Source organism: Winogradskyella luteola (assembly GCF_019203985.1).
Lineage (GTDB): Bacteria > Bacteroidota > Bacteroidia > Flavobacteriales > Flavobacteriaceae > Winogradskyella > Winogradskyella luteola.
In genome coordinates this window covers 57,672-173,014 of the sequence record NZ_JAGSPD010000009.1, presented here as the reverse complement: position 1 = coordinate 173,014, position 115,343 = coordinate 57,672, and the positions used below count along the sequence as shown (strand labels likewise).

The 115,343-nt window shown below is 34.5% G+C and carries 112 protein-coding genes and 1 tRNA gene (2 of these 113 cut by a window edge); 60 read left to right on the top strand and 53 right to left on the bottom strand.

Going from position 1 to position 115,343, the window contains the following annotated elements:
* The 5 genes from KCG49_RS12145 to KCG49_RS12125 all read right to left on the bottom strand — a co-directional run.
* On the bottom strand, positions 1-673 hold the 5' portion of the coding sequence (locus KCG49_RS12145) for an ABC transporter permease (RefSeq protein WP_218546837.1). 1,730 nt of this gene lie to the left of the window's left edge; only the first 673 of its 2,403 coding nucleotides appear in the window; the start codon lies at positions 671-673; its stop codon lies off the left edge, out of view.
* A 38-nt stretch (positions 674-711) separates the two neighbouring features.
* Positions 712-3,138 (bottom strand): ABC transporter permease, encoded by a 2,427-nt coding sequence (locus tag KCG49_RS12140; RefSeq protein WP_218546836.1) that lies wholly within the window; start codon positions 3,136-3,138, stop codon positions 712-714.
* Positions 3,139-3,162: 24 nt separating this feature from the next.
* Positions 3,163-5,562, bottom strand: a complete 2,400-nt coding sequence (locus KCG49_RS12135; RefSeq protein WP_218546835.1) for an ABC transporter permease — start codon at positions 5,560-5,562, stop codon at positions 3,163-3,165.
* 265 nt (positions 5,563-5,827) lie between these two features.
* Positions 5,828-6,505, bottom strand: a complete 678-nt coding sequence (locus KCG49_RS12130) for an ABC transporter ATP-binding protein (RefSeq protein WP_218546834.1) — start codon at positions 6,503-6,505, stop codon at positions 5,828-5,830.
* A 98-nt stretch (positions 6,506-6,603) separates the two neighbouring features.
* Positions 6,604-7,854, bottom strand: a complete 1,251-nt coding sequence (locus KCG49_RS12125) for an efflux RND transporter periplasmic adaptor subunit (protein WP_218546833.1) — start codon at positions 7,852-7,854, stop codon at positions 6,604-6,606.
* A 192-nt stretch (positions 7,855-8,046) separates the two neighbouring features.
* Here KCG49_RS12125 and KCG49_RS12120 point away from each other — a divergent pair, with 192 nt between their 5' ends.
* On the top strand, positions 8,047-9,399 hold the full coding sequence (locus tag KCG49_RS12120; protein ID WP_218546832.1) for a sigma-54-dependent transcriptional regulator: 1,353 nt from the start codon (positions 8,047-8,049) through the stop codon (positions 9,397-9,399).
* Positions 9,389-10,732, top strand: a complete 1,344-nt coding sequence (locus KCG49_RS12115; RefSeq protein WP_218546831.1) for a sensor histidine kinase — start codon at positions 9,389-9,391, stop codon at positions 10,730-10,732. The genes KCG49_RS12120 and KCG49_RS12115 overlap by 11 nt, the downstream gene beginning before the upstream one ends.
* Here the strand turns inward: KCG49_RS12115 and KCG49_RS12110 are convergent, their stop codons facing one another.
* On the bottom strand, positions 10,733-11,734 hold the full coding sequence (locus tag KCG49_RS12110; protein ID WP_218546829.1) for a hypothetical protein: 1,002 nt from the start codon (positions 11,732-11,734) through the stop codon (positions 10,733-10,735). It lies immediately after the preceding gene.
* Positions 11,735-11,823: 89 nt separating this feature from the next.
* Between KCG49_RS12110 and KCG49_RS12105 the strand changes: the two genes are divergently transcribed.
* Positions 11,824-12,552 carry a nitroreductase family protein gene (locus KCG49_RS12105; RefSeq protein WP_218546828.1) on the top strand — a complete coding sequence of 243 codons (729 nt, stop codon included), beginning with the start codon at positions 11,824-11,826 and terminating at the stop codon, positions 12,550-12,552.
* On the opposite strand, the gene KCG49_RS12100 is transcribed toward KCG49_RS12105, so the two are convergent.
* The 5 genes from KCG49_RS12100 to KCG49_RS12080 all read right to left on the bottom strand — a co-directional run bounded on the left by KCG49_RS12100 (position 12,549) and on the right by KCG49_RS12080 (position 17,122).
* Positions 12,549-14,945 carry a protein-disulfide reductase DsbD family protein gene (locus KCG49_RS12100; RefSeq protein WP_256259985.1) on the bottom strand — a complete coding sequence of 799 codons (2,397 nt, stop codon included), beginning with the start codon at positions 14,943-14,945 and terminating at the stop codon, positions 12,549-12,551. The two genes, KCG49_RS12105 and KCG49_RS12100, sit on opposite strands and share 4 nt — an antisense overlap.
* Before the next feature lie 143 nt (positions 14,946-15,088).
* Positions 15,089-15,499, bottom strand: a complete 411-nt coding sequence (locus tag KCG49_RS12095) for a rhodanese-like domain-containing protein (protein ID WP_218546827.1) — start codon at positions 15,497-15,499, stop codon at positions 15,089-15,091.
* 19 nt (positions 15,500-15,518) lie between these two features.
* Entirely contained in the window at positions 15,519-15,830 is a 312-nt protein-coding gene (locus tag KCG49_RS12090; protein ID WP_218546826.1) for a rhodanese-like domain-containing protein, read from the bottom strand.
* A 137-nt stretch (positions 15,831-15,967) separates the two neighbouring features.
* Complete coding sequence (locus KCG49_RS12085; protein WP_218546825.1) at positions 15,968-16,579, bottom strand: thioredoxin family protein; 612 nt, start codon at positions 16,577-16,579, stop codon at positions 15,968-15,970.
* Between the two features lie 63 nt (positions 16,580-16,642).
* Positions 16,643-17,122 (bottom strand): TlpA family protein disulfide reductase, encoded by a 480-nt coding sequence (locus KCG49_RS12080; protein WP_218546824.1) that lies wholly within the window; start codon positions 17,120-17,122, stop codon positions 16,643-16,645.
* Positions 17,123-17,422: 300 nt separating this feature from the next.
* Between KCG49_RS12080 and KCG49_RS12075 the strand changes: the two genes are divergently transcribed.
* From KCG49_RS12075 to KCG49_RS12015, 13 genes are all read left to right on the top strand, one after another.
* Positions 17,423-18,823: an anthranilate synthase component I family protein gene (locus KCG49_RS12075; protein WP_218546823.1), complete on the top strand. Its 1,401-nt coding sequence runs from the start codon at positions 17,423-17,425 to the stop codon at positions 18,821-18,823.
* An 82-nt stretch (positions 18,824-18,905) separates the two neighbouring features.
* Positions 18,906-19,472, top strand: a complete 567-nt coding sequence (locus KCG49_RS12070) for an anthranilate synthase component II (RefSeq protein ID WP_218546821.1) — start codon at positions 18,906-18,908, stop codon at positions 19,470-19,472.
* A 114-nt stretch (positions 19,473-19,586) separates the two neighbouring features.
* Positions 19,587-20,582: an anthranilate phosphoribosyltransferase gene (gene trpD, locus KCG49_RS12065; protein ID WP_218546819.1), complete on the top strand. Its 996-nt coding sequence runs from the start codon at positions 19,587-19,589 to the stop codon at positions 20,580-20,582.
* An 80-nt stretch (positions 20,583-20,662) separates the two neighbouring features.
* Positions 20,663-21,448, top strand: coding sequence for an indole-3-glycerol phosphate synthase TrpC (trpC, locus tag KCG49_RS12060; protein ID WP_218546817.1), 786 nt, complete (start codon positions 20,663-20,665; stop codon positions 21,446-21,448).
* Complete coding sequence (locus KCG49_RS12055; RefSeq protein WP_218546815.1) at positions 21,445-22,053, top strand: phosphoribosylanthranilate isomerase; 609 nt, start codon at positions 21,445-21,447, stop codon at positions 22,051-22,053. The genes trpC and KCG49_RS12055 overlap by 4 nt, the downstream gene beginning before the upstream one ends.
* Positions 22,050-22,625 (top strand): hypothetical protein, encoded by a 576-nt coding sequence (locus KCG49_RS12050; protein ID WP_218546813.1) that lies wholly within the window; start codon positions 22,050-22,052, stop codon positions 22,623-22,625. The genes KCG49_RS12055 and KCG49_RS12050 overlap by 4 nt, the downstream gene beginning before the upstream one ends.
* Entirely contained in the window at positions 22,622-23,809 is a 1,188-nt protein-coding gene (gene trpB / locus KCG49_RS12045) for a tryptophan synthase subunit beta (RefSeq protein WP_218546812.1), read from the top strand. The genes KCG49_RS12050 and trpB overlap by 4 nt, the downstream gene beginning before the upstream one ends.
* Positions 23,810-23,844: 35 nt before the next feature.
* On the top strand, positions 23,845-24,126 hold the full coding sequence (locus KCG49_RS12040) for a GIY-YIG nuclease family protein (RefSeq protein WP_218546810.1): 282 nt from the start codon (positions 23,845-23,847) through the stop codon (positions 24,124-24,126).
* Positions 24,127-24,161: 35 nt separating this feature from the next.
* A complete protein-coding gene (gene trpA, locus KCG49_RS12035) occupies positions 24,162-24,929 on the top strand; it encodes a tryptophan synthase subunit alpha (protein WP_218546809.1) in 768 nt (255 codons plus the stop codon).
* A gap of 59 nt (positions 24,930-24,988) precedes the next feature.
* Positions 24,989-26,005 carry a T9SS type A sorting domain-containing protein gene (locus KCG49_RS12030; protein ID WP_218546808.1) on the top strand — a complete coding sequence of 339 codons (1,017 nt, stop codon included), beginning with the start codon at positions 24,989-24,991 and terminating at the stop codon, positions 26,003-26,005.
* A gap of 65 nt (positions 26,006-26,070) precedes the next feature.
* On the top strand, positions 26,071-26,523 hold the full coding sequence (locus tag KCG49_RS12025) for a tRNA (cytidine(34)-2'-O)-methyltransferase (RefSeq protein ID WP_218546807.1): 453 nt from the start codon (positions 26,071-26,073) through the stop codon (positions 26,521-26,523).
* Positions 26,524-26,608: 85 nt separating this feature from the next.
* The gene (locus tag KCG49_RS12020; RefSeq protein WP_218546806.1) at positions 26,609-27,028 is read left to right on the top strand and encodes an EF-hand domain-containing protein; all 420 of its coding nucleotides are present in this window, start codon (positions 26,609-26,611) and stop codon (positions 27,026-27,028) included.
* Positions 27,029-27,133: 105 nt separating this feature from the next.
* Positions 27,134-28,024: a YitT family protein gene (locus KCG49_RS12015; RefSeq protein WP_218546804.1), complete on the top strand. Its 891-nt coding sequence runs from the start codon at positions 27,134-27,136 to the stop codon at positions 28,022-28,024.
* Here KCG49_RS12015 and KCG49_RS12010 read toward each other — a convergent pair.
* The 3 genes from KCG49_RS12010 to KCG49_RS12000 all read right to left on the bottom strand — a co-directional run bounded on the left by KCG49_RS12010 (position 28,021) and on the right by KCG49_RS12000 (position 29,921).
* Entirely contained in the window at positions 28,021-28,245 is a 225-nt protein-coding gene (locus KCG49_RS12010; RefSeq protein WP_218546859.1) for a VF530 family protein, read from the bottom strand. The two genes, KCG49_RS12015 and KCG49_RS12010, sit on opposite strands and share 4 nt — an antisense overlap.
* Before the next feature lie 120 nt (positions 28,246-28,365).
* Positions 28,366-28,578 (bottom strand): DUF6500 family protein, encoded by a 213-nt coding sequence (locus tag KCG49_RS12005; protein WP_218546803.1) that lies wholly within the window; start codon positions 28,576-28,578, stop codon positions 28,366-28,368.
* 38 nt (positions 28,579-28,616) lie between these two features.
* Positions 28,617-29,921 carry a DEAD/DEAH box helicase gene (locus tag KCG49_RS12000; protein WP_218546802.1) on the bottom strand — a complete coding sequence of 435 codons (1,305 nt, stop codon included), beginning with the start codon at positions 29,919-29,921 and terminating at the stop codon, positions 28,617-28,619.
* Positions 29,922-30,289: 368 nt separating this feature from the next.
* Here KCG49_RS12000 and KCG49_RS11995 point away from each other — a divergent pair, with 368 nt between their 5' ends.
* From KCG49_RS11995 to KCG49_RS11980, 4 genes are all read left to right on the top strand, one after another.
* Positions 30,290-31,213, top strand: a complete 924-nt coding sequence (locus KCG49_RS11995) for a helix-turn-helix domain-containing protein (protein ID WP_218546801.1) — start codon at positions 30,290-30,292, stop codon at positions 31,211-31,213.
* A gap of 89 nt (positions 31,214-31,302) precedes the next feature.
* Positions 31,303-32,058 (top strand): SDR family oxidoreductase, encoded by a 756-nt coding sequence (locus KCG49_RS11990; protein WP_218546800.1) that lies wholly within the window; start codon positions 31,303-31,305, stop codon positions 32,056-32,058.
* Between the two features lie 79 nt (positions 32,059-32,137).
* Entirely contained in the window at positions 32,138-32,464 is a 327-nt protein-coding gene (locus tag KCG49_RS11985) for a hypothetical protein (RefSeq protein WP_256259983.1), read from the top strand.
* Between the two features lie 75 nt (positions 32,465-32,539).
* Positions 32,540-32,962 carry a hypothetical protein gene (locus tag KCG49_RS11980; protein WP_218546798.1) on the top strand — a complete coding sequence of 141 codons (423 nt, stop codon included), beginning with the start codon at positions 32,540-32,542 and terminating at the stop codon, positions 32,960-32,962.
* Here the strand turns inward: KCG49_RS11980 and KCG49_RS11975 are convergent.
* The 4 genes from KCG49_RS11975 to KCG49_RS11960 all read right to left on the bottom strand — a co-directional run bounded on the left by KCG49_RS11975 (position 32,959) and on the right by KCG49_RS11960 (position 36,376).
* Complete coding sequence (locus KCG49_RS11975; RefSeq protein WP_218546797.1) at positions 32,959-33,660, bottom strand: uracil-DNA glycosylase family protein; 702 nt, start codon at positions 33,658-33,660, stop codon at positions 32,959-32,961. The two genes, KCG49_RS11980 and KCG49_RS11975, sit on opposite strands and share 4 nt — an antisense overlap.
* Positions 33,661-33,846: 186 nt before the next feature.
* On the bottom strand, positions 33,847-34,605 hold the full coding sequence (gene yaaA, locus KCG49_RS11970; protein WP_218546794.1) for a peroxide stress protein YaaA: 759 nt from the start codon (positions 34,603-34,605) through the stop codon (positions 33,847-33,849).
* A gap of 180 nt (positions 34,606-34,785) precedes the next feature.
* Positions 34,786-35,820: an RluA family pseudouridine synthase gene (locus KCG49_RS11965; RefSeq protein ID WP_218546793.1), complete on the bottom strand. Its 1,035-nt coding sequence runs from the start codon at positions 35,818-35,820 to the stop codon at positions 34,786-34,788.
* A gap of 4 nt (positions 35,821-35,824) precedes the next feature.
* Positions 35,825-36,376 (bottom strand): PASTA domain-containing protein, encoded by a 552-nt coding sequence (locus KCG49_RS11960; RefSeq protein WP_218546791.1) that lies wholly within the window; start codon positions 36,374-36,376, stop codon positions 35,825-35,827.
* 196 nt (positions 36,377-36,572) lie between these two features.
* Here KCG49_RS11960 and KCG49_RS11955 point away from each other — a divergent pair, with 196 nt between their 5' ends.
* Positions 36,573-37,550, top strand: coding sequence for a D-alanine--D-alanine ligase (locus tag KCG49_RS11955; RefSeq protein WP_218546789.1), 978 nt, complete (start codon positions 36,573-36,575; stop codon positions 37,548-37,550).
* A 126-nt stretch (positions 37,551-37,676) separates the two neighbouring features.
* The gene (gene coaD / locus KCG49_RS11950) at positions 37,677-38,138 is read left to right on the top strand and encodes a pantetheine-phosphate adenylyltransferase (protein ID WP_218546787.1); all 462 of its coding nucleotides are present in this window, start codon (positions 37,677-37,679) and stop codon (positions 38,136-38,138) included.
* Here the strand turns inward: coaD and KCG49_RS11945 are convergent.
* The 7 genes from KCG49_RS11945 to alaS form a co-directional block, all read right to left on the bottom strand.
* Complete coding sequence (locus tag KCG49_RS11945) at positions 38,131-38,775, bottom strand: response regulator transcription factor (RefSeq protein ID WP_218546786.1); 645 nt, start codon at positions 38,773-38,775, stop codon at positions 38,131-38,133. The genes coaD and KCG49_RS11945 overlap by 8 nt on opposite strands.
* Before the next feature lie 268 nt (positions 38,776-39,043).
* Positions 39,044-40,912, bottom strand: coding sequence for an ATP-binding protein (locus tag KCG49_RS11940; protein ID WP_218546785.1), 1,869 nt, complete (start codon positions 40,910-40,912; stop codon positions 39,044-39,046).
* A 248-nt stretch (positions 40,913-41,160) separates the two neighbouring features.
* Positions 41,161-42,237 carry a hypothetical protein gene (locus KCG49_RS11935; protein WP_218546784.1) on the bottom strand — a complete coding sequence of 359 codons (1,077 nt, stop codon included), beginning with the start codon at positions 42,235-42,237 and terminating at the stop codon, positions 41,161-41,163.
* An 11-nt stretch (positions 42,238-42,248) separates the two neighbouring features.
* Positions 42,249-42,785 carry a DUF6252 domain-containing protein gene (locus tag KCG49_RS11930; protein WP_218546783.1) on the bottom strand — a complete coding sequence of 179 codons (537 nt, stop codon included), beginning with the start codon at positions 42,783-42,785 and terminating at the stop codon, positions 42,249-42,251.
* Positions 42,786-42,927: 142 nt separating this feature from the next.
* The gene (locus KCG49_RS11925) at positions 42,928-43,638 is read right to left on the bottom strand and encodes a DUF6498-containing protein (protein ID WP_218546782.1); all 711 of its coding nucleotides are present in this window, start codon (positions 43,636-43,638) and stop codon (positions 42,928-42,930) included.
* A 55-nt stretch (positions 43,639-43,693) separates the two neighbouring features.
* Entirely contained in the window at positions 43,694-44,644 is a 951-nt protein-coding gene (locus KCG49_RS11920) for a GSCFA domain-containing protein (protein ID WP_218546781.1), read from the bottom strand.
* 40 nt (positions 44,645-44,684) lie between these two features.
* Positions 44,685-47,303, bottom strand: a complete 2,619-nt coding sequence (gene alaS, locus KCG49_RS11915) for an alanine--tRNA ligase (RefSeq protein WP_218546780.1) — start codon at positions 47,301-47,303, stop codon at positions 44,685-44,687.
* A gap of 129 nt (positions 47,304-47,432) precedes the next feature.
* On the opposite strand from alaS, the gene KCG49_RS11910 reads away from it, so the two are divergent.
* The 7 genes from KCG49_RS11910 to KCG49_RS11880 all read left to right on the top strand — a co-directional run bounded on the left by KCG49_RS11910 (position 47,433) and on the right by KCG49_RS11880 (position 51,936).
* Positions 47,433-48,404: a M23 family metallopeptidase gene (locus tag KCG49_RS11910; RefSeq protein WP_218546779.1), complete on the top strand. Its 972-nt coding sequence runs from the start codon at positions 47,433-47,435 to the stop codon at positions 48,402-48,404.
* Position 48,405: 1 nt separating this feature from the next.
* A complete protein-coding gene (locus KCG49_RS11905) occupies positions 48,406-48,735 on the top strand; it encodes a MerR family transcriptional regulator (protein ID WP_218546778.1) in 330 nt (109 codons plus the stop codon).
* A 12-nt stretch (positions 48,736-48,747) separates the two neighbouring features.
* The gene (locus tag KCG49_RS11900) at positions 48,748-49,341 is read left to right on the top strand and encodes a LemA family protein (protein ID WP_218546776.1); all 594 of its coding nucleotides are present in this window, start codon (positions 48,748-48,750) and stop codon (positions 49,339-49,341) included.
* Positions 49,342-49,352: 11 nt separating this feature from the next.
* Positions 49,353-49,790, top strand: a complete 438-nt coding sequence (locus KCG49_RS11895) for a TPM domain-containing protein (protein WP_218546775.1) — start codon at positions 49,353-49,355, stop codon at positions 49,788-49,790.
* Positions 49,790-50,620, top strand: a complete 831-nt coding sequence (locus tag KCG49_RS11890) for a TPM domain-containing protein (protein ID WP_218546773.1) — start codon at positions 49,790-49,792, stop codon at positions 50,618-50,620. The genes KCG49_RS11895 and KCG49_RS11890 overlap by 1 nt, the downstream gene beginning before the upstream one ends.
* A 77-nt stretch (positions 50,621-50,697) precedes the next feature.
* Positions 50,698-51,198, top strand: a complete 501-nt coding sequence (locus tag KCG49_RS11885; protein WP_218546771.1) for a TPM domain-containing protein — start codon at positions 50,698-50,700, stop codon at positions 51,196-51,198.
* A gap of 105 nt (positions 51,199-51,303) precedes the next feature.
* The gene (locus KCG49_RS11880; protein ID WP_218546769.1) at positions 51,304-51,936 is read left to right on the top strand and encodes a hypothetical protein; all 633 of its coding nucleotides are present in this window, start codon (positions 51,304-51,306) and stop codon (positions 51,934-51,936) included.
* Between the two features lie 60 nt (positions 51,937-51,996).
* On the opposite strand, the gene KCG49_RS11875 is transcribed toward KCG49_RS11880, so the two are convergent.
* The 3 genes from KCG49_RS11875 to KCG49_RS11865 form a co-directional block, all read right to left on the bottom strand.
* Positions 51,997-54,435: a T9SS type B sorting domain-containing protein gene (locus KCG49_RS11875; RefSeq protein ID WP_218546767.1), complete on the bottom strand. Its 2,439-nt coding sequence runs from the start codon at positions 54,433-54,435 to the stop codon at positions 51,997-51,999.
* A 16-nt stretch (positions 54,436-54,451) separates the two neighbouring features.
* Positions 54,452-55,756: a ribosome biogenesis GTPase Der gene (gene der / locus KCG49_RS11870; RefSeq protein WP_218546765.1), complete on the bottom strand. Its 1,305-nt coding sequence runs from the start codon at positions 55,754-55,756 to the stop codon at positions 54,452-54,454.
* Between the two features lie 66 nt (positions 55,757-55,822).
* Positions 55,823-57,421, bottom strand: coding sequence for a fibrinogen-like YCDxxxxGGGW domain-containing protein (locus tag KCG49_RS11865; protein ID WP_218546763.1), 1,599 nt, complete (start codon positions 57,419-57,421; stop codon positions 55,823-55,825).
* A 194-nt stretch (positions 57,422-57,615) separates the two neighbouring features.
* Between KCG49_RS11865 and KCG49_RS11860 the strand changes: the two genes are divergently transcribed.
* A complete protein-coding gene (locus KCG49_RS11860; protein WP_218546761.1) occupies positions 57,616-58,137 on the top strand; it encodes a GTP-binding protein in 522 nt (173 codons plus the stop codon).
* Here the strand turns inward: KCG49_RS11860 and era are convergent, their stop codons facing one another.
* Positions 58,138-59,019: a GTPase Era gene (gene era, locus KCG49_RS11855; RefSeq protein WP_218546759.1), complete on the bottom strand. Its 882-nt coding sequence runs from the start codon at positions 59,017-59,019 to the stop codon at positions 58,138-58,140.
* Positions 59,020-59,105: 86 nt separating this feature from the next.
* Here era and KCG49_RS11850 point away from each other — a divergent pair, with 86 nt between their 5' ends.
* The 7 genes from KCG49_RS11850 (at position 59,106) to KCG49_RS11820 (ending at position 67,691) form a co-directional block, all read left to right on the top strand.
* Positions 59,106-59,864 carry a hypothetical protein gene (locus KCG49_RS11850; protein ID WP_218546757.1) on the top strand — a complete coding sequence of 253 codons (759 nt, stop codon included), beginning with the start codon at positions 59,106-59,108 and terminating at the stop codon, positions 59,862-59,864.
* 34 nt (positions 59,865-59,898) lie between these two features.
* Positions 59,899-61,515: a hypothetical protein gene (locus KCG49_RS11845; RefSeq protein WP_218546756.1), complete on the top strand. Its 1,617-nt coding sequence runs from the start codon at positions 59,899-59,901 to the stop codon at positions 61,513-61,515.
* 11 nt (positions 61,516-61,526) lie between these two features.
* Positions 61,527-62,144 (top strand): hypothetical protein, encoded by a 618-nt coding sequence (locus KCG49_RS11840; protein WP_218546755.1) that lies wholly within the window; start codon positions 61,527-61,529, stop codon positions 62,142-62,144.
* 521 nt (positions 62,145-62,665) lie between these two features.
* Entirely contained in the window at positions 62,666-62,917 is a 252-nt protein-coding gene (locus KCG49_RS11835; protein ID WP_218546754.1) for a hypothetical protein, read from the top strand.
* Between the two features lie 134 nt (positions 62,918-63,051).
* Positions 63,052-63,627 carry an RNA polymerase sigma factor gene (locus KCG49_RS11830; protein WP_218546753.1) on the top strand — a complete coding sequence of 192 codons (576 nt, stop codon included), beginning with the start codon at positions 63,052-63,054 and terminating at the stop codon, positions 63,625-63,627.
* Between the two features lie 9 nt (positions 63,628-63,636).
* On the top strand, positions 63,637-64,371 hold the full coding sequence (locus KCG49_RS11825) for a tetratricopeptide repeat protein (protein WP_218546752.1): 735 nt from the start codon (positions 63,637-63,639) through the stop codon (positions 64,369-64,371).
* Between the two features lie 17 nt (positions 64,372-64,388).
* The gene (locus tag KCG49_RS11820; protein WP_218546750.1) at positions 64,389-67,691 is read left to right on the top strand and encodes a CHAT domain-containing protein; all 3,303 of its coding nucleotides are present in this window, start codon (positions 64,389-64,391) and stop codon (positions 67,689-67,691) included.
* Here the strand turns inward: KCG49_RS11820 and KCG49_RS11815 are convergent.
* Positions 67,620-68,075, bottom strand: coding sequence for an RNA methyltransferase (locus KCG49_RS11815; RefSeq protein WP_218546748.1), 456 nt, complete (start codon positions 68,073-68,075; stop codon positions 67,620-67,622). The genes KCG49_RS11820 and KCG49_RS11815 overlap by 72 nt on opposite strands.
* A gap of 103 nt (positions 68,076-68,178) precedes the next feature.
* Here KCG49_RS11815 and KCG49_RS11810 point away from each other — a divergent pair, with 103 nt between their 5' ends.
* Positions 68,179-68,709: a hypothetical protein gene (locus KCG49_RS11810; RefSeq protein ID WP_218546746.1), complete on the top strand. Its 531-nt coding sequence runs from the start codon at positions 68,179-68,181 to the stop codon at positions 68,707-68,709.
* 335 nt (positions 68,710-69,044) lie between these two features.
* Here the strand turns inward: KCG49_RS11810 and KCG49_RS11805 are convergent, their stop codons facing one another.
* Both KCG49_RS11805 and KCG49_RS11800 read right to left on the bottom strand, forming a co-directional pair.
* Positions 69,045-69,671, bottom strand: coding sequence for a LuxR C-terminal-related transcriptional regulator (locus KCG49_RS11805; protein ID WP_256259981.1), 627 nt, complete (start codon positions 69,669-69,671; stop codon positions 69,045-69,047).
* 119 nt (positions 69,672-69,790) lie between these two features.
* Positions 69,791-72,775: a ligand-binding sensor domain-containing protein gene (locus tag KCG49_RS11800; protein ID WP_369680363.1), complete on the bottom strand. Its 2,985-nt coding sequence runs from the start codon at positions 72,773-72,775 to the stop codon at positions 69,791-69,793.
* Positions 72,776-72,964: 189 nt separating this feature from the next.
* On the opposite strand from KCG49_RS11800, the gene KCG49_RS11795 reads away from it, so the two are divergent.
* From KCG49_RS11795 to KCG49_RS11770, 6 genes are all read left to right on the top strand, one after another.
* On the top strand, positions 72,965-73,777 hold the full coding sequence (locus KCG49_RS11795) for an alpha/beta hydrolase (protein WP_218546742.1): 813 nt from the start codon (positions 72,965-72,967) through the stop codon (positions 73,775-73,777).
* Positions 73,774-74,643 (top strand): SDR family oxidoreductase, encoded by an 870-nt coding sequence (locus KCG49_RS11790; RefSeq protein ID WP_218546740.1) that lies wholly within the window; start codon positions 73,774-73,776, stop codon positions 74,641-74,643. The genes KCG49_RS11795 and KCG49_RS11790 overlap by 4 nt, the downstream gene beginning before the upstream one ends.
* Before the next feature lie 50 nt (positions 74,644-74,693).
* Positions 74,694-75,224 carry a RidA family protein gene (locus tag KCG49_RS11785; RefSeq protein WP_218546738.1) on the top strand — a complete coding sequence of 177 codons (531 nt, stop codon included), beginning with the start codon at positions 74,694-74,696 and terminating at the stop codon, positions 75,222-75,224.
* A gap of 13 nt (positions 75,225-75,237) precedes the next feature.
* Positions 75,238-76,242 carry an NADPH-dependent aldehyde reductase Ahr gene (gene ahr / locus KCG49_RS11780; RefSeq protein WP_218546736.1) on the top strand — a complete coding sequence of 335 codons (1,005 nt, stop codon included), beginning with the start codon at positions 75,238-75,240 and terminating at the stop codon, positions 76,240-76,242.
* A gap of 20 nt (positions 76,243-76,262) precedes the next feature.
* Positions 76,263-77,129 (top strand): ester cyclase, encoded by an 867-nt coding sequence (locus tag KCG49_RS11775; protein WP_218546735.1) that lies wholly within the window; start codon positions 76,263-76,265, stop codon positions 77,127-77,129.
* Between the two features lie 120 nt (positions 77,130-77,249).
* Positions 77,250-77,744: a DUF6090 family protein gene (locus KCG49_RS11770; RefSeq protein ID WP_256259988.1), complete on the top strand. Its 495-nt coding sequence runs from the start codon at positions 77,250-77,252 to the stop codon at positions 77,742-77,744.
* A gap of 327 nt (positions 77,745-78,071) precedes the next feature.
* Here KCG49_RS11770 and KCG49_RS11765 read toward each other — a convergent pair.
* From KCG49_RS11765 to KCG49_RS11750, 4 genes are all read right to left on the bottom strand, one after another.
* Positions 78,072-78,144: transfer RNA gene (locus KCG49_RS11765), tRNA-Met, on the bottom strand.
* Positions 78,145-78,317: 173 nt separating this feature from the next.
* Complete coding sequence (locus KCG49_RS11760) at positions 78,318-79,163, bottom strand: leucine-rich repeat domain-containing protein (protein WP_256259978.1); 846 nt, start codon at positions 79,161-79,163, stop codon at positions 78,318-78,320.
* Positions 79,164-79,292: 129 nt separating this feature from the next.
* The gene (locus KCG49_RS11755; RefSeq protein ID WP_218546732.1) at positions 79,293-79,475 is read right to left on the bottom strand and encodes a CPXCG motif-containing cysteine-rich protein; all 183 of its coding nucleotides are present in this window, start codon (positions 79,473-79,475) and stop codon (positions 79,293-79,295) included.
* Complete coding sequence (locus KCG49_RS11750) at positions 79,475-81,385, bottom strand: ABC-F family ATP-binding cassette domain-containing protein (RefSeq protein ID WP_218546731.1); 1,911 nt, start codon at positions 81,383-81,385, stop codon at positions 79,475-79,477. Before KCG49_RS11750 ends, KCG49_RS11755 begins: the two co-directional genes overlap by 1 nt.
* A gap of 109 nt (positions 81,386-81,494) precedes the next feature.
* On the opposite strand from KCG49_RS11750, the gene KCG49_RS11745 reads away from it, so the two are divergent.
* Positions 81,495-81,878, top strand: coding sequence for a DUF983 domain-containing protein (locus tag KCG49_RS11745; protein WP_218546730.1), 384 nt, complete (start codon positions 81,495-81,497; stop codon positions 81,876-81,878).
* 41 nt (positions 81,879-81,919) lie between these two features.
* Here the strand turns inward: KCG49_RS11745 and KCG49_RS11740 are convergent, their stop codons facing one another.
* From KCG49_RS11740 to KCG49_RS11700, 9 genes are all read right to left on the bottom strand, one after another.
* Positions 81,920-82,966, bottom strand: a complete 1,047-nt coding sequence (locus KCG49_RS11740) for an NAD(P)/FAD-dependent oxidoreductase (RefSeq protein ID WP_218546729.1) — start codon at positions 82,964-82,966, stop codon at positions 81,920-81,922.
* 145 nt (positions 82,967-83,111) lie between these two features.
* Positions 83,112-84,020 carry a type IX secretion system ring subunit PorN/GldN gene (gene porN, locus KCG49_RS11735; RefSeq protein WP_218546728.1) on the bottom strand — a complete coding sequence of 303 codons (909 nt, stop codon included), beginning with the start codon at positions 84,018-84,020 and terminating at the stop codon, positions 83,112-83,114.
* A 59-nt stretch (positions 84,021-84,079) separates the two neighbouring features.
* Complete coding sequence (gene porM / locus KCG49_RS11730) at positions 84,080-85,657, bottom strand: type IX secretion system motor protein PorM/GldM (RefSeq protein ID WP_218546727.1); 1,578 nt, start codon at positions 85,655-85,657, stop codon at positions 84,080-84,082.
* Positions 85,658-85,710: 53 nt separating this feature from the next.
* A complete protein-coding gene (porL, locus tag KCG49_RS11725) occupies positions 85,711-86,346 on the bottom strand; it encodes a type IX secretion system motor protein PorL/GldL (protein WP_218546726.1) in 636 nt (211 codons plus the stop codon).
* 83 nt (positions 86,347-86,429) lie between these two features.
* Entirely contained in the window at positions 86,430-87,776 is a 1,347-nt protein-coding gene (porK, locus tag KCG49_RS11720) for a T9SS ring complex lipoprotein PorK/GldK (protein WP_501037674.1), read from the bottom strand.
* A gap of 165 nt (positions 87,777-87,941) precedes the next feature.
* Entirely contained in the window at positions 87,942-89,108 is a 1,167-nt protein-coding gene (locus KCG49_RS11715) for a formimidoylglutamase (RefSeq protein WP_218546724.1), read from the bottom strand.
* Positions 89,109-89,114: 6 nt separating this feature from the next.
* Positions 89,115-91,610 (bottom strand): type I DNA topoisomerase, encoded by a 2,496-nt coding sequence (topA, locus tag KCG49_RS11710; RefSeq protein WP_218546722.1) that lies wholly within the window; start codon positions 91,608-91,610, stop codon positions 89,115-89,117.
* A 159-nt stretch (positions 91,611-91,769) separates the two neighbouring features.
* Positions 91,770-92,207, bottom strand: coding sequence for a hypothetical protein (locus KCG49_RS11705; RefSeq protein WP_218546721.1), 438 nt, complete (start codon positions 92,205-92,207; stop codon positions 91,770-91,772).
* 44 nt (positions 92,208-92,251) lie between these two features.
* Positions 92,252-93,040 (bottom strand): hypothetical protein, encoded by a 789-nt coding sequence (locus tag KCG49_RS11700; RefSeq protein WP_218546720.1) that lies wholly within the window; start codon positions 93,038-93,040, stop codon positions 92,252-92,254.
* Between the two features lie 170 nt (positions 93,041-93,210).
* Here KCG49_RS11700 and miaB point away from each other — a divergent pair, with 170 nt between their 5' ends.
* From miaB to groL, 9 genes are all read left to right on the top strand, one after another.
* Entirely contained in the window at positions 93,211-94,656 is a 1,446-nt protein-coding gene (gene miaB, locus KCG49_RS11695) for a tRNA (N6-isopentenyl adenosine(37)-C2)-methylthiotransferase MiaB (RefSeq protein ID WP_218546718.1), read from the top strand.
* A 10-nt stretch (positions 94,657-94,666) separates the two neighbouring features.
* On the top strand, positions 94,667-96,118 hold the full coding sequence (locus tag KCG49_RS11690; RefSeq protein WP_218546716.1) for a hypothetical protein: 1,452 nt from the start codon (positions 94,667-94,669) through the stop codon (positions 96,116-96,118).
* A 9-nt stretch (positions 96,119-96,127) separates the two neighbouring features.
* Positions 96,128-97,396, top strand: a complete 1,269-nt coding sequence (locus KCG49_RS11685) for a sigma-54 interaction domain-containing protein (RefSeq protein WP_218546715.1) — start codon at positions 96,128-96,130, stop codon at positions 97,394-97,396.
* 96 nt (positions 97,397-97,492) lie between these two features.
* Positions 97,493-97,690 (top strand): hypothetical protein, encoded by a 198-nt coding sequence (locus tag KCG49_RS11680; protein WP_218546714.1) that lies wholly within the window; start codon positions 97,493-97,495, stop codon positions 97,688-97,690.
* Positions 97,691-98,194 (top strand): LptE family protein, encoded by a 504-nt coding sequence (locus KCG49_RS11675; RefSeq protein ID WP_218546713.1) that lies wholly within the window; start codon positions 97,691-97,693, stop codon positions 98,192-98,194.
* Positions 98,195-98,197: 3 nt separating this feature from the next.
* A complete protein-coding gene (locus KCG49_RS11670; protein WP_218546712.1) occupies positions 98,198-99,118 on the top strand; it encodes a DUF8458 domain-containing protein in 921 nt (306 codons plus the stop codon).
* A gap of 1 nt (position 99,119) precedes the next feature.
* A complete protein-coding gene (gene secG / locus KCG49_RS11665; protein WP_218546710.1) occupies positions 99,120-99,470 on the top strand; it encodes a preprotein translocase subunit SecG in 351 nt (116 codons plus the stop codon).
* Between the two features lie 228 nt (positions 99,471-99,698).
* Positions 99,699-99,974: a co-chaperone GroES gene (locus KCG49_RS11660; protein ID WP_218546708.1), complete on the top strand. Its 276-nt coding sequence runs from the start codon at positions 99,699-99,701 to the stop codon at positions 99,972-99,974.
* Positions 99,975-100,118: 144 nt separating this feature from the next.
* Positions 100,119-101,750 carry a chaperonin GroEL gene (gene groL / locus KCG49_RS11655; protein WP_218546707.1) on the top strand — a complete coding sequence of 544 codons (1,632 nt, stop codon included), beginning with the start codon at positions 100,119-100,121 and terminating at the stop codon, positions 101,748-101,750.
* Positions 101,751-101,851: 101 nt separating this feature from the next.
* Here groL and KCG49_RS11650 read toward each other — a convergent pair whose 3' ends face one another.
* The 6 genes from KCG49_RS11650 to gyrB form a co-directional block, all read right to left on the bottom strand.
* Positions 101,852-102,229, bottom strand: a complete 378-nt coding sequence (locus tag KCG49_RS11650; protein WP_218546705.1) for a heavy-metal-associated domain-containing protein — start codon at positions 102,227-102,229, stop codon at positions 101,852-101,854.
* Positions 102,230-102,310: 81 nt separating this feature from the next.
* Complete coding sequence (locus KCG49_RS11645) at positions 102,311-104,569, bottom strand: TonB-dependent receptor (protein WP_218546704.1); 2,259 nt, start codon at positions 104,567-104,569, stop codon at positions 102,311-102,313.
* A 70-nt stretch (positions 104,570-104,639) separates the two neighbouring features.
* Complete coding sequence (locus KCG49_RS11640; protein WP_369680362.1) at positions 104,640-105,053, bottom strand: HYC_CC_PP family protein; 414 nt, start codon at positions 105,051-105,053, stop codon at positions 104,640-104,642.
* A gap of 49 nt (positions 105,054-105,102) precedes the next feature.
* The gene (locus tag KCG49_RS11635) at positions 105,103-105,531 is read right to left on the bottom strand and encodes an exosortase F system-associated membrane protein (RefSeq protein ID WP_218546702.1); all 429 of its coding nucleotides are present in this window, start codon (positions 105,529-105,531) and stop codon (positions 105,103-105,105) included.
* Positions 105,524-106,075 (bottom strand): exosortase family protein XrtF, encoded by a 552-nt coding sequence (gene xrtF / locus KCG49_RS11630; protein WP_218546855.1) that lies wholly within the window; start codon positions 106,073-106,075, stop codon positions 105,524-105,526. The genes KCG49_RS11635 and xrtF overlap by 8 nt, the downstream gene beginning before the upstream one ends.
* 95 nt (positions 106,076-106,170) lie before the next feature.
* Entirely contained in the window at positions 106,171-108,120 is a 1,950-nt protein-coding gene (gyrB, locus tag KCG49_RS11625) for a DNA topoisomerase (ATP-hydrolyzing) subunit B (protein WP_218546701.1), read from the bottom strand.
* Positions 108,121-108,675: 555 nt separating this feature from the next.
* Here gyrB and msrA point away from each other — a divergent pair.
* Complete coding sequence (msrA, locus tag KCG49_RS11620; protein WP_218546699.1) at positions 108,676-109,338, top strand: peptide-methionine (S)-S-oxide reductase MsrA; 663 nt, start codon at positions 108,676-108,678, stop codon at positions 109,336-109,338.
* A gap of 38 nt (positions 109,339-109,376) precedes the next feature.
* Here the strand turns inward: msrA and KCG49_RS11615 are convergent, their stop codons facing one another.
* The gene (locus KCG49_RS11615) at positions 109,377-110,177 is read right to left on the bottom strand and encodes a class I SAM-dependent methyltransferase (protein WP_218546698.1); all 801 of its coding nucleotides are present in this window, start codon (positions 110,175-110,177) and stop codon (positions 109,377-109,379) included.
* Between the two features lie 41 nt (positions 110,178-110,218).
* On the opposite strand from KCG49_RS11615, the gene KCG49_RS11610 reads away from it, so the two are divergent.
* Positions 110,219-110,899, top strand: a complete 681-nt coding sequence (locus KCG49_RS11610) for a hypothetical protein (protein ID WP_218546697.1) — start codon at positions 110,219-110,221, stop codon at positions 110,897-110,899.
* 228 nt (positions 110,900-111,127) lie between these two features.
* Here KCG49_RS11610 and KCG49_RS11605 read toward each other — a convergent pair whose 3' ends face one another.
* On the bottom strand, positions 111,128-111,547 hold the full coding sequence (locus KCG49_RS11605; RefSeq protein ID WP_218546696.1) for a (4Fe-4S)-binding protein: 420 nt from the start codon (positions 111,545-111,547) through the stop codon (positions 111,128-111,130).
* Between the two features lie 142 nt (positions 111,548-111,689).
* Here KCG49_RS11605 and kynU point away from each other — a divergent pair, with 142 nt between their 5' ends.
* The 4 genes from kynU to KCG49_RS11585 form a co-directional block, all read left to right on the top strand.
* A complete protein-coding gene (gene kynU / locus KCG49_RS11600) occupies positions 111,690-112,958 on the top strand; it encodes a kynureninase (RefSeq protein ID WP_218546695.1) in 1,269 nt (422 codons plus the stop codon).
* A 69-nt stretch (positions 112,959-113,027) separates the two neighbouring features.
* Positions 113,028-114,449 (top strand): FAD-dependent oxidoreductase, encoded by a 1,422-nt coding sequence (locus tag KCG49_RS11595; protein ID WP_218546694.1) that lies wholly within the window; start codon positions 113,028-113,030, stop codon positions 114,447-114,449.
* Positions 114,450-114,453: 4 nt separating this feature from the next.
* Positions 114,454-114,909 carry a RidA family protein gene (locus KCG49_RS11590; protein ID WP_218546693.1) on the top strand — a complete coding sequence of 152 codons (456 nt, stop codon included), beginning with the start codon at positions 114,454-114,456 and terminating at the stop codon, positions 114,907-114,909.
* A 2-nt stretch (positions 114,910-114,911) separates the two neighbouring features.
* Positions 114,912-115,343 carry the 5' portion of a hypothetical protein gene (locus KCG49_RS11585; protein WP_218546692.1) on the top strand. 198 nt of this gene lie beyond the right edge of the window, so only the first 432 of its 630 coding nucleotides appear in the window; it begins with the start codon at positions 114,912-114,914; its stop codon lies beyond the right edge, outside the window.

Below are 115,343 nucleotides of genomic sequence, written 5' to 3'. Positions count from 1 at the left end.
CTACAGATTTTTTTAGCAAAAAATACGTAATCCAATTGGCTGACCACCATTGCTCTCGCTTAACATTATTGTTTAAGTTGAGGAATTGTGTTACGAAATCAAACTTTATCTGTGAGTTTTTTGGAGTGTCCTTACAGACACCAGACACCACAAAGTCTTCGTCAAAAGCATGTATGATTTTACCAATGGGATTATCTGTTCCGAAATACTTTTTTGCCATCGATTCTGTAAGCACAATTTTATTAGAGGCATCTAGCACACTAGAAGCATCACCTTGTAGCAGATTGAATGAAAACATTTTGAAAAACGAAGGATCCGCAAACAGAATTCTATCTTCAGCAAAAACCTTGTCTCCATTCTTAACAGTACCAGAACTTATGTAGGTTCTCACATAATCATCAATTCCTGGAATTTTCCTTGTTAATTCTGGTCCGACCTTAGTACCTGTAACTGCCGCAGTGTTTACCTCACCAGATAGTTTATATTCCATAGTTGCCCTAACAATTCTATCTGAATTTTTATGAAACGAATCGTAAGTCAGCTCGCTTGAAATGTATAAAGAAATAAGTACACATGCTGATAAACCAATGGATAAGCCAAAAATATTAATACCTGTATAAAGCTTATTCTTTTTTAAGCTTCTCAATGCTATTTTGAAATAATTCTTAATCATTGCTATGTGGTTTCTTTGATTATTTTTCGATTGATGTTCTATTCAGTCCTTAAACTATGTATTGGGTTTGATCTTGCAATTTTTAAGGTTTTAACACCAATTGAAAAAAGCACTAGAGAGAATACAATAAGAATAGGAAGCGTAAACAACCAGATATGTAAATCGATTTTATAGGCAAAATTTTCTAACCAATTTTGAACCAATAAATACGTTATGGGCACACTTATAATTACAGAAATCATTACAGTTTTAATAAAGTCTTTTGAAAGTAGTATTAAGATAGCTGTACTGCTGGCACCAACCACCTTTCTAACCCCAATCTCTTTTCGCCTTTTAGCAACTGAAAAGGAAGCGAGCCCAAGTAGCCCCAAACATGCAATTAGTATAGAAAATACGGTGAGAATCATAAATACATTTTTAAAACGATCTTCTGCTTTAAACTGTTTATCATATTCTTGATCCATAAAAAAGTAAGAGAATGCCGCACCAGGATAAACACTATTAAACTTTTCCTTAACCTCAGCCAGATTATCACTTGGCAAACCACCCGTAAACTGTACCGTGGCCAAACTTCTAAATGTATTACTGTAAATATGAATCATTGGCAATAAAGGCTGTTTTGGTGACTGCTGATGGTAGCTTTTAACCACACCTTTTATTAGCCATTCGCCTCCCCAAAATGCTATTTTTTTACCTATAGCGTTTTTAGGTTCAATTATGTTCCATCGTTTTAGGGCTTCCTCGTTGACAATGACTTGCCGTTTATCTGCTGTTGATGCTTCATCAAAATTGGTACCCGCCAACATTTCTATCCCTAGCAAAGATGTGTAATCGTTATCTATAAATGTGAGATAGAAATTATGGTATTTATCTGGTGTAGTACCCGTAATTCTTATATCCGCTGTAGTAGATAGGACACTCGTAGACTGCCCGGGTACAGAATGTGATAACGATACTGCTTTTACATTAGAGCTTGCCAATAAACTCTGCTTAAAAGCCGAATAATTCTTGGTTGCATTTTTTATCGGTGCTTCTATTACAATATTTTGATCTACGTTAACACCTCTATCCAAATTGCGTAAAAAGTCGATTTGCTCATTTACGGTAAAAGTCTGAATGAGTAAAATAATTGTTATGGCAAACTGAAAAACAACCAGTCCTTTGCGTAAAAGTACACCTTTCAAAGAATGTGAATAATCACCCTTTAAAATAGATGATGGCCTAAATGAAGACAGAACAAAGGCTGGATATAATCCAGAAAGCAAACCTCCGATAACCACAAAGACAATTAAAGGTAACCAAAAAGACAAATTACCAATAAATGTAAAGCTTTCAGGTAATCCAGATATATTTATAAATTCTGATTTTACAAGTAAAATAATAAATACAGTGAGTATGGCTGCCAAAACGTTCATAATCAAAGACTCTACTAAAAACTGAATTCTTAATTGTACTTTAGTTGATCCCAGTACTTTTTTAACACCAACTTCTTTTGCCCTGTCTAGAGCTTGTGATGTCGTAAGGTTAACATAATTAACGAAAGCACTTAATATAATCAGTACAACAACTGCTAAAAGAAAAAATACTGAATCTGCATCTCCATTAGTCTCAGGCTCAAAGGTTTTCTTAGAATATAGGTGAACATCAGTAATTTTTTGTCCAATAACCTCTTCACTCTTTATCTTTTTTTCATCAATTATTCGTTTGTTAAAATCCTTTAAAGCTGAGGTGAAACTGTTGAAGTTTGCACCTTCCTCCAAGAGCACATACATATAAGTATTATTGTTTTCCCAATTATCTTTTATTTCACCATGACGCTGTAACATTGCAGGATCTGAAAGCATGGTAGGATAAGAAATTAGCATATCGAATTTAAGGTGCGTATTCAGTGGACTATCATGGGTTACACCAACAATATTGTAGAGGATATATCCTCCACCTCCTGGTGACTTTAAAACTTCTCCAACAACATCTGTACGATTAAAATATTTTAACGCTACCGACTCGGTGATTACCGCTTCATTTGGTTTCTTAAAGAGATCTTTTTCACTACCATAAATCAACTTATAATTAAACATCTTAAAGAAATCAGCATCTACAGCATAGAGATTCTCCATCAGAAATTGTCGATTTTCAACTTGTATGGGCGTACTAGGCTCACCAATAGAATATACGCGTGCAAAAGTTTCAACATCTGGCACTTCATCTGTTATACGAGGACCAACTGCAGGATACACCTCACAATCTTGGGTTGTCACCGTATTTCCTGTTAGATAATTTAAAGTAAGCCTAACCACTCTATCTGCATTTGGATGTGTACTCTCATAACCTTTTTCAAATTTTGTGTACTGCAGAATAAGTAATGTGATCGCAAAACCTGTAGCCAAGCCTATAAGATTAATCAAAGTGAGTCCTTTGTTTCTGATAAGATTTCTTAATGCAATTTTGAAATAATTTTTAATCATGGTTACCTAGTTTTGATTGATACGTTATTCTGTGCGCAAAGACTTCACAGGGTTTGCAGTTGCTGCCCTTATCGCTTGAAAACTCACTGTAATTAGGGTTATTATTAGCGCACCTATACAAGCAATGGCAAAGACATCCCAACCTACAGAAGTTCGGTAAGGGAATTTTTGCAACCATCCGCTCATAACATAATATGCAATTGGTGAAGCAATAACCAAAGCCAACACAACTAGAGTGATAAAGTCTTTTGAAAGCAATATCCAAAGTTGACTAATGGATGCACCCAAAACTTTTCTAACCCCTATTTCTTTGGTGCGTTGCTCAGCCACAAAAGATGCTAATCCAAAAAGTCCGAGACAACTAATAAAAATTGCCAATGCAGTAAACACTCTTGCTAAACTGGCGACACGTTCTTCTGAACGGAATTTTTGGCCATATTCTTCATCTACAAATTGATAGTCAAAAGGAATATTGGGAAAATTGGTCTTAAATGTATTTTCAATCAACTCTAAATTTTTGCTTACACTATTATTAGGGTTTAGCCTTAGGTTGTAATAAGATATATTACCATAGCTCTCAAAGACATACATAGCTTGTTTAACTGGTGTATATGGTGATTGCACAATCATATCATCTACAACTCCAATAATTTTTAAGGGGATCATATCTGAGTCTGGATTTTCAGCACTGATATATTTTCCAACAGGATCTTGAATTTGCATGTATTTTACAGCCGTTTTATTGAGTATAACAGCGTTGGAATCTGTTGCAAATTTGCGCGAAAACCCTCGACCTTTAATAAGTTTGAGCCCTAAAGTTTCCACAAAATCATAATGTACGGTTGTATGCGCAAAATTTTCTTGGAAGCCCTCTGGCTTACCTTCCCATGTATAACCGCCACGATTAGACCAAACACTGGTAGTGGGGCTACTTGTGGTAGTCATGTATGTTGCACCACCCGAAGCTATAAATTGCTCTCTCATCAAATCTTGTTTCCCTGTAAATTCCGAGCTCATTACAGGAATTTGTACCAAACCTTCCTTATCATAACCTGCAGGTCGATCTTTACTATGCTGTATTTGGTTCATCACGACCAAAGTTGCAATAATCAGGGCCACAGAAATCGTGAACTGTGTCACTACCAAAATCTTCCTTGGCAAAGCCGAATAACGACCAGCCCTAAATGTTCCTTTTAATACAGAAACTGGGTTGAATGATGATAAATATAAAGCCGGATAACTCCCAGCCAAGACCGCTGTTATAAAAATAAAGACTATGGCTAGTATCCAAAACAACCCACTGGCCCATGGAAATTCTATAGTCTTACTTGCTAAGTTATTAAAACCATTTAGTGATAATATAACTATACCAACAGCAAATGCAAATGCTAGGCAAACAATAAGAAATGACTCCGTTAAAAATTGAAATATCAGCTGACCGCGCTGTGAGCCAATGGATTTACGAATACCAACTTCAGTAGCTCGCTTTTCGGAACGTGCAGTGCTTAAATTAATAAAATTGATACATGCCAATAGTAGAATAAATGTTCCAATTATTCCAAACAGCCATACATTTTCAATACGTCCGCCAGTTTGCACACCATTTTCCCAGTCTCCTCTCAAATACCAATCTTTCATTGGAAATAAGAAAATCTCGGGATTAAACTCAGCCTCTTCTGGTGCGTTTCTTTTCTTAATATCAAGAATTTTAGAGGAAACTGTCTCCATAGTGGTATTATCTTTTATCTGGGCAAACATTTGAAACGAATTGTTTCCCCAACTATCTTTAGAATTCTTAACCCACTCTTGAGTTGCCACATAAAATTTCCATGGCATTAAATATTTTAAACCATTAAACGAGTTATTCTCTGGCAAATCCTCATATACAGCAGTAACCTTAACCGTATGTTCGTTATTGATTTTCACCATTTTACCAAGAGCATTCTCAGAACCAAATAAGGTTGTCGCAATCTCTTTAGATAGCATAATAACATTAGAATGCTCTAAGCTGTTTTTATCGCCTTCAAGAACATTAATCTCCAACATATCCACAGCTCCCTCTTGCATAAAATTACCAGTTACATTAATGTTTTTATCCCCATAACCAATATATCTCGAATAGTTCCAAGAAGACATTATTATATGCTCAAAATTATCTGCAAATTCCTCACGCATTGCAAACTCCAAAGGTCTTGGAATCGCAGGCCCTGTACCGATAACATTGTTTGAAGACTCGTGCTGAAACATCTGGGCAATAGTGTCTTTTTCCTTAAAGTAGCTGTCATAGTTTAGCTCGTCATAAATCCAAAGACCTATTAAAATAGTCGCCGCCATACCGATAGCCAAGCCTGCTATATTGATAAATGAATATATCTTATTCTTAAGAAGGTTACGAAACGCTATTTTGAAATAATTTTTAAGCATGATTCTCTTTATTTTTGATTGACGGTTTTTGATTTTGGCTTCACACTTCAGCACAAAGGTTGATTAGCGATTGACTGGTTGTTGTACTGAAGTGCTTGGGCCACGGTCTGATTGTTTACTAACCATCCGTTTTTTGATTGATTTACTTGGCATTGATATATCGGTAGTTTGATTGCTGTACTGAAATATTCTTTGCCTAACTGATTGTTAACTGTTCGTTTTTTGATTGATAATGATTAAACCTTAAGCTCATAAAAGCAATTTATTACGCTAATATGTTTTCAGTCACTTTTTGTCCATCAAGCATTCTAATAATACGATGGCTGTACTTTGCATCGTGCTCACTGTGTGTTACCATAATTATTGTAGTGCCAGCTTCATTGAGGTCAATAAGCAAATCCATTACTTCATTACCGTTAGTACTATCTAAATTACCCGTAGGTTCATCTGCCAAGATTAACTTTGGGTTATTAACCACGGCTCTAGCCACAGCAACACGTTGCTGCTGGCCACCTGAAAGTTGCTGTGGAAAGTGATTTCTGCGATGCATTATTTGCATTTTTTCCAAAACTGCCTCAACTTTCTTTTTACGTTCTGCTGGTTTTACACCTGTATAGATCAAAGGCAATTCCACATTTTCAAAGACAGTAAGCTCATCGATAAGGTTAAAACTCTGAAACACAAAACCAATGTTGTGCTTGCGTAACTCTGATCGTTTGCGTTCGTTGTAACCAGATACTTCTTCGCCATTAAACTTGAAGCTTCCGCCATCTGGGTCATCTAAAAGTCCTAAAATATTGAGCAAAGTAGATTTTCCGCAACCAGAAGGCCCCATTATGGCAACAAACTCTCCTTCTTTAACACCGAAAGATAATTTGTTAAGTGCGATAGTCTGAACCTCTTCAGTTCTGTAAAACTTCTCTAAATCCGTAATCTGTATCATTGTATTATTTATTTGCTTTATGCTATTGGCTTTCGGCTTTTAGCTTTGATTATTATTTTATTTATTGCTTTTTAAACTTATACTCTTCAAACCCATACTTATTTAAGCACTAGCTCTTCAACATCGCCAAAAGAATCATAGCTCGATGTCACCACCTTATCTCCTGGATTTAAACCTTCGAGAACTTCGTAATATTCCGTGTTTTGGCTACCCAATCTTACATCAACTTTATAAGCTGTATTGCCATCCTCGCTAACCTTAAACATCCAATTTCCACCCGTTTTTTGAAAGAATCCTCCTTTGGCCACTAACAATGCTTCTTTTTCGGCACTAAGTGCTACGCGTATTTGAAGGTTTTGTCCTCTTCTTATACCTTTTGGTGTTTCACCTTCAAACTTCATATCTACTTGAAAACGACCGTTAGTTACTTGCGTAAACACTTTCTTAATAATCAATGTGTAGGTTTTGTTATTGAGCTTAAAGGTGCCTGTTTGCCCATTGTAAATTCTAGATATATAATGTTCGTCAATATCTACCCTAACTTTATAACCACTGGTTACATCTACCTGCCCCAGACGTGTCCCTTTAGTGATCGACTGACCTATCTCAGCATCTAAAGAGGTTAACTGACCATCTATTGGTGCACGCACCACTAAATCACCCACTTTTTTACGCATCAGTTCTAAGGCACTTTGTGTTCTGGCATAAGAATCCCTTGCTTGATTGATTTCGAGTTTTGAAGATATGGAGTCTTCCGACAGTACCTGTTCAGCGAGTTTCATACGCTCTTTTTGATAATCGAAATTATTTTTAGACGACTCAAAATCTTGTCTACCGATTGCTCCTTTATCGTACAAACGCTTGTTAAGATTGAAGACACGCTTAGCTTCTATTAAACTGTTCTCAACATCCGTGAACTGATTCTGTCTGTTGATGGTATTTTGTCGAGCAGCATTTTGTGAAATCTGCATTTGGGTCAATAAGTTATATACCGACGTTTCTTGATTTACCAAACTCAATTCCAAATCGGTATTTGACAGACGTAAAATAGGTTCTCCTTTCTTCATCATGGCACCATCTTCAACAAACTTTTCTTCAACACGTCCACCTTCTAAAGCATCCAAATAAATTGTTGTTATTGGCAATACAATACCATTTACAGGAATATTTTCTTGGAATATATCTCTACTCACTGTATGGATGGAAATACGTTCTTTTTGCACATTTAATTTAGAACCCCCTGAAGTTTGAACAGCGACATAAACTATCAACACGATAATTCCTAAAACACCGGCTATAAGCCCTATTTTTTTATTTGAAAATTTCTTCTTTTGAATTGGTACGTCCATTTTTATTTTTTTACGACACTAAATATATAGTGAAGATGATGCCAAAAAAATAAATAAATGATAATCAGACGTTTACATTTTTAACCGAAAATAAAAGTGTCCGATTATGATACACTTTATGTTCGAAAATGCACACTCTTAAAAGCAAAATTTTATTTTTTTAAGCAATGTATATATTGTAATATTGTATTAATGGTTTTAAAGAATGCTAGCATATTAGTTGTCGATGACGATGCAGACGTACTCACCGCATTACGCTTACTCCTCAAACCACTTGTTAAAGAAGTTTTCACCGAAAAAAATCCAAACCAGATCATTTCTCTCATTGAGCGTACTCATTTTGATATTATTATTTTGGATATGAATTTTAGTGGGTTGGTCAATACGGGCAATGAAGGTATTTTTTGGTTAAATAGAATTCAGAAACAAAAGCCTGAAACTTCTGTAATACTTATGACTGCTTATGCCGACATTGACTTGGCCATAAGAGGTCTAAAGGAAGGAGCTTCAGATTTTTTAATGAAGCCCTGGAAAAACGAAAAAATAATTGAAACCATAACTACTATTCTCAGTAAAAAAACGGCTACGTCTCTCCAAAAAGATGGGTTCAATACGAGTAACACGGAAATTATTGGTGATAGCGAAGTTATGAATGACGTTTTCGTGAAATTAGAAAAAGTAGCACCTACAGACGCCAATGTTCTAATTCTTGGTGAAAATGGTACAGGTAAAGATTTAATTGCCCGGGCACTTCACGACAATTCTAATAGAAAAAACAAACCTTTTATAAAAGTTGATGTAGGCGCCTTAACATCTTCACTTTTTGAAAGTGAATTATTTGGCTACAAAAAAGGGGCTTTTACCGATGCTAGAGAAGATAGGAAGGGGCGTTTTGAAGCTGCAAATGGTGGTACTTTGTTTTTGGATGAAATAGGAAACATCACTTTAGGCCAACAAGTAAGATTATTAACCGTATTACAAAATAGACAGGTAACCCCTTTAGGTTCAAACGAATCCATACCAGTAGACATTAGATTAATCTGTGCAACCAACGAAGATCCAAAAGTTTTAGCAAATGAAAAACGGTTTAGAAAAGACTTAATCTATAGAATCAATACTGTGGATATAACCGTTCCGCCATTAAGAGAACGAGGTACCGATATTACCGAGCTGTCTCATCACTTTGCATCTCTTTATGCTGAAAAGTATAATAAAAATGGGTTTTCTTTTGATCCTGGATTTATTTCAAAACTAAAAAAACACGACTTTCCCGGCAATGTAAGGGAACTTCAGTATGTACTAGAACGTGCCGTTATTATGACAGATGGCGATGTTCTAAAACCCGAAGATTTAGTCTTTTCTTCTATTGAACGCTCAACTACCACCAAAAGCTTCGAAACTACAAGTTTAAATCTAGACGATATTGAAAAAAATGCCATTCTCACAGTATTGGAAAAACATAAAGGCAACGTCTCAAAATCTGCTAAAGAATTAGGTATCACAAGAGCTGCGCTTTATAGACGATTAGACAAATATGAACTATAAAGGCTACATTCTTAGATTATTTTTTAGAATTATATTCCTAGTAGGTCTTATTATAGGTTGTACTTATTTTATATACAAAGATCGTAATACTTACGCTGTAATAATTGGTTTGGGAATCTTATACGTACTGATTAACACTTATAGTTTTGTAAAACGTCGATTCGTTGCCATGGATGATTTTTTTGAAGCCGTAAAATATCGTGATTTTTCGAGATGGTTTCCTGAAGATCGAGGCCCTAAAGACATTCGGTTTTTATATACTGGTTTTAACGAAATCAACAGAACAATAAAAGAAATCAACTCCCAAAACCAGGCACAATATGTCTATCTTCAAAAAATTCTGGAAATGGTTGATATTGGTATTATTGCCTATAACCTTGAGACCGGTGATGTTTTATGGACCAATGATTCATTTGGAGATATATTGGATATGCCTTCGTTTAAGAACATTAGATTTGTTGAAAGCAGAAAACCAGAATTATTCAATACCATTTTTGAAACCTACCACAGAGAACCAAATTCTATTTCAATAGCATTACAGAATGAGAGCATAAAAATCTTAATTTCCGATACAGTCTTTCAAGTTGATGATGATGCTTTTAAGCTAATTGTTATTCAGGATATAGATAATACGCTCAATAAAAATGAATCAGAATCCTGGAAAAAATTATTGAGCGTAATGACTCATGAAATTATGAATTCCATCACACCTATATCTTCATTGGCAGATACACTTCAATCAAATTTACAGTTAGCCATTGAGCAACCCCAAAAAAACATCTTAGAATTAGATGACATAAACTCTGGCATAAAGACCATTAAGAACCGAAGTGAAGGATTATTGCAATTTGCCAAAACTTATCGAAGCTTAAGCAAGGTAACAAAATTAAACCTACAGCGCGTTAAAGTTGCAGAGCTATTTAGCAATATAAGGTTGTTAATGGAGCCATCTATAAAAGCTAAAAATATAGATATAGAATTTAAAATTTCTGGAGCAAAATTAGAGTTGGATATAGACACGCATCTTATAGAACAAGTCTTAATTAACCTTTTGCTCAATGCGGTTGATGCCTGTAAACACAAGGAAGATGCTAAAATAAAAGTACTGGCATCCCAAAATCGAAACAGAGATACTATCATTAAAGTCTACGATAACGGTTCTGGTATTCCACAAAATATTCTTGAGAATATTTTTGTACCATTCTTTACCAGCAAAACTACGGGCAGTGGTATTGGATTAAGTCTTTGCAAACAAATAATGCTGCTTCACAAAGGACGTATTATTGTAAAAAGTATTGAAGGTGAAGGCTCCGTATTTAGCCTAGTGTTTTAATTAAGATTTATTCATTTTCGGTAGTCGTTTTAAACTGGCACTAACGATTTCTTTTATAGTCACAACATTTAAAGGAAACTCCAGTATTACATGCAGTAAGCTGAGAAAAAATAGAACTGTCAATCCTGTGATGTAATCGTATAAATAAATACCTACCGACCCTAACCATATCACAATAATATACTTTGCCCGTTTATTGCTTAAACTCGATTTCCAACCTATAATTGAAGTTTTAGAAAACCAATTGAGATAATGATAAGTGTAGGCAAAGGCTATAAAGATCTGAATTTTAAGGACTACAGGTGACATCAAGTTAATAGTATCTCTATTTATATCCGTAAAAAAATCTGCAACAATGGTATTTATGGATAAAAACCCGCTTCTTAAAAATGTTTGCTGAACAAATTCTGAAATCTCATAGGATTTCGGCACTATATCTATAAAAAACAAGACTATCGGAGCCATGATTAATAACACGATACTTGTAATACCAGCTTTGGTATAGCACTTTAACTGACCGTAAATCATAAAAAGCAATGTGAAAATATAAACATGAATCAGCGTGGGTAAAAAAATACCCAATACCATAATAATCTTAGGTAATAGCAATAAGCATATAACCGATAGCAAAATGCTGACTATAAATGCTAAAATCAATTGTTTGGATTTTGAAAACAGAATCAAGCTTAAGGAAAATAAAAAACCTATAGTAATGATGATATGCTTTTGAGAGCTTATAAAATTGAAAAAATCATTATCAATATATTTAAGCAATGGGTATACAGCAATAACAGAAGCCAAAACGATAAATATCTTGTAAATTTTGGTTTTGGCCTTTATGAAATACTTTTTATCATCAAGCCAATTGATTTCCGTCAGATAATGTAGCGGCCCAAGAAAAGCATAGGAAAAAAGAAATAACTCAAAAGGTAGGTGTATTGCAGCTACAAAGGATATAATTAGCAACCCAATATTAATATAGTCAATAGTTTCACTCTTCATAATGAGGTTTCAAGATAAGCTTTCTATTAAAATTGAATTAAATATATTTAATTCATTTATCTTGTAGATTGAATATTCAATTACCAAGAATGGAAAAAACAGTTTCAGAAGCTATAGCATATCGAAGATCGACACGCATTTACAAAAATGAGCCAATTGACACTGCAAAAGTAAAAGAATGTCTAATTAATGCTTCATTGGCACCGACAAGCAGTAATCTTCAACTTTGGGAATTTTACCATGTTACAAACAAGGACAAATTAGAGCGATTAGCTAAAGCTTGTCTTGATCAAAATGCTGCTAAAACAGCTCAGCAACTCGTAGTTGTTGTTACAAGAAAAGATTTATGGCGCAAACGTGCGAAAGCAAACATTGAATTTTTGAATAGCGTATACAATAGAGAGGGATTAAGCGAACGTGATTTAAAACGAAAGAAAATGGCAACTGATTATTATAAAAAATTAATTCCTACAATTTATATTGACTTTTTTGGGATTCTCGGCTATATTAAATTTTTTATATTTCAAATTGTTGGACTGTTCAAACCAATTTATAGACAGGCACGCCTAAGTGATATGCGTATTGTGGCGCACAAAAGTGCTGGGTTAGCCGCTCAAAATTTTATGACCAGTATGGCCGCTATTGGCTACGATACGTGCCCTATGGAAGGAAGCGACACCTTAAGAGTAAAGCAAATTTTAAAACTTCCGAGAGGTGCCGAAATCAATATGGTTATAGGTTGCGGTATAAGAGACGATAAAGGGATCTATGGTCCACGTTTTCGGATTCCTTTTAAAGAGGTATATTTTGAGGTTTAGTTATTTTTAAAATTACTTATCCCTTTTTTAAGCCAATTGTTATATTCATCGACATCTGGTGTGTAGCCAACAGGATCAATTAAATTTTCTTCGTTATGCCCCATAAGAACATAATAAGGTTGCGTATTTGTTTTATACCTAATCGTCTGCATTTCACTCCATTTCTGACCCACATTTCTAAGTTTTTTACCAGGTCTTAATTTAGAATCTGGTGCTTCACCTTCAGGAAATTCTATTTGTTCGTCTACATAGAGAGATATTAATACTACATCATTCTTAAGCTTGGACAACACTTCTGGTTTTACCCAAACATTCTGTTCCATTTTACGGCAATTAACGCAAGCCCAACCTGTAAAATCTATCATTACTGGCTTGCCCACTTCTTTTGCGTAGGCTAGCCCTTTATCGTAATCATTAAAAGCTAAAATATCATGTGGAGCTAATAAATGTGCTCCTTCTGGTAAATCTGCATGATTATTAGCACCGCCGCCTTTAGAGTTTCCGACACCATAAGGGGATTCGCTGTAATCTAATGGTGGTGGAAATGCACTGATTAAATTCAGTGGTGCACCCCAAAGCCCTGGAATCATGTATATAGTAAAAGACAGCGTCAATAAACCTAAAAGTAATCTTCCGACTGAAATATGTTTCAACGGAGAATCATGTGGTAACTGAATTTTGCCAAGAAGATATAAAGACAATGCTCCGAAAATGGCTATCCAAATGGCTAAAAATACTTCGCGCTCTAACCAATGTAATTGTAAAACCAAATCGGCTTGAGATAAAAATTTAAAAGCAAGGGCCAGTTCTAAAAAACCCAAAACAACTTTTACAGTATTTAACCATCCCCCAGATTTTGGTAATGTGTTTAACCATCCTGGAAAAGCTGCAAATAGTGCAAATGGTAATGCTATTGCTGTAGAAAAACCTAACATACCAATTACCGGAGCGATTCCTCCTTTAGACGCTGCCTCAACGAGTATTGTCCCTACTATTGGACCAGTACATGAAAACGATACAATAGCTAGTGCTAATGCCATAAAGAATATACCTATTAAACCTCCTCTATCCGCTTGGCGATCAGCTTTATTTGCCCATGAATTTGGTAATACGATTTCAAAAGCACCAAGAAATGAAATAGCAAAAACAACCAATAACAAAAAGAAAATTAGATTAAACCATACGTTGGTTGCCAAAGCATTTAATGCATCTGCACCAAATATTGCTGTTATAATTGTCCCTAACAAAACATAGATTACTATAATTGATAATCCATAAATAATGGCATTTCTAATTCCTTTCGCCTTAGATTGACTTTGTTTTATGAAGAAGCTTACTGTCATAGGTATCATGGGAAACACACATGGAGTCAGTAATGCTACAAAACCTGAAAGAAAAGCAATAAGAAAAATTGACCATAAACCTCTTTGACTTTTTTCTTCGCTAGATTCAATATCATTGCCTGATACAGCTTTAGTTAAATCGAAATTTAGATCGATAAAACTTGGTGACAAGCATTTTCTATCATCACAGGCCATAAAGCCAACTTCGGCCTTTATGCTTTTTACATTAGCGTCAATGACTTTTATTTTTTGTTTAAATATTGCTGAATTTTTAAAGAATTTGATCTTCAGTTCGAAGACCTTATCCATAACCTCTTTTCCTTCTCCCTCTATAGTTTCCCCAACTAATTTCACTCCATCTCCCAACATATAATCGAAGCTTGTTGGTATTGGACCGCCTTCAGGCACTTTTTGCGAGTATAGCTTCCAATTATTATCAATTGTAGCTGATGAGACAAGGACATATTCTGTATCAGAAATTTTTTCAACTGAAGTCTTCCATTTAATGGGCTCTAGAATTCCTTCATCTATCTTACCTGTTTCAAATAAAGCTGTAGTAGTCTCTTCCTCAATATTTTCTACTATTTCTGCTGCTTTTAAATTAAACTTTAAATCTACATAAGTCGGTGGAAGACATCTTTTATCATCACAGACCATAAACTCAACTTCACCCTCAACAACAGACAACTCTTTATTAAGTAGCTTTACACGTTGCTTAAACTCAGCTTTATCTTCGAAGAATTTAATTTTCATTTCAAAAACTGGGTCATCTACAACATGCCCACCCTCTTCTACAGTTTTTCTTACAGTCTCATAACCTGAATTTTCTTTAAAAGTAAATGTCGTAGCTATCGGTCCACCTTCTGGTACATCTTGGGAATATAAGTGCCAGCCTTTATCTATTGATGCTGTTGCAATTAAATCGTATTCTGTATCAGAAACCTTTTCAACTTTTGTGTTCCATGCCACAGGTTCTAAAACTTGTGCAAATAAATTGAATGAAAAACAAAATGCTAAAAAGCAGTACAGAAGTCCTTTTTTAAACGTCATAGAATTATGCATTGAGCCACAAATCTAAGTCATATGGCTTTATTACAATTTTAAAGTCGTCTAATTTATAAAATCCTTATGGATTTAGATAAAAAAAGCCAAACAATATATGTTTGGCTTTTTACTTATTGTTGGTATAATCTTTAAGATCTTACCTCAATCTTTAATTTGTCAGAATGTTTCCATTTAGAAATACCTCCTTCTAAATCGTAGATTTTTTCAAATCCAGCATCCTTTAACTTTTTGGCACATTTAGCACTTCTATTACCACCTTTGCAATATAGGATTACTGGTTTTGCTTTGTCCAATTTTTTTATGTCTTCATCAAAGGTTGGAGACGTAAAATCTATATTCTGTGAATTTACAATATATTCTGCATTATGTTCCTCAGCCGTGCGTACATCAACCAATTGTACATCTTCCAATTCTATAATAGATTGCATTTCTTCAGCAGTGACAAGTTTTACATCTGTACTGGCTTCTTTACTGTCTAAACAACTTGTGCTTAAACCAATTGCTAATAAAAGACAACAGATTAAGAGTACTTTTTTCATAATTGTTATAAATTTAATTTTAGCTGGCGACATCTCCTTCCCACTCACTAAAACCACCGACTAAATTATAAGTGTTTGCAAACCCTAATTGATTCATTACTGCACAAGCTTGGGCACTTCGTCCACCAGCTTTACAATACACATAATAGTTCTTGGTTTTATCCAATCTGTCAACTTCATCAATAAAACCTTGACCTCTATAAATATCTATATGAAGCGCATTAGGTATAATTCCTAAATCCACTTCTTCTTGTGTTCTAACATCCAAAACAACCGAATTATTGTCTTCTTCTAGCTGTTTTGTCCAATCTTTTTGAGATAAATCTGCCATGCATTGCTATTTTGCCTAAACAAAATTAACATTTCCTTATGATATAGACGTAAAAAAATCCGAAGTGTTACACTCCGGATTAAATATTTAACATTTTATCCTGAATTTAATTCAGAATCTCATGATTGTTTTAATACCTATACCTTAATGGAACAACCAATGGCCCTAGTTTCTTTTACCTTAACTTCTTTTCCCTCCAATAATGCATCAACTGCATTCTCAACATATTTCTCAGTAACTTGGGAAGCATCTTTGTAATTATCATCTATAGCACCTATGTACTTTACCTCATTCCCTTTTTTAGTTTTTTCCAATATGTATATATGAGGTGTTTTGGTAGCTCCATACTGCGGATATATTTTCTGTCCTTTGTCCATTAAATAAGGAAATGTAAAACCTTTTGCTTTTGCTCTTGCTTTCATGGCTTCCATATTATCTCCTGGTTTAACATCGGTATTATTAGGCATAATTGCGATTACTGGATAGCCTTTATCTGCATATTTTTTATTTAATGCCTCAACTCTGTCCTCGTAAGCAACAGCAAAAGGACAAGTATTGCATGTAAACACAACAATAAAACCTTTAGCATCTTTATAATCAGAAAGTGACACCATCTTACCATCAATATTCTCTAGACTAAAATCTGTAGCAATATCTCCTACTTTGTAGCCGTTACCATCTGTATTAATTGTAAAAGCAGAAAATGTAAATGCCAACACCATAACTGCGAGTAATTTTAAAGTTTTCATTTTTTTAAATTTTAGGATTTGTTTGTTTTCTATAACATATTAATTGCCAAAAACCTACTTGGATCATGGGCTTAAAAATTGCTTTAATTCGGTTTCTAATTCTTCTTGCGTAAAAGACCTTTCGTAGAACTTTCTTTTGTCTCCTTTGTATATTATTGTCGCTGGAATTGCTCCAGTCCAGTCTTTATCGACCATAGCAACCCATCGATTCATATTGGTGTCATCTAGGGCTACAACTTCAGATTTAATATTCTTATTTTTAATGAAAGGTTTTAGCTTCTTATCATAATCTTTTGGAAAGTCTAGGCTTACCAAAAGCACTTCAACATCATTATCCTTGTATTTCTCATTTATAACCTCAAAGTATGGTAACTCTTTAACACAAGGAGCGCACCAAGTTGCCCAAAAATTAACGATATGCACCTTATCATCTTCTTTACTTATCAATGGTTCTAAAGCATCATAATCATAGATTTTGAGTTCTATGGACTCATCATTACAAGAAAAAACAACAAATAAGCATAAGAATAATATTCGCTTCATGCCATAAAGTTATCAATCCATTTGATGACCTTTTAATAATTAACAAAAAATTAATTTAAATGCTTGACATTACAGATTATCATTTCTATATTTGAATTTCAAATGAAAACAAAAACAAATCATACTTGGTGGTGGAATTTCTCAAACTCATGTTCGTGAAATAACCCTTGGTATACAAAATATATAAAAAGGCTTGTCATTCACGACAGGCCTTTTTTAATGCTGAATTTATTTTCAGCATCTTATAAATAAGATTACAGAGCAAAACAAAAAATACCACGTTAAAGGCGTGGCATAAATATGAAAACATTTAGCCTTTACACGCATTACAAAAAGATATTAGCAGATACTATTACACCTGTGAGCATTTACCTTAAGATAAGAGACAAGTTTCCCAACAGCATCTTATTAGAGAGTAGTGATTACCATGCCAATGATAATAGTTTTTCTTATATCTGCTGTAATCCTATTGCGTCGATACAAGTTAAAAATGGTGTAATCTCTCAGGCCTATCCAGATGGGAGTTCAAAAAATAACTTCACTGATAAAGTTGGTGTTGTAGATGAAATTCATAAATTCACTCAGCGATTTAAAGTAGATTCCAATAAAGAATTTAAATTCATTAATAATGGAATTTTTGGCTACACAGCTTATGATGCCGTAAAATATTTTGAAGATATAAACATATCAAAAAAAGAGAACTCTATTGATATTCCAGATATTTATTATGCAGTATATCAAAATATCATTGCCATTAATCATTTTAAAAATGAGGCCTATATTTTTGCACATTGTTTTGACACAGAAAATAATATTGATGAAATTCTTCAACTCATTCAAACTAGACAATATGCGTCTTATGGTTTTAATACTAAAGGTGAAATTGAATCAAATCTTACAGATGAAGACTACAAAAACCATGTGGAGCTTGCCAAAAAACATTGTGCTCGCGGAGATGTATTTCAGCTCGTTTTATCAAAACAATTTTCACAAGAATTTAGCGGAGATGAATTCAACGTCTATCGTGCCCTAAGAAGTATTAATCCGTCACCTTACCTCTTCTATTTTGATTATGGAAACTTCAAAATATTTGGAAGTTCACCTGAGGCCCAGTTAATAGTAAGCGATCATAAAGCTGAAATCCATCCAATTGCAGGAACGTTTAAACGTACAGGAAATGATCTCAAAGACGCAGAATTAGCAGAACTACTTATTGCCGATGACAAAGAGAATAGCGAACATGTAATGCTGGTAGACTTAGCACGTAACGATTTAAGTAGACATGGGCACGATGTTACTGTTGAGAACTACAGGGAAGTTCAATTCTTTTCGCATGTTATACATTTGGTAAGCAAAGTCACTGGCACAAAACATAAAAATACAGACACCATGCAAGTGGTAGCAGATACATTTCCTGCCGGTACTTTGAGTGGAGCACCAAAGCATATGGCAATGCAACTCATTGAAAAGTACGAAAAAACAAGCAGAACTTATTATGGTGGTGCCATTGGGTTTATGGATTTTGAAGGTAACTTTAATCACGCCATAATGATTAGAACATTTTTAAGCAAAAATCATAAACTCTTCTGGCAAGCAGGAGCAGGATTAGTTGCTAAATCCAATCCAGAAAACGAATTACAAGAAGTGTATAATAAGCTTGGTGCTTTAACTAATGCTATTGAACAAGCTAAGGAGATATAATGTTATACTGCAAGGTTGCCAAAAACTCTGTAGGTATTTAAGAAGTTTAATTAAAAGATATTCCGTTTTCGCGGAACATAAGATGAAAAAAGTATTAGTCATAGATAACTACGACAGTTTCACCTATAATCTAGTTCATTATTTAGAGGATTTAGATTGCGTTGTAACAGTAAAAAGAAATGATAAACTAACCATTGAAGAAGTCAATGCCTTTGATAAAATCGTCTTATCACCTGGTCCAGGGATACCAGATGAAGCTGGTTTATTAAAAGAGGTAATAGCTACTTATGCAGCATCTAAAAGTATTTTGGGAGTGTGTTTAGGACAACAGGCCATAGGTGAAGTTTTTGGTGGTACTCTAGAAAATTTAGATACAGTTTACCATGGTGTGGCAACTAATGTCACACTTTCTGTGGATGATGAAACCTTATTTAAAGGTCTCAATAAAACCTTTGAAGTAGGTCGTTACCATTCTTGGGTTGTTAATACTAATTTACCTGATAGCTTAGAAGCAACATCTTTCGATACTAACGGACAGATTATGTCTTTGCGACACAAGCTTTATGATGTTAAAGGAGTTCAGTATCACCCAGAATCAGTTTTAACACCAGATGGAAAAAAGATATTAGAGAATTGGGTTAATAGTTAGTCACAACCTAAACCCTTCCTAAAGGGAAAGACTTACAAAGTTCTCTAATAGGCAGAAAGTATATTAATAATTAAACACAGTAATCCCCTTTCTTAAGGAAAGGGTTAGGATAGGATGAAACAACTACTAAATAGACTTATCAATCAAGAAAGTATCTCTAGTGAAGAAGCAAAAAATGTTTTGGTAAACATTTCTAAAGGAGACTATAACCAAAGTCAAATAGCTTCTTTTCTTACGGTATATATGATGCGCGGTATTACTATAGAAGAGCTTAAGGGTTTTAGAGACGCACTTTTAGAATTATGTATTCCAGTAGATTTGGATGGTTACAACACTATCGATTTGTGTGGTACAGGTGGTGATGGTAAAGATACGTTTAACATTTCGACATTATCATCTTTCGTAACTGCTGGTGCTGGAGTCCACGTGACAAAGCACGGTAATTACGGAGTCTCTTCCGCCTGTGGTTCTTCAAATGTAATGGAACATTTAGGCATAAAATTTACAAATGATATTGACTTTTTAAAACGTAGTATAGATGAAGTGGGGATTTGTGTATTACACGCTCCGCTTTTTCATCCCGCCATGAAAAATGTAGCACCAATTCGAAAAGAATTAGGGGTAAAAACATTTTTTAATATGCTAGGGCCAATGGTAAATCCTGCCTTGCCCAAAAACCAGATGGTTGGTGTATTTAATCTTGAATTATTGAGGCTTTATGGTTATCTATATCAAGAATCTGATAAAAAATATGTGGTTGTACATGCTTTAGATGGCTATGATGAAATCTCTTTAACAGGAAAAACAAAGGTGATTTCAAATACTTCTGAAATACTATTCGAACCCAAAGATTTAGGATTAAATAAAATTGAGCAAAATGAGATCTTTGGAGGAAATACAGTGCAACAAGCAGCTAGATTATTTATCAAAATCATCAATGGCAATGGTTCTGAAGCTCATAATAATGTAGTCTGTGCCAATGCAGGATTAGCTATAGCTACTGTAAAGCAGGTTTCTCATAAAGAAGGATTTGAATTAGCCAAGGAGTCTCTATTGAGTGGTAAAGCAAAAGAGCGTTTGAATAAATTAGTTGAATTGAGCAAAAAATAAACCTTGAGTAAGAAGTCAACATTTCGCAATTTATACACTGAATACTGAATACTGAATACTGAATACTGAATACTGAAACTATGACCATTTTAGATAAAATAATAATTGATAAACGTAAAGAAGTAGATTTACGAAAATCTCTAATTCCAATACAACAGCTAGAAGCTTCAATACTTTTTGAAAGCGAAACACTATCGCTTACACAAAAATTAAAAACAAGTCAATCAGGAATCATAGCTGAACACAAAAGACGTTCACCATCAAAATCAGTAATCAATCAAAGTTTAAATGTTCAAGATGTTGCCAAAGGCTATGAAGATGCCGGAGTTTGTGGTATGTCTGTATTAACAGATGGAAAGTATTTTGGTGGATCACTAGACGATTTAATAGTAGCGAGAGCAAGTTGCGATCTTCCACTATTAAGAAAAGAATTCATCATTGATGAATATCAAATCATAGAAGCTAAGGCTTATGGTGCGGATGTTATCTTATTAATTGCAGCTATTTTAACCAGAGATGAGATTAAACAATTTTCAGAATTGGCAAAAAGTCTTTATCTCGATGTTTTATTGGAAGTACATAACGAAGAAGAATTGCACAAGTCAATTATGCCATCCTTAGATATGTTAGGGGTAAATAATAGAAACCTTAAGACTTTTGAAGTCAGTTTAGAAACTTCAAAACAATTAAGCGAACAGATACCTAATGATTTTGTAAAAGTATCTGAGAGTGGTATTAGTGCTGTTGAGGCCATAAAGGAATTACGGCCTTATGGTTACAAAGGGTTTTTAATTGGTGAGAATTTTATGAAAACGGATAATCCTGGAGCAAGCGCAATAGAATTTATAAACACTTTGGGAACATGAAATTAAAAGTCTGTGGCATGAAACACAATATTGCTGTAATTGCACAACTGCAACCAGATTATTTGGGTTTTATATTTTATGAAAAATCACCTCGAAATTTTGAAGGTACAATCCCTAAGTTTCCACAAAATATTAAGAAGGTTGGTGTTTTTGTGGATGAAAAAGTAGAAGTCATTGTAGATAAAATTGAAAAATATCAACTTGATGCAATTCAATTACATGGACATGAATCTCCTGAAGTTTGCAGATTGTTAAAATCTACGAACAAAGACATCATAAAAGTCTTTTCTATAAAAGATGAATTTGATTTTAGTGTCTTAAAACCATATGAAGATTACGTAGATTATTTTCTATTTGACACCAAAGGAAAGTTACCTGGCGGAAACGGCTATACTTTTAATTGGGATGTACTAAAAGGGTATCCTTCGACCAAGCCTTACTTTTTAAGTGGTGGTATTGGGTTGGACGAACTTGAAAAAATTAAAGCATTTAAATCAATTACAGCTTCAAAATATTGCCATGCCATAGATGTAAATAGCAAATTTGAAATTGAACCAGGATTAAAAAGTATTGAAGATTTAGAAAAATTTAAAGATTCGTTATGAGTAAAAGAGATAAGATTAATAAAAAAATTAAAAAGCACTTTGAAAACAAACTCTACTCTAGAATTAAACGTGGTATAAAGGGTGACTTTGAAGAAATCTTAAGAGGATATATCATAAAATATTCTGATGATTTCATCCTTGTTAAAGAAGAAGATGATTTTGAATTCAGAGGTTATCAAATTATTCCAACTTATACAGTAAGAGGAATTAGATATAATGACAATGACAAATATTACGATTTCATAAATAAATCTGAGTATAAAAAATCTTGGTTTGAAACAGATGAATTATCAAATATTGATTTAAGTTCCTGGAAGACAATTTTTACTGACTTAAAGGCCAAAGAACTACATATTATTACCGAATGTGAACGCTTTAAAGATAAATTGTTTTGTATCGGATCTATAGCTGAATTGACAAAAAAAGCTGTCCATATTGAGTATTTTAATGCTCAAGGATATATAGATGAATTACCTGTGAAGCATAAATACAAATGGATCACCAAAGCCACATTTGGTGATAATTACACAAGAGTATTTTCAAAATATAAGAGAAAAAGGGAAGAAGAATGAAAAAAATATACAACATCAACAACAAAGGCTATTACGGAGAATTTGGTGGTGCATTTATACCAGAAATGCTCTATCCAAATGTTGAAGAACTGCGGCAGAATTATTTAAAAATAATGGAAGAACCGTCATTTCAAGAAGAGTTTAGTCAATTATTAAAAGATTATGTTGGCCGTCCTTCACCACTCTACTTCGCCAAGCGATTAAGTAAAAAGTACAATACAAAAGTGTATTTAAAACGAGAAGATCTAAACCATACTGGCGCACATAAAGTCAATAATACCATTGGGCAAATCCTTATGGCAAAACGTTTGGGTAAAAACAGAATCATTGCCGAAACAGGAGCTGGCCAACATGGTGTTGCTACCGCAACAGTTTGTGCACTTATGGGCATTGAATGTATTGTCTATATGGGGAAAATTGATATTGCTCGCCAAGCACCAAATGTAGCACGCATGAAAATGTTAGGTGCAGAAGTTAGACCTGCCTTATCTGGTAGCCGAACACTAAAAGATGCAACCAATGAAGCTATTCGCGATTGGATTAATAACCCTGTGGATACACATTATATTATTGGATCTGCTATTGGACCTCATCCTTACCCAGATATGGTGACCAAATTTCAATCTGTAATCTCTGAGGAAATAAAATGGCAATTAAAGGAAAAGGAAGGCAAAGAAAATCCTGATTATGTGGTAGCTTGCATTGGTGGGGGCAGTAATGCCGCAGGAACGTATTATCACTTTTTAGATAATGAAGATGTTGGTATCATAGCTGTTGAAGCGGCAGGAAAAGGGATTCATTCTGGTGAAAGTGCCGCAACATCTGCACTAGGGAAAGAAGGTATAATACATGGCTGTAAAACACTTTTAATGCAAACCAAAGATGGGCAAATTACAGAGCCATATTCTATTTCTGCTGGGTTGGATTATCCAGGTGTTGGTCCGTTACATTCACATTTATATAAATCTGGACGAGGTGAATTTTATTCGGCAACAGATGATGAAGCCATGACAGCTGGTTTAGAACTAGCACAGCTAGAAGGTATTATTCCTGCTATAGAAACGAGTCATGCTTTGGCTATTTTTGAACATCGAAAGTTTCAATCAGATGACATTGTGGTCATTAGTTTATCTGGTCGAGGTGATAAAGATTTACAGAATTATATTGATTATTTTAAATTGTAGCGTCATGCTGAACTTGTTTCAGCATCACAATAGAAATGAAATACAGTTTTGTTTACATAATGACTAATACCTATAGAACTACTTTTTATATTGGTGTTACAACTAATTTGGAAAAGAGAGTTACTGAGCATTCAAATGGTATCGGTTCAAAGTTCACAAAAAAGTATAACCTCAAAGATTTAATCTATTTTGAAAAGTTTACTGATGTAAATCAAGCTATAGACAGAGAAAATCAATTAAAAAATTGGCACAAAGAATGGAAACTAAACCTTATTAAAGAGAAGAATCCAAAACTTGAAACACTAAAAATTATGTGACCCTGAAATGAATTCAGGGTGACGACACTTAAAATATGAACAGAATAAACCAAAAATTAAAGGAAGACAAAAAACTCTTATCCATATATTTCACGGCGGGGTATCCTAGTATAAATGATACCGTTAGCATCATTCAAAATCTAGAAAAAAGTGGTGTAGACATGATTGAAATAGGATTACCTTTTAGTGACCCTTTAGCAGATGGACCAACAATACAAGCGAGCTCTACTGCTGCGCTTAAAAATGGGATGACAAGCAAATTATTGTTTAAACAACTCAAAGATATTCGCCAAACCGTTTCAATTCCATTGATAATAATGGGCTACTTTAACCCAATGTTACAATATGGTGTTGAAGCCTTCTGTAAAAAATGCCAAGAGGTTGGTATTGACGGTTTAATTATTCCTGATTTACCAGTGGATGTTTATCATTCAGAATATAAAAAAACGTTTGAAAAATATGGTCTTATCAATGTATTTTTAATCACGCCTCAAACCTCAGATGAACGTATTCGTTATATCGATTCTGTCTCCGATGGGTTTATTTACATGGTAAGCTCTGCCAGTACAACCGGAGCTAAAGTTGGCTTTGGAAATACACAAACCAAATACTTTGAGCGCATTGCCAACATGAACCTTAAAAATCCTCAAATTGTTGGTTTTGGCATTTCAAATAATAAAACTCTTACACAAGCCACAAAATACGCCAAAGGAGCTATTATTGGAAGTGCTTTTGTTAAGCATCTTACCAAAAAGGGTAAGAGTTCTATTCAAGAATTCATTAATACAATTTTAAAATCGTAGATAACAAATTATTATAAATTCAACTTATTTCATATTTTTGGTTTACCAGTTTTATGACCATGAAAAAGATTGAATTTCCATTAACATTAGTCTTAAGCCTAACTTATCTGTATACCTTTGGGCAGGTAACATTGAATGCGGATGGACCAGGCAACACTTATGAACTAATTACTTCTGTTTTAGCACCGGGTTATAACCCTATAGAGGTTCCAGATTGTAATCATTCAGCTTTTGGTAGACATATCGACGAAGTGTTTGATGCAGAATTGAACAAGAATGTGTTTAGATTTTCCATACATACCACTCCCGATAATGATCGTTGTATAAATTTTGATAGGCAGCGCAACGAAATAAAATCTTATGACCAATCGCCAGATAACCTATTGGGTGTTGAAGATGAAGTAGTAATCTATAAATGGAAATTTAAACTTGATGCTGATTTTCAGGTATCGCCTAATTTTACACATCTACATCAATTAAAATCTGTTGGCGGTAGTTTAGCTTCAATGCCAATGTATACACTGACTGCAAGAAAATCAAACCCTGATTGTATCGAATTAAGGTATGCAGAAACTGATACTCAGATAACACTATTGCAAACAGATTTAACACCTTTTAAAGGACATTGGCTAAATGTTACAGAAACAATTACCTATGGTAATTCTGGAACATATACTATTATTATTAAAAAAGAAAGTGATGATTCTATCTTACTAAACTATTCTAATAACTCAATTATAAATTGGCGGCCAAACGCTGAGTTTGTCAGGCCTAAATGGGGAATTTACAGAAGCTTAAATTCTGCAAATGATTTAAGAGATGAAAGTGTGTTATATTCAGATTTTAGTATCGAAGAAGTAAGCGACTTATCCATTACTGAAGTCAATAAAAATACTATTAGTTTATACCCAAATCCGGTTACAGATATTTTAAACTTTAAACTCAATCTCAATTTAACATATGATAAAATAGAAATATATAATAGCCAAGGTAAATTAGTACAAGATTATGATGAAGATTTTACAGACACCTCTATTGATATTTCATCTTTTGAAACTGGATTTTATTCTATTTAAAAAAAAATTCAATGATTGCCAATCAAAAATTTCTAATTGACTAGCTTTGGGGTATAATTAGAATAATGCCACTCAACATCGTCCTTATAGAACCCGAAATCCCAAACAATACTGGTAATATTGGTCGTTTGGCTTTAGCCACAGGTTCGCGATTACATTTAGTAAAACCTTTTGGTTTTGAAATTGATGACAAACGTCTAAAACGCGCGGGATTGGATTATTGGCAACATTTAGAAGTCATCTATTACAATTCCATGGATGATTTTTTTGTAAAAAACGAAAATGCCATAATGGTCTTCTTATCGAGTCATGGCAAGCAATCGCATTGGGATATTAATTACGCTAACGATATGTTTTTAGTCTTTGGCAAAGAATCTGTAGGCTTACCAAAACCATTAATCGAAAAACATAAAACACAACTTTTTAAAATACCAATGTACAGCCAACACATTAGAAGTCTTAACCTTGCCAATGCCGTGAGCATAATTGTTTATGAAGGCTTAAGGCAATTACGTTAATTTTATCATAAAACAAATTTAAGGATTAAACCCTTTCAAAAGGTTTAAGTCATAGTAGTGTTCATTAATTAAAAACACAAAAATTATGATTTCAAAAACAGTTAAAATTAGTCTATGTATTGTTGCTTTATCTGCTATTTCATTCGTAAATGCGCAAGAACATAAAGGTAAAAAAAGAAGCAATCCAGAGGAGCTCTTTAAAAAATTAGACACTAATACCGATGGTGAACTTTCTTTAGAAGAGTTTAAATCTAAACGTCAAAGAGAAGATATAAAAGCCGAAGTTATTAACGAACGTTTTAAAACCTTAGATACAGACGGCAGTGAAAGTCTCTCTATGGAAGAGTTTAAATCCCTAAAAGAATTGGCAAAAACAGAACGTATTGAAAAGCGTTTTACAAAAATGGATGCAAACGGAGATGGTAACATCGATTTAGAAGAGTACAAAGCGTTTGTAGAGAGCACAGAAAAACATAAAGCCAATCGAAAGCACCGAAGACATTGATAAAATGTCACAAAAAAATCCTCTAGAACTTCTAGAGGATTTTTTTTGCTTTGATGGTTCAAAATAATTTTGGTTTCGTAACTTTTCATCAAATAAAACCTAACCTTGAAAAATTCAAAAACACTAAAGCTTTTATCCGAATATGGACAAATTGCTTTTGGTATCGTACTCGCTAGTATTGGGCTTAAAGCTTTCTTGTTACCTAATGGCTTTTTAGATGGTGGAGTTACTGGTATTGCACTATTGGTAAACACACTTGTAGACGTTAACATTTCCATACTACTGGTTGTATTTAGTATTCCGTTTTTAATTCTTGGTTTTTATACAGTGTCTAGACGTATTGTTATTAAGTCCATCATTAGTATTATTGGCCTAGCATTTTTTATTCAATTTGAAAATTTTGCCACCATAACAGAAGACAAATTACTCATTTCTATTTTTGGAGGCTTGTTTTTGGGAGCAGGAATCGGAATTGCCATTCGTAATGGTTCTGTCTTGGACGGCTCAGAAATATTGGGTATTTATCTCAATGATAAGTTTGGTATTAGCATAGGGCAGATTGTTTTGGTTTTTAATATTATTCTATTTGGTATTACTGCTTTAGTATTGTCTATTGAGGTAGCGCTCTACTCTATATTGACTTACATCGTTGCTGCAAAGGTCACCGATTTGGTCATAGAAGGTTTTGAAGATTTTATAGGTGTTACTATTGTGTCTAAAAAGTTTGAATCCGTGGAAATCACTATTATGGAAGAACTCGGAACAGGTATGACACTTTATAAAGGCACTCGTGGTATGGGAAGTTCGGGTAAGCAAGAGGACTTCGATATTATACATATAATTATCAATAGAATTGATATTAAAAAAATGTATCGTATTGTAGACAAGGTCGACCCAAAAGCTTTCATAATTGAATTCGATGTTAATACCGTAAAAGGTGGTGTTCTACGGCATTATCTAGATAAAAAGAAGGATAAAGTTTTACCTAAGCATTAACGTCTTTTACTCAACATTTCTAAATACATCTTTTCAACTCTTGTTCTTGCCCAAGGAGTTCGCCTTAAAAATTTTAAACTCGATTTTACAGAAGGATTGTGAGTAAAACAACGGATATTAATTTGGTAGCCCATGTATTCCCAACCATAATGCGCTTGTAGTTCGGTTACAATCTGTTCTAGTTTTACTCCGTGTAGCGGGTTATTGGGTTGGTCCGACATCCTTTTCTTTGTCATTCCTGCGCAGGCAGGAAAATATATTATTTCTCAGACTTCAGTGGATTCATTCCTTTAGTAGTAATGACAACAAATATATAATTTTTATTAGTGTGAAAGTCTTATTTAACCTTGTACCAACTCTCTAATCTTTACCACTTTTTCAAAATGATCTAGTTGATGTGTCTGTATCCACCAAGTTGCAGCTTCCATTAACAATTCTGGATTATCATTCTTATTTTTGAAAAAAGCATAAAAAGAAATACCAACGTCAGTTCCTTTCTTAGCAATTTTCTTATCACAGACCTCAATGATTTTGGTTTTTAGACTTGGTGTCATACAATTAATTATCGTTTTATTCTTACTCAAATGAACAATTACGATTGGCTTGAGCTATTGTTATTTCGTCTTCGGTTTCTATTACGATTGCTGTTTCTGCTAGAATTTTTGGAGTTTCCAGAATTTTTAGTATTAGATTTTCTTCTTTGACCTTGATTTTGATTTCTGTTTCTGTTCTGACCAGGTTTGATAGGTTCGGTAGATGCATTTGGGTCTGGCTCAAAACCTTCAATAATTTCAACATCTATACTCATACCTATAAGCTTTTCAATATTTCGCAAATAACTGATTTCATCTGCGCTGACCAGAGAAATCGCTTGTCCGCTTGCCCCAGCCCTACCCGTTCTGCCAATTCTATGAACATAGTCTTCAGAAATATTGGGAATTTCAAAGTTAACCACATGAGGCAACAATGGAATATCTAAACCACGTGCCGCTATATCTGTAGCTACAAGAACTCTGATTGTGCCTTTCTTGAATCCAGCCAAAGCTTTTGTTCTGGCTCCTTGGCTCTTATTCCCATGAATCGCCGCTGCTGTAATATCAGCATTAATCATTTTTTTGGTCAAGCGGTTGGCGCCATGCTTGGTTCTTGTAAATACCAAAACTTGCTCCCAGTTACCTTCGGAGATTAACTTTATAATTAAGTCTGTTTTTTTATTCTTCGCAACACGATGCACTTTTTGATCAATAACCTCAACAGCTGTATTCTCAGGTGTTGCTTCAACTAGAATTGGGTTATTTAAAATGGAATACGCTAACTTTTTTATATCCTTAGAAAACGTTGCTGAAAACATTAAGTTCTGTCGCTTACTAGGTATCAACTTCATAATACGTTCTATATCACGCAAAAATCCCATATCGAGCATTCGATCGGCTTCATCTAAGACAAAAAGCTCAACACGCTTTAGTGAGACTACACCTTGATTTTCCAAATCGATCAACCGACCTGGTGTAGCTACCAAGATGTCAATACCTTGTCTAATTGTTGCCACTTGCGGTTTTTGGTTTACCCCACCAAAAATTACGGCACTTCGTATATTTAAAAATTCACTATACTCTTTTACATTGGCATAAACCTGAGCTGCCAACTCTCTGGTAGGTGTTAATATTAGAGCTCTTATCGGTCTGTGTTTTTGATAAGAATTTTGAGATAATATTTGCAGTAAGGGCAAAGTAAAACCTGCTGTTTTACCTGTACCTGTTTGTGCAGATGCTAAGACATCTTTTCCTTCTAAAACAGGGGGAATAGCCTTAGCTTGTATTGGAGAAGGTGTTTCATAGCCTTTTTTGCTTATAGCTTTGAGTAAAGGCTCAGATAAGCCTAATGATTTAAATGACATACATCGAATTTAGTTAAGATGAATATCTATTAAAAGCTCACCTCTTTTGATTTTGGCGAAGGTACAGTTATTTTGTTCTAAATAAGTAGCTATTGAATATTTATTCTAAATTTCTTAATGTCTTCCATTGTTGAAATTTTGCCAAAGGTCGTATTGTTCATTGCGGCTGTGTGGATGGGTAATTAATAAACACCGTAGATCCCAACACTAATCCATTACCTATTTGTAGTACTTTTTTCATAACGATTCAACTTTATAGCAATTTGCTGAACTCGATCAATGTTTAAAGGATAAGCATACCATTTACTTGATATTTTGGTTTAAATAGTCGAATTTAGTTTAGAACATCTAAATCAGAAAATGTCTAAATGGATAATAATAACATAAGTTTTTTTGAAAAAGTATCAGATTTATATTATGCTTTGGAAGTACCTTTTGAGCAAAAAAGTGAATTCTCTATAGACAGTTTGGTGGAAATTCATAAGCATAAACCCGTACCTTATAAATCCCCAGCTTTTAGGACTAACTTTTATTCTTTTGTATTTATTAAAAATGGCAAGGGGAATTACACTACAGACGAACAAACTTTTGAATATGAATCTGGCACCATTTATTTCACCAACCCTGGACACATTAAAGCTTTTGAATTTTACGAACTCAATGAAGCATATTTGATAACCTTTAGTGAACAATTTTTAAAAACCAATATACACCAAGATGTTTTTAGAGAGTTTCCCTTCTTACTTTCTGAAACAGTCACACCACAACAACCAAGCAAAGAAGAGTTTAAGGAAATAGAAACGCTTTATTTGCAAATTCTTTCTGAATATAAAAACAACTCAACATATAAGAACAAAATTATCGGTAGCCTATTGGTGGCTTTAATTTTAAAAATAAAAGCATTATTCTGGGATAATTATTATCCACTTGAAGAAGGCAACAATCAATCTAAAATTGTAAAAAAATTTAAAGAGCATCTAGAAAAGCATTATAGAGATTTAGTTAAAAAGGAAAACTCCATAATTCTACAAACACAAGATTTTGCAAAAATGCAACAGTTAAATTCAAGTTATTTTAGTCAGGTTATTAAAAGTAAAACTGGTAAATCTCCCTCACATTGGATTGCAGAACGAAACACCTCCTTTGCAAAATCCTTACTAAAAAACAGTTCTAAATCCATAAAAGAGATAACACACGCTATTGGATTTACTGAAACGGCACATTTAAGTAACTTTTTTAAGAAGCAAACAGGAACATCACCTTCAGCTTTTAGAAAAAAATACAGAAACTAAAAAATTTGCAAAACAGACTAAAATATTCGCAACAATAGACGTTCTATTCCACTCTAAATTTGTCACATAATTAATTAAAAACTAAAAAGATGGCAAAGATTGATTTAAAAAACAAAGTTGTATTAATCGCAGGTGGTGCGAAAAACCTAGGAGGTTTAATTAGTAGAGAAGTTGCAAAACAAGGAGCTGATGTCGTAGTACATTATAACAGTGATAGCACAAAGGCAGCTGCAGAAGAAACAGTAAAAGCTATTGAGAATACTGGAAGAAAAGCAATTGTGTTACAAGGTGATTTAACTAAAGCCAAAAATGTAAAATCACTATTTGAAACTGCAAAAAGTCAACTAGGCAGAATTGATGTCGCTATTAATACCGTTGGTATGGTATTAAAAAAACCATTTGCAGAAACCACAGAAGAAGAATTCGATACTATGTCAGCGGTAAACAGCAAGTCGGCATACTTTTTCCTTAAAGAAGCCGGAAAACATTTAGAAGATAATGGTAAAGTTATGACTATCGCTACTTCATTATTAGGAGCATATACTGGTTTATATTCTACTTATGCTGGCGGAAAAGCTCCTGTGGAACATTACACCAGAGCAGCATCCAAAGAATTTGGTGAAAGAGGTATTTCGGTAAATGCCATAGCACCCGGACCAATGGATACTCCGTTCTTTTATGGACAAGAATCCCCAGAAGCAGTAGCTTACCATAAATCTGCTTCAGCTTTAGGTGGGCTTACTAAAATTGAAGATATTGTACCAATAGTAACCTTTTTGGCTACAGATGGTTGGTGGATTACAGGGCAGACCATCTTAGCAAATGGCGGTTATACAACTAAGTAAAATGAAGTATTTATCTATACTATTATTAACAATGAACTTGATTGCCTGTAAGCAATCAAGTTCTATTAATTCTAATAAAATGGATTTATCAGTAATAACAAACAACAACGTAAAAAATGCGATTGCAGCATTACAATCTGGAGACCGGTCTTGGTATAACTATTTTACCAGTAACCCAACCATGACTGATGATGGTAACCCTAAAGACTTTCATGATTTTTTTAATCACGCTCTAGGAAAAGAAAAATTTCTCACTATTGATAAAGTAGAGAATAATGGCAAAAGCATCACAGGCGATTTCGATGCAGGTATGTGGGGAACGTTTAAAGTATACTTTAAGTTTCATGAAAATTCAGAAGGAAAATTTGATCGTTTGGATATAGGGCAAGTTTCAAAATTAAATTAGTTTATTTTCTAATTCAATATTGCAATGCAAATACTATTTAGTATTATCTTTGAAAAAAATTTTGAAGACTAAATTATGAAAAATATAATTCTGGCGTTTACATTATTAATCACAACAGTAATTAGCGCTCAAGAAATAGGTGTGAGATTTGGCGAGGTCACCGGCAATAACGTTGCCATAGATGGTGTTTTTGATTTTGAAGGCAGTAGAATACACGCCAATGTGTCTTTTGGAGAAGGAGTTGGTATCGATGCACTTTACGATTTTATCTATAAACCTATTGGTGAAGAGGCGATCAACTGGTACGCTGGTGTTGGTGCATCCACTTATATTGAGGATGATTTTAATTTGGGTGTCAGTGGTGAAATAGGCTTAGAATACGTCTTCAAAGAAGTGCCCATTGTTTTAGGCATAGACTACAGGCCTACCTTTTGGATTATTGATGATACAGATTTTAAATGGGATGGGTTCGGAATTAATGTGCGCTACAAGTTTTAGAAAAACTCGCGATACTGCATTACTCTAAAATCAAACGTATTAAAGTTTGGATTTTTAGCTTTTAGCTGCTTGTAAAGTGGCAATCTACTAATGGAAATATTGGCCGCACCAGACCCTGAGGTTAAGGAAACAGTTTTTATAATTCGATTGCATTTGGTTACCTTAGCTTTATGAGATCCTGAAACAAGTTCTGGGTGAGAAAGCATAAACTTGTGAATTCGTGGCACTTCATTATTCACCAATTCTAATTTAAGGTTATGGTCTTTTAAATGTTTTCTAAAAAAATATTCTGGTCCATTTTTACTGTTTCCGCCAGTGAATAAAATTGTTTCGATATTTGGATATTGTTTCAAATAACCAATAACATCTCTAAATTTTATGTTCTTCATACCTAAGTCGGAAGCATCTATTTTTTCACGCTCTGCACTTTTTACAATATCACAAACTCCTATTTGATGCGTTATTAAAAATTGTTTGCGCTGGTCAATAGCCTCTTGGGAATTATCGTATCGTAATTTAAGATTATGAATTTTATCTATAAATAACCACAATGAATTATAATAGCTACCATAGCAAAAGTCAACATCTTTTTCTAGGAGTTCTCCTGTAGAAAAACGGGGAGGTGGCAATGTGCCAACAATAAGTTTTTTCGTATCCTTTTGTATAAAGGGTTCGTAAGGATGATTATGGAAAAACATATTGATACTTCTTTAGAGCTGTAAAAAAAATGTATAATTCATAACCGTAACGATTCATTTTAGCAAATATTCCATTTCACTAATGGCACCTCTGTAGATACATTTGCTAATTTTTGTAAATGTGATAAAGCGATAATTATGTAGTAGCGTAACATGTAAGATGGGTTAACCCACTAAAGATAAAAACTATCGTGTAAAAACCAATTCCTTTTCTGATGATAAGTCTTCACTAAACCCGTAACCTTCATAGTTAAAACCTTTTACATCTTCTAAAGTATTTGCATCGGTATCTATAATATAGCGCGTCATGAGTCCTCTTGCCAATTTAGCAAAAATGGCTATCATCTTATACTCACCATTTTTAAATTCCTTAAAAGCAACATTAACTACTGGAGTTTTTAGAGCTTTAGTATCTATGGCCTTAAAGTACTCGTTACTTGCTAAATTCAGAAAAAGTTCGTCATCCTCTAACTCTTCATTTAATGCTTGGGTTACTTTCTTCTTCCAAAATTCATATAAATTTTTGTTTTTACCCACTGGCATTTTCGTCCCCATTTCTAAGCGGTAAGGCTGTACTAAATCCAATGGCTTTAGTAAACCATATAATCCTGAAATGATACGAACCGTATCTTCTACTTTGCTTAACTTTTTTGTATCAATCGTATATGCATCCAAACCTCTATAAACGTCGCCGCTAAATGCATATATGGCTTGGCGCGCATTATCTTTAGTAAAGGGCAATTGCCATTCTTGATTGCGCTCATAATTGAGCTGCCCAAGATTATCCGAAATCTTCATGAGCTTAGATAAGCTTTTAGCGGATTTCTTTTTTAGCAACTTATTTAAACGTTCTGCCTCAGCTAAAAAACAACCCTCTGTGGTTTTATCAGTTGGTAGTTTGCTTTCGAAATCTAAAGATTTGGCTGGTGATAATACGAGTTTCATAAAAAAGCCTCTTTTTATTTTTTTTGTGTGGAAAATTGTACGTTCAAAAATACAACCTTAAGAAGACTGTTTAAAATAGAACTGAAAACTTATTTTGATAGTGGTATAATGAATACCTATTTAGCAAGAAACTATTATAAACTTATTGTTCTGTTATAACGCAAAGGCGTTCATTAAATATTAAGAATCTTGGTGCTTGGCGTAAGCTCTCCACTTTTCAATGCATTGCTGCATATCTTCTGGAATTTCCGTTGAAAAGCTTAGCCATTCGCCTGTAGATGGATGTTCAAAACCCAATGTTTTAGCATGTAAAGCTTGCCTTGGCAATACCTTAAAACAATTCTCTACAAATTGCTTGTATTTGGTAAATGTAGTTCCTTTTAAAATTTTATCACCACCATAACGCTCATCGTTAAACAATGTATGCCCAATATGCTTCATATGCACACGGATTTGATGCGTACGACCAGTTTCGAGCTTGCAACTTACTAAAGTGACATAGCCCAAACGCTCAATAACTTTGTAATGTGTAACGGCTGGCTTTCCTTTATAAGCTTCATCTCCTGCATATACAGTGTTTTGCAATCTGTTTTTTGGATGACGGCCAATGTTGCCTTCAACCGTTCCCTCATCCTCATCTATATTTCCCCAAACCAGAGCCACATATTCGCGCGCACTCGTTTTTTCAGCAAACTGATTAGAAAGATGTGCCATAGCCTTTTCGGTTTTGGCAACCACGAGCAAACCACTTGTATCTTTATCAATACGATGTACTAAGCCTGGTCTATTGCTCGAATTATTAGGTAAGTTTTCAAAATGAAATATTAAACCATTGATTAATGTACCTGAATAATTTCCATGACCTGGATGTACTACCATACCAGCTGGTTTATTCACCACCAGCACTTCTTCATCTTCATAAACAATAGTGATAGGTATATCTTGGGCCACCAATAAATTTTCGTGTGGAGGATGCTCGAATTTTACAGTAATTTGGTCACTGGGCTTAACTTTATAGTTCGATTTTACCGTAGAGCCATTCACAAAAATACAGCCATCTTTTGCGGCTTGTTGAATTTTGTTTCGTGTTGCATTTTCAACAAAATTCATTAAGTATTTATCAATACGAAGTGGTTGTTGCCCTTTTTCGACTTTAAAAGCATAGTGCTCATAAAGTTCATCCTCCGAATTATAATTGTCGACAGTATGAGTCATAAAACTAACGGTTTCCGTTACCCAAAACCAAGTCTATGGTAGATGTTAATGGTAACATGGCTCCCGGTTTTAGAGTCTCGTCTTTATATTTCATACCCAAAACAACATCTTTACCAATGTTATCGATGTATGTGATATTACCAATTTTAAACTCCAAAGCCTGAAGTTGTGGTTTTGCTTGTCTAAATGTACGTTTTAGAATATTAGGTACTTCAACTTTTCTGTAACCCGAAGGATTTAAGATAAGGTAAATCTTTCTGTTTTCTTTGACTTGCGAACCTGCTACAGGACTTTGCTCTATTACGGAATACTTTGGATAATTGGGATTGTAGTTTGCTGAATCCTGTATTTCCATAGCCAAATCATTATCGTTCAATTCTATCTTTACCGTTTCTATAGATTTTCCTTTTAAATCTGGCACCACTATAAATTCGCCATGATTTGTAGTCATGTTTAACCACTTTAGCATAATAAAACTAAGTACAACAATAGCCACAATAGCTAATGCCAATTGCTTTAAAAATACTTTACTGGTTAAAAACTTTACTAAACTCATAGGTGAATAATTGTGAGACAAAACTAATAAATAATCTAACGTTATAAAATTAATATACGTATACGTACAAGATTTAGATTGTTGAAAATAAATGATACTTTTACGTATGATATAAAGTTATAAATATCTTATGCTAAGACTAAGCATAGGTATTAAAATACTAAAAACAAGTTTAGCACAAGCAAATTCTGCATAAATGAAAAAAAATATCGCCATCATCATGGGTGGTTATTCTAGCGAATATGAGATTTCGTTAAAGAGTGGCAATATGGTTTACAATACCTTAGATAAAAATAAATACAACGCGTATCGCATTCATATTTTTAAGGATAAATGGGTATTTGTAAATGACATGAAGGAAGAGTTCCCTATAGACAAAAATGATTTTTCGGTTTTAGTAAATGAAACTAAAATCACCTTTGACTGTGTTTTTAATGCCATACATGGCTCGCCAGGAGAAGATGGTTACATGCAGGGTTATTTTGAATTGTTGAATATGCCGCAAACAAGTTGCAGTATGTATCAAGCCGCTTTAACGTTTAATAAAAGAGATTTACTTTCTACCCTGAAACCTTATGGTATTAAAACTGCCCAAAGTTACTACCTAAATTTTGGAGACACTATTAACGAAAATGCCATAGTAGCAAAAGTTGGGTTGCCATGTTTTGTAAAAGCCAATAAAGCTGGAAGCAGTTTCGGAATTTCTAAAGTGTACAAAAAGGAAGACTTAAAAGCTGCTATTGAGCACTCGTTTAAGGAAGATAATGAAATTATCATTGAACAATTTTTAGATGGTGTTGAAGTTTCCGTAGGTGTGATTTCTTATAAAGGAGAAACTAAAGTGTTACCTATTACCGAAATTGTTTCGGAAAATGATTTCTTTGACTACCAAGCCAAATATGAAGGAAAGTCTCAGGAGATTACTCCTGCTCGAATTTCTGACGATTATGCCAAAAAAGTTAGAAAAGAAGCCAAAAAAATATATGAAGTTCTTGGTATGAATGGTTTTTCACGAAGTGAATTTATATTTAAAGATGATGAACCTTATTTGCTTGAAATGAATACCGTCCCGGGCTTAACCAAAGAAAGTATTTTACCACAACAAGCTGCCGAAGCTGGTATTAGTATGCAAGATTTGTTTGATAACGCGATTGGAGAAGCACTTAAAGAGTGATAAATCACTATTGATGATTTTTTGAATAATTCACTCAATTCTTAATTCTTATCTTTGTCTAGAGTTTAATTAAAAAGATTTCTGCTGTAGTCTATCTTGAGCATACTCGAAAAGTAGAACGTAAACATGAAACGAGCCATATTCCCAGGGTCTTTTGATCCAATTACTTTAGGACACTACGATATTATTCAACGGAGTGTTAAGCTTTTTGACGAAGTGATTGTTGCCATTGGTATCAATGCCGATAAAAAATATATGTTCTCGTTAGAGGAGCGTCAGCAATTTATTGAAGACGCATTTAAGGACGAACCTAAAGTAAAAGTGGTGACTTACAAAGGTCTTACTGTAGATTTTTGTAAAGAAAATGGTGTTGAATTTATTCTGAGAGGTCTAAGAAACCCAGCAGATTTTGAGTTTGAAAAAGCTATTGCCCACACCAATAGAGATTTGGCTCCTATTGAAACTGTGTTTCTTTTAACTGCTGCTAGTACGTCTTACATTTCATCTTCTATCGTTAGAGATGTGATTAGAAATCACGGCGATTATACCAAGCTGGTACCCAATAGCGTAAGAGTAAATTCTAAATAATATTATTGCGCTTCGCTTTCTGAACGGCTTCCAGTTTATTATGTACCTGTAGTTTGCGATAAATATTCTCTATATGTTTTCTTATGGTCCCTGTGGAAAGGATTAGATTTTCAGCCACGGCATTATAGCTTAGACCTTTACTCAATTGTTCTAAAACATCAACTTCCCTACTCGTAAGCTTTATCTCTTCTTTTTCCTTTTCTTCAACAAAAGGGTTTCTCAGTAGCTTTAAAGTTTTTAGTGCAATGGAAGGATTCATGGCTGCTCCTCCATTTAAGGTTTCCAGTATGCCCGTATGTAAATCGCCTGCATTGATTTCTTTTAAAAGATAACCGTCTGCGCCAGCTTTTATGGCATTGAAAATATTCTCATCATTATCAAAAACGGTAAGCATTATTATCTTTATATGAGGATACTTTCGCTTAACTTTCTCAGTGGCTTCAATACCATTCATTACTGGCATTTCTATATCCATTAAAATCAAGTCTATGTTGTTATTCTCTTTTAGCTTACCTAGAACATCTTCACCATTCATCGCAGTGAATCTTACTTCCAAGTCTTCAAAAAAGGACAGCTTCTCTTCCACCGCTTTAATTAAAAACGTATTATCATCTACTATGGCTATTCTTGTGATCATAGTTTTTTATATTAAATAAATATCCAAATTTTTATAACATGAAAGCTTACGCAATTCGTCGTATTTTAAATCTTTAAAGTGATGGCTGTTATCTTACTGTTACTAATTCCACAGTCAGATTTCCATTAATTTTCAACTGCGTTTTTTCATATTTTGTAAACCCTTACCGAATTCTACTCCAGTTTTGTCAAAATCTTTTCTGTTATATTGAATCACAATTAACACCTGATTGATACTCTCATAAATTCTAAAATTAATTTTTAAGAATCTATATAACAACCACTATCTCAGTACCTTCATTTTCTTTTGAATTAATTTGAATTTCGCCACCAATACTTTCTATGCGTTTTTTCATATTGCCTATTCCATTTCCACGTTTAACAGTTCTTGGATCGAATCCTTTTCCATTATCGGAAATTTTAAAGATAAGGTTAGATACATTTTTTATAATATACACTCCTATCTTTGAAGCATTTGCATATTTTAAACTATTATGGATGGCTTCTTGTATCACACGATGAATATTCATTCCTTCTACAGAAGTAAACTTTTTTGAAATGTCAACACTATCGTCGACAGTGAAACTAAACACAATATCATCATCGTAAAGATGTGCTTTATCTATATAGTTAGATATTCGGGTTTGTAAATCTTCAAAAGTGATGGCACTTTTATTCATGGCCCAAATGGTATCTCTGAGTTCGTAAATAGTACCAGAAGTAAAATTACTGATAGTGTCTAATTTTGTCTCTAACTTTTTATCCTTTATATCAAAGCCATATTTTAGATTATCTATTGATGAAATGATAAATGTGAGCTGCGCCCCGATATTATCGTGTAAATCTCTACTAATTCTTAAGCGTTGTTCTTGTAGTTTGCTTTGGGTTTCAATTTTAATTAAGGCATCTTTCAACTCACTTTCTTTTTTGAGTTGTTTGTTTTTTAGTTTTTGTTGGTTATAAATTAAGTAACCTATAATTCCCAAAATCAATGCCAATGCAATTAACCCAAATATTTGGTAGTTGCGTTGTTGGATTATAAGGTCTTGCTCGGCAATTTCCGTACGCTGAATTAAAATTTCTCTCTCCTTTTCTGCTGTTTTAAATTGCTCTCGCACTTCAACAATCTGCTTTGTTTTTGTTTCATTTAACAATGAATCTTCTATTGACTTATAGTCGATATAGTTTTTTAATGCGTTTTTATAATTTCCCTTTTTAACATCTAACTCATGCAGACGATAAAAAGCTTCAAGTTGATATTTTCTAGTCCCATACTTTAGTGTGTTTTGCATGGCACTATCCAATATTTTTTTTGCTTCTGTATACCTACCTGTTTCTAGATAAATTTTGCCTAAATTAACTAATGTTACGCCTTTTGACGCTTCAAAACCTGGCACAGCTAGGGATTTTAAAGTATATTCTTCGGCTTTATTATAATTTTTGAGTTTACTGTAACTATTACCAATATTAGAGTATGTTGTTCTTGCAAAACCTAAATCACCTGATAATTCAGCATATTTTGCAGCCTTATTGTTATAATACAAAGCGCTATCAAAAAGCTTTTTGTTGAACTCGTCTTTCTCTGCCAACTCATCATAAGCAATACCTATACGACCTAAACATTTAGCCATGGCGCTTGTATCCTTAAGCTTCTCAGCTATTTTAAGTGAATTTCTGTTCCATTCAATAGATGCCTTAAATTCGTACATACGATCATGTATGTAACCTATAAAAGACATATCTCTTTGTATTTTAGATAAATTATTATGTAACCTATTATACTCAAGAGATTTAAGGGCTATGTTTAAAGCTTCAGGGAAATCCGAAAAAAGTGTATGTAATCTAGCTTGGTAAAAATAACTGTCTTTTAAGATGGTATCCTTTTCTAAGTAAGAATTCGCTTTTTTATAAAATTCTAAAGCTTTGGTATTATTTTCTTTTTCATAGGAATACGCTAAATAAAAATAAGCCTTGCCTAGATTTTCCTTGTCATCATCAGAACTTATTTTATCGATGATATCTAATGCCTTAACTCTAATTATAGAATCATTAGCGGTATTTTGAATCTCACTAAAGAGCGAATCAACATTTTGGGATGCTGCAAATTGGCTACAAAATAATAATAGAATGAAATACACTGAACACTTGGCCTTGTAACATAAAAAAAGCATCAGATACCTTCTATTGTTAATAACAGAAGGTATAACTGATGCTCTCTTAAAAAAATTGATTAATAGCATAAACAATATAGGTGTTTTCAATGATAATCTCTTATTTTTTCGATAAAAGTTATAAATAAAAGATAATGCTACATTTATTCATATGTTATTTTACCTAATTCTGAAATTACTTAGGACTTTTAAATTTGTTTTTAAAACTTTTTTTATCATTTATATTTATCAAACAAGTAGTCTAGTTGATCATCTATAAATGCTTTACCAGAGATATAGAGGGCATCTGCAAACTTTTCACCATCTACCTCAACAAATTTTGCATTTTCGGATATAGTACTGTTCCATTCTGTTACTCTAAATAAATTACCAATATCGTAAGTTTTGGCCATATCGCCCTTATTGCTCGATTCTACTTTTGTATTATCTAATACCCCATCAATGGGTATTGGCTTTTTTAAGTACCCTTTCCAAGTAACTTTTTTTAATCCACTACCTTGAGCCACCGTGAAATCATTTGGAAGAATATAATAATCCTCTTTACCCTTTGACTTACCATTTTTACTTGGTGCAGAAACCGTTTTTTCCCCTAAAGCTAAGTATGTTTCAACTTTTGCATTGGCACCTCCTAAACTCTTTAGCCAACTTCCACCTGTTTTGCTCCAGGTCAAAGTTAAGTTAATATCTATTACAATAGCATTATCTAATTGCTTAGATAGCATATTTGTATTTTTCGCTAATTTTCCCAAGCCTTTGATTCCCGGAAAGAGTCCTGACTTTTTACTCTTTTTACCTGAAGCATTTTTTAGTGATGTAAAACCGCTAAAATCTGATGGAATGACTTCTAAAATCCCTGGATTTGCACTTTCTCTGACAATTGGACCTTTAAACGGAGTGGATTTGCTATGGTACTTAGTATTCTTTACGAGTTCATTACCGATTATTTCAAATCCATTGTCTTTTAGATCATCTAAAAACTCTTTGTAGAGTTGATCAGTTTTTTCTTGTAAAGACGAACCTTCAACACCTACTAAACCTAGTGCAGCTTTCGCTTTGGCTTCTCCCCTTCCTTTACCCCTAAACTCACGCTTTGCCTTATAATCTACGTCTTCTCTATAAACTTCTACAAAGACGTTAAAGCTGTTTATATATACTCTTTTTGATGCTTTATTTTTAGGGTTCATCCCTAAATTATCAAATTTTGATTTAACTTCCCCTAAAGTTTGAGAAGCAGCAAAAAACATCGAAAACGTAAAAACGAGAAATACTAAATATTTAAATTGTAATTGCATAATATCTATTATTAGTTTATAACATCTTTATTTAGATCAAAAGCACCATCGCTAATAGTCTTTACCGATTGGTCACCACCCGTATTTTTAGCGGTAAAGCTAAAAGTGCCAACCACCTTCGTCTCGGTTTCATTGGATATACTTATTTCACCTACTTGTGTATCATTGTAAGGTGCTTGCCAAATTTCAGTTGTTGAATTTTGCGGGTTGTTGATATCCACGTCTGTCTCAGAATAAGATGCACTGTTGAAAATATTGGCTCCACCACCAATTGGATAAGTTCCTTCTCCAGAATAGCCTATAATCGTAAAATTGATGGCCTGCCCATCGCTGTTAGTCGCTATGATTATTAGATTTTGTCCATTGTTGGCCAAAGTAGCAGAAGATGAAATATCTAAGGACTGAAAGTTATCCCCATCTACAGAAGCGACTACCGTACCATCTGCTGCATTTCCACCACCATCACCATCATCATCTGATTTGCAAGATGTGAGTGTGATTAATGACATAGTCATAATTAATAATATAACGTTTTTTAAAGTTTTCATTGTTGAAATAGTTTATTGGTTAATATTGAAGCAAATCTCAACAAAAAGATAAATGTATGCCATACGATGAATTGCGTATATTTAGAAATAGAACTCATTTAAACAAATCTATAAATTGAGTCTAAATTGCTTTGAAAAAGGGTTATTCGGTAAAGAGAAGTATCTTTTCTTTTAAATATTCTTTAGACCCCTTGCCATTATATAACTTGTCTGTTATAAAATCTAAAATATAGCTATCTGCTTTTATAGCAACAAATATAAAATCTAACATAGACCTAAGTACAACAAGCAATATCGCCGCAAAAATGGGCGCAGCAGAAAATAGTATAAAAAACGATGCTATAATTACCGTAAACTGTTGTATAACAATCCTAAAATAAGGCTTAAACATTATATCTGTAACCTTAAATTTTAAATACTTCTTGGGTATTATAAAATCGAATACAAGTTTTATAAGTTGTGTCCCTATCAAAAGCATTACAACTAACAACATACCTTCCAATTCTAAAACTATATTGAAATTTTTTATGATATCGAAGGGTTCTGAAATAAGCGTTTGGCCACTTAAAGAAAAAATAGCAAAAAGAAAAATAGACTGTACAGCTATAAAACCACCGTAATGTAAAACAAAAAAAATACTTAGCCCGACAATGGACTTAAAGTTATCATTACCCTTATACGACATTAGCATCTTTACAATATTAGCGACCCCAATAATAATGGTCTCTAAGAAGTACCCAAACAAAACTGCATAAGCTTCTATTTTACCTGTGGCAATAAATGCTATTAAAAATATGGTATTTGCCCAAGCATAAGCATTAGATGTATTTGGATAAAAAACACTTTTTAACATATACAAATAAACTATAATTTTAAACAACCTCTATACGATAAATATCGTATTGTTTTTAAAACGATATATGTGGTAATTTAGATTGTAAAGCTTCAATTTCTAATCTAAGCTGTGATAGAAATTGTTGATGCGCTTCAGAATTTGGATTGAAAGGCTGATGCGCTTTTTTATCCAAAATCGCCACAACCTGCTCTAAAGTCTTTAAAGTCTCGTCTGTTAACCAAATCATTTTAAATTTGTCCCAGATATAATCGACAGCTAAATTATTTGGGTGAATCATATCCGTATCATAAAAACGATAATCACGCAATTCATCCATTACAATCTCGTATGACGGAAAATAACATCGCTGCTTTCTTACTTCAATTACATTATGGATTGCAGCTATTAAATGCGACTTACTCTGGGTGTTTTCGATAAAACCATCTTTGAGATGACGTACTGGCGAAACTGTAAATATAAAATTGACCTTAGAATTTATACTTCTTACCAGAGCAATAATTGCCTCAAGCGATTCTGTTATTTGCTCTACAGATAATAACTCTTTTAAAAACTGTTTTTGCGGTAATTTGTGGCAATTGGCAACAACTTTATCCGATGTAATATATCTGTAAACCCAACTTGTGCCTAGAGTAATGATGATATGAGTTGAATTTTTGATTTGTCGATGTGTTGAATCGATTTGCGCATTCAAACGGTGTAATAAATCATCTTTAGAAGTAGAGCTTAACTTCGAATGTGCTTCTAAACAACACCATTGTTCATTATGAAAAATGAGTTCATCCTCAGAGTAATAACCTTTATTGATTGCTCTGACAATAAGGTTTTCAATAGCAAATGGGTGAAATAAAATTCCAAAAGGATTTATTTCTGATTGAAACTTTAAATACTCAAACTTACGACCTATATTCTCAGAAAAACATGAGCCCAATAAAAATACCTTAGAGCTATAATCTATTTGATTATGTACTTGTTTCTTTAGTGGTATTTGTGTTTGTAGTTTCATTTCTTTATAAGATTTTGAAACAAGTTCAGAATGACAAAAACTATCCAATATAATTCTTAGCTGCCTTTAAAGCATCCTCAATTCCTGATGGATTCTTACCTCCAGCAGTAGCAAAGAACGGTTGGCCACCTCCTCCTCCTTGAATATGCTTACCGAGTTCTCTAACAATAGCCCCAGCATTCAAGTCTTTAGTAGCCACCAAATCTTTTGATATATAGCAAGACAAAATCGCTTTGCCATTATTTTCTGCACCAAATAACAAGAAAAGATTATCAAACTGACTTCCCAACTCAAAACACACATCCTTAATTCCACCTGCATCTAAATCTAACTTTTTTGCTAAAAACTGAACTCCATTAATTTCAGTTAATTCGTTCTTGAGCTCACCTTTTATGTTCTTGGCTTTATCTTTTAAAAGCTGTTCTATCTGTTTCTTTAAATCTGCGTTTTCAGCTTGTAAATTTTGTAAAGCCTTTACGGGTTCTTTTGAATTATTAAGCAAATCTCTCATTTCAAAATAAGCTCTGTTATTTTCAAAATAAAAATCCTTAACCGCATCATTTGTTATAGCCTCTATACGCCGAATACCTGCCGCAACTGCACTTTCTGAAGTAATCTTAAAATGCCAAATATCTGCGGTATTATTGACATGAGTCCCACCACACAATTCAATGGATTGCCCAAATTTTATAGTTCTTACATAAAAGCCATATTTTTCACCAAACAATGCTAGAGCACCTTTTTCTAGGGCATCTTCAATCTCTAATCCTGTCTCCTCTTCTAGTTTTAGTTTTTCTTTAATTCTATCGTTAACAAAGTCTTCTATTCTCTGCAATTCCTCTTTACTAACTTTAGAAAAATGTGAAAAATCAAAACGTAATGAGCTTGGTTTTACGAGTGATCCTTTTTGTTCTACGTGAGTTCCTAGAATCTCTCTTAATGCTTGATGTAGTAAATGAGTTGCGGTATGGTTACATTCTATTAATCGACGTCTTTCCTTATCTACAATTGCTCTTAATTTCCCTTCAAGGTTTGTTGGCAAACTTTTCGTTATGTGGATAATCTCATTATTTTCATTCCTAGTATCCAAAACTTTTATCGTACTACCGTCTGATGCTTGAATAACCCCTTTATCACCTACTTGACCACCTCCTTCTGCATAAAAAGGAGTCTCTACGAAAACTAATTGGTAAAGCTCACCATCTTTTTCAGAAACCACTTTTCTATATTTTCTCAACTCAACATCATACTCTAATAAATTATATCCAATAAAATTATACTTGGCACCTTTACCAGTAAAAACAACCCAATCGTAAGTAGTTATTTCACTTGCCTTACGTGAACGATTCTTCTGATTTTGAAGTTGTTCTTCAAACCCTTTTTCGTCTAATTTTAAATTCTTTTCTGATAGAATTAAAGCGGTTAAATCTTTAGGAAATCCATAGGTATCATACAATTCAAAAGCTTTTTCACCACCTACTATACCTCCTTTAGTTTCTTTAACTATTTTATTTAATAAAATGAGCCCTTGTTCTAAAGTTCTTAAAAAAGACGTTTCCTCTTCTTTAATCACATTTTCAATAAGCTGTTTTTGGGATTTAATTTCAGGGAAAGCAGTTCCCATTTTCTTACTCAAAATATCAACCAAGCGATATATAAAGGGTTCCTTTTTATCCAAGAACGTAAAACCGTATCGTACCGCACGACGCAAAATTCTTCTTATGACATAACCAGCACCTGTATTGCTCGGCAACTGTCCATCTGCAATTGAAAATGCTACCGCTCTAACATGATCAGAAATTACACGAATCGCTACATCTACTTTAGCATCTTTACCATAATCTTTGTCTGTAATGGTTTCAATCTCTCTAATTATGGGGGTAAAAACGTCCGTATCATAGTTAGATTGCACACCTTGGAGAACCATACATAAACGCTCAAAGCCCATTCCGGTGTCAATATGTTTATTTGGCAGACTCTCAAGAGAACCATTGGCTTTACGGTTGTATTGCATAAAGACCAAATTCCAGATTTCAACAACCTGAGGATGGTCCATATTTACTAGAGATTTACCATCAACCTTGGCTTTCTCTTCAGCAGAACGAATGTCTACATGAATTTCGCTACAAGGTCCACATGGCCCTTGATCTCCCATTTCCCAAAAATTATCTTTCTTATTTCCCATAAGGATACGATCTTCTGGAATAAACGCTTTCCATAGATCGTAGGCCTCCTGATCCATTTTTAAATTGTCAGCATCATCACTGCCTTCAAAAACAGTAACATATAAGATATCTTCATCTATACCGTAAACTTCAGTTAGCAACTCCCAAGCCCAAGCAATAGCTTCTTTTTTAAAGTAATCGCCAAAACTCCAGTTGCCCAACATTTCAAAAAGTGTGTGATGATAAGTATCATAGCCCACTTCTTCTAAATCATTATGCTTACCCGAAACTCTAAGGCATTTTTGAGAGTCTGCAATTCTATTTCTTTTAGGCTCAGCATTACCGAGAAAATACTCTTTAAAAGGTGCCATACCAGAGTTTACAAACATTAAGGTTGGGTCATCTTTTAACACCATTGGTGCCGATGGCACAATAAGGTGTTCTTTTTCTTTAAAGAATTCTAAAAATTTAGTACGAATTTCTTGAGACGTCATATACTGAAATTATAGCTTGTTCCGTTTAAATTACCACAATTGCAAAACAATTTTTATCTTTGGTTGTTTTGCAAATAAAATCAAGGCTCTTAATGAGTCTTTGGCTGCAAAAATAGCATAAATTAAAACATGGCTAAAGTAAAATATTATTACGATTCGGAAACGCTTTCTTACCGCAAAATAAAGCGAAAAAAAAGGACGACATTTAAGTATGCCACTGTCTTTCTTTTAGCTGCCGCATTGTTTGGTTTTCTTTGTTTTGCCATAGCAAGCAGTTATATTGAATCTCCCAAAGAGCGTCAATTAGCAAGAGAATTGCAGAATATGGAATTGCAATACGAATTGTTGAACAAGCGTATGGACGATGCCATTGCTGCTTTAGAGAATGTTGAAGAACGCGACAATGCCATATACAGATTATATTTTGAAGCCAACCCGATACCAGAAGAGCAACGACGTGCTGGTTTTGGTGGGATAAACCGCTACAAAAAGTTTGAAGGTTTTGACAATTCGCAATTGATAGCGGAAAGTAATAAGCGCTTGGACATGCTCGAAAAAGCTATTGTAGTACAATCCAAATCCTTGGACGAAATTGCAAAATTGGCAGAAGACAAAGAAAAATTCTTGGAAGCTATACCTGCTATACAACCTGTAAATAATGAAAACCTAACACGAATGGCATCAGGTTATGGTTACAGAACCGATCCATTTACAAAAGCCAGAAAATTTCATTTTGGTATGGATTTTACAGCACCACGCGGCACACCTGTTTATGCTACTGGGGATGGTATAATAAAACGTGCAGACAATAGTTCATCAGGTTATGGGAAACATATACGTATCGATCATGGCTATGGCTATATGTCACTCTATGCTCACTTGTACAAATACAATGTCCGTGTTAATCAGCGTGTAAAACGAGGCGATTTAATTGGATATGTTGGTAGTACAGGGCGTTCAGAAGCTCCGCATTTACATTACGAGATTTTTAAGGATGGTGAACGTATCAACCCTATTAATTTTTACTACGGTAATTTATCACCTCTAGAATTTGATATACTGCTCAAAAAAGCGTCATTAGAAAACCAATCTCTCGATTAACATGCAAATAGAATTACCCGATAAGCGCTATTACGGCATTGGTGAAGTTGCCAAGGCTTTTAACGTCAACGCATCCTTAATTCGTTTTTGGGAAAAGGAGTTTGACGTTATTAAACCAAAAAAGAATACCAAGGGCAACCGAAAATTTACGCCAGAGGACATTAAGAATCTTAAGTTTATTTATCATTTAGTCAAGGAGCGTGGTTTTACCTTAGAAGGTGCAAAAACCCATTTAAAGGAAGAAAAGAAACAATCCTTGGAAAAGTTTGAAATTATAGAAAAACTCGAAAGTATTAAAGCACAACTTATTAAAATAAAAACACAACTTTAAAACCAACTTATTATGAAAAAATGGATAATTCCAATTATTCTCATATTATTAGCAGCATTCTGGGGAATGAATGTAAACAATAAAGCTGTTGAGCTTGAAGAATCTGCAAAGAAATCATGGTCTAATGTTGAAAGTAGTTATCAAAGACGTAATGATCTCATTGGTAATCTAGTTAAAACTGTACAAGGTGCCGCAGATTTTGAAAAAGGCACACTAGAAGCTGTAATCAAAGCACGTGCAGAAGCGTCAAAACCAGAAATAAACATTAGTAACACAGAAGATTTGAATGCTGAAAATCTAGCAAGATTTCAACAAGCCCAAAGTGGATTGAGTAGTGCACTATCACGTTTACTGGTCACAGTTGAACGCTATCCAGAATTGAAAGCCAATCAAAATTTCATTGAACTGCAAAGTCAACTAGAAGGTACAGAAAACCGAATCAATATTGCAAGAGATCGTTTTAACCAAGCTGTTGAGCCTTATAATAACCATGTTAGAACTTTTCCCAACAAACTTATAGCCGGTATTTTAGGTTTCGATGAAATGGGTTATTATAAAGCGGACGCTGGAAGCGAAAATGCACCTGACGTAGAATTCAATTTTTAATAAATTGCAGCATGCCACATATTGAAGATTTCCTTACAACAGCAGAAGAACAGGAAATCGTTGCAGCCATACGTAATGCCGAGCTTGAGACTTCGGGCGAAATTCGCGTACATATAGAACAGCAGTGCGACATCGATGTATACGAACGTGCGCTCGATATATTTTATATTCTCAAAATGGACAATACCAAACAGCAAAATGGTGTACTCATCTATGTTGCGGTCGATAACAAAGCTTTTGTGATTTTCGGAGATCAAGGCATCAACAACAAAGTCGATGGCGATTTTTGGAATTCTACGCGCGATAAAATCGCTCTGCAATTCAAGTCTGGTAATTTTAAGCAGGGTATTATCGACGGAATTGAAGAAGCTGGCAATGTACTATCTAAACATTTCCCTTGGCGCCATGGAGATAGGGATGAATTAGACAACACAATTTCTAAAGGCTGATGCAAGGTATACGACATATAATTTTTAAGTTAAGCCTTATACTTTTTCTAGCAGGCACATTAAGTGTCTATGCACAATATAAAATTCCTCCTGTACCAAAAGAACAAACAAGTGTTTATGATGAAATTGGCTTGTTGTCTCCATCTCAAAAAAACAGCTTAGAGCAAAAACTTATACGATATTCAGATACAACATCAACACAAATTGTAATCGCAACCATAAGCTCTACAAACGGAGAATACATCAATTATCTAGGTGCGCAATGGGCAGAAAAATGGGGTATTGGTCAAGCCGACAAAGACAATGGCATTTTTATACTGCTTGCTAAAGACGATCGAAAGATTGGCATTAACACAGGCAAAGGCGTTGAGCATTTACTTACTGATGCCATGAGCAAACGGATTATCAATAGAGATATAATTCCCTATTTTAAACGCAATGATTACTATGGAGGGTTGAATCGTGCAACTGATGCCATATTTGAAGTTATGACTGGAGAATATCAAGGTTCACGACAGAGTAATGGCACTAACTTTCCTTTTGGAATCTTGTTTTTCTTATTCATCATTTTTATCATTTTTATCATAGCCATTTCCAAAAGCCGAAGAGGAGGTGGAAAAGGTGGAAATCGCGGCAATCGTTCCGATAGCGCTAAAAGTATTCTTGAAGCTATCATTCTAAGCAACATGGGAAGAGGTAGTTATTCTAGAGGATCATCTTCTGGTGGCTTTGGCGGTAGTTCTGGTGGTGGAAGTTTTGGCGGAGGTGGTTTTGGTGGCGGCTTCGGCGGTGGAAGCTTTGGAGGTGGTGGAGCTTCAGGCGGATGGTGATTTTAGTTTTGAGCATTCAATTGGCGATATGTAGCTTTTAAAATTCTAAGTTTTAAATTTCAAACCAAAAATATAAAATGAAAAATCTGTTGTGCTTTCCTGTCATTATTTTGGTTTTTTGTTTTGGCTGTAAAAAAACTAACACTTCTACTACTCCATCTTATATTCCTATAAATACTAATCAAAGTGTTGTTTATGATACTTCAAATTTATTCTCCCCAATTGAACATGATTCATTGGTAAAAACAATAGTTCAATATGAAAACCATACCACAAACCAAGCTGCGATTTTAACTTTAGATTCAATTCCGGGGAATATGGATATTCAATATTTCAGTACTAAAGTTGCAGAATCTTGGGGAATTGGTACAAAAGAAAAAAATAATGGTTTATTGATCACAATTTCTAAACATGACAGAAAAGTTGCCATAACAACAGGTCTAGGAACAGAAAAAACAATTTCGGATTATGAGTGTAAAGTAATTATTGAGCGCATCATCTTACCCAATTTAAAAACTGAAGATTATTATACTGGCACTAAGAAAGCTCTGGATTCATTATTTGTACTTTGGGATTAATGGAAAGTTTACTTTTCAAATTTTCAATTTCTCCAAAAGTTAATAATTGTAAATGCTTACCCTATTTATAAGTTTTATGAGTTACTTGTTGAAAACTATTTCTAAATGAAATCAAAACCTATTTTTGCAACCTTATTTCTACTGACCTTATCAGTGCTATGCTACGTACTATTTATTCAGAAGAAAACTTCAAACTCTCACGACGCAACAACCGAAACCAAAAACGAAATTACTTTTGGTGAGCTCAACCCAAATGCTCCGCCAGAAACGCTTCAATTTGGTCAATTAGTAGGACAATGGGATTGTACATCCTACGATTTATTACCAGACTCAACTTGGCATAAAAGTAAGGCCAAATGGGTATTTAAATATACATTAGATGGCTATGCTATTGAAGATACATGGACGGAAAAAGTTACAGATAGTACCAATAACACAATCACTCTTGGCAGAGATTTCAACGGAATTAATATGAGATTGTTTAATCCTCAGTTAGAAAAATGGCAATGTATTTGGCTAGATAATAGAAAAAACACGATGTCCCCTATTTGGCAAGCCAATTATAATAGCTCTTCAGAAGAAATAGTAATGCACGATGAGTCGTTAAATTGGAAAATCACTTTTTATAATATCAGTGCAAATAGTTTTGATTGGAATTATAAAGTATTACGAGATAGTACATGGACCATATTATCTAAAATAAAAGGGAAAAAGGTTACAGTAAACAACTCATTATAATTAGAACTTGTTTAAGAAAAGAATAGCTCTTATTAATTATTGCAAAGTAATAGGATAAAACTAACGTTTTAACGTAAAATGACCTTTAATTGTTCTACCATCTAAAAGTGTGGCTATAAACCAATAGTCGTCAGTAGGCAATAATTTACCATTGTACTTACCATCCCATTTTTGATTATTCTCTGTGAGTATTGTGATAATTTTACCATAACGGTTAAAAATCTCAACTCTGGCAGTTACTGGAAACTGAGTTGAAAACCCTAAGATTTGCCAAGTATCATTTACCATATCTCCATTTGGGGTAAAAAACTTAGGGAAACCTAATACAGAGATCACTTCAGAAACAATACCACAGTCTGCTTTTATATCTTTTACATAAACCGTGTGTATTCCAGGTAAAACATTTTCGAAAGTATTGGACTCTTGGTAGATGCCATTTTCATTATTAAGTGCATAAACGTATTCCCCTTCACCAGAAACCAAAACTGTAATTGTGTTGTTATCGGATATGTCCGCTACTTCAATTGTTTCAATTGTAGCTGTACTCGATGGTTTAACAACAATCGTTCTCCTATTGGCACAGCCTGTAGGTCTGGTTACAAAGACCTCATAAGTTCCTATTTCATTGACATCTATATGTATTGTTGTGTCACCTGTTGACCAATCATAAGCATAATTATTGGGAATGTCATTAATAATTCCACCATCTAAAGTAATGGATTCTGGAAAACTATTGAGACAATAATAGACCTCCTCATATTGTGTTACATTAGGCAGCTCTTTTACTGTTAAATTGACTGGATTGATAGAGTAACATGTGTTATCAATATCCACTCTTGCATATACCGTTTGATTATAGGCAACTTCGTTAAAATAGTCTTCTGTAATCTCATTAATTCTTAATAAGGCTTCGTTATAAGTTACATAATATTGAATAGTAGCATTGACAGGCGCACTATCAAGTATTTGATTATCTGCTTCGGTTAAATCAAAAAAAACAAAACCATCAACAATAAAGTCGTCACACACTTCGAGATTGGCAACAATACCATTAGAAGTATTGACTTGTAAAGTTACTTCAGACGTACTTAAACAATTTGTAAGCTCATCAAAAACCTGAACATAAACAACTTGAAAATTACTTGTGTTTATATAATTACCACCATTAATTGGGACTGTAAGGTTTTCATCCTCATAAAATGTAATATTCCAATTTGGGTTTACTTGCCCTAGCTCGTCCCTAATAATATCATCCGTATAATTATTAAGATTAAAAGTTGAAATGCCATCTACTTCTTCATCGTCACATTGTATAATTGTAACATCGTTAGCCACTGGTAATTCAAATACATCTACCGTTATAGGAATTCTGTTGCCATCTGTACAACCAGAAAATAAAGGCAATACATAATAGGTTGTACTGGTATCTATAAAGCTTTCGTATGAAAGGCCTGTATTAATGACTTCTGTTGATGTAGAAGTTTCATACCACAGTACATCGTCCGTATTGGTTATCAAATCAATTTGTGCTGTGCCTTCGCCACACAAACTGTTTTTAGAAATATTGGTTTTTGGCATTACTATAGCTACACTAGCTGACACATTGATATTGGGATCACCAGACATACCTCCAAATTCAACAACATAGCCTTTTGGATGGTAATCACTATCTGGATCTTCATTTCCTTGATCTGGTAAATCATTCCAAGATCCTAAAATACCTATATTAGGTGCGGTAATATGCGCATAATCTTCATCACCAGAACTGTTGGGCTCGCCCGTATTCCAAAATGCAAACATTCCATCTGGTGCACTTCCATTTGCCAACCCTTCCCAAAACACTTGTCCTGCTTCAGGGCCAGTTTCCCATCTCCAAATACCTTCAACGGCCTGGTCAGATCCACCAATCCAACCAGTACCCAAGGCTTGTTCTCCTGTCAACTGTACTTCTTCCTCTGTAGTGATTGTAGCCAAATAGCCCTGTAGGCCAAAATAGGTTTGTTCTGATGCTTCTTGTCTGGCCTGGGTCCAAGTTATACCATCATCAGCAACATAGATATAATAATGCCCTGTAACAGGAAGAAAGTTAGCATTACCTAAATTTATCGAAAAAAATTTGTCTTGGGTAAAATTGCTAGCATTGGTTTGAAACCTAATAGCTCTTATAGCATCTTCAAAAGCATCCGTACTAGCTGGACCAATAAGAGTTAGTAAGCCTTCACCAATAGACCAAGATGTCGAAATATCTGGATGATCGCCACTTAATGATAAGATATCAAAACCAACTGTGTAACCCGTTGCTATCTGCACAAAAACTTCGTCTAGCATATTATTACCAGAGGAATTTGATATGGATACATCTGTAACAATTGGCATAGGCGACTCTCCGCAATACAACTGATTTCCTGTTGCAGATATATTGGGTGGGCTTTGAGCCAAACCCAAGTACCCCACGAAAATACAGACCAAATAAAATATATGTAGTCTTAACTTTAACATAGCAGTTATAAAAATACTACTTTTTCCGCATGTACACACTAACTGGCACACCATGAAAATCAAAATGATTTCTTAACTGGTTTTCTAAAAAACGTTTGTAAGGCTCTTTGATATATTGTGGTAAGTTGCAGAAAAATGCAAATTGTGGCTGTGGTGTTGGCAATTGCATAATGTACTTAATCTTAACATATTTACCTTTATATGCTGGTGGTGGATTATGCTCAATTATTGGTAGTAACACATCATTTAGCACACTTGTTTTAATACGTTTCGTTCTATTTTTATAGACCTCAACAGCAGTTTCAATAGCTTTAAAGATGCGTTGCTTATTTAATACAGAAATAAAGATAATTGGTACATCGGTAAAGGGTGCAATTTCCTTTCTGATATGTTTTTCAAATTCCTTTGCGGTTTTGGTTTCTTTTTCTACCAAATCCCATTTATTTACTAAGATTACAATACCTTTTCTGTTACGTTCCGCTAGCCAAAAGATATTCTGTACTTGCCCATCGAAACCACGTGTAGCATCAATTACCAAAAGACATACATCACTATGCTCTATAGCTCTTACGCTTCGCATTACGGAATAAAACTCTAGGTCTTCCTTTACTTTAGATTTGCGACGAATACCAGCTGTGTCCACCAAATTAAATTCAAAACCAAAACGATTGTATTTAGTATCTATAGCATCTCTTGTTGTACCAGCAATGTCTGTTACAATGTAGCGCTCTTCTCCTATAAGTGCATTAATGAATGACGATTTTCCTGCATTTGGTCGTCCCACTACAGCAAAACGTGGCAGCTGCTGTTCTTCTACTTCTTCTTTTTCTGGCAATGCATCAACAACAGCATCTAACAAATCCCCAGTACCACTTCCGTTAATACTTGCAATAGTAAAATAGTCTCCCAATCCAAGGGAATAAAATTCAACAGCATCTTCGGCACGCTTGTTATTATCTACTTTGTTAACTACCAAAAACACTGGTTTTTCTACCTTACGAAGTAAATTAGCCACATCTTGATCCATACCAGTAATGCCAGTCTCAACATCTACCATAAACACAATGGCATCTGCTTCATCTATGGCCAGTTCAACCTGCTTATCGATTTCGGCTTCAAATATATCATCACTCCCAACGACATAACCTCCGGTATCAATTAAGGAAAATTCTCTTCCATTCCAATCGGTTTTACCATAGTGACGATCTCTAGTGACACCACTAACGGCATCAACAATAGCCTCCCTCCTTTTAATTAAGCGATTAAAAAAAGTTGATTTACCAACATTAGGTCTCCCGACAATTGCTACAATGTTTCCCATACAAAAAAATTGGCTACAAAGTTACGAAATTAACCTCATAGCCAACTATAAGAGCTAATAATATAGTTATCTAATCCAAACGCGATGAATTGTGGTATGCAATGCATTATTTAGACCGTTACTATCCATTCGGTAATTATTGGTTATTTGCCATTGACGTCTGTCTCCACCGTTGTTATTACCAAATGGACCATTTATCATTGATAAATCTCCACGATTACTTTGCCCGTTGGTTGCTAAAAAGGGTAATCCTGCAGTATGATCTGTAAAGGCAGAGAAATTATTCCTTAGATCTGGAATATTGACCTGTCCAACACCTGTCTTAAAGTAATCGACCATTTCTTCTTGCTCGTGTTTAAAATGTAAAATTCTGGTATGCATAGAAGATTCCCCATAAAAACGAACTTCGCTAAAATCAAACTTACCCATAATAGTTATGCCTGCATGACCCCAAAAAGTACCACTTCCACCTTCATTATGATTTACACTGGTATCTACATCCCCATTAGGAAGTCTTGTTAAACTCTCCGTATTTAGAAGTGGTAGTGATGCATTTCTTGTAGACCAACTTGGGTTACCTTGCTGCACGTAATTCATTACCATCGTCCAACCTCCTCCATCAGTAGTCATATCACAGTAACAATCAAACGGATTCAATCCACCAACTCCATCTGGATCAATCTGATACACACCATCAGTAGCAGAAGGATTTTCAGTCTTAATTTGCTTACAATCTCTTGGATCAGCTTCAACTATGACTTGAATATTCTTCGCAACGGTAAAAGCACAATCGGAGGTAAATGTCAACTCATATTCATAGGTACCTGAATTTACTGTGCTAGGCACATCCAAATCAAAATTTATAGTGCCCCCATACGATACAGATGCTGGACTACCCACTTCCGTTATTCCCGAAAGAGTAGCAGTAGTGTAGGCCATACTCACATTGCCTGGATTTGTACCTTCCTGTACCATAGAAAAGCTAAAATTAACAGGTACCGAACCAGAAGCTGGTTTTGTAACATATTGTACCAAACCTTCATTATCAATAGTAGAAAACTCGCATCCTGTTATATTTATATTCACAGTAACAAAAGCAACTTCGCCACAATCTGATACAATTTGAAATATAGCTTGACCCGTATCACCTACCGTAGCTGTAGAGGAATTATCTAGAGTAAATGTAATGGCTTGTGTGGTGGTATTTGGAGCTTGTGCTACAGTTGCACCATTGGGAGTGATACTGTTTACACTAATATCAAAGCCAGCATCAGCAAATACCAAAGCAGTGGTAAGATTACCTGGTGAACCCACCGTTTGCTGCAAACGGGTTTCTATGCTTTCTGATGTTCCTTTGTCCATAAACACATCAAAAGAATTTGGGAAATTAGCAAAACCACAGTCTTGCGAAGAGCTTAAGGTAAACCAAGTTCCATCATAATGATATTGAAATGCCTCCAAAGTAGTATTGACAATTAACAATCCGTCAGCTGGATTTTGAATTGTATTTCTTTGTTCAGTAGTTAGTCTCGGTATCAGTAATCCAGCATTATTTACATCAATGTCTAAAGCAGCAGAAGGATCTGGTGTCGTTGTACCTACACCAACTTGCGCTGTTATACCTCCTATTACAAATAATGCCAATAAGAATATGTAATTTTTCATTTGAAGCAATTTTGGGGCAAAAATAGTACTAAAGAAAAAAGCTACAAATTAGTTCAACGAATATATTTACTAATGGTCTAAAATTTAAATCAATAGAGCTTATTACAGAGAAAAACCAATAAACATCGAATAAAATACACCTTTGTGTGAAGCACCGACCTATAGCTTAAATAAAGTTTATTAAATTAGTGCCTATGATCGTAAGCAATGATATAGTTTTAAGACCGCGATTTAAATTCAATGTCAACCATGATAATGAATCGCTATTATCTCTATTTGAAAGTGAGGGTAAAAAGCAGTCAGATTTTATAGTAACCCGAGTCGATGATCATGTATTTATTAAAATCCCAAAAGACAAACAACATTTTTGGTCTCCACAACTACATCTTGAAATTAATGAAGATTATGAAAAAAACGATAGAAGTACCATTTATGGCCTTTTTGGACCAAACCCTACGGTGTGGACAATGTTTATGTTTTTTCACTTTATAGTCGCCGCTCTTTTTATAGGGTTTGCTATTTGGGCTTATGTAAATTGGTCTTTAGAAAGTAGTTATGCCATTCAATTGTTTTTAACCATCTTAATGATAGTTATTTGGTTTGCTTTATATTTTAGTGGGCGTTTGGGCAAAAAGGCTGGCATGGGACAGATGCACGAGTTGCACCATTTTATGAGAGATACATTACGTAACAAAGATATTAGCGCTATGTCTTAACTATTTTTGGTTATAGCCAAAACGCTTCAGTTGCCTTTGGTCGCTTCTCCAATTTTTGTTTACTTTAACATACAGTTCTAAGTGCACTTGTTTGCCAAAAAACTTCTCTAAATCTTTTCGAGCTTCAACACCCACACGTTTTAGTGCAGAACCCTTGTGACCAATAATGATACCTTTTTGGGTTTCGCGCTCAACCATAATTACAGAGCGCATCCTAATAATATTTTCTTCTTCAAAAAATTCTTCAGTATCAACTTCTACGGCATAAGGGATCTCTTTTTTGTAGTGCATTAAGATCTTTTCCCTAATAGCTTCGTTAACAAAAAAACGTTCTGGTTTATCGGTTAACTGATCTTTAGGATAAAAAGGCGGAGATTCTGGAAGTAATTCTATAATCCTATTAAATACATTCTGAACATTAAATCCTTTTAGTGCAGATATGGGGTAAAACTCAGCATTGGGCACTTTTTGTTGCCAAAGTTCAGCCTGAGCTTCAAGTTGTTCTTGGTTAGAATTATCTATTTTATTCAATAATAGTAAAACAGGAATTTTAGAATTTGTGATTTTCTTGAAAAACGCTTCATCCTTTAATTCCTTTTCACCGATTTCTACCATATAAATTAAAACATCGGCATCTTCAAAGGCAGATTTCACAAAATCCATCATAGAAGTTTGAAGCTCATAAGCTGGCTTTATAATCCCTGGTGTATCAGACAACACCACTTGAAAATCATCTCCGTTAACAATACCTAAAATGCGATGTCTCGTTGTTTGCGCTTTAGATGTTATAATAGATAGTTTTTCGCCAATAAACGCATTCATCAATGTTGATTTACCAACATTGGGATTACCAATAATATTTACAAAACCTGCCTTATGCATTCACTATTTTTTTACAAAGGTAATAGTTTAAATGATGACATTACAAAACCTTTTCGATATAAGGGAAATAACCAAAACTCTTATTTATGAAATCCAACAGAATCTTAATGCTCTTAATTTTTACTATTACTATGTTGTCATGTTCTTCTGAAGACGATAACAATGAGCAAGATATAAGCAATCGTCAGTCTAGCTGTGATAACGCAGTTGGCTATACCGGTCTTTATTGGGATTTTGCAAATGCGAGACCGACTGGTTTATCCCAGGTTCCTGTTATACAAAATCCTGGACAACAGTTTATTCATAGTTTACAGCCCTTATTAGGGTTTACAATTCCACAAGGATTTACGGCTTTTGAACTTACAGATCCGCAAACTCAAACTATAGGTGTTAATGTTTTTAGAGACGATAATGCTGTTTTATTTCGGTGGATTCCATCTAGCACAGCTATTGGCCAACAGATACCTTCACAAAATTTTATTGCTAATGAGATCAATAATCTTTTTGCGTTTTACGAATTTAATGGCACTCCAGAAGTATTATGTTCTGAATTTAAGCAACAAGTCTTTGCGACTATTCCTATGGAATTTAATGCAAGAATGCTTCGCTTTAACGGAAGGATAGCACAGGTTTGGGTAATTACCACTTATACAGCTGGTTCTACTTTTATCACTACCTCCGTTACAACTGCACCAGAAGCCGAATATGATACCCAAGTTGCCAATACCTTTTTACCTATAAATTTTCAGCTTTACGTCAACGAAAGTGGCGGTATTGTAGATAACGACATGGATGGTTTTGACATCTTAAGAGACCCTGATGACAACAATCCTAATGTACCTTAAAACAAAAAAGAACTCTAAAAACAACATCTAAATTATGAAAAAAGTAGCCATCCCTATAGCAATATGCGTTATAGGACTTGCCTTAACTGCATTAAGCTTTATGGGCATAAAACAGAGTGATGCCGATGATATAGACATTAGTATTGACAAAACCTCTTTTATTATGCCTGCTGCGCATAGAGTGTACGCAAACCCTGATGCCATGGACGGAAAATATTATCTCTTTAAGGCTAAAATCACCAATAATTCATCTGAAACTTTAGAGGATGTAACTGTTAAATATCGTATTCCTAATTATATTGATTGGACAGAACTTACGGTTTCTGGCGAGATGTTCCCAGGACAAACCTTAGTTGTGCCTTGTTATCCAAAGTTCAAAAATGACATAACCGAAAAAACTACAGAATCCATTGAGAAAACAGAAATTGAAATTTCTTGGGACGGTGCTGAAGACGATGATATTATTGAAGAAGATTTCACCTTTAAGTTTACCAACCGAAATGAATATGTCTATACAGGTATAAAATCTGAAGAAATTAGCTCTTGGGCAGACATGTACGATAACGATGCGCTTATTGCTTGCTTTGTTACCCCTAATGATCCTGTGGTAAAATACTATACTCAAAACCTTCAGGAAAAATTACTGAAAGGCGAAGCAGCTTCTATCACTCGTAAACCTGAGGATGCCGTTCGTTTTTTGGCGGGCATTTATGAAGCTACACGAAAATCGCACATGGTCTACAGTGGCACTAAAGGCATACCAAAATCTACCGAAGATGTACAGAGCATTGTTCAGCAAGTGCGTTTACCTCGCGAGGTCATTACAGGCAACACAGGACTATGTATAGAACTTAGTTGTCTATATGCAAGTGTCCTTTCTTCCGCTGGGATTGATCCGATAATATATATGGTACCTGGCCATGCGTATCCTGGTTTTAGGATGAATGGACAATATTACGCTATTGAAGCCACTGGTATTGGTGGCGAAGGTATGGGTGGTATCTCCAGTGTTGAAGATGCCTACAAACAAGGTCAAAAACAACTCCAAGAGTTTATGCAACGTGCGCAAGCAGGTGACCCTAGATATACTTTAGTGGATATACACAATGTCAATGCCCAAGGTGTAACATCAATGGACTTAAAGGATAATGATTTTATGCGTAAAAAAGTAGATGAAATTGTAGCTTCTTGGTCTGGAGGACAACAAGTACAACCAAATAACCCAAAGAATAATAATATAAGAATTCCTGATAATCGTATCCGTACGAGTAACAATGCACTTTCCTTCTCTATTCCAACAGGATGGCAAACCATGATGCGACCAGTTCCCCAAATGCCAATTATGACAGCTCAGGTTATTGCACCAGATCAGATGACAACGGTTACAATTTATGATGTACCAGTTTCTAATGTGCAACAGGCTATGGCAACCGTAAATCAATACCTATCAGGTTATGGGATGGAAGTACAATATCAAATTAATGGAAATACTTTAGCAGGACAAACGTATTCAGCTAACGGTAATTTTAACTGGATTGGTAAATCGCTGATGAAGCAAAACGGCATTAGGATTGTTGCCGTGGGAGCACCCGATTATTTGTACAATCAAAATTCAGGTATCATAAATCAAGTCTATAATAGCATAAAATAAAATTCAAGGTCATGAAGACAATAACAAAACTTATACTGTCATTTGCGTTACCATTCAGCGGAATGATCACAGCCCAATCTCAACAAAAAATAGAAATGCGTATCGATTCTATTGGCAATGCAAAACTCAATATATCCATGACCATGAATGCACAAGAATGGCAAATTTGGAATGGTAATTATGGTAACAACCCTTCTGCATTGAAACGGGATATAGAACGTGGTATGCCCGCATACTTTCTCGACGATTTTAAATTGGAGAAAGATGATATGAACCGATCTTATAATCTTAGTTTAAATGCTTACGGAGTTTGCGAGATAAATAAGCGCGGTAAGTGGATGGTAGATACCGAGCAAAAAAATGCGCAATTGACGGAATTGGCAGATAACAAATATATGTTGGTAAGCAGTCCGCCAGAATACGGGGGTAATTTGCAGCAAACTTATATTATAGAACTACCTCAAGACGCCAAAAATATAAAAATCGATAAAGATGCCTTTGGGAAATCTGTATTCGAGTTTGACATGGAACCTCCATCCTCTGGATTTAATATGATGCGTTGGGCAGGAATACTTTTGATTGTTATTGGTGGTGGCTGGGCCAGAAAAAACGCTTTTTCAAAAAAATAATGATGACATTTTATAACCATCCCATTAACTAAAAAAACAAATTATAAATAAGATAATTATGAAAAATTACATTTACTTAATTGTATTATAGATACTTACAGTTATGAACTGTTCCAATAGCGATGACCCGAACAACAATGATCCTTGAATTTTTTCGGCCAATACAACGGAGACCAGATTTGATGGTGCTACGATTGGCTGGACAGAAGCCTTGGATCCTGATAACGATGAAGTTACTTATGCAATAATACTAGATACAAGAAATTGCTTCTGGTGGTACGACCCTAAGCTACAGTTTTTCAGGATTAGAACCTGAGACAAATTACGAAGGTTATGTTGAGGCTAGAGACGGAAATGGTGGAACTTCCCAAACTACATTCTTCTTTACCACAGAGCCAGAAGTCATAATTCAAACCTTAAATATTGAATATAGGTGGCGGGAAGGTGGTGGAGGCTATGGTATCGTTACCTATTTTGAGATTAATGCCGTAGAAGATGCCATTAGTTATCACTTATAAATTTTGGAGTATAAACCAGATCCTATTCCATCGAATGTTGGAAGAACATATACTTGGACTCCAGATACGGTTTTACCAACAGATAATAATGTTGGTTCTGGCGCAAGCCATCTTACTGAATATACATCAGGTGTCTACCATACCAATACAAGTACAGCAATTGGTTCGTTAATATATCTAGATGAAGCTATAGATAATGCCGAAGCCGGTGTAGGCACAGCCAGATTAACTGTAGTAGTAGGTAATGAAGATTAGTGAATTTTAAATATAGTATACAAAGACTATTTTTTAGGTGAATAATTACATTCATCCGTTTATAAAGTCATTTAACGACTGGTTATTTGCAGAAAAATGAATTAATTGTATCTTTCTTGTGTTTAGCTATTAACATGAGGAAAGCATACCAAACCGACCATAAACTGCAAGTTATTAGTGCAATTAAGGCTAATGATTCTGAGACTTTAAATAGTATCTATAGAAGTAACTATCCAAAAATTGAAGCACTGATTCTAAAAAACAGCGGCACAAAAGAACACGCAAAAGATGTATATCAGGAAGCATTTTTAGCACTTTGGCAGAACATTAAGCAAAATAAATTTATACCTAAAAGCGAATCGTCAATACATGGTTATCTCTACACCATTGCAAAGAACAAATGGATGGATGTACTTCGTTCACAAGGCTTTAAAAAAACTATTGTAGCATCCCAGTTACATCATTTTGAAATAAAAGATGAAGAAAACAACGGTATAGATGATGACATTTTAAAAGACAAACGATTAGAAGATGTAATGCTAGCCTTTAAAGATTTAGGCGACGCATGTAAACGCTTACTACGTAAGTTTTATTTTGAAAAAAAGCCCATGAATCTCATTGCAGAAGAATTAGCCTTAGATTCGGCTTCTACCAGAAATAAAAAATACCGTTGTATGCAAAAATTAAGACAAATAGCCCTGAATAAATAGTTAATAGCAATGGATATAAATGATATTTCACAAGAAGAATTTGAAAAGATCGAAGCCTACATTAATGGTCAGCTTTCTAACGAAGATTTGCTAGAATTTGAAAATAGACTAAAAAATGAAAACCATCTTGCAACTAAAGTTGAAGACATAAAAATTGTTTTAACTGGTTTAGAAACCCAAACCATGAAAGAACAATTAGATGAGTTTCATAATGAATTATCGAGCAATCAAGATAAAACCGTTGTAAATCAACCTAAAGTTAGAAGATTCAACTGGAAGAGAATCGCTGTTGCTGCGATCTTAATTATAGGTCTAGGAAGTTTTTGGCTTTTCGGTGGTAGCTCTAATGAACGTTTGTATGCTAAATACTTTACACCAGACCCAGGTTTGCCGACAACAATGGGCAGTAACGACAATTATGAGTTCTATGAAGCTATGGTAGATTACAAACAAGGCGACTACAAAGGTGCAATCTCAAAATGGGAATCATTAAGAAATTTGAAGCCTCAAAGTGATACCTTAAATTATTTTATTGGTGTTGCACATTTAGCTAGCAAAAACGAGAAAATCGCTATTTCCTTTTTGGAGGACGCTTCCAAAAACCCTGAATTCGCATTAAAAAACGATGCACATTATTACCTCGGACTGGCCTATTTAAAAGCTGGAAATACTAAGCAAGCTAAAGTGAATCTTAAAAAATCATCTTCAGAAAACAGCAAAGAAATATTAGCTAAAATAGAATAACTAAAAACCTTTTTAACATGGTTGTGACATTACGAAATAGTCTATACATATTATATTTTTTCATTGCACTACCATTGTTTGCGCAACAAGATTCAAGCTTAAAACTTGAACAAATTGATAACTTTTTAGACGCAAATCAAATTAAAAAAGCTGATTCTGCGCTAAACACGCAAATAAACCAATTAATGCGCTTAAAGTTATACGACTCTCTTTATCATTATCCGCTGTACATTGGGAAAATAACACTTCAAAAAAAAAACGCTACCGATGCTGTAAAGGAAGCCAAAAAATTTGTTGACAATTTAAAGTCGCTTACCCCTAATAAAAGAACATTGTTCAGAACTTATTTGAGTATGGATCAACTTTACCTTTATTTGGGAGATGACGACAACTGTGTTATTGCCTCAAAAAAAGCATTGGAATATGCCGAGTCGTTAGCGGATGTTAAGCCTAAGGAACTGGGACATATAAATTACGTCATTGGTAGTAACTATTACGCATTATATGATTTAAGCAATGCCCTAAGGTATTTTAAACAAGCTGTCTCTGCTTACGAAAAATCCAAAGATGCCAAAAAATCTAAGGTATCCGATGCCCACAATGGCATAGCTGTTTCTTATTGGACATTAAACAAGCTAGACAGTGCTAAAATAGCTTTCAATAAGGCTATTAAATTTGCCGAAGAAAGTGAACTTAAAGGTTTTGACAAACTATATTATATCAATGCGTTTAAGTTTAACCTAGCTTTGGTATTGGACGATTCAGGAAACGTTGGTGAAGCCATCGAAATGAAAAAAGATATTATAAAAAACCTTAGTAATATTATTGACAATTCAAAAGACGAAGAATTAGTACAAGAATCCGAACGTTTACAGTCTTCTGCCTTTTCAAATTTAGCGGCATTTTACAACGATATCGGTTTTGTTTCCAAAGCCTACGATATGTTAACGTATGCTTACAAAAAAAAGAAATTGGTCTATGAGCCTACCAGTCCAAGGTTGGCTACCGCACTATACCAGATTGCAACGGCAGAAATTGAACTTAAGGATTTAGACAAAGGCATAGAAAGCATCAACAAGGCATTAGCTCAGCTTAAAAGCTCATCTAACAAATACACCTCTCTAGAAGCGGAGTTTCTACAGTTAAAAGCACGAGCTTATGCCGAAAAAGGAGACGCTTTAACTGCAACAAGAATCTATGAAGAGAGCGAGGAGCTATACAGCCAAGTCTATCCAACGGAATACAGTAGAGCTTATCTAATTTTCTTAAGAGATTATGCTCTATTTCTTGCTGAAAATGGAGAAAAGGAAAAGGCTGTAGCCACAGCAAAAAAATCCTATAATTATGTTAGAGAAAACGGTGGCAATGATAACTTTCCCTTATTAAAAGAATATGGGACACTTGCAAATATTTATTTTTTAGCTAAAGATTATCAAAAGGCTTACGAGTGGGCAGAAAAAGGAAATACATATCTCGATAACAGAATCAAAGAAGCTTCGTTTGCAATGGATTCTCTACAGGTTGAATTTAGGCAACCTACATTTATACTTTTTGAAGCAAAATCGAAATACCATTCCACATCATCACGAGATGAAGATTTTCTTTTAAAATTGGCACATAAACTCAACCAAGCCTTTACAATTCTAGAAAAGAGAAAAGCAATAACATTTGATGCTGATGATGTTTCCACATTACTCTCCGAGAGCAAGACCGTTTCAGACTTTGGTAAACTATTATATTTAGAGCTTTATAATCTAACCTCAAAACCGGCATACCTCAGCAAAATAATAGAGTTACACGAAGCTGGTATTTACAACAAAATTAGAACACGATTAAGTTTAAAGTTTGATGTAAATTTTGCAAACATTCCGAAATCAATTTTTGAGCGTGAAAAAGAATTGAAAAAAGAACTGACCAGTAGCCTTTCAAAAAAGGATGCTAAAATTGATGCCTTTTTCAAAGCTGAAAAATCTTGGGAGATTTTTATTGATTCGTTAAAAATTTCCTATCCGGATTATTACAAGATGCGCTATGCTAAAATTGAAGCCGATATTAATCAGCTACAATCTAAATTACCAACAGAAACCACTGTAGTTCGCTATTTAAAAATAGATGGTAAATTGTACGCCTATGTGTACTCCAAAACCCAAAACAGTTTAGTAGCGCTAAGTTCCGACGGAATTTCAGAACTCATCAATTCATTAAATAATAATGTAACCAATACAGATGAAATTAACAATACGCTCCATGAACTTTATAATAGTTTATGGTTTCCAATAGAAGACAAAGTAGTAAGTAAAAGGGTAATAATTATCCCAGATGGTGAATTGTTTAATCTTAGCTTTGAGATGATGACCCGAAAAAAGAACCAGTCCTTAAAAGAATTTTCATCCAACAGTTTACTCTCAATGCATACTATATCTTACAACTACAGTCTCTTACTATTAGAAGAACAAAGAAAAACCATTGATTACTCTAATGATTTTATTGCTTTTGCACCAGAGTTTAATCGTGAAATGAAAGAAAACTACAAAATATCAATTACAGATTCCTTAAACATTGATCGCACTTATTTAACCTTATTGCCACAGCCTTTTACTGTAGATTTAGCCAGTGAATACTCCAGATTATTCAACGGGGAATCTTTTATAAACGAAAATGCTTCCAAACAAGTTTTCACCTCTCAGGCAAAAGAGCATAAGATTATACATATCGGTACGCATGCAGAATCCAATAATATATCGCCAGAGTTATCTCGACTCATTTTCGCCAAAAATTTAAATGATGAATCCGCAACAGATGATAATTCTTTATATACCTATGAAATCTATAACCAAAACCTATCTTCTAACTTGGCGATTTTAACAGCTTGCGAAACTGGCAAACCTTCTTACCAATCTGGAGAAGGTATGATTTCTTTGGCGCACGCATTTAACTATGCTGGTAGCGAGAGTATATTAACAAGTCTATGGAAAATTGATGAGCAATCCAGTACAACGATTATCGATAATTTTTATGGTTATCTTAAAAATGGATTACCTAAAGACGAAGCACTACAAAAAGCAAAACTAGATTACATTGCTAATGCAGAAGGAAGAACACGTTCTCCTCAGTATTGGGCAGGTTTAGTTTTAATTGGAGATTCTAGCCCAATAGATTTATCCCCAGATAATTTGTGGTGGGTTTGGGCAACACTTATTCTTGTTATCTTTTTGGCTTTATACTTTTTTATTAGAAATAGAATAAAATCACGATCTAGGCTTGGCAAGTCCTCTATCGTACATAACAATACTGCCAGCAACAGAGACATTGAGACTTAACTGTGATTTAAACTTTACCAAAAAGTGGCTCTTTTGTATGGCTTGTTTAGATAAACCATGGTCTTCAGCTCCGAGTAAGTATACACAACGTCGAGGATGATGAAAGCTTTCTAAATTTTCGGCTTCTTCGGTCAGTTCAACTCCCACCAGTCTTGCCCCCTTTGGTAGGTTATTGAAGAAATCTTCAAAAGTATCATAATGAAAATATGGCATTGATTTTACGGCATTATGTGTATCACAAGCTTGTTTAGAGTAACGGTTGCCTATGGTAAAAATAAAGCTGGCACCAAGATTTTGAGCAGAACGCCAAAGTACACCAAGATTTTCTGGTGTCTTGCCATTTTGGATGCCTATACCGAAAAATTCGTTTGTCAAATTATTCATCTTAGGAGCAAAAATAAACTATCTGACAAAATGTTACGAATATAAAAATTGGCATTTTTTTTGAAATTGCAATTACATAATAGTTTAATTTAAAATTGTAAAAATGAAAAAAGTAATGCTCTTTTTGTTTGTAGCAATTTTAGCTACAGGCTGTAATGCACAAAGTTCTAAAGACGAAATTTCTAAAGCTGAAACACAATCAGACAGTCTCGACCAACCCAAAGAAAGTTGGAAAGTAAATAAGGAAGTTGATGAGAATGGAAATATTATTCGTTATGATTCTATTTATTCTCGGTCTTCCTTTGGCAATCTAAAAGATATGGCTAAAGACAGCATGTTCAACAAGGTACAATCCATGATGCAAAAGCGTTTCTCTATGTTTCAATCTCCAGGAATGAATGGATTTGCTGAACATGACTCTATTATGAAACAGTTCTTTTCGGATGATTTTTTTAAAGATGATTTCTTTTCTAACGGGGCACCATCAAGTTTTCCTAATATGGACGATATGATAAAACGTATGGAAGCTATGAGGCAGCAGTTTTTCAATGATAATCACAGGTATATTATTCCACCTGAAGAAAAGAAAATGAAAGAAAAGGAAACAAAGGCCATTGAAAAGAAACAGGTGTAACCAAAAAAGCTAGCTGTTATACTACTGAAAGGTTAGCAAAGAAATGCTTCTGTAAAATTATCAAAACACCCCAACCATTATTATGACTTTTATAATAACACAAGAAGGTATTTGATGAAATAATAAAAAGCAACTTAACTAAGTATTAACCTAAGTTTAAATTAACACTAAGCCTCTACTAAAGATTAAGGAAGACTATTACTTATTCTATACCAGATAAAAAAGAAGGGCCTCTAATTTCTTGGAAGCCCTTTACTTATTAGTATCGGGAACTGGACTCGAACCAGTGACCTTCGGGTTATGAGTATAATATCCTATTTCTTATCAATCTATAATCAAATTTCATTGTCATATGATTTTCTAATCAGTTCAGCTTTGCTGTTGATTTCTAATTTTTTATAAATATTCTTGATATGACTACGTACAGTATCAAGTGATACAAACAAATCATCTGCAATCATTTTATAGCTTTTACCTGCTACAATACCACTAACAATATCTTTTTGTCGTGAAGTCAATAGCTGTTTTTTGTTGCGATTAGGCGCAAACTTATTAACAATTTTCCGAGCTATCGAAGGTGACATATACGAACCACCAGCATGTACAATGGTAATAGCTTCCTGGATTTTTTTCAACGATGTCTTTTTGGATAGGTAAGAACATGCGCCAGCACACAAAGCTTTAAAAATACTATCATTATCCTCAAAGGTTGTCAGCATAATGATATCTACATTAGGCAGACTTTCTAATAGCAACGGAATGCCTTCAATACCTGAAATACCTAATAAATTGATATCCAAAAGGATAATCTCTGGATACTGTTCAACATTTGAAATAGATTCCAAAAAATGCTCAACAGAAGCCGAAGTAAGCATACAATCGGTGTTTTCTTGTGTGCTAAAAAAGTCATTCAAGCTTTCTTGAATCAGTAAATCATCTTCTATTAGTGCTAATCGTATCATATCTATTTTCCAAGAAAGCTAGAATCTTTTGAACATCACTTTCAGTTTGAAAGCGTAAAATAGTTATGATGTAAAGTTAAGGTATTATGTATGACTTCAAATCACATTAAGATGTGATATTACATATTAAAGGGTAAATCCAAGTAAACCTTAAAACCATTATCGTTCTTAAAATTTAGCTTTCCTTTAAGTTTTTTGGCTCGCATTAGCATATTAGATAAGCCCAATCCAGAAGATTTATATGACGCTTTTTTACTGCCATTATCCTTAATAATAAGTTGGCAACCATTAGAACTATTAGTTAAATTGATTTCGACTAAATCAGCATCAGAGTGTCTTACAATATTAGTGATCGCCTCTTTAAAAATGAGAAAAATATCTTGCTTGGTTTGTGCAGGTAATTTTTTATCAAAATTTTTAACGCCTGTGGTATCTATCTCAAAGACAATATCTTTCGGCAACAACAATTCTTCAGCTATTTCTCTCATGCGTTCTATTAAATCAGCTATAGTTTCTCGTCTGCTATCAATACTCCAAACCAAATCACGCATTTGTGATACTGCATTTCTACTTATGGCTGCTATTTTATGCAACCTAGTTTTATCAGCTTCACTGGCATTTGCTTCCAAAAGTTCGGTTTGCATAGCCAATCCTGAAAGTAATGAACCTACATGATCGTGCAAATCACTTGAGATTTTCGTTCGCAAACGCTCCATTGCCAGAGCTTGTTGCAAACGATATCTAAACACAGCATATACCAATCCTGAAATGGTCAAGACCATCAAAACGATAAACCACCATTGTTTATAAAAAATCTGTCTTACGGTAATCGGAATTGACAATACCGATGCACTTTGGTTTCCTCTAGAATCATTCCCTTTTACCTTAAGCACATAATCGCCAGCAGGCAATTGGTTGTAGCGAATGGATGTAGCATTGCCCTGATAAAACCATCGGTCTTCAAAACCTTCGAGGTTGGTACTAAACGTATTTTTTTCATTCTGAAAAAAACTTGGCAAAAGCCAACTGACCTCAAAATATTGATCATAAGGCGAAACCTCCAATCTAGAAAACTGGGTTTGGGCAAAATCGGTTTTAAAATAATTCTTCGTTTGGCTGTTATAACCTTCAATCCCCAAGAATTGTATATCTGGTGGTCTCACGGATTCCTGTAAGGCGTCTGAATCAAAAACGTTAACACCATTCATGCCACCAAAATAGTACAGGCCTTGACTGTCCTTAAAAAAAGATGAATAGTTAAACTCATTGTGCGACAAACCATCTTCGGTATAAAAATTTTGGAATTCCTTGGTGGTTTTATTGTACAATGCCAAACTGTTATAAGTACTGACCCAAAGCTTTTCCTCACCATCTTGCAGAATACCAACAACATTGTCGTCTGGCAAACCATGAATTTTCGTATAGTTTTTCACGGTCTTTCCGTCCGCAGAAATATGATTCAAACCACCACCATAGCTACCTATCCACAGACTTTTATCGCTATCCTCTTTGATACATAAGATATGGTGTTTGCCTAACTGAGGTATTGTATTAATGTTGTAAGATTTCAGAATAGTTCCGCTTAAGTCTATTTTCAGAACGCCGTCGTTCTTGGTGCCAACCCAAACACAATTTGGGTCTTTACTTTCTTCAAAAAATTGAAGATCTGTAATATTAGTTTGCTCGTTGAGATTTTTAAAAACAATTTGACTTTCTTCTGTTTTAGGGTTGAAAAGGGTAAGTAATTCTAAGGTGTAACCAAATAGTAAGCGTCCATCTTTCAGTTTTAATAACGCATTTGGACCATAAATTTTATTGTTTTTGCTGAATTGACTATACACCTTTGTAATTCCTGTTTTTAAATCAATTTCATTGATGCCTTTTCCCACGGCATAGACTTTGGTCTTGGCGTCATTGGTTACCAAAAAGCTTGTGTCGTACATTAAATTGATGGGTTTTCCTAAAGTGGTTTTTAAAGGGAGCGAATCTACCGTTCCATCTTTAGCTTTAAACCAGAGTTGATGATTGCTTTCGCAAAGGGAGAATATTCGTCCTTCGGCATCCTCAAAAATGCCACGAATAGAATTTCCCCAACCTTCCTTTTCGGATTTAAAAAGGTTTGAAAACAATTGCTTTTGTGTTCTTACCTTAAACAAACCGTTGTCTGTTGCTACCCAAAGCAATCCGTTTTTATCCAAAAACAGATTGTTGATGGTTGAGTAGTCCATTTTAGATTTGAGCAAGGAGGTGTAATCGGTAAAATTCCTATTCACATCCATTCGAAACAAGGTATCGTCGCCAGCAAACCATATATTTCCTTCATCATCTTCTATAGCACGTCTTATAATATCATCGGTATCAAAGACAATAGAAGACGTTTTGGTTTCGGCATCGTAAACTGCTATACCACCTCGTGAAGAAGGAAAGTAGTAATGTGTATTGTTACTATCAAAAAAATAAGGCACATAATGGATGACATCACCATTCCAATTATAAGTGTCCAAGATGTGAGTTTCCAGTAATTCGCCTTCAACCGTGTATTTACCTGTACCTCTTGTGGTTGTCCACCATATAAAACCTTCGGCATCAGTAGTCAATTTATTAAAACCACGTTTATACCGATCCATAGAAACCATAACTTTAAAGGTGCCATTTTCAAACTTTTGAAGGTATTGTTTAGCGATCCCTTTTTCAACATTCCAATAATCATCTGTAACGATCCAAACAGAATTGTCTGGTGCTTTAATAATATCTAATACCTGACCTTTGAGTTTATGGTTCTCATTATAAGAAGTAATGGAATCCGTGGATATTTCAAGCTGAAACAATTTATCGTTCGCCATAAACCAAACGGAGTTGTCCTTCTCGTCATAAAGCATATTGGATTTTATGAAATCCTCTTCAATAAAAAACGGATTTTGCGGGTCGTTGGTATAGGCTTTAAAATGGTCACCATCATAGCGATTAAGACCTTGTGAAGTTCCAATCCATAGTAGCCCTTTGTTATCCTGAACAGTATTAGATACATCACGGAACAACAGGCCATCTTCTGTAGTTAATACATCTATTTGAGATGGATTCTGCGCATAAATAGTTGTTGCCACAACACACAGGAAAAGGCTAACCAAAAGGCAGTGCAAACGTATGGATGACCTCAAGAAATTGGTTTTAATTAATAGCTAATACCAAATATACAAAATGAAAAGAGCTAAAACCACATTAAGATGTGATTGAATGCCTTTATATAACATCTTACCTTGCTGTTGTTAAAAACCTTGACCATCCAAGCCATTATGAAAATCGCTGTTCTTTTATCTCTAGGTCTAATTATGTTGCTTCCTAATTTTGTGTATTCGCAAGATGTGATGGTCAAGATTGGTCAAAGGGACAGTGTCGCTTCCAAAATATTGAACGAGAATAGGAAATTGATTGTTTCGTTGCCCAAGGGTTATGAAACATCAAATAAGGATTATCCGGTTTTATATCTTTTGGATGGAGTGGAAATCAGCCTTATAGATGCACGGTCGGTTACCCGTAACCTAAAGATGGAAACGATTATCGTAGCCATAGCTAATACAGATCGCGATAGGGATATGATGCCCTTGAGCAGACCGTCGTATGAAGTAAAAAACCCACAGGCTGAAAATTTCCTTCTGTTCCTTGAAAAGGAATTGGTTCCGCATATCGACAAAAACTATCGTACTAACAAGACTAGAACCATACGTGGCAGGTCTTTGAGCGGACTATTTGTAATGTATGCGTTTTTATCAAAACCAACATTATTCGATAACTACGTTGGCACTTGTGCAGGCTGGTTTAAAGATATGGACGATTATTTTTCCGAATTGGCAGACGAAGCCTTTAAGGATAAAGATAACTTTAAGGGTAAGACGTTATTTGTCGCCAATTCCTTGTCAGATCCATTAGACCCAAAAGGAGAAATACATCAATCCGTCATTAATTCTTCAAAGACATTGAAATCTGCCTTGGCAGACCGCATAAATTTTCAATACAAAACTTATGAAAATGCAGGTCATGTGCCTTATTCAGGTTTATATGATGGCATGAAATATATCTCAGAACAAATGATTAACAAAAAAAAATGAAACACATTCTAATCACAGGTTGCAGTTCGGGCTTTGGACTTATGGCTGCCAAGCATTTGGCAAAGAAAGGGCATCACATATATGCCACAATGCGAAATGTTAACGGAAAAAATGCTGATAAAGCATCAGAGTTGAAAAATTATGCAAGCTCAAATAACCTTAACATAGAGGTTGTTGAAATCGATGTCACATCAGATGAGAGTGTTGGCAAAGGGGTTTCGCAAATTGGTCAAGTGGATGTGCTCATTAACAACGCAGGTTGTGGCTATGGTGGTCCTATTGAGTCATTTTCCTCTCAACAGTTTTTAGACCAGTTGGATTTAAACATCGTCGGCACCTTTAGAGTAGCAAAAGCTGTTCTGCCAAAAATGCGTGCGCAAAACGACGGACTTATTATTCAGGTAACATCTGTTGCAGGTCGTTTCTGTTTGCCTGGCTATGGCCTTTACCATACCAGTAAATGGGGATTGGAATGCTTGAGCGAAACCATGCGCTATGAGTTGTCGCCTTTGGGCATTGATACGGTAATAGTGCAACCGGGTCCTTTTTCGACAGATTTTATTAACGGTATTATCTCATCAGAAGACGAAGAAATTGCCAAAGCGTATCAACATATTAACGATTTTGGTGAAGGTCTTATTAGCCAAATTAGTTCAATCTATGAAGACCCAAATGCAGATCCAATGCTAGTGGTTAAGACCTTTGAGAATTTGATTGATATGCCACATGGCAAACGACCGATTCGCACTGTGGTTGGGATAGATTTTGGTCTGCAAACCGTAAATGAAGTGACCGAACCGATTAGGCAAGGTTTATTGGAAGCTTTTGAAATTACGGATTGGGATGGGCCAAAGGTGAAAAACTAAAATGGTATCAAATTAATAAAAATTAAAATAAACATTACTAATCAAATATTATGAAATTACAACCATTAAAAACAGTAAGACAAGCACTTGTTTGCCTTCTTTTGGCTTCAATTTTCAATAGTTGCAATCAAGGTCCAAAAGACGAAACGCTTACTAAAGAAATAGACGTTAAAGAAACTAAAATTATAATTCAGAAACCAGACTATTTCCTATTACGACCAGAAGTTGAAAAAGCCTATGGCTATTCACATGCCGTAAAAATCGGTAATCATATTACAATTTCTGGAGCAGTAAGCATGGACAATGAAGGGAATCCAACCGCTATCGGTGATTTGGAGCAGCAAATGAAAAATTGCTATGCCGATTTAGAGAAAATCTTAAAGCATTACGGCTGCACTTTTGACGATGTGGTAAAAGAGGATATTTTTACTACCAACATGCCAAAAATGTTGGAAGTGGCAGGCTACAGAGCTGAAATCTATAAAAACCATTTCCCAACAGGAACGTGGTTAGGAGTAAAAACTTTGGCTTTACCAGAATTTTTAATCGAAATAGAAATGGAAGTATATAAAACCAATTAAAACCAAATAACTTATGAAAGTTTCAGCATTTGCATCCCCAGGCCCTAATCAACCTCTAGAGCCGTTTTCTTATGAATTAGGAACACTTGGATCAGAACAAGTAGATATTAAAATACACAATTGTGGCATTTGCCATTCAGACATCAGCATGATGAACGATGATTGGGGAATGAGTGCGTACCCTATTGTACCAGGCCATGAAATTATTGGTGAAGTAATCGCCAAAGGTGATGCCGTTAAAAATATTAACGTAGGAGACAAAGTAGGTTTAGGATGGTTTTCTGCATCGTGTATGTCTTGCCATGAATGTATGGACGGATCACATCATCTTTGTGCTAGTGCAGAATACACTATTGGTGGTCGTCATGGTGGCTTTGCTGATTATGTACGTAGCCATTGGTCTTGGGCTATCCCATTACCAGAAGGTATAAATATGGATAAAGCTGGACCTTTACTTTGTGGTGGTATAACCGTATTTAATCCAATTATTTTATCAGGAGTAAAACCAACGGACAAGGTTGGTGTTATAGGAATAGGTGGATTGGGGCACATGGCTTTAAAATTTCTCAACAAATGGGGTTGTGAGGTTATTGCTTTTAGTTCCAACCCAAGTAAAAAGGAATCTATTTTAGAAATGGGAGCCACCAAGGTGGTAGATTCTACGAATCCAGAGGAATTAGAAAAAATTGCTGGTTCATTAAATTTTATTCTCAATACGGCTAATGTCACTTTAGACTGGAATTCTTATCTCGTGGCACTTGCCCCAAAAGGAAAGTTTCATAATGTAGGCGCAGTATTAGAACCTATGGCGATTCCAGCTTTTACGCTTCTAACTGGAGAAAAATCGGTAGGAGGAAGTCCTCTCGGTAGTCCTGCACTGACTAGTACAATGTTACAATTCTGTGTGAGACATAACATTTATCCGATTACTGAAGAATACGCTATGACAGATGTAAATGAGGCCATTGCACATTTAAAATCGGGAAAAGCACGATACCGCATTGTTCTTAAAAATTAATAATCTAAAACATAAACAAAATGAAAAAATCAATCTTACTAATCACAATCGCTTTTTTAAGCCTTAATATAATGGCCCAAAAAAGCAATATAGACAAAGACCTAAAAATGTACAGTGTGGTCTGGGATAACATCGTTAACAAAGGTGATATGAGCTATTTTAACACCAAATATTTCGATGAAAACATTACCGTACTAATGCAATCCGAAAATATTGTGGGCATAGATGCTTTAAAAGCCTATTATCAAAATTTCATCACGGGATTTAGCGATAGGAAATTTACCATTGTTAATTCGTTTGGTCAAGGCGACCAAATTGTAAAGCACTGGAGATTTAAGGGAAAGCATATAGGTGATTTCTTTGGTATGCCAGCGACAGGAAATTCCGTGGATGTTGAAGGAACAACTATAGTTAAAATGAAAAACGGAAAGATTGCCCAAGAGCAAGACTTTTTTGATAGCTCTGTAATGATGCAGCAGTTGGGTGTCATGTCTAATCCTGATAATGTAGGTATAATCAATTCACTTTATGGATTATTCTCAAAAGGTGATGTGCCAAGTGTGCTCGCTCTTTTTGATGAGAATATTGTTTGGAACGAAGCCGAGAGTAATTCTTTAGCTAAAGGCAATCCGTATATTGGTCCACAAGCGGTTCTTGATAATATCTTTGCGCCTATTGGTGGTATGTACAAGTCGTTTTCGCTAAGTGATATAAAATTACATGAGATGAGTGGTAATCAAGTTTTGGCTACACTTTATTATATGATTGATACTAAAGACGGTAAACATTATAAGGTGCAGGCTGCTCACCATTGGTCATTAAAGGATGGTAAAATAACAGCTTTTCAACAGTATGCTGATACTAAGAAACTCGCTGAAACTGAGTAATAATAGAATACACACGAAGAGATCTAAGTGGTGTCACCGTAGTTTTTTAGGTTGCTATGATAAAATTCTTCCGCCATATACGTCAGTCAATGATTAACCAAAACAGAACCAAAAAAGTTTCTGCTTTATGCCCTAGGCGAAATCATTCTTGTAGTGATTGGTGTTCTCATTGCGCTTCAAATTAATAATTGGAATAAAGCAAGGAAAGAACGAAACAAGGAGGTTAATTATCTTAAGAATTTGAAGGCAGATTTGGTTAGTGAAATAAAAAACAACGAAGAGTTTGTTAATTATAAATATCATAAAGCAAAAGCTTATTCAGAGCTTATAAATGGTTATGCCCCTACTTCTATTGAAGAGGTTAAAACATATACTGAAACCTTCGGGGCTGTTTTTATCTGGAATACCTTTGTGCCAAATCAAAATACATATAAGGAATTATTAAGTTCAGATAATTTAAGCTTAATAAAAAGCGATTCGGTAAAGAATGGTCTATTAGAATTAGATAAGCTATATGCAGCCATCAAAACTGGCGAAGAACACATGAGAAGAGAATATGAGGCCTATATATATGATCCACAAGCTGAAAATGTGACTAACGTAGGTTGTTTTTGATATAAGCAAACCTTCTATTGGCCTTTCGTTAAGATTAAATGTAGACAATATTACAGATAACATTCAGACTCAACTTATAGAACATGCCAAATGGCAGTGCAACAGCAATATCTTTAAAAATGGCTTAAGACTCGCTTTTATGAATAATGGTTATCTGGCTGGCATACATAAAAACATAGTACAGTACATAAAACAACTGATTGAAACAATAGAAAAAGAAATTAATTATGATATTTGATGAACCTTAACAATTAATTTGTTGTGTACATATGTTGTACATGAAAATAAAAAAGGGTTTCAATAAATTGAAACCCTTATCTTTACTAGTAGCGGGAACTGGACTCGAACCAGTGACCTTCGGGTTATGAGCCCGACGAGCTACCTACTGCTCTATCCCGCGATATAATTTCCTAATTTCACTTAGCTTTTAACTTTCGGTTCATAATGCCGACAGAAATATTGGACTGCAAATATACAATGCTTTTTAATTTTAACAAGCATTAAAGCAAAAAAATAGCGTTTAAAATTTATTAAACGCTATAGTATCAATTTAATTAAAACTTAAGTATTGTTTTAATCATCATTATCATCTTCTGCGTCTAAGGTTGCTAAAGATCCTTTTATATTAACTTCATCTAAATCAAAATCTATAATATTAGGCAACTTTCCTTTTAAGGCTGCATAGTTACCTTTAAAGCCATTGTTACTTAAAAGTAAGGTCTTAAGGTTAGTTAGTTGTGCCAATTCGCCTGGTAAATTACCGTAGAAAGCATTATTGGATAATATTAATTCTTCTAATTGTCCCAATTTACCAATAGACGAAGGAATTGTACCTAACAAATTATTATCAAAAAGACTTAATACTTTCAAAGATTTTAAATGAGAAATACTAGAAGGTAATTTCCCCATTAATCGGTTGCTACTAAGTATTAAAGTATCTAATTTGGTAAGATTTCCAATTGAGGAAGGAATCTCACCTAAGAAATTATTATTGTATAATTCTAATGTTCTAAGGTTTGCTAACTTACCAATATCTGAAGGGATAGCACCGCTGAAATTATTTGAAAACAACTTCAACTCTTCAAGAGTTAACATGCTTGTCAACTCACTCGGCAATTCTCCTTCTAATTTATTGAATGAAAGATTTAATACTTTTAGAGATTTTAACTCAGAGATTTCACTAGGTAAATTACCGCTAAGATTATTAAAGCTGAGGTTAACAGCCGTAACCTTATCATTTTCAATTGTTAGACCATACCAATCTGAAACTGGTTGATCCATATTCCAAGAAGTGTTCCAAGATTTACCATTAGTTGCATTGTAAAGCGCAACCAGTGCATCTTTTTCGCTTTGGGATACGTCGGCAAATGTAAATGCAGAAAGCAAGCAACATAGTAGGGTTAATTTTAAAGTTTTCATAATAGCTAGATTTTGTGGAGGGACACAATAATTTATCGAATATAAAACCTATTTCCATAAACTGCAAATTTTTTCGACGAAACGCATATGTTTGAAAATAAATATTTGATTTTCAAATACTTAATATTTTCACTGTTCTATGCTTTCTGCTTGAAAATCAATAATTTCTTGACCTTCCGTAGTCACTGAAATCTGAATGGGATTGCAACAAATCTCACAATCTTCAATGTATTTTTGATGATTTTGGGACATATCGATAAGCATTGATATTTGCTCCCAACAATAAGGACATTGAAAGAAATATTCTTCCATTAGTTTAAACGCTCAATTTGTTCTTGAATAGTTTCCCAATCGGTCATAAGCTTTTCTAAATCTATTTTTTTAGCTTGATAGGAATCAAAAAAAATAGGATCGGAAACTGTTTCATCATAATTGGTTGCAAGTGCAACATCATCATTTTTTATGTCCTTTTCGAGCTGGTTGATTTTAGATTCAACATTGCTCAATTTATTATTTAGGGATTTTAGTTTTTTCAAATCTTCGTAGCTCTTTTTACTACTATTTGCCTTAGGCTGTTTTGCAACAATCGTTCGTTTCTCTGCTTCCCTCATGTTTTCCAGGTTGCGTTGCCCTAAATAGTAATCTATATCTCCTAAATATTCTTTAATGTTTTGGTCTTTAAACTCGTAAACCGTATTTGTCAACCCTTGTAGAAAATCTCTATCGTGTGAAACCAAAATCAAAGTTCCTTCAAACTTTTTTAAAGCCTCTTTTAGTACGTTTTTAGATTTAATATCCAGATGATTTGTAGGCTCATCCATTATTAAAACATTGAGTGGTTGCAATAATAATTTTGCTAATGCCAATCTATTACGTTCACCACCAGAAAGTACTCTAACATATTTCTCGACTTCCTCTCCTCTAAACAAAAATGAACCTAAAATATCACGAACTTTACTTCTGTTGGTTTCATTAGCAGCATCAATCATAGTATCTAAAACCGTTTTACTTCCGTCTAAATACTCAGCCTGATTCTGTGCAAAATAACCGATTTGTACATTATGCCCCAAAGTGAGTTGTCCTTGGTATTCTATTTCACCTACTATAATCTTTGCTAATGTCGATTTGCCTTGACCGTTTTGACCAACAAAAGCCGTTTTTGTATCTCTGGGAATTGATAAATCCACACCATGCAAAACTTGTAAATCTCCATAATTTTTAGAAACATTATCCATTTCTACCACAACTTTTCCTGGCGTTATGGAAACCGGAAAATTTAAGGTCATTACACTATTATCGTCTTCATCTACCTCAATTCTGTCAATACGATCTAGTTTTTTGATTAAAGATTGTGCCATTGTGGCTTTAGAGGCTTTTGCCCTAAATTTCTCAATTAGTTTTTCTGTGTGTTGTATCTGCTTCTCTTGGTTTTTTTGCGCCGATAACTGTTGTACTTTCATTTCCTTTCTGAGCTCTAAAAACTTAGTGTAAGGCTTGTTATAATCATAGATGCGTCCTAAGGAAATTTCTATTGTACGATTGGTAACATTATCTAAAAACATTTTATCGTGAGATACAATAACTACAGCTCCTCTATAATTTTTTAAAAAATTCTCTAACCAAATAATCGATTCAATATCTAAGTGGTTGGTAGGCTCATCTAAAAGTAAGAGATCATTATTTTGAAGTAAGAGCTTTGCCAATTCTATTCGCATTCTCCAACCACCAGAAAAGGTGTCCGTAAGCTTATTAAAGTCATTACGTTTAAACCCTAAACCTTGAAGAATTTTTTCAGTCTCACCTTGATAATTGTAGCCCCCTAAGATTTCGTATTGATGTTGAATCTCATTTAAATCTATCATCAATTGATTGTACGATTCACTTTCGTAATCTGTTCGTTCAGCTAATTGAATGTTAATCTCTTCGAGTTTTGCTTCACATGCTTTAATATCTTTAAAAGCTTCGTAAGACTCTTCCAAAACTGTCTTTCCAAAGTCAAAATCAATATCTTGTTTTAAGAACCCAATCTTTAAATCTTTGTCTGCTGCAATTTGCCCTGTGTCTGCTTCCTGTTCTTTAGATAAGATTCTGAGCATTGTAGATTTACCAGCTCCATTCTTTCCGATTAGCCCTATACGATCGCCTGCGCCAAGTTTAAAGGTAATATCTTCGAACAGATATTCGCCTTGAAAGGAAATTGATAAATTATGAATGTTTAGCATAAATATTTTGAATCACACGATTGCAATAAAGTTACAATTGTTACAATATAAGAATTGTAAAAAATTATCTTTGTATTGTTTTAAAAACGCAAAAGTAAAGGTTTTCAATATGATAAGAAAAGGAATGAAACTTTATAGTATTCTTTTTGGCGCATGTCCCAAATGCCACAAAGAATCTATGTACACCGTTAAAAATCCTTATGTACTTTCCGATACATTAAAGATCAATGATAATTGTTCGCATTGTAACACTAAATATCGAATGGAACCTTCGTTTTTCTATGGTTCTATGTATGTGAGCTATGCTGTAGGTATTGCCTTTGCTGTCGCTGCCTTTGTAATTAGTTATTTAATGTTTGAGTCTTCAATTACAGTAGCCTTTATTTCCATTATACTGACCTTAATTGGTTTTATGCCTGTTATAATGCGTTTATCCCGTAATATTTGGATTAACCTTTTTATGAGTTATGATAAGGAGTTGGCTAAAAAGTAACAAAGCATACTAAGCTTACAAAAGAAAGTAACTTTTTACTTTTACACTAAGAAACGACGAATGTCTATTTCATGGTCTAAAGGGACATCGTTTTCAATGAAATCAAAAAGTTTTTCTGCAACATAGGGCGCAATCATGACTCCTCTTGTACCTAAGCCGTTTAAAACATATAAATTTTGATGTTTATGATGTCTACCAATTAACGGTCGCCTATCTTTTACTGTTGGTCTTATGCCTGCAACATGATTAACAACTTCAAAATCGCATTTAACAAAAGTTTTTAATTTGGTAATCAACTCACTTTTTCCTTCTTCAGTAGGTAAATGTGTTTTGTCTTTCCAATTATAAGTAGCACCAACATAATATGTATCGTTATCAATTGGGATTATAAATACAGAAGATTTAATACCAAAGTCTATCAGTAAATCTGGAGCTTTAATAGTTAGCACCTCCCCTTTTGTACCGTTGAGTGGAATATGATTAAAATAAGGGTTCTTTATTACTCCAAAGCCTTCAGCAAATACGATATGCTTGCCTTTTATATCTTCATATTGTATTGAAGTTGCTTTAATTTTAAGCTTTTCATATCGAAGTTGCTGTTCCTCTAAACTATCATTTTGTCTTAAAAAGTTCTTGTAGGCTGTTATTAGTGTTTTAGTATCCAATCGACCAGCATGTAGTACTTCTCCATACCCAAAAGGAGCATCAATGCATATATTTTCATTTTTTATAATTTGAGTAGAAAGATAAGGTTCTAATTTTGGTTTGTCCGTGGCATTAAACCAAAGGTTTTGTTCTTCAATAGAGGTAAATCGTCTTAAGAGTTGAAGTTTATAATCTATCTTAATATTTAAGTCCGATTCAATTTTTTTGTAAACCGGTAAAGCAATGTTTAGTTGTTCTTTGGCTTTCCAAACTTCAGAGAAACGTTTAAGAATTACAGGATTGTAAAGCCCAGCGGCAACTATTGAGGATTTTTGGGAACTATCATCAAATACCACAAAGGTTTTATGGTTTGTTATTAATTGCTCACAAAAAGTGATGCTTGCTAGCCCGCATCCAACTATAATATAATCCACTTCTTTCATTATTGCAAAAGTAAGCAACGAAATAATCTCATTTTATAAATCATGCAGTTTTTAATACATCTCAGCCTAAATTCAACATGATATTTAGATATAAAAAACGCCCACTTTTTAAGTGGGCGTTTAGATAATTTATGATGCGAGTTGATTAGTAACTCCACATATCTTGTTCAAAGTTTCTAATTTTATCTTTGATACGTTCTGATTCTAAAAGTTGCATCAATGCATTTTCTGCTACATATTCAGTAATCTCTCTATCACCGTACACATTTTCCTCTTTATATATTACACCATGAAAACGACGGCTATTCAATAAATGATCGAAAGATATAGGTGATGCACTATTACTATTATTAAATGCTTTAGCTTCGTGTAATATCTCTCTTACTTCTGGAAAAAACACCCAAAACATAGGGATAGGTTCACTGTTTTCAGAATCTTCTGAATCAATGAAGTTAACATCTGGTGCTGCTGGAGCAATCCCAAGAATGCGATACTTTAATTCCCCTTGGCGCTTATCAAAATACCAAAGCCCTTTAATCAAATATGAGTTAATGTCAGCTGCTTCAATATTTCGTTCAATTATATACTCTTCTGGCACCTCATCTTCACCTACTCCATTTTCATTCATATATCGTATACCTGCATCAGTGATTTTCCTCATACTCAACGAAGCTTCCATATCCTTTAATGTACGTTCTTCAGTAAAATATGAATCTGCATATACCTTAGAGATCATGCCATTATCCATATTTTCTTTTAAAACTTGGTATAATGATTTCCTGTCATCCCCTAAATTACCTTCAACAGGAAAATATAAAGGAAAGTTAACACGCTCGTCTAAAACAACTTTTTCCCAAACCATTTTAGAAAATAAGATGTCTCTATCACCAACATAACCATACTCTAATGGTTTGTCATTGTCTAGGAGTAACTCCGCTTCAGTTTTCATACCAATCTCCTCAGGGATTTTGGCATTAAGGACATTAGCTTGTGCAAAAGTTGTTTGTATTGCGAAAAATGCTAATCCTACATATATAAAACTCTTCAATTTCATCTTACTTTGTATTAATATTAATTTGGACTTATAAATCTAATTACTTAATAGATGTTATGTTAGTTGCTTGTAACCTCAACGACTACTGGAGATACATTTTGCAATCTATATTTTGCATTGCCTTGTATTTTTGCACTGATATCAAATATTGTAATGTTATCACCTCTTCTTGCCTTCTTAATTGCTGATTTAGCTTGAGCATTCATTTTTGTACCAGCAACGTTTACTGTTGGTTGTCCAGGTACTTTTATTTTGAATGAAGTTACAACAATTGGTAAATCAAAAACAAAATCTTTTAATTCGGCACCTACAGTACCTATTTCAACATTACGCTTTGGTAATTTCACAACACCTATTTGGCCAGCAATTTTACCTGTTGGTGCAGGTATATCCTTAATTCTGAATGTTTTACTATCACTAGCTTTAGATCCATCATCAAGAGTAGCAGTAACATTAATTGTCATTTCCTTACCTGATCCTGCATTTACTACATATTTTCCTTGACCTCCAACTTTCGATAAACCTTGCCCACTGGCACTTACCTTATTGTCTGGTACACCTGCAAAGGAAATGGTCATAGGATTTGCAACACCACGATAAACAACATTCATCTTATCTGCTGATATCGTAGCTGAGTTTGGTCTAGGTACTACAACGTAATTAGCTTGGATAGGAATTGGTAATTCCTTACCATTTTCTATAAACGTAAATTCTCCTTTAATTTCATGTTCTCCTACATTACCAACATTAAAATCTAATGTAGCAGCACCACTAGAGTCTATAGCTTTAGATAAGTCTACTTCTTGACCTTGAACCATTAATTTTACTGGTGGAACATTGGCATATTTACCAATAACTACTCTACCTTGGAATTTTTCACCTGCAAAAAATGCAGATTTGTCCGCTAAAACAATAGCTTTATAATTATTTAAAGTTGTAGCTTCTGTAACAACCTTACCCAAAAACAGGTTAAGCATATTTGCTTGAGCAACTCTTACATCATTTTGCATTGCAGTTAGTTTAGTATAAGAAGCAATCGCAGGAAAACCTTGAAAATGATAATTCAACCAGTCAATTTTCTTTCCATCTTTATTTTCTACTTTATCTATACTAAACGTCTTCTTAAAATCTTCAGCTGTTCCTCTGTAAGATTCGTCTTTTGATAACACTTCTAATATTGAAGTTTTGTAGGCTTCAATCTGAGAAATTACTTCTTGTCCTTTTTTTGTGAGACGATCTCCTGTGAACCATGCTTCATCTAAGATATCCGTTTTATCCATTTGCTCAAATGGCAACTTACCTGTTTCAGGATCTATTTTATAATTCCCTTCTCTTAAAAGGTCTTGCTTTAAAGTTTCAATGTATTTGTAAAACTTATCAGAAGCAATTTCAGTTTGTTGAGCTCGCGCTGCTGGTACTGAAAATTCTTTTGGTTTTTCACTACTTTTTTCTTTCAGATCTGCTAATAGCAATTCATTTCTATCAGCTGTAGAAGCGTTCGCATCAGCAAATTTGGCTTCCATCAATCCGAAAGCGGATAGTACTTCCTTAGACATATTCATCGCCATCATAGCAATAAATACTAAGTACATTAAGTTAATCATTTTCTGCCTTGCAGATAATTTTCCTCCTGCCATTGTAATTTAGTTTTTAAATGTTAATTAATTAAATTGATTACTCTAAAAACTAATTAGTTTTTGTTCATTGCAGATAACATACCACCGTATACACCATTTAATGACGAAAGGTTAGATGCTAAAGATTGCATTTGTTCTTTTAGCTTCGTCGCATTTTCTACTGCTTCTTCGTTAATAGCTGCTTGGCGATTAGCGCTTTCCATCTGTACTTTGTAAAGACTGTTTAAAGACTCCATTTGTGCAGCCGCTAAAGATAGTTCTTCACTATATTTCTTTTGAGCTGTCATTGAATCTACTGTTGGGCTGATATTCTTAGCAGCACCTTCAAAATTTTTGATGCTATCACCAAGGCTAGCCATAAGCTCACCATCGATTTTAGCTTCTTTTAATAAATTATCTAGTTTTTTAGATAATAGACCTTCAGCATCTTTTGGCTCTTCTTTTTTCTTTTTGCCCCCCAATGAATTTCCGCCGGCTAATTCAGGATATACCAAAGACCAGTCCAATTCTGATTGCTGTCTTTCAAAAGCAGAGTAAGTAAATACTAGGGCTTCAACAATCATACCTATAGTTAAGATCTCTGAACCGTATGGCCAGTGTTGTATTTTAAATAATGCTCCAACGATTACGATTGCTGCTCCTAATCCGTAGATCATGTTAGTGATTGTCATTTTACCTTTCTGTGCCATAATTTGTTTAGTTTTTTAGTTTAAGTTAATGGATAAATAACTTAAGTAGGTTAATTTAATTGGGTTTGTATTTTTTAATATTATTAATTCGTAGCTGCGTTTTTAGTCACTTCAGTACCCATATAGTCCTGAACTGTTCTAAATCCGATGTAACTTCTAGCAGAATCTGCATATTCATAATCTCTAGAACTTACTTGTAAGAAATAGGCAACATCTTTCCAAGATCCACCTCTTACAACCTTACGTGTATTATCAGGGTCGTTTACATTTGGATTGATTGTTGAAGAAAATTCATAGGATGAAGGATCGTATGAACCTGCTACCCATTCTGACACATTACCTGCCATGTTGTATAGGTTAAAGTCATTAGGGTCGTAAGCATCTGCTTCAACAGTATACAGTGCTTGGTCAGCTGCATAATCTCCTCGTAACGGCTTAAAGTTAGCCATAAAACATCCTCTATCATTTTTAGTGTAAGGACCTCCCCAAGGATAAGATGCTCCTTGAAGCCCACCGCGAGCAGCATACTCCCATTCTGCTTCAGATGGTAATCTGTAAGAGTTTACAGGTTGTCTTCCTTTACTTTTTTGGTAACCGTTATGGTATAATGTTCTCCATTGACAAAATGCTCTTGCTTGTTTCCAAGACACACCAACTACTGGATATTCACCATAAGCGTCATGCCAAAAGTAATCATTGTGCATAGGCTCATTATAAGAATATGCAAAATCTCTAATCCAAGCTGTAGTATCTGGATAAACCTCAACTTCTTCCTGTTGAATAACCTCAGATCGCTTTAAGTTTCTATCTCTTGCAGCTTTGGCAATATCCATATACGTATATTGAAACTTGAATTGTTTTACATCCCAAGTGCGTTGTCCATTATAAGACTCTTCCAATGGTAAGTACATACCATCCATTACCTCAGCGTATAATTCATCAGGGTAATCATCCGTATCAAAATACAACTCTGCCTCACGATTAATTTTTCTTTGCTCATTACCATAAGTATTAAGCATGTAACTTTCGTAAGCGTTCATCTCATCAGGGTTTGCATCTACATAAGCAAACTCACCAATATCGCCATTGCCAGGAGTTTTTCCTTCCAAATCAGCCATTTCAGCTAGATTTTTTCTTAAGATAGAATCACGTACCCAAAATACAAATTGACGGTATTCGCTATTTGTAATTTCAGTTTCATCCATGTAAAAAGCACGAACTGTTGCTGTTTTTGTAGGAGCATCTTGTACACCTGCAATATCATCATCAGATTTACCCATAATGAAAGCTCCTCCAGGTACTAATGTCATACCATAAGGCTTCTCTGGGTGCCATTTTTTACCTTTAACACCTACCAATTGTCCACGGTCTCCAGAGTTACAACTGGCTACCAAAACCAATACAGTGGTTAGTAAAATAAACTTCTTAATATTCATAGTAACTCGAGGTTAAATTAGTCGTCCTTAATTTTAAGGTCGTAAACATATTTATATATTTTTTAAAATACAACTTTTTTCTTATTTATTTTGCATTTCACCCTTAAAAAATGCACTTCATCGACAAAGAATATGTTAAATATCGATGAAGTACGTATTTTAAAAGCTATTCTTCCGATATGCTTTATACCATCGTTCTGGTATTTCACCCTGAGTAGCTAACACGTAATCGGAATGCATGCAAGGTAATAACGTATGCTTTTTTAATTTATTATTAACATTTGGTAAAAAAGGAATCTCTATCCACCACCTCCCCGTTTTTAAACTTTTATAAAAAATAAGTTCATCATCTTCTACCAATACATTATACTTTTGATACTGTTTTTCATTAGTAAAATCATCATCTCCTACACGGCAATTTACTCCTTCTACAAAATACCAGATCATTTGTGCCATTAACATTGAAGTGGCACTGTCGTTTTTTGATTTGTGATATTCGTAAATCCCAATTGACGACACCTTATTACTTATACCTGCATAACGTGTAATAGCACATATCTCTTTACCTGAAAAACCATTAGGCGAATATTTCTGATTATCACTGACTTCTGCTGCTCTTACCGATTTTAAATCCACAGATACAATATGAGCATCCCTAAGTAATGGCTCAACTCTATTTATATCTCCAGAAATCTCACCAAGGCGATAAGCTTCAAAATAAAGCTTTTCCATAAGGTCTATTTCCTCTTGCGAATTGAAATAGGTCTGATATCCAATCGTTGAATAGTTAAACAGATTGTAAGGTTCTTCAACAATAATTTTACCGACATAGCTATTGTTTTTTATTGGAAGATTGGCATCTCCCAAATCAAAATTAGTGTCTATATTGACAATGTTAACCATCGGCATTACAGAATCGTAAGCACGGTAATTAGCGTAAGTTAAATCTTGACTCCCGCCAAGTACTATAGGTATGATATTTTTTTCTACCAAAACCGTAATTGCAGTTCTGATTGCAAAATAGGTATCCTCAACTGTCTCACCAGGTTCTATGTTACCCAAATCAGCCATTGTTGTATGCCAATTGCCAGGAAACAGTGTGTAAAATGTTTTTCTAACAGATTCAAAGTTAATATTGGCACCCATATAATTAACATCATTTCGGGTTTCTTGAACACCAATGATTGCTAATTGCACATTTTCTAAATCTGGAATGCCATTTTGCCTAGAGTGAATTTTAATTTTTTTGCCTAGAGCTTGTTGCGCTATTAGTTCTGTATGAGCTAAAACTGCATCTGAAACAGGCGTTAAAAAATTAAAATTCATAAAGTATTACTTCTTTTTAGTCGTAGCTTTCTTTCTGGTTTTCTTTTTTGGAGCGTTTTTTTCTAGTATCGCTTTGGCTTCTTCTAAAGTCATATCAGAGACATCAACTGTCTTAGCTAGCTCAACTTTCTGCTTACCTTTTATAACATTATGTCTTCCCCATCTTGCTTTCTCTACACGTATGCCTTCATCTTCCCAAACATGAATAAGCTTATCTTTTTCCTTTTGGATTTTGTCTTCGATCAAAGTTACAACGTCTTCTTCAGATAAATTGTCCCAATCGTATTTTTTATTCACGTTTATAAACATATTGTTCCATTTAATAAACGGCCCAAAACGTCCTTTGCCTTTTGTAACCTCTAACCCTTGGTAATTATATATAGGAGCATCTGCTTTTTCTTTCTCCTTAATATATACTATGGCCTCTTCTAACTCCACACTTAGAGGGTCGACTCCTTTTGGTAGCGATACAAACTTTTTGCCAAAACGCACATATGGCCCAAAACGACCGTTATTAACTTCAACCTCATCATCTTTGTAATGTCCTAGAGCTTTCGGCAGTTTAAATAAGTCCATAGCTTCTTCAAAAGTGATGGAACTTAGTTGTTGCTCTGGTGACAAACTTGCAAACTTAGGTTTTTCCTCGTCGTCTATTGTACCAACTTGTACCATAGGACCAAATTTACCCAGACGTACACTAACTTGGCGGCCAGACTTTGGGTCGGTTCCCAAAATACGCTCGCCAGATTCGCGCTCAGCATTTTCTTGTACATCTTCTACCTGTGGATGAAAGCCTTTGTAGAAATCTTTCATCATTGCACGCCAGTCTTCTTTACCTTCAGCAATATCATCAAAGCTTTCCTCTACTCTAGCTGTAAAGTTGTAATCGAGAATGTTTTCAAAATGATTGACCAAAAAATCGGTAACAATCATACCTATATCAGTAGGCACTAACTTGCCTTTATCAGAACCTACACGTTCCATTAAGGTTTTTTCAGCAACTTTATTAGCTTCTAAAATGAGTTGAGTATAACTACGTTCAGCACCATCAACACTACCTTTTTCTACATAATTTCTATTTTGAATCGTAGAAATAGTAGGTGCATAAGTAGATGGACGACCAATACCTAGCTCTTCTAACTTTTTAACCAAAGATGCTTCTGTATACCTTGCTGGTGGTCTGGTGAAACGTTGGGTAGCCGTAATGTAATTGTTATCTAAATCATCAGATACTTTTAAGTCTGGCAATAAACCTGATTGTTCTGTATCTTCATCATCCGTACCTTCTAAATAGACTTTTAAAAAGCCATCAAAGGTTATAATTTCTCCATTGGCTGTGAATTGTTCATTTACAGCTTCTGAAGCATTTATCTTAATCTTAACGTTAGTACGTTCTAACTTTGCTTCGCTCATTTGTGATGCGATGGCTCGTTTCCATATTAAATCATATAACCTTGATTGGTCACGTTCTGCACCCACAGAATGATTTGCAAAATTCGTAGGTCTTATGGCCTCGTGAGCTTCTTGCGCTCCTTTGGATTTGCCTTTGTAATTTCTTGGCTTACTATATTCTGAACCGTAAGCCGAAACGATTTCGTTTTCTGCACCTTTTTTAGCCTCATCAGATAAATTGACACTGTCGGTTCTCATATAAGTAATAAGACCCGCCTCATATAATCGCTGTGCATTACTCATTGTTCTACCTACAGAGAAACCTAATTTTCTTGATGCTTCTTGTTGTAAAGTAGAAGTCGTAAATGGAGGTGCTGGTGATTTTTTTACAGGTTTTTTCTCCAAGTCTGCAACTTGGTAAGTTGCCTGAAGATTTTTATTTAAAAACGCTTCAGCTTCTGCCTTTGAACCAAAGTTTTTTGGCAGCTTTGCTTTAAAAGTAGAACCATCTGCAGTAGTAAACTCAGCATCTACTCTATAGGATGCGAGTGGATTAAATTCTTGAATCTCACGCTCGCGCTCAACAATCAATCTCACCGAAACAGACTGTACTCTTCCCGCAGATAAGCCCCCTTTTACTTTTCTCCATAAAACCGGTGATAATTCGTAGCCTACAATTCTGTCCAATACACGTCTCGCCTGTTGTGCATCAACCAAATTGTAATCTATACTTCGAGGGTTATCGATTGCTTTATTAATGGCACTTTTTGTGATCTCATGGAATACAATACGCTTTGTCTTCTCCTTGTCTAATTTTAAAGTCTCTGCCAAATGCCAAGCTATAGCCTCTCCTTCTCGATCCTCATCACTTGCCAACCAAACCGTTTCTGCTTTCTCGGCCAGTTCCTTTAGCTTTTTAACCACATCTTTTTTATCCTTAGAAACTTGGTATTTGGGCTTAAAGTCGCCTTCGACATCTACTCCAAGTTCCTTTGAAGGTAAGTCCGCAATATGACCAAAACTAGACTCTACCTTGTAATCTTTTCCTAAAAATTTTTCTATGGTTTTTGCCTTTGCAGGTGACTCAACTATGACTAGATTCTTCGGCATTATTTATTTTTTTGAGGTTACAAATGTATATGAAAATTAAGTTACAATCCTAATTTGGTCTAAAATACCATACATTTTATAGTGGTTTTAACAATTAATAAAACTAAAAAAGCCCTGCATTGTGCAAGGCCTTAAATATGTTTAGTAGACTCTTAAAAATTAATACGAATATGTTATTGGCTCAGGAAAATCTTCGACATTTAAGATTACTTCGTTGGTGTCTTCAACTTGCAAAGAAGTTAAATCGAAAGACCGCTCTTGTTCAAATATAGCCAAACAGGCTTCATTGTTAGTTAAAACAAATTTTAAATTTCGCTGTGGAGGATCTGAATCTAAAACACCACCTGAGTCCACCAATTCTAAAACCCAGGTCTCACCACTGCATCCACTTGAAGAAATTTTAATATTTAAACAGTCTTCATCTATTTGAGCACTAACCAAGCTGTAAAAAGCAGATTGTGCATTTTGGTAAAGTTCATTATCTATAATAGTGGTGAAATCACATACCATAGATGGTTGGTCGTCATCGTCATCGCATTGCATACATAATAATGATGCTGCGAATAGCAATATTACACTTAGTTTATGAATTTTCATGGCTTGTATTTATAATAAGATGCAAAAAATCCCAAATGGTTGCGTTAAGGTGTTGTGTTTTTTTCTAGACTAAGACTTTCAATTTCGTCATCAAAACCCACAATTTCTTTGTAAACAAAATACATTGGCAAAAATGCAAATGACGCTGTTACATAGATACCAATACCACACATAAGCATCCCCACTATAGCTGCCAAAAAGCCTGCAATAATTACAAGACCAAAAGTAATAAACCATTTTTTGTTTCCTATCTCAAAACTTAATTTGACAATTTCTGAAACAGATTTATCCGGATTGAAAGCATATACAACAAACACATAAGATAACGGTACGATAGCATAAATTAGAGGTACTACACATAGTAAAATACCTACTAAATTTATACCTATATATGCCAAACTAAGCTTTATGGTCTTTCCTAAATATTGTTTCTTAAAAAAATAGAAGTAATCCTCCCTACCCATTTGTTCGAGGTCTTTTAGCTTACAAATTCTATAAAATGCTGATTTAAGGCCAAGACCAATGGTACTCATTGCAAAAATCGCAAATAGATAAAGTATAAACATTACAACCAATGCAATAGGGTTAAATTCAGGTTGAGCATATGTATCATAGGTATCGTACGAACTCGAATAGGCATCTGCTAGCCCCATAAATATGAGTGGTATGTATATAACCATTACTAATGGTATTGCCAATACAATATTTAAAAGGAGAGTAACCAAACCTTGAACCCATGTTTTCTTAAATAATTCAATAGATTGATTAAATAATGTTCCGAAATCTAAAACTTTTGCATTTTGTATACGGTGTTGTATTTCCGTAATATTCATTTTAACTGCGATTATTTAGTTAGTGCCTCAAAAGTAAATCTTTTTTCAGACCTACTCAAAACAACTATTTATGACTGTCACTTTGTCACAAAGTCTAAAATAATCTTATCTTTGCATGCTTATTGACAAAAATTAATTAAGGTAAGATTTCCATTTTCATGGGATATATTATGGAAAAGATAATAGACGAAAATAAACAAGGTAAATCTTTAGTTTTAGACCAAAAAGAGGGTAACGAAAAAAAACTCTTTATTGAGAGCTATGGTTGCCAAATGAACTTTAGTGACAGTGAGATTGTGGCTTCAATCTTATCGGAACAAGGTTTTAACACCACTAAAAGTATTGAAGACGCAGATTTGGTCTTGGTGAATACCTGTTCTATTAGAGATAAGGCAGAACAAACCGTTAGAAAGCGTTTAACCTATTACAACAAGGTTAAAAAGCGTAATCCAAGCATGAAAGTAGGTGTATTGGGTTGTATGGCAGAACGTTTAAAAACCAAATTTTTAGAAGAGGAAAAGATTGTGGATTTGGTGGTGGGACCAGACGCATACAAAGACCTACCCAATCTTTTGGCGGAAGTCGAAGAAGGCAGGGAAGCCATTAATGTGATTCTTTCTAAAGAAGAAACCTATGGAGATATTTCACCTGTGCGATTAAACAGTAACGGCATCAGTGCTTTTGTGTCCATAACTCGTGGTTGTGATAATATGTGTACGTTTTGTGTAGTCCCTTTTACTCGTGGTAGAGAACGCAGTAGAGACCCGCAAAGTATTATAGAAGAAGTTAACGACCTATGGTCTAAAGGCTTTAAAGAAATAACGCTTTTAGGACAAAATGTAGATAGTTATTTGTGGTATGGGGGCGGTTTGAAAAAAGATTTTGAAAAAGCTTCAGAATTACAAAAAGCTACGGCTGTTAACTTTGCAAAACTCTTAGAGCTTTGTGCAAAAGCACAACCAAAAATGCGCTTTCGTTTTTCTACCTCTAATCCACAGGATATGACCTTAGATGTCATAGAAACTATGGCAGCTTACAAAAACATCTGTAACTATATCCATTTACCTGTACAGAGTGGAAGTAATCGTATTTTAAAGGAGATGAACCGCTTGCACACACGAGAAGAATACTTTGAGCTTATTGATAATATTCGAAGACTCATTCCAAATGTTGGTATTAGCCAAGATATGATTGCTGGTTTCCCAACAGAAACAGAAGAAGACCATCAAGATACCTTAAGCCTTATGGAGTACGTTAAGTACGATTATGGTTTTATGTTTGCCTATTCCGAAAGACCAGGAACTTTGGCTGGTCGTAAAATGGAAGATGATATTCCAGCAGATGTTAAACAACGTCGTCTTAATGAAATACAAGCATTGCAACGTCGTCATAGCCTCTACAGAACGCAACAGCATGTTGGCAAAGTTGAAGAAATTTTAATTGAAAAATCCTCAAAAAAATCCGATGCTCATTGGGCAGGCAGAAACAGCCAGAACGTTGTTGCTGTTTTCCCGAAAGAGCACTATAAGCCCGGTGATTTTGTTAATGTAAAAATAACAGATTGCACCAGTGCTACTCTGCTTGGTGAGGCAGTTGGCTATTCAGATAATAATTAAAATATAAATCATGAAAAACTTTATTTTTTGTATAATGACATTGTTTTTAGCATTCTCTTGTGCTAATGATGATGAAGCTTCAAATGACCAAACCGAGCAAGTTAATCCAAACGATGTGGATGGAGACGGAGTTACCAATCAGCAAGAAATTATTGATGGTACTGATCCTGAAATTAAGTGCAATTTTGTTTTGGAACACCAATATTATCCAGACACTTCTAATACATGGAGAAATGCAGATTGCGACGGAGACGGTGTTAAAAATAAAGATGAACTAGATTTTGATGGCGATGAAAATTTAGATGATAATTTCACTTCACCATTAGATAAATGTGACTACATTCAAGACAGGCAAAGTGTTCAGCCAAAGGAATCATGGAACGAATTTGATTGCGATGGTGATAGTGTAGCTAATGGTCAAGAATTAGTTGATGGTACAGATACATTAGATATATGTAGCTTTTTACTTTCTAATATTTCGTCTGAAACTTCTATACCATGGAATAGTCAAGATTGTGATCGTGATGGCAGAAATAATCTACATGAAATTAATGACAACACAGATCCTTTAGACCCAAATGATTTTTATGGTGGAGGAAATGTCCTAAAAGAAGTGAGGTTTTTTGCAGTGGACTATTATTATGTTACTGAAGTACTTGAAAATTCAATCGTGAGTAGTGTTCAAGGTTATGAAGATATACTACTAACTAGATATTTTTATTCAACAATTAACGGTGAGAGACTTTTTGACCATTCTGAAGATGCATCTGGTAATCTGAAAACAATGTTTGAATATGATAGTAATAATAATTTGATAAGTGTTACTAATTATACTAATGATTTTACCAATGTAACAACATTCAGTTATAATTCTAATAATCAAATCACTTCAAGAATAGTAAGTGTAGATGGTGAAATAAGCTCAACAATAACATATCAACACACAGGCAATTTAATAAGTGCTTTTGATGAAACAAATACATTAATTATCGAATATCAATTTAATGCAAATGGTAAAATCGAGTCTATGGTTACTTTCGATTATGACTTCAACCCACCAAGATATTCTGAACAAACATATTTTTATAATTCCTTATCTGAATTAACTGATGTTCAGTACTATAAGTATTATGCTAATGGAGAGGTCATATTTGATTCTGGATTTTCTACTGGCTACCAATACACAGATAGTTCATTTAATCCCATGAACGATGTTTATAATTCAGTTTATTTAAATCGTATTCTATCAGGTACGGTGGGCTATTATACATTAATATCAGACGATAAGTTCTCAAATAATCATGTTTCACGAATTGCATCATCAAGTGAGGCACTTAATAATAGTAATTTTACTTTTTATTCAGACTTTATAAATCAAGATAATGGATTGCCATTAAACCTTATTCTAGATTATGGTACAGATAGTAACGCTACACATAGGCTACAATATTATTATGAATAAATCAAAAAAATGGAATCCATACAAGCCATAAAACAACGCTTCGGTATTATTGGGAATGACCCAAAACTTAATCGCGCCATAGAAAAAGCGATACAAGTGGCACCAACGGATATTTCGGTATTGGTCACTGGTGAGAGTGGTGTGGGAAAAGAGAGCATCCCAAAAATCATACATCAACTATCGCATCGTAAACATGGCAAATACATTGCTGTTAACTGTGGTGCCATTCCTGAAGGGACGATTGATAGTGAATTGTTTGGTCATGAAAAAGGAGCATTTACAGGTGCAACACAAACACGCTCAGGATATTTTGAGGTCGCTGATGGTGGCACCATATTTTTAGATGAAGTTGGAGAACTACCCTTAACCACACAAGTCCGTTTATTACGTGTTTTAGAAAATGGCGAATTTATAAAAGTAGGTTCTAGTAAGGTTCAAAAAACAGAGGTAAGGATAGTGGCAGCCACAAACGTTAATATGTTTGAGGCTATTAAAAAGGAAAGGTTTCGTGAAGATCTTTACTATCGCTTAAGCACAATAGAGATCAACTTGCCTGCATTACGTGAGCGTAAGGACGATATTCATTTATTATTTAGAAAGTTTGCTAGCGATTTTGCCTTAAAATATAAAATGCCAACCGTAAAGTTAACCGACGATGCGGTTAACCTACTATTAAAATACCGTTGGAATGGTAATATTAGGCAATTACGAAACGTGGCTGAACAAATTTCTGTTTTAGAACACAATCGTACTATTAATATTGCTACACTTCAACATTATTTACCAAATACGGGAAATAATTTACCTGCGGTAGTCAATAACTCCAAATCTGAAAGTGATTTTAGTAGTGAGCGCGAAATCTTGTATAAAGTTTTGTTTGATATGAAAAGTGATCTCAACGATCTCAAGAAACTCACTATGGAACTGATGAAAAACGGCAGTGCTTCAGATGTGCAAAAAGATAACGAACACCTCATTCAGAAAATTTATGGCGACGATAAAGATGAAGATTTTGAAACCACAACAGTAGAGGACCTAGAAGTATTATCCATACCTCAACACAACGACAATGATGATGCGGTCACCACAGAGATTGAAGATAAATACCATTTTGCTGAAGAAATCGAAGAAGAAGAAACCTTATCTTTACAAGACAAGGAACTAGAATTGATAAAGAAATCATTAGAACGTCATAACGGAAAGCGTAAGTTAGCCGCTGCAGAATTAGGTATTAGTGAGCGTACGCTCTACAGAAAAATAAAGCAATACGATCTTTAAGAAAAGTTTATGAAATCTACCAAAACAATTTATTCTTCTAAAAGTTTAATGTAATGTTGATTCCATGAGACCAATAAAATAAATAGAAATTAGCGAATGAAAGCGGTAGAAATATTTATGATAAGGAAGTCGTTTACCAGAAACAGCTCGGAAGCTATAAGGCAGGAAGCCGAGGATTTAATTAACGAAAAGCACTATAAAGGCTATCGTCTCATTAATGTAGATTTTGATGTCGCTGATAATGCTGGTTATATCTATGCTTTTGTAACTATGAAACGACCTAATACCTATTAAATGAAAATATTAAAATATCTCTTTTTCATCTTTCTTTTCTCAACTTATATAAGTTGTGGCATTTACTCATTTACTGGTGCAGACACAGGTAATGCTAAAACATTTCAGGTTAATTTCTTTCAAAACAATGCGGATTTGGTAGAGCCAGGTTTGGATATAGATTTCACTAATGCACTTCAAGATTTGATTCAAAACCAAACTAATTTAAGTTTAGTAAATACTGGTGGCGACTTAATTTTTGAAGGGGAAATTACTGAATATCGTATTGCGCCCATGACAGCTACAGCTCAAAATACAGCGGCACAAAACCGATTAACAATCAGTGTTAACGTACGCTATTTTAATACATTAGATGAGGAGAAAGATTTTGAGCAGCGTTTTTCGTTCTTTTTCGATTTTGATGCAAACGCACAATTAATAGGTGGAACAAAAGACGAAGCCTTCGAAGTTATTTTTGAACGTTTAACACAAGACATTTTTAATGCTTCATTAGCAAATTGGTAATTGATGCAGCTTCAACAATTCATATATCTTTTACAGCATCCTGAAGCGGTTACAGCATCACAGTCCGATGCGCTTTATACCAAAATAAAAGAATACCCTTATTTTCAATCCTTAAGAGCTTTATACCTCAAAGGCCTTAAACAAAAGGAAAGCTACAAATATAACAACGCCCTAAAAGTTACAGCAGCTCACACAGCAGATCGAAGTGTATTGTTCGATTATATTACCTCTGAAGAATTTAATCAAAATGAAATATCTAATCAAATCAAACAAAACTCTGAATACATTAAGTCTATTGAAGTGAGTGGGGTTGATGATATTTCAGTCAATAAAAGCGTTACTATTGACGATGCCCTAAAAGAACACATCAAAGCTACCGAAGGTGTTTTAGACCCTAATTTATTCAAGGCAAAGAACACGCCTTTACCAAAGGTCGAAAATACCATCATTGCCGTAGATGTGGACAACATTACACCAGAAAATAAATTAAACATTGGTAAACCTCTTGAGTTTGACAAATCTGAAAATCATTCGTTTACCGAATGGTTAAAAATCACGAGTTTTAAACCTATTGTGCGTGACAAAACTGAAGTGGAAGATGAGTCTCAGCATACATCTTCAGAAAAAGAAAACACAAATTCTCTTAAAAGTAAGCTTGCCATTATAGACAAATTTATAAGTGAGAACCCAAAAATAAAGCCAGTTTCCAATAACACACCGAAACCTAAGTTGGTAAATAATAAAGATGCTGTTTCTGATAGCTTAATGACAGAAACTTTAGCACGTATTTACTTGGAACAAAAAAATTACGATAAAGCCATTCAATCTTACAAGATTTTAAGTTTGAAATATCCAGAAAAAAGTAGTTTCTTTGCAGACCAAATAAAATTGGTGCAAGAATTAAAAGATAATAATACAATATAAAATGAGTGCATTTACAATATTTTTAATACTAATTGTCATAGTAGCCTTTTTGCTAGTAGTAGTGATTATGGTACAAAATCCTAAAGGTGGAGGTTTATCGTCATCATTTGGTGGTGGTGGCACACAACAATTAGGTGGTGTAAAGAAAACAAGTGATTTTTTAGATAAAAGTACTTGGTTTTTGGCAACAGCACTTATTTTGTTAATACTAGCTTCTAATCTTACTATAGACTCTGGAGCAGTAGTTGAGTCAAAAGCCTATGATGAAGACGATGCTACTAACGTACCTGCAACATTACCTCAATCTACGGATGATAACACAACAAATTTAAATGATTCAATAGGAGGGTAATAATCGATCCTTTTAGTTATATAATTTAAAGTCAACCTAATGGTTGGCTTTTTTTATTATGAATTTTCTTGTGCTGAAACCGTCTCAATGTTTCAGAATCTTTCACAATAATATACCATGGCAATGCCAAATAAATCTGAAACTTTGTCAGTTGGCATTCATTGGCATAATTTTCGAAATACGCTTTAGCGTAATCTTTAATTAAACAACTAAAAAATATATTAAAAAATGGCTTTAAACATTAAACCTTTAGCAGACCGCGTTCTAGTAGAACCTATGGAAGCTGAAACAAAAACAGCTTCTGGTATTATCATTCCAGATAATGCAAAAGAAAAACCGCAAAAGGGAACTGTTGTTGCTGTTGGCAACGGAAAAAAAGATGAACCTTTAACTGTAAACGTTGGTGACACTGTACTATATGGAAAGTATGGAGGCACAGAACTTAAACTTGAAGGTAAAGACTATTTAATGATGCGAGAGAGTGACATCTTGGCAATAATCTAGATTGTCATTCCTGCGCAAGCAGGAATCTCATAAATAAAAACTAAAAAACAAATTCCAAAATCAATAAAAATTGAAATGCTTATTCCCTATTGGGATTTAGTATTTGGTTTTTGAGATTTTAAAATTTAAAACAAAATTTCAATTATGGCAAAAGATATAAAATTTGATATTGAAGCGCGCGACGGGTTAAAACGTGGCGTTGATGCTTTAGCAAACGCAGTAAAAGTTACTTTAGGACCAAAAGGTCGTAATGTAATTATAGGAAAATCATTCGGAGCTCCTCAGGTAACCAAAGATGGTGTCTCTGTAGCAAAAGAGATTGAGCTCGAAGACGAATTGGAGAACATGGGTGCGCAAATGGTAAAAGAAGTAGCTTCTAAAACCAACGATTTAGCTGGTGACGGAACAACGACTGCAACTGTTTTAGCGCAAGCAATTGTAAAAGAAGGGCTTAAGAATGTTGCTGCTGGTGCCAACCCAATGGACTTAAAACGCGGTATTGACAAAGCAGTTGATTCAATTGTAAAAGACTTAGAAAAGCAAGCTAAAAAAGTAGGAAACTCATCTGAAAAGATTGAGCAAGTCGCTTCAATTTCGGCTAATAACGATAGTACTATTGGAGAACTGATAGCGCAAGCGTTTGGTAAAGTTGGTAAAGAAGGTGTGATCACTGTAGAAGAAGCCAAAGGAACTGACACTTATGTAGATGTCGTAGAAGGTATGCAGTTTGACAGAGGTTATTTATCCCCTTACTTCGTTACGGATTCTGACAAGATGATTGCTGATTTGGAGAATCCATACATTTTATTATTCGACAAGAAAATTACGAATTTACAAGAGATTCTTCCAATCTTAGAACCCGTAGCACAATCTGGTCGTCCATTATTAATCATAGCAGAAGATGTTGAAGGCCAAGCTTTAGCAACTTTGGTAGTAAACAAATTACGTGGCGGACTTAAAATTGCGGCGGTAAAAGCACCTGGCTTTGGAGATAGACGCAAAGCCATGTTAGAAGATATAGCTATCCTTACTGGTGGTGTTGTGATTTCCGAAGAAAGAGGTTTCTCCCTTGAGAATGCTGACCTTTCGATGTTAGGTACAGCAGAATCTGTAATGATTGACAAGGACAATACCACAATTGTAAATGGTGAAGGTAAGTCATCTGATATTAAAGCTAGAGTAAATCAAATTAAAGCTCAGATAGAAACTACAACTTCAGATTATGATAAAGAAAAACTACAAGAACGTTTAGCAAAATTAGCTGGTGGTGTTGCTGTACTTTATGTTGGTGCTGCTTCTGAAGTGGAGATGAAAGAAAAGAAAGACCGTGTTGATGATGCCTTACATGCTACACGTGCTGCAGTAGAAGAAGGTATCGTTGCTGGTGGTGGAGTCGCTTTAGTGAGAGCTAAAAAGACTTTAGAAAAATTAGAAACAGAAAACCTAGACGAAACTACTGGTGTACAAATCGTAAATAAAGCGATTGAATCTCCTTTAAGAACTATTGTTGAAAACGCTGGTGGTGAAGGCTCTGTAGTAATCAACAAAGTACTGGAAGGCAAGAAAGATTTCGGTTACGATGCTAAAAACGAAGCCTACGTAGATATGCTTAAGGAAGGCATTATAGATCCTAAAAAAGTGACACGTATTGCATTAGAAAATGCAGCTTCTGTTGCTGGTATGATCTTAACAACCGAGTGTGCTTTAGTAGATATTAAAGAAGATGCTCCTGCGATGCCACCTATGGGTGGAGGCGGAATGCCAGGTATGATGTAGTCCGTAGCACGGACAAGCAACAAACTCATTTTTATTGAATAATAACTAATGAGTATAAATATTATGAAAAAAGCCCTTGATTTTTATCAAGGGCTTTTAATTTAGTTTTCATTATCCGATTTCTTTTCTCCTTCGTGGTCTTCTACCACATCTTTATCACGATACTTGCAACAGGGATGAACCGATGCATATTGCTCGTCAGTGGCTTTTACGTCTTTAGTGTCGTGACCTACAGAAGCTATTTTTTGCGATATGGTTTTTAAATCTGTTTTACGTTCATCATAAATCAATTTTAGCTCATGTGTATCTACATTCCAAACGGCTGATTTTACACCTTTGGTTCTAATGGCGGCTTTTTCTATGCGCTCTTTACACATACCACAAATACCATCGACTTCAATGATGGTTTTAGCATTTTTGTTTTGTGAAAAAGTTATTGTAGTTATTAATAACGTAACTATTAAAATTATTTGTTTCATTGAAAATTTATTTTCATTCCCATAAAAATGGGAATATTACTATTCGTTTTTTCAGATTCCTACTTTCGCAGAAATACGGGTTTATTGTATTTTATATCGCAATCCTGCATAATACAGACTTCCAAAAATTGGACCATACACAAAATTACTATCAAAATTTGAACCAAACGGATCATCTGGACTAATAATAGGATTCGGTTGCCTAACATTAGTTACATTCTCACCACCTAAATATACTTCAAATTTGGGAGAAAACACTTTTGTGATTTGTACATTTAGTGTTCCCACTGTCGGTGAGTACTCATCTAATTGAAATTCTGGCGCACTCAAAGCTGTACTAGGATAACGTTGCGAATCTAACCAATTATATGTGGTATCAAATTTCCATTGGCTTCCATTCTCATTTTGATTTGTTTCGTAAGATGCGTTAGCAAATATTCGATTTTTTGGAATCAACGGTTTTTCTAATTTACCAGAATTATAATCTGTTTTTATATCGTAATACTTGTAGGCTGTCCTTAAATCAAAACCTTCAAAAGCATTGTAATTAAATTCGAACTGAAAACTATTGGCGTAGCTCTCCCCTTCCAAATTGTAAAAATTAATTTCAAAAGGATTTTCCCAATCGACCACAACCTGATTTTGAAAATCGGTTCTATAAAAATCAAAAGTTACATCAGCAGATCGACCAAACAAATTAAAACCCTGTAGGTAGCTTACGCCATAGTTCCAGGCAATTTCTGGATCCAAGCCGTAAATTTTTCCACCTGAATTTAAGATATTTATTTGCCTAGAGCTAGAAAATAGATTCTGGTTTTCAGCAAAAATATTGGCACTTCGCTTTCCTCTTCCCACAGATGCTCTAAGTGCTGATTTTTCCCACGGGGTATATCGAACATGCAATCTTGGCGTTACAAAAAAGCCCAATCTGTTATGCTGATCAACTCGTACGCCAACAGTCATCGTCAACTTATCTAAGTTATCGTAAGCATATTCAAAAAACGCTCCCACAGAATTTTCGGTTCGTTCAAACTCTTGGGTGTTTACCAGCTCATCATAGTGATCGTATGTAAAACTTAATCCTGTTTTTACTTTATGGCGCGAATCTGAGATAATACTGTTATATACTAAATTTGAATAAAAGCTATTATGCTGAATATCGTATAAATTCAGACCAAAATATGAATCTTGACTGTGATGGCTAAACGCAGTTTGAAACCCTAAACTCTGATACGGAATTTCAGGATTTACATAGCCTAACTTAGTAGTGACTTCAAAACGTTCGGTATTAATTTCACTTCCCCACGCTTCGACTTCGTTCAGCGGCCCAGTATTTCTTGGATCAAAATTATCTGGATTAAAACTCAGCTGACCAGCTTGCTTTTCATCATTTAGATATCTTAAATTGATAAAGCTCACTACTCCTTTTTCCGTATTGGTATATTGCCAACGGTTCATTACATTAATTTGATTGTATAATGGCATATCCAAAAAACCATCGTCATTAACATCGTGCTTTTGTTGATGTGTATTACCATGTATATATAACCCTGTACTCCACTTATCTGACACCTTAGTATTAAAATGTGTATTCAACTCCAAACGCTCATTTGAAGCTCCATAAAGGTTTACAAACAACTTATTATCTGTGCTGGGTTTAACAAGTTCGGCGTTAATCTGACCTGCAATACTCTCAAAACCATTAACCACACTACCAGCGCCTTTGGTAATTTGAATACTCTCTACCCAAGTACCAGGTATAAAACTTAAGCCATAAGCCTGAGATGCCCCACGAATGGCAGGTATATTTTCCGTAGCTATTAAAATATAGGGCGAGTTAAGCCCCAACATTTTTATTTGGCGTGTACCCGAAACAGCATCAGCAAAATTAACATCGATTGACGGATTGGTTTCAAAACTTTCGGAAAGGTTACAACAAGCCGCTTTTAATAGCTCGTCACTACTAACAAAAAGCGTGTTTTCTGCTTTTAAATACGATCTTGCAGTTGCTTTTTTCCGAGAGGTTACAGTTATAGCATCCAACTCATCTGATGCCTGCAATACATGCTTTATATACTTGTTTTCGGTTACCACTAAAGTATCCGTTTTAAAACCAACATAGCTTATAACCAGTTTATTAAACGAGAACTTATAGGGTAAAGAAAATGTACCATCCTCATTTGTTATAGCGCCTATTGTTGAGCCTAACCAATAGACATTAGCCCCAGGCAACGGACTTTCTTTAGACGTACTTGTTTCTAAAACAATGCCTTTAAGCTGTTCTTGCGCAGATATAACAAGTGACAAGAACAAAAAAATTATTATTAAATATTTTTTCATTTATTTGATTTTTAGGTATAACATTTAGCACATATGAGTATGTGCACTTTCTAATAAAAGCTATACTAAATCAAATAAGGTAAGTTTCATCTAAGACCTGTATGTCTTTGAAGAGTATTGGAGGTTTATAATTTTTATGCGGAATTATTAAATTCGGAAGGCCTTCAAAAAGATTGATATATGAAAAACTGTAAGCTAATAAAATCTGTTTTTGAATATCGTCTAAATCTTCAAACGAATTTGTGGTGACTTTATCTAAACCTTTAAAGACATCGACTTCATCCTTGCAACAAGACTTTTTGGCGATATTATTTTCAGTAGTGCCTGTAACATCATCTGAGCATTTCTCAACTTCTGTAAATATAGCAATATCAACCAACACACCTCCACAGAAATGTTTTTCTATGGTCAATGACAGCGTCGACACTAAAACCAACAGTGACAATAGAATTGAAAAACTTTTATGTGATGTAGAACTTTTCACATTACAAAATTACAAAATTCCCAAAATTAAACGAGAAATTATAAAATACTTAACGATTGAGTTTGTAATAATAAAAAGCCGGTAACAGCAATAGTAACCCAATTGGCTGAATTAAAAATCGTCTAATATTGAAAAACAAATAGTAATCTTCTTGCTTATGATGAATCACAAAATAGAGAAATGGAATGAGCAATAACACATAAGCGATACCATAAAGCAAAACAGAGAACTTTAGCATTGGTTTATCATTAAAAATAAGATAAAGAATACCTAAAGACGCTAAAGTATTCAACACATATCTGAAGCTAGTATAAAAGACTAGCTTGGCAATTTCGCGTCTGGGATTGTCCATATACAAATAATCGCTTTCAAAAAATTCTAAATAGGGATCGTAGAACAGATAGTCTTCAAAACCACGTATGGCAACCAAAACAAGGAATAACAGAAAAACTAATATGTATCGTGTTAGCTTAGGCATTAGCTTTTATGGATTTTGAAAAACGATTAACCCAAACCATCCAAAGTAAAAATACTGTTCCGTATATGAATAATGGAAATATGATTTCGTGCAACAGCTCTCGTCTCCATGGGTAATGGTACAAGCCAACAGACAAAACTACAATACGTAGAAGGTTGAACGTATAAATAATAATACTGCCTGCAAAGCAATAGAGTAATGTGGTTTTAAGTTTGCCTGCAAAAGCCATAATAAATGACAAAAACAAAATGATTACACTTACAGCATTACAACCTTCGATAACCCGTGCAACAAATTTTCCATTTATAATAACTTTCATTGAAGGCTCTTTGGAATGTGGTATCACTTTAGATTCATAACCTACACTGTTGATTAAAGCATCTGTTTGATGAGCCACCAGGTTGGTCATGTAATCTGGGTAGAACTTAGAACCGTCAGATAAATTTAAATACAAATAATACCCAAGTGTCAGTACTCCATAGACCAACAAGAAGGTTACTATGAAACGGATAACGAGTTTGTATTTAGTTATAAGTTCTCTAATCTTTTGTTTTTTTTGCTAAGATAGGTACTAAATCAATTATTTTAAACTAAAAAACCGCATAGAATCTATGCGGTTTTGGCTTTATAGAAAATTTATTATGCATCAATGTTTGCATAAATCGCATTCTTTTCAATAAACTCTCTACGAGGTGGCACTTCGTCTCCCATTAACATAGAAAAAATACGATCTGCCTCTACTCCATTGTCTATTTGCACTAAACGCATCGTCCTAAACTCAGGGTTCATTGTGGTATCCCAAAGTTGTTCTGCATTCATTTCACCAAGACCTTTATAACGCTGAATTTTAGAACTTTCACCAAAATCAGCTACAATTTCATCACGTTCTTTATCGCTCCATGCATACTGTTTCTTTGCTCCTTTTTTAACTAAATATAAAGGTGGTGTTGCTATATAAATATGACCATTCTCAACTAATGCTTTCATATACCTAAAGAAGAAGGTTAAGATTAGTGTTGCGATGTGACTTCCGTCAATATCAGCATCACACATAATCACTACTTTATGGTATCTTAGTTTTGATAGATTTAAAGCTCTTGGATCTTCCTCAGTACCTATAGTTACACCAAGTGCAGTAAAGATATTTTTGATTTCTTCGTTCTCAAACACTTTGTGCTGCATGGCTTTCTCAACATTAAGAATTTTACCCCTTAATGGTAAAATGGCTTGAAATGCTCTATCTCTACCCTGCTTTGCTGTACCACCTGCAGAATCTCCCTCAACAAGAAATACCTCGCATTTAGAAGGATCTTGCTCAGAGCAATCGGACAATTTACCAGGCAAACCTCCTATACTCATTACAGTTTTACGTTGCACCATTTCACGAGCTTTCTGCGCTGCATGACGCGCTTGTGCTGCTAAAATCACTTTCTGAACAATGGTTTTGGCATCATCTGGATGCTCTTCTAAATAATCCGTCAACATTTCAGAAACGGCTTGCGATACAGATGCCGAAACTTCTCTGTTACCCAATTTCGTTTTGGTTTGTCCTTCAAATTGTGGTTCTTGTACTTTTACAGAAACAATGGCCGTTAAACCTTCGCGAAAATCATCACCAGAAATATCAAACTTTAACTTGTCTAACATCCCAGAACCATCAGCATACTTCTTTAAAGTATGTGTTAATCCACGACGAAAACCAGAAAGATGCGTACCACCTTCGTGCGTATTAATATTATTTACGTACGAATGTAAGTTCTCGGCGTAAGAGGTATTGTACACCATAGCTACCTCAACTGGCACACCGTTTTTTTCACCTTCAAAAGCAATAACGTCTTTCATTAAAGGTTCTCTGTTACCATCTAAAAATTTTATGAATTCTTTAAGTCCTTCTTCAGAATGAAATGTTTCTCCTTCAAATTCGCCGTCGTCTTTCTTGTGACGCTTGTCTACTAAATGTATGGTAATACCTTTATTTAGGTAAGCCAATTCACGTAATCGACTTGCTAAAGTATCGTAGTTATATTCTAAGGTTTGGGTAAAAATAGTTGGATCTGGCTTAAAAGTTACTGTAGTTCCTCTCTTATCAGTTTCGCCAACAACTTTAACAGGATACATAGTTTTACCACGTTCGTATTCTTGCTCATAAATTTTACCTTCTCTAAAAACGGTCGCTTTAAGATGTTCGGACAAAGCATTAACACAACTTACACCAACACCGTGCAAACCACCAGAAACCTTATAAGAATCTTTATCAAACTTACCACCTGCACCAATTTTTGTCATTACGACTTCTAAGGCAGAAACTCCTTCTTTTTTGTGAAGATCAACCGGTATACCACGCCCATCATCTTCTGTAGTGATAGAATTATCTTCATTTATGGTCACTGTAATATTATCGCAATGTCCAGCAAGCGCTTCATCAATAGAGTTATCTACAACCTCATATACCAAGTGATGCAAACCGCGTGTACCAACATCACCAATATACATCGATGGACGCATTCTTACGTGCTCCATGCCTTCCAAGGCCTGTATACTATCTGCGGAATAATTATCCTTATTAAATTCTTCTCTTTTTTCGCTCATTATATTAAATGATTTTAGACTATTTCTTAATTTTTAATTTGGTTCCGTAATTAAACGACGACCATTCAACGCTTTTATTATTCACAACTCTGACTTAAATATTTTAAGCTATTTTAAAAAAAAAAATGACACTATTGCATCATCATTGAATACTAACAAATATACGATTTTATGACGCTTTATAAAAGGTTTTTAGGAATTGAAGGTGATAATTATCAACAATTGTTAAAAACCCAAAAGCGGCTTAAAATGGCTAAAAAGTGCCTTAAATTGAATTTCACTGTTTTTTTATCTTTGCTCGATTCAAGAAAAAACAAACATGGCTTAAACCTTAAATTTTGAATTTGAATTGTTAAAATTTGACCTCTAATTTTTCGTGTTTCAAGCCTATTATGGTTTAATATTAGGAGATTGTATATCCTCGTTTTCAACTGAGCCAAAACTCTATTTATAAATTTAATTTAAGGAATTGTATTTTTATACGTCTATTAGAAAAGTGAAAAAATACAAACATCAAGAGTTTAATTAATAAGCCTGATTTTAATTCAAGATAGAATGAAAAAAATATTATACATGTTTAGTATTGCATTATTTTTTAGTTGCCACAACCAGGCACAAACCAATCCAAAGCAAAAAGAAGTTATTGAAGCAGAACCTGTTGTTGTTCCTTTAGAGGACGGAAAAGCAAGAGCTTATTTTGCGAGTGGTTGTTTTTGGTGTGTTGAAGCCATTTACGAAAGTGTCAAAGGTGTTGACGAAGTGATTAATGGTTATGCTGGCGGACATACTGATGATATTACTTACGAGAAAAGCAATACAGGTAGCACAGGCCATGCAGAAGCTGTAGAGGTTATTTACGACCCAGAAGTTGTGAGCTTTGCCACTTTAGTTGACGTCTATTTCGGCTCTCAAAACCCTACACAAGTTAATGGACAAGGGCCAGATAGAGGTTCTCAATACCGCTCCATTATTTTTTATCAAAACGATGAGCAAAAGAAAATCATTGAAGAGAAAAAAGCCGCACTGGCTAAAAAATTAGATGCTAAAATTGCTGCAGAAGTATATCCGTTTCAAAAGTTTTATAAAGGCGAAGCGTATCATCAAGATTTTGAAAAACGCAACCCGAACCAAAGCTATGTTAGAGCGGTTTCTATTCCAAGGCTAAATCGTTTTAAAGCTAAGTTTCCCGAGTTGTTAAAGGATGAAGAAAAGCATTGACTATTAGACCTATCAGGTTTTTAAACCTAACAGGTCTCCTATAATTTACATGCCTTTATCTCAAAAATCATAGGAAACAACTGATTTTTCATCTTAAACATGCCATTTTCCTGCTGTAGTAAATCAGGAAATACATCGTAGGGGCTTTCGTCATATTCATTTAAGTATTCTACTTGCAATCCGGCTTCAATAAGTGCATTGACAACTTCGCTTAAACCATGATTCCAACCATATTCCTTGCTTACCATTTTTGACGATTGGTTGGCATACGTTCCTTCATACTCATCATAAATAACTTCTTCTTGATTGTAATGGTATTTCATTTTTGGCTTGCCATTAACATAATCAAACATCCATAGAATAGGGTGAAACTCAACGATGTAAAACACACCACCTGGTTTAAGACGTTCTGAAATCATTTTTGCCCAAGGTTTTAAATCTGGCAACCAGCCAATAACACCATAACTCGTATAAATAATATCAAAATTTTGTGGAACATACTGTGATGTATCTAATACGTTACAGCATATAAAATCAGCGTCAAGCTTTAATTCGGCATTTAATTGTTTAGCAAGTTTTATACCTTCATCGCTTAGGTCTACACCAACACACTTTGCCCCCATTCTACTCCAACTCAAGGTATCTTGTCCAAAATGGCATTGGAGATGCAATAACGATTTTCCGCTAACATTACCAAGCGCCTTTAATTCGTAAGGCATTAAAGACGTTTCTCCAGCTTTGAAAGCCTCCATTTTATACATCTTGCTTTTGGCATGTATATCTACTTTTTTATTCCAAGTATCTTTATTTACCTTGAAATAATTAGCGCGCTCTTCCATCCTTGGTTAATTTTGCATGTAATTTAAAACAACTTTTTAATATGAAGTCATTATATCTCGGTTTGATTTGCTTGCTATTAGTCTCAGCTTGTAAATCCGAAAAGGAAGACATCGTAATTGATGAAGAAAAAAATGAATTAACCATTGCCGAAAAAATAGCAAATGCACATGGTTACGAACATTGGAAAAATGTATCGGAAGTAAAGTTCACTTTTAAAGTCGATAGAGATACCATAAAAGAAAAAGGCAGATCATGGGTATGGAACCCTAAGCAAGATAAAATAAAAATGACGGCTGGTGAGACTTCTGTAGAATATATTAGAAGCCAAATGGATAGCACACATATTAGGGTGGACAGAGGCTTTATTAATGACAAGTTTTGGCTATTGGTACCATTTCAATTAGTTTGGGATACATCTGCTACAATCTCAGAGCCTGAAAAAGCAGAATCACCAATTAACAAAGAACAGTTAGACATGATTACCATAACCTACCCAAACGAAGGAGGTTATACCCCAGGTGATGCTTATGATATTTATTATGATGGAAATTACATGATTAAAGAATGGGTGTTTAGACAAGGAAATTCAGCAGAACCATCATTAGCCAACACCTTCGAAAACTATAAAGATTTTAATGGCATTAAAATCGCAATTGACCACAAAAAAGATGATGGCAACTGGAATTTAAACTTTACAGATGTTAGCATAACATTAGAGTAACACTAAATTTAATTTTTGGCATTACTTTTGTGATCTATAGTGTGAGTTTCACGTATGTCATTTCGACCTAAAACGTATAGCTTACATTTTCCGCCTTGTGCGCCTATATATATTCGAGCACTTTACCTCACGAGTTAAAGTGCTTTTTTTGTGAAACTCATTTTTATAAACCAAAGGTGAAATAAGAATAATTTAGTTGAATTAATGCTGCTGAAAAGCAATATCTCATTACCCTCTAAAGTCCTTCTTTACGTGTGCCCCATCACAATAAGGTTTATTCTGTGAAGCTCCACATCTACAAAATGCTGTTGTTCGGTTTTTGGTTTCTTCATTGCCGTCTTTATGCGTCACTTTTAAAGTGCCGTAAACCAAAAGCGGTCCATTTTCTAACACCTCAACTTTAGTCTCTAAAGATTGAGAGGTCTTATCGTCTTCATTGGTCATATAGTAACTCAAAGCACCTGATGGACATTTCTTTACCGTTTCAACAATTTCTTCTGTAGATGCCGCATCAATTTTTATCCAAGGTCTATCTTTTGGTTGAAATACCTGAGGTGAATTTTTAACACAGATTGCTGAATGAATGCACTTTTCGGCTTCCCAAACTACGGTTACATCACCATTATTATATTCTTTTGTCTTTCCCATATCTATTTCCTGTGGAAGCAGGAATATTTTAAATTAAACTTCGTTTCCCTAAAGATAACTAAAATTATTATGGTTTAAGAAACACCTTTAATCCTACGCTTTAAATCCTTATTTTTGTTACAAACCTAAAATCAATCTCACATTGTCCGACTATAAACTTGGTCTAGATTACGCCAAACAACAAGATACATTAGACGAATTATCAAGCTACAGACAACAATTTCATATTCCAAAGGACAAACATGGAAATGCATTGATTTATCTATGTGGTAACTCGTTAGGATTACAGCCTAAATCAACAAAAGCCTATATAAATCAAGAACTGGAAGATTGGGCAAATTTAGGTGTAGAAGGCCACACAGATGCTAAAAACCCTTGGTTACCTTATCACGAATTCCTTACCGAAAGCACCGCAAAATTAGTCGGTGCCAAACCTATTGAAGTTGTAACCATGAATTCGTTGACGGCGAATCTTCATTTTATGATGGCTTCCTTCTATCAACCAACCAAAGAACGCTACAAAATAGTCATTGAAAGTGATGCATTTCCATCTGATAAATATGCTGTTGAATCTCAATTACGTCATCATGGTTATGATGACAAAGAAGGTTTAATACTCTGGAAACCTAGAGAAGACGAAGAATTGTTACGTTACGAAGATTTAGAGCAAATACTAGATGTTCAAGGTGATGAAATTGCTTTAATAATGATTGGGGGAGTCAACTATTATACAGGGCAATTCTTCGATCTAAAACGAATTACAAAATTAGGGCATAAACATAACTGTATAGTTGGTTTTGATTGTGCTCACGGTGCTGGAAATGTCAATCTAGATTTGCATAATTCTGGTGCAGATTTTGCTGTTTGGTGTACATATAAGTATCTAAATTCTGGACCAGGGAGTTTGTCTGGTTGTTTTGTACACGAGCGACACGCTTACGATAAAAGTTTAAACCGATTTACAGGATGGTGGAGTCACAACAAAGAAACACGTTTTAATATGCGCCACGAATTTGATGTACTGCCTGGAGCTGAAGGTTGGCAATTGAGTAATCCCCCTATTTTATCTATGGCTGCCATAAAAGCATCTTTAGATATGTTCAATGAAGTGGGCATGGAGAAACTCTTAAGAAAATCGAAAAAGCTAACAGGTTATTTTGAGTTTTTATTAAAGGAGTTAGGAGAAGATGTCATAAGAATCATTACACCAGAAAATCCAGACGAACGTGGCTGTCAATTATCCATTCAAGTATTAAATGCTGATAAAACTTTGCATGATAAACTAACTGAATCTGGGGTAATAAGTGATTGGAGAGAGCCCGATGTCATTAGATGTGCACCAGTACCCTTGTACAATTCGTTTGAAGATGTTTATCTTATGGTTGAGAAAATGAAAGAAATATTAAACTAAGCTGTCATTATTTCAAAGGCAGAACACCACAATCTAAAATAGATTTCTGCAAAGTCAAGAATAACAAAAATGGAACATAAACAACAAAACATACTAATAATCGGAGCAGGTCTTTGCGGTAGCCTACTAGCACTACGATTAGGACAACGCGGCTATAATGTCACTGTTTATGAAATGCGACCAGATTTGCGACGTACAGATATTTCTGCAGGCAGATCCATTAATTTAGCATTTTCAGATCGTGGAAATAAAGCCATGAAACTTGTCGGAATTGAAGACAAAGTAAAAGCATTGTGTATTCCTATGAATGGACGAATGCTTCATGACAAAGAAGGCAATACATTTTTATCTAACTATAGTGGTCGTGAGCACGAATACATTAATTCCATCTCAAGAGGTGAACTCAATGGATTGTTACTAACTGAAGCAGAAAAACACGAAAATGTAAAAATCCATTTTAATAAAAAATGTAAGTCTGTAGATTTTGAAAAAACCACTGCGTTATTCAAAGACTACCATACCGAAGATGAATTTATTGAAGATGCAGATTGTATCATCGCTACAGATGGAGCAGGTTCTGCATTACGCAAAAGCTATTATCTAGAAAAGAAGTTTTTATTTAGCTTCTCGCAAGACTGGTTAACTCACGGTTATAAAGAGCTAAGTATTTTACCAGCAGAAGATGGTGGCTATAAAACATATAAAAATGCGCTTCATATATGGCCTCGTGGAGACTTTATGGTCATTGCACTACCAAACTTGGACGGTAGTTTCACCGTAACATTGTTTCTAAGTTACGACGAAGGAGAATACAATTTCAACAATCTCGCAACACCAGAAATTGTAACTGAATTTTTTCAGAAAGAATTTCCAGATGCCTTGGCATTAATGCCAAATCTCGTTGAAGACTTTTTTGAAAACCCAACAGCACCACTGGGAACCGTAAAATGTTCACCATGGCATTATAAAGGCAATACACTGTTAATGGGAGATTCTGCTCATGCCATTGTACCTTTTTATGGTCAAGGTATGAATGCTTCTTTTGAAGACGTTGTAGAATTTGATGCTGTTTTAGATCAATATGAAAGAAATTTACTTAACGGTGAGGCAAGCTGGGAAATGATATTTACCGAATACGAAAAAGCCAGAAAGAAAGATACGGATGCCATAGCTGATTTAGCCATTGATAATTTTCATGAAATGAAAGACCATGTCGGACAGGCTATATTTCAAGAAAAACGAAAAATCGAAATGGCTCTTGAAAAAGCATTCCCAGAAGACTACTCTTCAAAGTATAGTTTGGTTACCTTTAATGAGCATATTGGGTATAGACAAGCGATGTTACGAGGAAGAGCACAAGATAAAGCCATTTTAAATATGCTATCAGATGGTGTCATTTCCATAAATGACGACATTGCAGTAATTTTAGACAAAGTAAAAACAGAAACTGAAGCAATTTTAGAAGACGACAGAGTTGCCAGATTGAGATAATATTATGAATAACAAAAAGAATAAAATTTCTGCTTCTCCATCTACCGAAAAAACAGGTAAGGGAACCGAAGTAACACCAAGAGGAGCTTACCCACACATTAAACAAGTAGGCGATTTCATTTTTGTTTCGGGCACTAGCTCACGCAGATCAGATAACACTATTGCAGGTGTTGACATTATTGACGAAATGGGAACTAAAAAACTAAATGCCTACACCCAAACCCAAGAAGTTTTAAAAAATATAAATAAGAATTTAGCTAAAGTCGGAGCCTCTTTAAAAGATGTTGTAGATGTCACCTCTTTTTTGGTAAACATGAATGACTTTGCAGATTACAATAAAGCTTATGCAGAGTTTTTTGATAAGGAATCAGGGCCAACCAGAACAACAGTTGCCGTGCATCAGTTACCGCATCCAGATTTGGTAATTGAAATTAAAGTGATGGCTTACAAAAAATCTTAGATATGAAAAAATTCTTATCAGTAATACTTCTAATGTTATCTTTCAGTTTATTTGCTGATGCTGGATATGCATATCGTTTTCATTTAAATCTTCAATCAGAGAAAGGAGAGACTATAAACGGTTATTTTTATTTATATACTTATAAAAAATTTAATAATGAATTTGATGCTAGTTTTAAAAATTTTGTGGTTAAGGATGAGATAGCATTATACTCACACATTGTAACAATAAATATAGGAAGCACTATTTTGGATTTTACAAATAATGATTTTAAAACTCAGATTAAACTAAAAGATTATTTGCGGATAAGAATTAATGAATTTGTGGATTTTGGAAATACTGATAGACTTTTTGAACTATCACCAGAAAAGTTTAAAATTATTAAAACAACTAAGCCAAAATCAACTTCAATTTACAACGAAAAATATGCTGAA

Bases quoted from the DNA above. Each gene is read 5' to 3' on its own strand.
- KCG49_RS11880 (WP_218546769.1), top strand. From the start codon at position 51,304: ATGAAATCAAAACCTATTTTTGCAACCTTATTTCTACTGACCTTATCA.
- KCG49_RS11605 (WP_218546696.1), bottom strand. From the start codon at position 111,547: ATGGGAAAGACAAAAGAATATAATAATGGTGATGTAACCGTAGTTTGG.
- KCG49_RS11985 (WP_256259983.1), top strand. From the start codon at position 32,138: ATGGATTTATCAGTAATAACAAACAACAACGTAAAAAATGCGATTGCA.
- KCG49_RS11760 (WP_256259978.1), bottom strand. From the start codon at position 79,163: ATGAAAACTTTAAAATTAACCCTACTATGTTGCTTGCTTTCTGCATTT.
- KCG49_RS11810 (WP_218546746.1), top strand. From the start codon at position 68,179: ATGAAAAAAGTAATGCTCTTTTTGTTTGTAGCAATTTTAGCTACAGGC.
- topA (WP_218546722.1), bottom strand. From the start codon at position 91,610: ATGCCGAAGAATCTAGTCATAGTTGAGTCACCTGCAAAGGCAAAAACC.
- ahr (WP_218546736.1), top strand. From the start codon at position 75,238: ATGAAAGTTTCAGCATTTGCATCCCCAGGCCCTAATCAACCTCTAGAG.
- der (WP_218546765.1), bottom strand. From the start codon at position 55,756: ATGGGAAACATTGTAGCAATTGTCGGGAGACCTAATGTTGGTAAATCA.
- KCG49_RS12135 (WP_218546835.1), bottom strand. From the start codon at position 5,562: ATGCTTAAAAATTATTTCAAAATAGCGTTTCGTAACCTTCTTAAGAAT.
- KCG49_RS11885 (WP_218546771.1), top strand. From the start codon at position 50,698: ATGAAAAATCTGTTGTGCTTTCCTGTCATTATTTTGGTTTTTTGTTTT.
- coaD (WP_218546787.1), top strand. From the start codon at position 37,677: ATGAAACGAGCCATATTCCCAGGGTCTTTTGATCCAATTACTTTAGGA.
- KCG49_RS12090 (WP_218546826.1), bottom strand. From the start codon at position 15,830: ATGGCAGATTTATCTCAAAAAGATTGGACAAAACAGCTAGAAGAAGAC.
- KCG49_RS11910 (WP_218546779.1), top strand. From the start codon at position 47,433: ATGGCTAAAGTAAAATATTATTACGATTCGGAAACGCTTTCTTACCGC.
- gyrB (WP_218546701.1), bottom strand. From the start codon at position 108,120: ATGAGCGAAAAAAGAGAAGAATTTAATAAGGATAATTATTCCGCAGAT.
- KCG49_RS12025 (WP_218546807.1), top strand. From the start codon at position 26,071: ATGCCACTCAACATCGTCCTTATAGAACCCGAAATCCCAAACAATACT.
- KCG49_RS11945 (WP_218546786.1), bottom strand. From the start codon at position 38,775: ATGATCACAAGAATAGCCATAGTAGATGATAATACGTTTTTAATTAAA.
- KCG49_RS11990 (WP_218546800.1), top strand. From the start codon at position 31,303: ATGGCAAAGATTGATTTAAAAAACAAAGTTGTATTAATCGCAGGTGGT.
- KCG49_RS11675 (WP_218546713.1), top strand. From the start codon at position 97,691: ATGAAAATATTAAAATATCTCTTTTTCATCTTTCTTTTCTCAACTTAT.
- KCG49_RS11890 (WP_218546773.1), top strand. From the start codon at position 49,790: ATGCAAGGTATACGACATATAATTTTTAAGTTAAGCCTTATACTTTTT.
- KCG49_RS12075 (WP_218546823.1), top strand. From the start codon at position 17,423: ATGAAAACATTTAGCCTTTACACGCATTACAAAAAGATATTAGCAGAT.
- KCG49_RS12105 (WP_218546828.1), top strand. From the start codon at position 11,824: ATGGAAAAAACAGTTTCAGAAGCTATAGCATATCGAAGATCGACACGC.
- KCG49_RS11840 (WP_218546755.1), top strand. From the start codon at position 61,527: ATGAAGACAATAACAAAACTTATACTGTCATTTGCGTTACCATTCAGC.
- KCG49_RS11895 (WP_218546775.1), top strand. From the start codon at position 49,353: ATGCCACATATTGAAGATTTCCTTACAACAGCAGAAGAACAGGAAATC.
- KCG49_RS12050 (WP_218546813.1), top strand. From the start codon at position 22,050: ATGAGTAAAAGAGATAAGATTAATAAAAAAATTAAAAAGCACTTTGAA.
- KCG49_RS11690 (WP_218546716.1), top strand. From the start codon at position 94,667: ATGAAAAACTTTATTTTTTGTATAATGACATTGTTTTTAGCATTCTCT.
- KCG49_RS11850 (WP_218546757.1), top strand. From the start codon at position 59,106: ATGAAATCCAACAGAATCTTAATGCTCTTAATTTTTACTATTACTATG.
- KCG49_RS11960 (WP_218546791.1), bottom strand. From the start codon at position 36,376: ATGAGTTTAGTAAAGTTTTTAACCAGTAAAGTATTTTTAAAGCAATTG.
- KCG49_RS11755 (WP_218546732.1), bottom strand. From the start codon at position 79,475: ATGGAAGAATATTTCTTTCAATGTCCTTATTGTTGGGAGCAAATATCA.
- KCG49_RS12125 (WP_218546833.1), bottom strand. From the start codon at position 7,854: ATGGACGTACCAATTCAAAAGAAGAAATTTTCAAATAAAAAAATAGGG.
- trpC (WP_218546817.1), top strand. From the start codon at position 20,663: ATGACCATTTTAGATAAAATAATAATTGATAAACGTAAAGAAGTAGAT.
- secG (WP_218546710.1), top strand. From the start codon at position 99,120: ATGAGTGCATTTACAATATTTTTAATACTAATTGTCATAGTAGCCTTT.
- KCG49_RS11860 (WP_218546761.1), top strand. From the start codon at position 57,616: ATGATCGTAAGCAATGATATAGTTTTAAGACCGCGATTTAAATTCAAT.
- KCG49_RS12095 (WP_218546827.1), bottom strand. From the start codon at position 15,499: ATGAAAAAAGTACTCTTAATCTGTTGTCTTTTATTAGCAATTGGTTTA.
- KCG49_RS11955 (WP_218546789.1), top strand. From the start codon at position 36,573: ATGAAAAAAAATATCGCCATCATCATGGGTGGTTATTCTAGCGAATAT.
- KCG49_RS11635 (WP_218546702.1), bottom strand. From the start codon at position 105,531: ATGCCTAAGCTAACACGATACATATTAGTTTTTCTGTTATTCCTTGTT.
- KCG49_RS11660 (WP_218546708.1), top strand. From the start codon at position 99,699: ATGGCTTTAAACATTAAACCTTTAGCAGACCGCGTTCTAGTAGAACCT.
- KCG49_RS11825 (WP_218546752.1), top strand. From the start codon at position 63,637: ATGGATATAAATGATATTTCACAAGAAGAATTTGAAAAGATCGAAGCC.
- KCG49_RS11650 (WP_218546705.1), bottom strand. From the start codon at position 102,229: ATGAAACAAATAATTTTAATAGTTACGTTATTAATAACTACAATAACT.
- KCG49_RS12005 (WP_218546803.1), bottom strand. From the start codon at position 28,578: ATGACACCAAGTCTAAAAACCAAAATCATTGAGGTCTGTGATAAGAAA.
- KCG49_RS11935 (WP_218546784.1), bottom strand. From the start codon at position 42,237: ATGCAATTACAATTTAAATATTTAGTATTTCTCGTTTTTACGTTTTCG.
- KCG49_RS12110 (WP_218546829.1), bottom strand. From the start codon at position 11,734: ATGAAGAGTGAAACTATTGACTATATTAATATTGGGTTGCTAATTATA.
- KCG49_RS11815 (WP_218546748.1), bottom strand. From the start codon at position 68,075: ATGAATAATTTGACAAACGAATTTTTCGGTATAGGCATCCAAAATGGC.
- KCG49_RS12010 (WP_218546859.1), bottom strand. From the start codon at position 28,245: ATGTCGGACCAACCCAATAACCCGCTACACGGAGTAAAACTAGAACAG.
- KCG49_RS12020 (WP_218546806.1), top strand. From the start codon at position 26,609: ATGATTTCAAAAACAGTTAAAATTAGTCTATGTATTGTTGCTTTATCT.
- groL (WP_218546707.1), top strand. From the start codon at position 100,119: ATGGCAAAAGATATAAAATTTGATATTGAAGCGCGCGACGGGTTAAAA.
- KCG49_RS11980 (WP_218546798.1), top strand. From the start codon at position 32,540: ATGAAAAATATAATTCTGGCGTTTACATTATTAATCACAACAGTAATT.
- KCG49_RS11830 (WP_218546753.1), top strand. From the start codon at position 63,052: ATGAGGAAAGCATACCAAACCGACCATAAACTGCAAGTTATTAGTGCA.
- KCG49_RS11875 (WP_218546767.1), bottom strand. From the start codon at position 54,435: ATGTTAAAGTTAAGACTACATATATTTTATTTGGTCTGTATTTTCGTG.
- KCG49_RS12140 (WP_218546836.1), bottom strand. From the start codon at position 3,138: ATGATTAAAAATTATTTCAAAATTGCATTAAGAAATCTTATCAGAAAC.
- KCG49_RS11750 (WP_218546731.1), bottom strand. From the start codon at position 81,385: ATGCTAAACATTCATAATTTATCAATTTCCTTTCAAGGCGAATATCTG.
- KCG49_RS12000 (WP_218546802.1), bottom strand. From the start codon at position 29,921: ATGTCATTTAAATCATTAGGCTTATCTGAGCCTTTACTCAAAGCTATA.
- KCG49_RS11685 (WP_218546715.1), top strand. From the start codon at position 96,128: ATGGAATCCATACAAGCCATAAAACAACGCTTCGGTATTATTGGGAAT.
- KCG49_RS11925 (WP_218546782.1), bottom strand. From the start codon at position 43,638: ATGTTAAAAAGTGTTTTTTATCCAAATACATCTAATGCTTATGCTTGG.
- KCG49_RS11610 (WP_218546697.1), top strand. From the start codon at position 110,219: ATGAAGTCATTATATCTCGGTTTGATTTGCTTGCTATTAGTCTCAGCT.
- miaB (WP_218546718.1), top strand. From the start codon at position 93,211: ATGGAAAAGATAATAGACGAAAATAAACAAGGTAAATCTTTAGTTTTA.
- KCG49_RS11790 (WP_218546740.1), top strand. From the start codon at position 73,774: ATGAAACACATTCTAATCACAGGTTGCAGTTCGGGCTTTGGACTTATG.
- KCG49_RS11670 (WP_218546712.1), top strand. From the start codon at position 98,198: ATGCAGCTTCAACAATTCATATATCTTTTACAGCATCCTGAAGCGGTT.
- KCG49_RS12115 (WP_218546831.1), top strand. From the start codon at position 9,389: ATGAACTATAAAGGCTACATTCTTAGATTATTTTTTAGAATTATATTC.
- era (WP_218546759.1), bottom strand. From the start codon at position 59,019: ATGCATAAGGCAGGTTTTGTAAATATTATTGGTAATCCCAATGTTGGT.
- KCG49_RS12100 (WP_256259985.1), bottom strand. From the start codon at position 14,945: ATGACGTTTAAAAAAGGACTTCTGTACTGCTTTTTAGCATTTTGTTTT.
- KCG49_RS12030 (WP_218546808.1), top strand. From the start codon at position 24,989: ATGAAAAAGATTGAATTTCCATTAACATTAGTCTTAAGCCTAACTTAT.
- KCG49_RS11920 (WP_218546781.1), bottom strand. From the start codon at position 44,644: ATGAAACTACAAACACAAATACCACTAAAGAAACAAGTACATAATCAA.
- KCG49_RS11740 (WP_218546729.1), bottom strand. From the start codon at position 82,966: ATGAAAGAAGTGGATTATATTATAGTTGGATGCGGGCTAGCAAGCATC.
- KCG49_RS11615 (WP_218546698.1), bottom strand. From the start codon at position 110,177: ATGGAAGAGCGCGCTAATTATTTCAAGGTAAATAAAGATACTTGGAAT.
- KCG49_RS11645 (WP_218546704.1), bottom strand. From the start codon at position 104,569: ATGAAAAAATATTTAATAATAATTTTTTTGTTCTTGTCACTTGTTATA.
- KCG49_RS11930 (WP_218546783.1), bottom strand. From the start codon at position 42,785: ATGAAAACTTTAAAAAACGTTATATTATTAATTATGACTATGTCATTA.
- KCG49_RS11845 (WP_218546756.1), top strand. From the start codon at position 59,899: ATGAAAAAAGTAGCCATCCCTATAGCAATATGCGTTATAGGACTTGCC.
- KCG49_RS12040 (WP_218546810.1), top strand. From the start codon at position 23,845: ATGAAATACAGTTTTGTTTACATAATGACTAATACCTATAGAACTACT.
- trpB (WP_218546812.1), top strand. From the start codon at position 22,622: ATGAAAAAAATATACAACATCAACAACAAAGGCTATTACGGAGAATTT.
- trpA (WP_218546809.1), top strand. From the start codon at position 24,162: ATGAACAGAATAAACCAAAAATTAAAGGAAGACAAAAAACTCTTATCC.
- KCG49_RS11785 (WP_218546738.1), top strand. From the start codon at position 74,694: ATGAAATTACAACCATTAAAAACAGTAAGACAAGCACTTGTTTGCCTT.
- KCG49_RS11595 (WP_218546694.1), top strand. From the start codon at position 113,028: ATGGAACATAAACAACAAAACATACTAATAATCGGAGCAGGTCTTTGC.
- KCG49_RS12120 (WP_218546832.1), top strand. From the start codon at position 8,047: ATGGTTTTAAAGAATGCTAGCATATTAGTTGTCGATGACGATGCAGAC.
- KCG49_RS11590 (WP_218546693.1), top strand. From the start codon at position 114,454: ATGAATAACAAAAAGAATAAAATTTCTGCTTCTCCATCTACCGAAAAA.
- KCG49_RS11805 (WP_256259981.1), bottom strand. From the start codon at position 69,671: ATGATACGATTAGCACTAATAGAAGATGATTTACTGATTCAAGAAAGC.
- porN (WP_218546728.1), bottom strand. From the start codon at position 84,020: ATGAAATTGAAGAGTTTTATATATGTAGGATTAGCATTTTTCGCAATA.
- KCG49_RS11680 (WP_218546714.1), top strand. From the start codon at position 97,493: ATGAAAGCGGTAGAAATATTTATGATAAGGAAGTCGTTTACCAGAAAC.
- KCG49_RS12130 (WP_218546834.1), bottom strand. From the start codon at position 6,505: ATGATACAGATTACGGATTTAGAGAAGTTTTACAGAACTGAAGAGGTT.
- KCG49_RS12080 (WP_218546824.1), bottom strand. From the start codon at position 17,122: ATGAAGCGAATATTATTCTTATGCTTATTTGTTGTTTTTTCTTGTAAT.
- KCG49_RS12070 (WP_218546821.1), top strand. From the start codon at position 18,906: ATGAAAAAAGTATTAGTCATAGATAACTACGACAGTTTCACCTATAAT.
- porL (WP_218546726.1), bottom strand. From the start codon at position 86,346: ATGGCACAGAAAGGTAAAATGACAATCACTAACATGATCTACGGATTA.
- KCG49_RS11705 (WP_218546721.1), bottom strand. From the start codon at position 92,207: ATGAAAATTCATAAACTAAGTGTAATATTGCTATTCGCAGCATCATTA.
- KCG49_RS11795 (WP_218546742.1), top strand. From the start codon at position 72,965: ATGAAAATCGCTGTTCTTTTATCTCTAGGTCTAATTATGTTGCTTCCT.
- KCG49_RS11965 (WP_218546793.1), bottom strand. From the start codon at position 35,820: ATGACTCATACTGTCGACAATTATAATTCGGAGGATGAACTTTATGAG.
- KCG49_RS11900 (WP_218546776.1), top strand. From the start codon at position 48,748: ATGAAAAAATGGATAATTCCAATTATTCTCATATTATTAGCAGCATTC.
- KCG49_RS11775 (WP_218546735.1), top strand. From the start codon at position 76,263: ATGAAAAAATCAATCTTACTAATCACAATCGCTTTTTTAAGCCTTAAT.
- trpD (WP_218546819.1), top strand. From the start codon at position 19,587: ATGAAACAACTACTAAATAGACTTATCAATCAAGAAAGTATCTCTAGT.
- KCG49_RS11995 (WP_218546801.1), top strand. From the start codon at position 30,290: ATGGATAATAATAACATAAGTTTTTTTGAAAAAGTATCAGATTTATAT.
- porM (WP_218546727.1), bottom strand. From the start codon at position 85,657: ATGGCAGGAGGAAAATTATCTGCAAGGCAGAAAATGATTAACTTAATG.
- KCG49_RS11715 (WP_218546724.1), bottom strand. From the start codon at position 89,108: ATGAATTTTAATTTTTTAACGCCTGTTTCAGATGCAGTTTTAGCTCAT.
- KCG49_RS12055 (WP_218546815.1), top strand. From the start codon at position 21,445: ATGAAATTAAAAGTCTGTGGCATGAAACACAATATTGCTGTAATTGCA.
- KCG49_RS11865 (WP_218546763.1), bottom strand. From the start codon at position 57,421: ATGAAAAATTACATATTCTTATTGGCATTATTTGTAATAGGAGGTATA.
- KCG49_RS11905 (WP_218546778.1), top strand. From the start codon at position 48,406: ATGCAAATAGAATTACCCGATAAGCGCTATTACGGCATTGGTGAAGTT.
- KCG49_RS11745 (WP_218546730.1), top strand. From the start codon at position 81,495: ATGATAAGAAAAGGAATGAAACTTTATAGTATTCTTTTTGGCGCATGT.
- yaaA (WP_218546794.1), bottom strand. From the start codon at position 34,605: ATGAAACTCGTATTATCACCAGCCAAATCTTTAGATTTCGAAAGCAAA.
- alaS (WP_218546780.1), bottom strand. From the start codon at position 47,303: ATGACGTCTCAAGAAATTCGTACTAAATTTTTAGAATTCTTTAAAGAA.
- KCG49_RS11820 (WP_218546750.1), top strand. From the start codon at position 64,389: ATGGTTGTGACATTACGAAATAGTCTATACATATTATATTTTTTCATT.
- KCG49_RS11700 (WP_218546720.1), bottom strand. From the start codon at position 93,040: ATGAATATTACGGAAATACAACACCGTATACAAAATGCAAAAGTTTTA.
- msrA (WP_218546699.1), top strand. From the start codon at position 108,676: ATGAAAAAAATATTATACATGTTTAGTATTGCATTATTTTTTAGTTGC.
- KCG49_RS12085 (WP_218546825.1), bottom strand. From the start codon at position 16,579: ATGAAAACTTTAAAATTACTCGCAGTTATGGTGTTGGCATTTACATTT.
- KCG49_RS11975 (WP_218546797.1), bottom strand. From the start codon at position 33,660: ATGTTTTTCCATAATCATCCTTACGAACCCTTTATACAAAAGGATACG.